Consider the following 113272-nt stretch of genomic DNA (forward strand, 5'->3'; position numbering starts at 1 on the left):
CCGGGCGCCGCCGCCGAACGCGGTCGGCGGCGATGTCGGCATGCGCACGGGCGCAGCCGACACCGGCGCGGCGGAGGCCACCGGGGCGGCCGGCACGCTGCTGCGCGCAGCTCCGCCGCCGCTCACGACCGGCGATCCGCCCCCGTTCTGCTCCAGCATCCTGATCGCTTCGTCCGGCGTCGGCAGGTCGGCGACATAGGCGATGCGCACCAGCACCATCTCGGCGGCCGCTGCGGGGCGCGTCGCGGCCTGCACCTCGGTGATGCCCTTGAGCAGCATCTGCCACATCCGCGACAGCACGCGCATCGAGATCTTCGAGGCGAATTCCCTCGCGCGCACGCGCTCTGTCTCGCCATAGGCGACGTTGTCGGCAGTCGCCGGCACGATCTTCACGCGGGTGACGAAATTGACGAACTCGGCCAGATCCGAGAGCACCACGATCGGGTCGGCGCCGACATCGTACTGGTCGCGGAACTCCTTGAAAGCCGCCGCGATGTCGCCGCGCGCCAGCGAATCGAAGAGGTCGATGACGCGGGTGCGGTCGGCAAGACCCAGCATCTGCCTGACGGCGTCGGCCTTCACAGTGCCCGCCGCATGCGCGATCGCCTGGTCCAGCAACGACAGCGAATCGCGCACCGAGCCTTCGGCGGCGCGCGCGACGATGCCGAGCGCCTCCGGCTCGATCTCGACGTTTTCCTTCGCCGCGATATTGGCGAGGTGCTTCATCAGCACGTCGGCCTCGACGCGGCGAAGATCAAACCGCTGGCAGCGCGACAGCACCGTGACCGGAACCTTGCGGATCTCAGTGGTCGCGAACACGAATTTGGCGTGCTCCGGCGGCTCCTCGAGCGTCTTCAGGAAGGCGTTGAACGCCGCCGTCGACAGCATGTGGACTTCGTCGATGATGTAGACCTTGTAGCGCGCGCTGGCCGGCGCATAGCGCACGCTGTCGTTGATCTGGCGGACGTCGTCGACGCCGGTATGCGAGGCCGCGTCCATCTCCAGCACGTCCATGTGCCGGCTTTCCATGATCGCCTGGCAATGCACGCCCAGGGACGGCATGTGGATGGTCGGGCCCTTCACCGAGCCATCCGGCATCTCGTAGTTGAGCGCACGGGCCAGGATGCGCGCGGTGGTGGTCTTGCCGACACCGCGGACGCCGGTGAGGATCCAGGCCTGCGGAATGCGCCCGGTTTCGAACGCATTGGAGACGGTTCGGACCACGGCCTCCTGGCCGATCAGATCGTCGAATGAGGAGGGACGGTATTTGCGCGCCAGCACCCGGTAAGGCGCGTTGCCGGCCGGGCCGGCGCTGTCGGGATTGGGAGGGGCGCCAGCGTCGGTCATCGGTCGATCCGCAATGAAATGTCTCTTGGCCGGCTTTTGCGGAAAGGAGCGCGCTGGCGGCAGGTGCCGCCGGCGCTGGTTCGCTCGAAAAACAGGTAGGAGACTGACGAGCGACCCGATCCGGACCTCGTTAGGGCTGCTTCCTTCCGGACCTGACCCGGTTGGCGAGTGGCTCGTCCACCGCCAATCTCCCGATCCCTATTTGGGGCCAAAAGGGGCGGAAAGCAAGCGGGGTCTGGGGCTGTTCCCACGGCCGCTGGGGGCTTCCGGCCCGAACCGCTCCGCTCCGCCCCTTCGGGCCTGTTTCTCAGCGACGGAAGCGCGTGGTTTACCCGACCTAGCGCATACGGACCACGACGCATACGCATGTTGTCTGGGGGCGTGGTCTCTGCGACGGTAAGAATCAATCCAGAGAAGCCTTCATGCCCGAACCCGCCTGGTCGCTGCACTCCCGCCTGAAAGAGGACACCATCGATATCGGCGATTTGCCGCTGTCCAAGGTCCTGGTCATCAAGGACGCGCATTACCCCTGGCTGCTGCTGGTGCCGCGGCGGCCCGATACGGTCGAGATCATCGATCTCGACGAGGTGCAGCAGGCGCAGCTGATGACCGAGATCTCCCGCGTCTCGCGCGCGCTGAAGGAGATCACCAAATGCGACAAGCTCAATATCGCGGCGCTCGGCAACCTCGTGCCGCAGCTTCACGTCCACATCATCGCGCGCCGCACCAGTGACGCCGCCTGGCCGCGGCCGGTCTGGGGCGTAATGCCGCCATTGGCGCACGACGCCGCAGAGGTTCAGAATTTCATCAGCGTGCTTCGCCGCAAGATCTGGTTGGGTTGAAAGAACGATAATGTCAGCATTCGACGCATTTCCGCTGGGGCAGCCGGCCTTCGTCACCAACATCCTCGATCGCGCCGCGCATCTGCGGCGCGACGACGAGAAGCTGTTCGCGATGGAGCAGAAGCCGAGCTCGCGCGCCTATGTCGTCTATCGCGACTCGCTGCTGGTGAAGCGCGAGGGCGACAAGGTGCGCGCGCTGCTCGCGATCGACGAGGCGCTGAAGTGCGGCGCCAATCCCGGCACGATCTTCCTCGGCCTGCGCGACGGCGCCGCGATGTTCGGCATGGGCCTGTCGCAGGCCGCCGCCGAGAAGCTGGTGGGGCGCGAGGACTACACATTGACGGAGCTGCGCGGCATGGCGATGCAGGGCGCGATCCCTCCCGACCAGCTCTCGGCGATCGCGATGGCGAAATCGATGGTGAGCTGGCACCAGCGCCACGGCTATTGCGCCAATTGCGGCACGCGCAGCGCGATGAAGGAAGGCGGCTGGAAGCGCGACTGTCCGGCTTGCAAGGCCGAGCATTTTCCGCGCACCGATCCGGTCGTGATCATGCTGGTCGCCTCCGGCGACAAGTGCCTGCTCGGCCGCCAGAAGCAGTTTCCGGCAGGGATGTATTCGTGCCTCGCCGGCTTCGTCGAGGCCGCCGAGACCATCGAGGACGCGGTGCGCCGCGAGATTCTGGAAGAATCCGGCATTCGCTGCACCGACGTGCAATATTACATGACCCAGCCCTGGCCCTATCCATCGTCGCTGATGATCGGCTGCAGCGCGCGGGCCGTGAGCGAGGACATCGTCGTCGATCGCATGGAGCTGGAAGACGCGCGCTGGTTCACGCGCGAGGAGGCCGCCCTGATGCTGACACGGACGCATCCGGACGGGCTCGCCGGCCCGCATCCCTTCGCCATCGCCCATCACCTGCTCGGCCGCTGGGTCCACGACAAGAGCTGACCACCGATGGCGCACCTTAAGGCCGCGCCGCGCATCCTCTGCATCGGCATTCCCGTGCGCGACCTCACCTTTCGGGTCGAGGCCGTCCCCGCGCGCGGCAGCAAGGCCAACGCCACGCATCTCGCCGAGATCTGCGGCGGCAACGCGCTCAATGCCGCAATCGCCATTGCACGGCTTGGCGGCCGTGTCGCGTTCGCGGGCCCCATGGGCGATGCGCGGGAGATGTCGAGCGGCTTCATTCTCGCGCAGATGGCGCAGGAGGGCATCGACACCACGCACATCGTGCGCATGCCCGATGTGACCACGCCGGTTTCCGCGATCATGATCGACGCGACAGGTGAGCGGACGCTGACGATCTATCGCGATCCCGGTCTGTGGACGATCAGGCTACCCGACGCCGACGACCTGCTTGCGGACTGCCGCGCGGTTCTGGTCGAAAGCCGCTGCGCATCGTTCTGCGTGGACCTTTGCGCCGAGGCACGCCGGCGCGGCATTCCCGTCATCGTCGGCGTCGACCGTGCGATGTCGTTGCAGGACGGCCTGCTGACGGCGGCATCGCACCTGCTGTTCGCCAGCGAGCAGGTGCAGGAGACCGCTGGCATTGCCGACGACGGCGAGGCCTTGAGGCGCTTGGCCGTGCTGACGCCCGCCTTTCTCGCGGCCACCCGCGGCCCGAATGGCACGATCTGGCTGAACGAGACGGGCGAGCTGGAGGAGACCGCGGCCTTTCCGGTCGAGGCGGTCGATACGCTTGGCGCCGGCGACGTCTTCCATGGCGCTTTCGCGCTTCGCCTCGCCGAGGTCGAAGGGGTACGGGAGGCGCTGCGATTCGCCGCGGCCACCGCAGCGCTGAAATGCACCCGCCATGGCGGCGGCCAAGCCGCCCCGCAACGCGTTGAAGTTGAAGAGCTTTTACGCGACGTCCGAATAGCGCCGGCCGGCATTGAGCCGCGATAATGAGCTTGCTATAGAAATATTTTCTCTATATCAGGGAAATAGAACCCTGAAATGGAACAAAGTTCTTCAAATGACCGACCTTGCTGTCCAACCTCCCGAGACCAGCCGCCGCCTCGATGCCATCGACCGTAAGATCCTGATGGTGCTGCAGGAGGATGCCTCGCTGTCCGTCGCCGAGATCGGCGACCGCGTCGGCCTGTCCTCGACCCCCTGCTGGAAGCGCATCCAGCGCCTGGAGGCCGATGGCGTGATCCTCAAGCGGGTCGCCCTCGTCGACCAGAACAAGATCGGGCTCGGCATCTCCGTGTTCGTGTCGGTCGAAAGCTCCGACCATTCCGACGCCTGGCTGAAAAAATTCGCCGAAGCCGTCAGCGCCATGCCCGAGGTGATGGAGTTCTATCGCATGGCCGGCGACGTCGATTACATGTTGCGCGTCGTGGTCGCGGACATGCAGGCCTATGACGTGTTCTACAAGAAGCTGATCAGCGCCGTGCCGCTGAAGAACGTCACCTCGCGCTTCGCGATGGAGAAGATCAAGTCGGTGACGGCGCTGCCAATCCCGGCGGTGGTGGCGGCGTAGGCTCACCGCACGAAAGGTGTCATCGCCCGGTTTAACCGGGCGATCCAGTATTCCAGAGACGTCAGTGATCGAGCCGAGAAGCCGCGGCGTACTGGATGCCCCGGTCAAGCCGGGGCATGACGGCGGAGTTTTACGGCGGTGTTGTGCTCCCCTGACACTCCTCAAATCTTCTGATTGTACTCGCCGACTTCGGGATGGTTGCGCAGCACGCTGTTCACCATCTCGAACATGTCGTGCATGCGCTGTTCCGAGACCGGGCTCTCCACCACCACGACAAGCTCGGGCTTGTTGGAGGAGGCGCGCACCAGACCCCAGCTGCCGTCCTCCACCGTGATGCGGACGCCGTTGACGGTGACGAGATCGCGGATCGCCTGGCCGCTGATCTTCGCACCCTTGGCCTGCAGGCCTTCGAAGTGCTTCACCACCTTGTCGATGACGCCGTACTTGGTCTCGTCGGCGCAATGCGGCGACATGGTCGGCGACGACCAGGTCTTTGGCAGCGCCTCCTTCAGATCCGCCATCGACTTGCCCGGCGCGCGGTCGAGCATGTCGCAGATCGCGATCGCCGAGACAAGGCCGTCGTCATAGCCGCGGCCGAACGGCTTGTTGAAGAAGAAATGGCCCGACTTCTCGAAACCGGCGAGCGCGCCCATCTCGTTGGTGCGGCGCTTCATGTAGGAATGGCCGGTCTTCCAATAGGCGACCTTGGCGCCCTGCCTCTGCAGCACGGGATCGGTGACGAACAGGCCGGTCGATTTTACGTCGACGACGAACTGCGCATCCTTATGGATCGCCGACATGTCGCGTGCCAGCATCACGCCGACCTTGTCGGCGAAGATCTCCTCGCCAGTATTGTCGACGACGCCGCAGCGGTCGCCGTCGCCGTCGAAGCCGAGGCCGACATCGGCCTTGTGGTGCAGCACCGCATCGCGGATCGCGTGCAGCATCTCCATGTCTTCCGGATTCGGATTGTATTTCGGGAAGGTGTGATCGAGCTCGGTGTCGAGCGGAATCACCTCGCAGCCGATCGCCTCCAGTACCTGCGGCGCGAACGCGCCGGCGGTGCCGTTGCCGCAGGCCGCGACCACTTTCAGCTTGCGCGTCAGCCTCGGACGGGAGGTGAGATCGGCGATGTAGCGCGCCGGATAATTCTCGTGGAATTGGTAGGAGCCGCCCGCCTTGTTCTTGAATTCGGCATTGAGCACGATCTCCTTCAGCCGAGTCATCTCGTCGGGGCCGAAGGTGAGCGGACGGTTGGCGCCCATCTTCACGCCGGTCCAGCCGTTGTCGTTGTGCGAGGCCGTGACCATGGCGACGCAGGGCACGTCGAGATCGAACTGCGCGAAATAGGCCATCGGCGTCACCGCGAGCCCGATGTCGTGCACCTTGCAGCCCGCGGCCATCAGGCCGGAGATCAGCGCGTATTTGATCGAGGCCGAATAGCCGCGGAAATCGTGGCCGGTGACGATCTCCTGCTTGACGCCGAGCTCGGCGATCAACGCGCCCAGCCCCATGCCGAGCGCCTGCACACCCATCAGGTTGATTTCCTTCTGGAACAACCAGCGCGCGTCGTATTCACGAAAGCCCGTCGGTTTCACCATCGGCTCGGATTCGAAGGCGTAGGTGTTGGGCAGCAATACGGATTTCGGCTTCGGGAACATTGAGACGGTCTCGTAAATGGGGGGCAGATGCAGCCTTAGCGAATGCCAGGCCACAGCGGAAGGCGGGAATGCAGGCTTATGGCCGATAATTGCGGCAGTTTGGTAACGAAGAAACGTTACCGCGAGGGCGGTCGAGGCAAAGAGATGTCTTTGGAATGAATTGCCGCTGATCGCAACAGGCTCTGCCTATTGCTCCAACACCATCTGGCCGTTGGAATATTCGAAGCGCTTCAGGCGGGACAGGAAGGAGAGGCCGAGCAGGTTCTCCGACAATGCCGCGTCGGGCAGCACCATGGCATCGACGTCGCGCACGATGAGGCCGCCGACATCGAGCATGGCGATGCGGGTGCGCGCGGCCTTGATGGTGCCGTTGGCGGTGGAGACGGTGGCGTTGTATTCGCTGCGCGAGGGACGCAGGCCGAAGCGGGCCGCCGAGCTCTCATTCAGCGCAACCACGGACGCGCCGGTGTCGACCATGAAGCCGATGCGCTGGCCATCGATCCGGCCCTCGGTCTGGAAATGGCCACGGCCATCGCGGGAAATGGCGAGGCTGCGGCCCCCGGCCGGCGCGGTCGCCGCAACGGCGACCGTCGTGCGCGGCGCTGACGTGGCGGAAGCCGAACTCATCTTGTCCGCCATCTGCGCCATGAAGGTGCCGAGGCCGATCATGACGGCTGCGATAATCATTATGTTACGCATCACACCACTTCCGAGCCGAAAGCTCGATTTCACCACGCGAGACGCCCGTCCGCGAGCGGAGCCACGCCGGAGCCCGTGTCATTTTGATGAAAAGGATGAGCGGACGGTTAATGGGCTGGCGCGTTTCTCACGTCCCGCGCGGCTTCGCCCGCCGGGTTGGCACGGCGCTCGCCGGATCGTCCGGCCAGGGATGGCGCGGGTAGCGGCCGCGCAGGTCGGAGCGCACCGCGCTGTAGCTGCCGCGCCAGAAGCCTGGGAGATCACGCGTCACCTGCACCGGGCGCTGTGCCGGCGATAGCAGCTCCAGCACCAGCGGCACCTTGCCGGCGGCGATCGAGGGATGGGTGTTGAGACCGAACAATTCCTGCAGCCGCACCGCGATGGTCGGCCCCTGCTCGGCCTCGTAGTCGATCGCGAGCACGCTTCCGGTCGGCGCCTCGAAATGCGTCGGCGCCTCGCGGTCGAGCCGCGCGCGCATCTCCCAAGGCAGCAGCGCCATCAGCGCATCGGAAAGATCGCCGGGGGAGATCTCCTTCAGCGCGATCTTGTCGTAGAGCGCCGGCACCAGCCAATCGTCGCGCCGCGCGATCAGCCCGTCATCCGACAGGTCGGGCCAGCTGTCGCCCTCGGCCTTGCGCAAGAACATCACGCGGTCGCGCCATTGCTTGGCCGCCTTCGACCACGGCAGCCGGTCGAGACCGGCAGCGATCAATCCATCGGCGAGAATGCGCGCGGTGTCCTCGGACGGCGACAGTGCGAGGGTGGCTTCCGACAGCGTGATGGCATGGAGCGCGCGCCTGCGCCGCGCGCGCAGCGCCATCGCGCCGCGATCGAACGAAATCTCGTCGACGGTCTCGATGTGCTCGGCAAGATGCCGCTCGATCTCGTCCTCGGTGATTTGCGCGGCGAGCAGGATGCGGCCGCTCGCGGCCGTGCCCGTCATCTCGCCGATCGCGATATAGGGCGCGCGGGCGAGCGAGGAGGTCTGCTCGACGGCGGCGCCCCGGCCATTGGCAAGCACAAAGCTGCCATTGCCGCGATTGCGCGCGACGCGGTCCGGGAACGCATAAGCGAGCATCAAACCGGTTGAGAGATCCTCCTGCGGCCCGGCCTTCTCCGAGGCCGCCACCTGCGATGCCCAGCGCCGCGCCAGGTCGCGCGCGCTCGCAGCGCGCGGCGAGCGGTCACGGCGAAACTGGTCGCGCCGATGCTCGAGATCGACGCTGTCGCCGCCAAGGCCGCGTTCGGTGATAATGGCCGCGATCTCAGCGGCGGCCTCGCCCTCGCCGGCACGATGCGAATCCACGATCATGCGCGCCAGCCGCGGCGGCAGCGCCAGCGCGCGCAGGCTTTTTCCCTCTGCGGTGATGCGGCCGTCGCCATCGAGTGCATTGAGCTCGGCGAGAAGGCTCTTGGCTTCCTTCCAGGCCGGCGCAGGCGGCGGGTCGAGGAACGACAGCGCGGTGGGGTCGCTGACGCCCCATTGCGCGAGATCGAGCACCAGCGATGACAGATCCGCGCTGAGGATTTCCGGCTGGGTGTAGGGCGCCAGCGAGGTCGTCTGCGGCTCGTCCCAGAGCCGATAGCAGACCCCCGGCTCGGTGCGACCAGCGCGACCTCGGCGCTGGTCCACCGCCGCGCGTGAGGCACGCACGGTCTCGAGTCGAGTCAGGCCGATGTCGGGCTCGTAGCGCGGCACGCGAGCGAGCCCGGAATCGACTACGATGCGGACACCTTCGATCGTCAGCGAGGTCTCCGCGATCGATGTGGCCAGCACCACTTTTCGCCAGCCCTTCGGAGCCGGTGCAATGGCGCGGTCCTGCACGGCGGCATCGAGCGCGCCGAACAGCGGCACGATCTCGATCGAAGCGTCCTGCACGCGCTCACTGAGAAAATTCTGGGTGCGGCGAATTTCGGCGGCGCCCGGCAGGAATGCCAGCACCGAGCCGCTGTCGGCGCGCAGCGCAGAAGCAATCGCATCCGCCATCTGCCGCTCCACCGGCGCGTCCATCTTGCGGCCGAGATAGCGCGTCTCGACCGGGAAGGCGCGGCCCTCGCTTGCGACGACGGGCGCCTCCCCGAGCAGCTTTGCCACGCGCGCGCCGTCGAGCGTCGCCGACATCACGAGGATGCGCAGATCCTCGCGCAGGCCGGTTTGCGCGTCACGCGCCAGCGCGAGGCCGAGATCGGCATCGAGCGAGCGCTCGTGGAATTCGTCGAACAGGATGGCGGCAATGCCGGACAGTTCGGGATCGTCGAGGATCTGGCGGGTGAAGATGCCCTCGGTCACCACCTCGATCCGCGTGGCGCGCGAGATCTTCGAGCCGAAGCGGACGCGATAGCCGACGGTCTCTCCAGCGCGTTCGCCCAGCGATTTGGCCATGCGGTCGGCGCTGGCGCGCGCCGCGATACGGCGCGGCTCCAGCACGATGATCTTCTTATCCTTCGCCCAGGGCGCATCGAGCAAGGCCAGCGGCACGCGTGTGGTCTTGCCGGCGCCGGGCGGCGCCACCAGCACGGCGGCATTATTGGTCTCCAGCGTGCGCGAGAGCTCCTCGAGCACGGCATCGATCGGGAGGGGCGTGTCGAAACTGCGGGGCAAGGAATCATCCCGTCGTCATGCCCGGCCTTGTCCCGCCTGCGCGGCCGAAGTCGCTTCGGCGGGGCGAAGGCCCGTGCATCCACGTTCTTTCATCTGGCAGTGAACAAGACGTGGATGGCCGGGACAAGCCCGGCCATGACGGCTTCGTTCAAGAAGAATGTGTTACGATCAGCCCTGCACCGGCGGACGACCGATGCTCTCGTACACGAAGCCGGCGGCAGCCATCTCCTCGGGGCGGTAGATATTGCGCAAGTCGACGACGACGGGCTGCGCCATGACGCTTTTCAGCCGGTCAAGATCGAGCGCGCGGAACTGCACCCATTCGGTGACGATGACGAGCGCATCGGCACCTTGCGCGCAGGAATAGGCGTCCTCGCAATAGGTGATGTCAGGCAGCTCGCCCTTGGCCTGCTCCATGCCGACGGGGTCGAACGCCTTGACCTTCGCGCCCATGTCGATCAGCCCGGTCACCAGCGGGATCGACGGCGCATCGCGCATGTCGTCGGTGTCGGGCTTGAAGGTGAGGCCGAGCACCGCGATGGCCTTGCCGCGCAGCGAGCCGCCGAGGGCCTGGCTCACCTTGCGTGCCATCGCGCGCTTGCGGTTTTCGTTCACGGCCAACACGGATTCGACGATGCGCAAGGACACGTCGTAGTCCTGCGCGATCTTGATCAGCGCCTTGGTGTCCTTCGGGAAGCACGAGCCACCGAAGCCGGGACCGGCATGCAGGAACTTGGTGCCGATGCGGTTGTCCAGGCCAATGCCGCGCGCGACCTCCTGCACGTTGGCGCCGGCTTTCTCGGAGAGATCGGCGATCTCGTTGATGAAGGTGATCTTGGTCGCCAGGAAGGCATTTGCCGCGTATTTGATCATCTCGGCGGTGCGACGTTCCGTGAACATCAGCGGCGCCTGATTCAGCGACAGCGGCCGGTAGATGTCGCCCATCACCTTGCGGCCGCGCTCGTCGGAGGTGCCGACCACGACGCGATCGGGAAACTTGAAGTCGCGGATCGCCGCGCCCTCGCGCAGGAACTCGGGGTTCGAGGCGACCACGACGTCGGCGTTGGGATTGGTCTCGCGGATGATGCGCTCGACCTCGTCGCCGGTGCCCACAGGCACGGTCGACTTCGTCACCACGACGGTGAAGCCGGAAAGCGACTGCGCGATCTCTTTCGCGGCGGCGTAGACGTAGGACAGATCGGCGTGGCCGTCGCCGCGGCGCGAAGGCGTGCCGACCGCGATGAAGACGGCATCGGCGTCGGCGACCGGCTTGGAGAGGTCGGTGGTGAAGTCGAGCCGCTTCGCCCTGACGTTGGTCGCGACCAGCTCGTCGAGCCCGGGCTCGTAGATCGGGATCTCGCCGCGGTGAAGCGCCGCGATCTTCTTCTCGTCCTTGTCGACGCAGGTGACGTCGTGACCGAAATCAGCAAAGCAGGCTCCGGACACCAGTCCCACATAGCCCGTGCCGATCATCGCGATACGCATGGAAATCCCTGTTCTAGATTGGTTAACGAAAACGAAACCCCGACGCGGGGCGGTTTAGCATTTTCCCGCGGGGAAGGAACAGTCCGCATGCAAAAAAGCGGCATGGGAATTGAACGGTAAAGAAGTCGGAAACCGCTGCGGCCCCACACTGCTCCACACCCGGACAGGACGGGCGGAACACGCCTCGAAAAGAGACACCATGGCACCATCAGGCACAATCGCAGGAAGCGTAGGCACCAAAGCCCCTTCCGCCGCCCGTGTCGACTGGGTCGACTACGCCAAAGGCATCTGCATCATCATGGTCGTGATGATGCATTCGGTGCTGGGCGTCGAGCTCGCCGCGGGCGAGACCGGGTTCATGCATGTTGCCGTCGCCTTCGCAAAGCCGTTCCGGATGCCGGACTTCTTCCTGATCTCGGGCCTGTTCCTGGCGCTGGTGATCGACCGGGACTGGCGGACCTATCTCGACCGCAAGGTGGTGCATTTCGCCTATTTCTATGTCGTCTGGGTGACGATCCAGTTCGGCTTCAAGGCGCCTTCTTTCGCGGCGGAGACGAGCTGGCATCACGTCGGCCTGCTGTATCTGGAATCCTTCGTCGAGCCGTTCGGCACGCTGTGGTTCATCTATCTGCTGCCGATCTTCTTCGTCGTCACAAGATTGACACGCAAGGTCCCGCCGCTCGCGATCTGGCTGGTCGCCGCCGCGCTGGAGACGGTCCGCATCTCGACCGGCTGGACCGTCATCGACGAGTTCTGCTCGCGCTTCGTCTATTTCTATTCGGGCTATCTGTTCGCGCCTTACGTGTTCGCGCTGTCGGATCGGGCGCGCAAGCATCCGGCGCTTGCGCTCGCATCGCTCGCGACCTGGGCGCTGGTCAATGCCGGCCTCGTCATGGTGGGGGCCAGCGAATGGAAGCTCGTCTCGCTGCTGCTCGGCTTTGCCGGCGCCTGCGCGATCATCACGATGGGCACGCTGCTGGCACGCGCCCAATGGATGAACGCCTTGCGCTTCTGCGGCGAGCATTCGATCGTGATCTATCTCGCCTTCTTCCTGCCGATGGCGGCGACACGGACGCTGCTGCTGCGCACGGGCGTCATTGCCGACATCGGCACCGTGTCGCTGATCGTCACCATCGCCGGGGTGATCGGGGCGCTGCTGATTTGGCAGGCCGCCTTGCTGTTCAACGCGCGCTTCCTGTTCGAGCGGCCGGATGCGTTCTGGATCGCGCCGAGGAAGGCGGGGCCGGTGTTGCAGGCGGCGGAGTAGCTCGCTGTCGTCGCCCGGCTTGACCGGGCGACCCAGTACGCCGAGACGCCAGTGATTGTGCCGAGAAGCCGCGGCGTACTGGATTCCCCGCCTTCGCCGGGAATGACAGTGGGGATAGTGGCGCCACCGTGCCAAAAATCCCCCTCTCAAGGCTGTCAAAGCCCGCAAAAATTCATACATTGCGGCCATGCCCAAAACCTCTCCGAAGACCACCGCCAAAGCCGACACCAAGGCCGCGTCCAAAGCCGCCGACAACAAGCCTGCTGCCAAGGCAACCGCCGCGCCAGCTGCTGCCAAACCGGTTGCAGCGAAGGCCGCCGGCAAGGGCGACCACGTGTTCCTGGTCGACGGTTCCTCCTACATCTTCCGCGCCTATCACGCGCTGCCGCCGCTGAACCGCAAGTCCGACGGGCTGCAGGTCAACGCCGTGCTCGGCTTCTGCAACATGCTGTGGAAGCTGCTGCGCGACATGCCGGAAGACAACCGTCCGACGCATCTCGCCATCATCTTCGACAAGTCGGAGATCACCTTCCGCAACAAGATCTATCCCGAATACAAGGCACACCGGCCGCCGGCGCCTGACGACCTGATTCCGCAATTCGCCCTGATCCGCGAGGCGGTGCGCGCCTTCGACCTGCCCTGCCTGGAACAGACCGGCTTCGAGGCCGACGACCTCATCGCGACCTATGTGCGGCAGGCCTGCGAGCGCGGCGCGAGCGCGACGATCGTGTCGTCGGACAAGGACCTGATGCAGCTCGTGACCGATTGCGTCACCATGTACGACACCATGAAGGATCGCCGCATCGGCATCCCCGAAGTGATCGAGAAGTTCGGCGTGCCGCCGAACAAGGTCGTCGAGGTGCAGGCGCTGGCCGGCGATTCCACCGACAACGTGCCCGGCGTGCCCGGTATCGGCGTCAAGACCGCGGCGCAGCTGATCACCGAATATGGCGACCTCGACCAATTGCTGTTCCGTGCCGGCGAGATCAAGCAGCCCAAGCGGCGCGAGGCGCTGCTGGAGAACGCGGACAAGGCGCGGATCTCGCGCAAGCTCGTGCTGCTCGACGACAAGGTGGAGCTGGACGTGCCGCTCGACGACCTCGCCGTCCACGAGCCGGACCCGCGCAAGCTGATCGCCTTCCTGAAGGCGATGGAGTTCACCACGCTGACGCGGCGCGTGGCCGAATATTCGCAGATCGATCCGGCCAATGTCGATGCCGACCCCGGCTATGCCCGCGGCGCCAGCGTGTTCACGCCGCTGCCAGCGTCGGACGTCGTGCCCGCACCGGGGACCGGCGCATCGGCGCAAGCCGCACCTGGCCAGCCCAACAAGTCAGCTGGCAAGGAGGACAAGGCTGCGAGCCCGAAAGGCGCGCCGATCTCGCTCGCCGCCGCGCGTGAAGAGGCGCTGCGCAAGCTTCCGGTCGACCGCAGCAAGTATCAGGCGATCAAGACGCTGAGGGAACTCAACGCCTTCGTCGCGCGCATCCATGATGCCGGTCATGTCGCGATCGAGACGAGAGCGAATTCGATCGACCCGATGCAGGCCGATTTCTGCGGCATTGCGCTGGCGCTGGCGCCGAACGATGCCTGCTACGTGCCGCTGGCGCACAAGCAGTCTGGCAGCGGCGCCGGCCTGTTCGACACGGGCCTCGCGCCCGATCAGGTCAAGCACGCGGATGCCATCGAGGCGCTGCGACCGGTGCTGGAATCGGCCGGAATCCTCAAGATCGGCTTCGACGTCAAGTTCACCGCCGTCATGCTGGCGCAGCACGGCGTCACCTTGCGCAACATCGACGATGCGCTCCTGATCTCCTACGTGCTCGATGCCGGCCGCGGCTCCCATGCGCTGGAGCAGCTCGCCGAGCGCTGGTTCGGGCATGCCATGATGAAGGAGGGCGAGCTGCTCGGCAGCGGCAAGGGCAAGATCACCTTCGACCAGGTGCCGATCGACAAGGCCGCCGCGCTGTCGGCCGAAGGCGCCGACGTCGCCTTGCGGCTCTGGCGCGTGCTGAAGCCGCGCCTCGTCGCCGAGCACATGACCACCGTCTACGAAACGCTGGAGCGGCCGCTGGTGTCGGTGCTCGCGCGCATGGAGCGGCGCGGCATCTCGATCGACCGCCAGGTGCTGTCGCGGCTGTCCGGCGACTTCGCCCAGACCGCAGCGCGCGTCGAGGCCGAGATCCAGGAGATCGCGGGCGAGCCGGTCAATGTCGGCAGCCCCAAGCAGATCGGCGACATCCTGTTCGGCAAGATGGGACTGTCAGGCGGCACCAAGACCAAGACCGGCGCGTGGTCGACCACCGCGCAGGTACTGGACGAGCTCGCCGAACAGGGCCACGACTTCCCGAAGAAGATTCTGGAGTGGCGCCAGGTCTCGAAACTGAAATCGACCTACACCGACGCGCTGCCGACCTATGTCAACCCGCAGACCCATCGCGTGCACACCACCTACGCGCTGGCGGCGACCACGACGGGCCGGCTGTCCTCGAACGAGCCGAACTTGCAGAACATCCCGGTGCGCACCGAGGACGGCCGGAAGATCCGCCGCGCCTTCATCGCCACGCCCGGGCACAAGCTGGTGTCCGCCGACTATTCGCAGATCGAACTCAGGCTGCTCGCCGAGATCGCCGACATTCCCGTGCTGAAGCAGGCCTTCCGCGACGGCCTCGACATTCACGCGATGACTGCCTCCGAAATGTTCGGCGTGCCGATCAAGGGCATGCCGAGTGAGATCCGCCGTCGCGCCAAGGCGATCAATTTCGGCATCATCTACGGCATCTCGGCCTTCGGCCTCGCCAACCAGCTCGGCATCGCCCGCGAGGAAGCCTCGGCCTACATCAAGAAATATTTCGAGCGCTTCCCCGGCATCCGCGCCTACATGGACGAGACGCGCGACTTCTGCCGCAGCCACGGCTACGTCACCACGCTGTTCGGCCGCAAATGCCACTATCCCGACATCAAGGCCTCCAACGCCTCGGTGCGCGCCTTCAACGAGCGCGCCGCGATCAACGCGCGCCTGCAGGGCACCGCCGCCGACATCATCCGCCGCGCCATGACGCGGGTGGAGGATGCGCTCGCCGCAAAGAAGCTGTCGGCGCAGATGCTGCTGCAGGTGCACGACGAATTGATCTTCGAGGTGCCGGACGCCGAGGTCGAGGCGACGCTGCCGGTCGTGCAGCACGTCATGCAGGACGCGCCGTTCCCGGCGGTCCTGCTATCGGTGCCGCTGCACGTGGATGCGCGCGCGGCGAACAATTGGGACGAGGCGCACTGAGCTCTTCTTTACCTCTCCCCGTAAGAACGGGGCGAGGGAGCGCACCGAATGCGCGGCGAGATACTGAATTGTCCTCCGAGCAATTGCGCGATGGCTCCGCGAGGTCCCGCATATTAGAACCGCGGCATCTCCCGCAGCGGTCACCCCATGCCTCACACCTCCGCCCTGCTCGGCTTCGCCCTCGTCTGCCTTGGTCTCGTGCTCACGCCTGGGCCGAACATGATCTATCTGATCTCGCGCTCGATCACGCAGGGGCCGGCGGCGGGCATCGTCTCGCTCGGCGGCGTCGCGCTCGGCTTCGTGTTCTACATGCTGTGCGCGGCGTTCGGCATCACGGCGCTGCTGCTCGCCATTCCCTTTGCCTATGACGCGCTGCGCTTTGCCGGCGCCGGCTATCTGCTCTGGCTCGCCTGGCAGGCGGTGAAGCCGGGCGGGCGCTCGCCGTTCCAGGTCAGAAAGCTCGCCATCGACAGCCCGCGCAAATTGTTCGCGATGGGCTTCGTCACCAACCTGCTCAATCCGAAGATCGCGATGCTGTATCTGGCGCTGCTGCCGCAGTTCATCGATCCCGCCACGGGCAGCGTGCTGACGCAGTCGGTGGCGCTCGGGGCGATCCAGATCGCGATCAGCGTCAGCGTCAACGCGATGATCGCGCTGGCCGCCGGATCAATCGCGCTGTTCCTGGCGAACCGGCCGAGCTGGATGCTGGTGCAGCGCTGGCTGATGGGCACCGTGCTGGCCGGGCTCGCGGTGCGGATGGCGGTTGAAGCGAAGAAGGTGTGAGGCACACTGTCATGCCCCGGCTTGACCGGGGCATCCAGTACGCCGCAGCCTCTCGGCTGAATCACCGCCGTCTCTGGAATACTAGGTCGCCCGGTCAAGCCGGGCGACGACAGCGTCAGCTCAATCCAGCTTCGCCTCCATGCCCCGCTTCACCGCCGGACGAGCCATCAGGGCCTCATACCAGCGCTTGACGTTGGGGAAGTCGGCCAGATCAACCTTGTGGCGAGGGTGGCGCCAGGCCCAGCCCAGGATGGCAAAATCGGCAATCGAGAGGTCGCCGGCGACGAAGTCGTGGTCCGCCAGTCGGCGGTCGAGCACGCCGTAGAGCCGGCGCGTCTCCGCCATGTAGCGCTTCAGGCCGTAGGCGCGGTCCTGCTCGTTCTCGAGTGCGATAAAATGATGCACCTGGCCGGGCATCGGGCCGAAGCCGCCCATCTGCCACATCAGCCATTCGTAGACGGGGATACGCGCGGAAAGCGATTTCGGCAGGAATTTGCCGGACTTTTCACCGAGATAGAGCAGGATCGCGCCGGATTCGAAGATGCTGATTGGCTTGCCGTCCGGACCTTCGGCGTCGACGATGGCGGGGATCTTGTTGTTCGGGGACAGCTTCAGGAACTCGGGCGCCATCTGCTCGCCCTTGGTGATGTTCACCGGGATCACCGTGTAGGGCAGCCCCATCTCCTCAAGCGCGACCGAGATCTTGCGGCCGTTCGGCGTGTTCCAGGTGTGCAGCTCGATGGTCATTCCCATTTCCTTCCCGAGGAGGCGTCGCGCCCGATCTGGGCTCTCAACTACTCCAGATGGTTGCGGCCCCACAACCGGCGGCCCGGGATGGCCGATCCCTGTTGACGAGGGACGCTCCCTCTGGAATGTCGCAGCCGTCGCGGATAAATTCCGCCTCCTCCAAAAAGCTGTTCGAGGGACCGCCGTGTCGAAATCCGCCTCCCGCGCCCGCCTGTTCGAAATCATCCGCCGGCGCTCATTCGGCCGCGGCGAGGTGACGCTCGCGTCGGGCCGCAAGAGCGATTTCTACTTCAACCTCAAGCCGACCATGCTCGACCCTGAGGGGGCGACCCTACTCGCCGAGCTCACTTACGAGGCGTTGAAGGACGACAATCTCGATTTCATCGGCGGCCTCGAGATGGGCGCGGTACCGCTCGCCGGGGCGCTGGCGCAGATCTCCTGGATCAAGGGCCATCCGATCGCGGCATTCTTCGTACGCAAGAAGCCGAAAGAGCACGGCGCGAAGCTCGCGATCGAGGGCCTGCCAAAGGGCGAGACGCTGGCAGGCAAGCGCGTCGTGATCGTCGAGGACGTCACCACGACAGGTGGCTCGGCGATGAAGGCGGTGGAATCCGTGCGCGAGACCGGCGCCGAGGTGGTGCTGGTGCTGACCATGGTCGACCGCGAGGAAGGCGCCACCGACACGTTCGGCGCGGCCGGCCTGCCGTTCCGCTCGCTGTACAAGGCCTCGGAGTTCTTGAAGGCTTAGAGCTCTCGTGTCCCGGGCGCGGCGCAGCGTTCCGGCGATGCGCAGCATCGTCCGGTACGGTGCGACGCTGAACCGGGACCCAGCTTGCTCACCATCGGCAGGGGCCCCGGCTCTGCAGCGCACCGCTGAAGGAGCGCGGCGCTGCGTCCGGGGCACGAGACCAACTCTCCCTCAACCGCTCATTTACCATCGCGCTCTATGGTGAATCATGTGCTGAGATCCCCTGGGGTCCCGGTCGGTTTGATAGCGTCGGGTGGAGTGAGCGTTGCGTACAGTCCTGTCCCATGCGCGCCGGCGGCGTCGCGCGATGCTTGTGGCCGCCACGCTTGCGGCACCGCTGCTCGCGGCTCCAGCCCCGGTTTCGGCCGAAGGCCTGTTCGACTTCTTCTTCGGCGGCATGCAGCAGCAGCGTCCGCAGCGCGAGGTGCCGCAGCAGGCGAGCTCCTACGCCGATCCCTTCACCGGGCAACAGAACGCGGCAACCCCGCAATATGTGCCACCGACCCGCGCGGCAGCGGCCGGCGGCTCCGGCCCGGCCTTCTGCGTGCGCAGTTGCGACGGCAAATATTTTCCGCTGATGCGCGGCCTCGCCTCGCCCGCGCAGATGTGTCAGGCGTTCTGTCCCGCCACCGCGACCAAGGTCTATTTCGGCTCCTCGATCGACGGTGCCGCCTCACAGACCGGCGAGCGCTACGCCGACAGCGAGAACGCGTTCGCCTACCGCAAGGCGTTGCGCGCCGATTGCACCTGCAACGGCCGCGAGCCGGTCGGTCTTGCTCCGGTCGATCTCGCACTGGACTCCTCGCTGAAGGCCGGCGACGTGATTGCCACCACTGACGGCCTTGTCGCCTATACCGGCATCCGCGTCGGCAACGATCAGGCTGCGGACTTCACCCCGGTCGCCTCCTATCCCGGCCTCACCGCCCAGGTCCGCGCCCGCCTCGGCGAAATGAAGGTGGCGCCGGTGCGGGCAGAGACGGTATCGGCGGACACGCCTGCTGCGGAGATCGTGCGTGAGACGCTGCCCAATGTGACGGCGCCAAAGACGACGGCGCAGAAATCGGCGAAGCGGGCGGGGCTGGAGTAGCTCTCGTGTCCCGGACGGCGGCGCAGCGCGAAGCGATGCGACGCTGAGCCGGGACTCAGCTCTTCTGGGCCCCGGCTCTGCAGCGCACCGCTGGCGCGATGCGCTTTGTCCGGGGCACGGCGATCACCTTCCGATGATCACCCCGATCACGTTCGGCGCCGCCAGATATTTCTCCTCGATCGCCGCGCGCGCAGCGGCGCGGTTCTCCGGCGTCAAGAGGCCGCGCTTCTCGGCCAGGATCATCCAGCAAAAACCCCACCAGTCGGTCAGCATGCCCTGATCGCCAACGAGGTCATAGCCCTGCTCGGCCGCGAAGATGCGCGCCTGCGCTTCGTCCAGCGTGTCGAGAAACAGATGATCCTCGACCGAGAACAGATCGTCGCTGACGTCATCGATGGTGTAGCCCCAGATCGACTGGCACACCGCGTTGAACTCGCGGTCGAACTGGTCGTCGTCGATCCTCTGGCGCCGCGCCGCCTGATGCAGCCGCGACAGCGAGCGCGCGAAATCGGCGATCCGGGTGAGGGCAAATTGATCGAAGGCGATGGTGGACATCTAGTCCTCGCAAAGTCTGACAGACGCTAGATATTGTGTCGGCATTGCGCCGAATCACAATGATATATCAAAGACTTGCTAAAGTGTTCTTAATTTGTTCCGGACTCGACAAGGATCGCCGCTAAGCTCGTCTCGGATCGCGGAATCGAAAGGGGCCGCCTCGCAGCGACCCCTTGCCGGTTACAATCTTGTTCGGGATCAGAAATTCCAGCCCCGGCAAGCGTCACGCTAGAGCCGGCAACAGACTTGGGCGATTCCGGAAAACTACCGAACGCAGTGCTGTCCTAATTTCCGCGGGGCTCAATAGCAGCGCGAGGCCGCAATGGCGTGGACGCGGCGGTCGCCGAGCAGATGGGCGACGAAGCCATTGGCCGGAAAGATCTTTGCGAATGCCGCGTCGCGGATGCTGAGGCCGCCGGCATAGGCGCCGAACGCCGGCATCACCGCGCGCATCCCATCGGAGGCGAAGCAGCGGCGCTCCATCGAACGGCCGCGCGCGGAGACGCGCGCTTTGGGATGGAGATGGCCGGCGATCTCGCCGTGTGCACCGGTCGGCTCGTGACGGAAGGTGATCGGGCCGATCGCGACCTCGCCCGTGACGGTGCCGCCAAGATCGCGCGGCAGCGCCGGATCGTGGTTGCCGGAGATCCAGATCCAGTCGCGCCCGGTCTGCAGCGCGGCGACGGCATCGCGATCCTCTGCGGACAACCGCTCATGCGCGCTACGATCGTGAAAACTGTCGCCGAGCGCGATGACAATGCGCGGGTCATGGCGGGCGATCACCGCAGCGAGACGGCTCAGCGTCGCAGCGGTATCGTAAGGCGGCAGCAGCACGCCGCGCATGGCGAAGCTGGAGCCTTTCTCCAGATGCAGGTCGGAGACGACGAGCAGGCGCTGCTCGTCCCAGAACAGCGCGCCGGACAGATCGGCGGCGAAAGTCACATCGCTGATAGTGACGGTGGACACGCGCATGTCGTCGACATCCCCCGAAACCTGCGCCCCTGCCCTCACGTCGAAACCTGCTTCTATCCCATCGCCTCTTTGACGAGCTCATCGGCGGCTTCGGCCAAGAGCTCGTCTGCAGCTTCGCCATAAACTGACTCGCGGCCGATTTCCAGCATGACGGGGACGGCGAGCGGCGAAACGCGGTCGAGTTCCCGGAGCGTGATGCGCCCCTGGATGCGCATCAGCATGTCGCTGAGGCGGCGCAGATCGAGCAGGCCGGTGGCGGCATCGGCGCGCGCGGCGCGCAGCAGGACGTGATCGGCCTGGTGCTTGCGTAGCACGTCATAGACGAGATCGGTCGAGAACAGCACCTGGCGGCGACTCTTCTCTTCGCCGGTGTGGCGACGCGCGATCAGGCCGGAGATGATCGCGCAATTGCGGAAGGTGCGCTTCATCAAAGCCGATTCGGCGAGCCAGGCTTCGAGATCGTCGCCGAGCATATCGGGGTCAAACAGCGCGTCGAGGTCGATGCGGCCGTCGCGGATCATGACGGACATGTCGCCGAGCGCCCAGACCGCGATTGCGTATTCGTTGGCGACGAAGCCGAGCGGCCGGGCGCGGGCGCGCTCCAGGCGGCGCGTCAGCAGCATGCCGAGAGTCTGGTGCGCGAGGCGGCCTTCGAACGGATAGCAGACCAGATAATGCTTGTTGGCGCGCGGAAAGCTCTCGACCAGAAGCTCGCGCACCGCCGGCACGCGCGAGACGTCCTTTTGCAGCGACAGCCAGTCGCGCACCTGCTCCGGCAAGCCGCCCCACGCGCGGCCGTCATCGAGCAGGCGGCGCACGCGCTCGGCGAGATAGGTCGAGAGCGGAAACTTGCCGCCCATATAGGACGGCACCTTCGGGTCCTTGTCATGGGCCCGCGAGACGTAGACCTGATCCTCGACCAGGGTCTCGTAGCGCACCACTTCGCCCGAGAACACGAACGTATCACCGGGGCTCAAGCCCTCGATGAAGGCTTCCTCGATCTCGCCGAGCAGCCGGCCGCCGCGCGCAATCACGCCGGTCGATCCGCCTGCTTTTCCTGCACCGCCGGCGCGCGAGCGCACCAGCCGTACCTTTAGCATGTCGTCCTCGACGATGGTGCCGACATTCATCCGGTAGCTCTGCCGCACCTTGGGATTGGCGACGCGCCAGCGCCCTTCCTTGTCCTGCTTGATGCGGGCGAAGCGCTCATAGGTCTTCAGCGCGTAGCCGCCGGAGGCGACGAAATCGACGACGTCGTCGAAATCCTGCCGCGACAGATCGGCGTAAGGCGCGGCGGTGCGAACCTCGGCATAGAGTTCATCGGAGAGGAACGGCTCGCCGCAGGCACAGCCCAGCACATGCTGGGCCAATACGTCGAGCGCCCCCGTGCGCAAGGGCGGCGTGTCCTGCGCGTTCTCGGCGATGGCGTCGATGGCGACGCGGCACTCCAGCACTTCGAAACGGTTGGCTGGCACCAGTACCGCGCGCGAGGCCTCGTCGAGACGGTGATTGGCGCGGCCGATCCGCTGCATCAGGCGCGAGGAGCCCTTGGGCGCGCCGATATTGACGACGAGATCGACATCGCCCCAGTCGACGCCGAGGTCGAGCGAGGAGGTGCAGACCACGCCGCGCAGCCTGCCCGCCGACATCGCGTCTTCGACCTTGCGACGCTGGGCGACGTCGAGCGAGCCGTGATGCAGCGCGATGGCGAGGCCGTCGTCGTTCATGCTCCAGAGATTCTGGAACAGCATCTCGGCCTGACTGCGGGTGTTGACGAAGATCAGCGTGGTCTTGTTCGCCTTGATCAGCTCGTAGATCTCAGGGAGCGCGTGGCGCGCGCTGTGGCCGGCCCAGGGCAGGCGCTCGCGCGTGTCGAGCATCTCGACCTCGGGCGGCGCGGCACCGCCGGCGACGACGATATCGGCGGCTCGCTCCTGGCCGCCAGGCTGCGGCACCAGGAAGCGCGCGAGCTGCTCCGGCTCGGCCACGGTTGCCGACAGGCCGATCGCGCGCAGCTGTGGCGCCAGCCGCCACAGCCGCGCGAGCCCAAGCGAGAGCAGATCGCCGCGCTTGGACGTCACCAGCGCATGCAATTCGTCCAGCACGATGCGCTTCAAGGAGGAAAACAGAAACGGCGCGTCGTCGGAGGACAGCAGCAGCGCAAGCTGCTCGGGCGTCGTCAGCAACACGTCCGGCGGATAGCGGCGCTGCCGCTGGCGCCGTGACACCGGCGTGTCGCCGGTGCGGGTTTCGACCTTGATCGGCAGCGCCATCTCCGCGATCGGCCGCTCCAGGTTGCGCGCGATGTCGACCGCCAGCGCCTTGAGCGGCGAGATGTAGAGCGTGTGCAGGCCGCCGGAACGTTGCACGCTGCGGCCGGTGGAGACGAGGCTTTGCTTCGCACCCGCCTTCCGTTCGGCCGCCTCGGTCGACAGCTCCACCAGGGTCGGCAGAAATCCCGCCAGCGTCTTGCCGGCGCCGGTCGGTGCGATCAGCAGGGCGCTAGCGTCCTCACGCGCCTTCTCCAGCAGCGCCAATTGATGCGCGCGCGGCGACCAACCCCGGGCCACGAACCATTGCTGGAAGCGGCTTGGCAGCAGCGTGGTCGGCTCGACCGATGTTTGGAGGGTACGGGGCGGCACAACATGACAGGTAAGCCGTAGGGATGGCTTCGTCGAGGGGGCCTGCCCTCCCGGCCCGCACGAGGAGGGTTATCGCATATGAAGACTATCTCTGCGGCCATCCTTCGAGACGCCCGCCTTCGGCGGGCCCTCAGGATGAGGACGGAGTGTGCGGCACCAGTTTCAACAGTCCGCGATGCCGCTGAGCCTCATCCTGAGGAGACCGCGAAGCGGCCGTCTCGAAGGACGAGGCGCGCGCTCCGGAGCCGCTGAGACCATATGCGTCACCCTCCCCGCCTGCGCAACGAAGGTCCGCAGTCTTACGCCCCGGCCGGCACCTGATCGAGGAATCCGGTCACGCTTCTGATGCGGCCGTCCTTCAGCACGGCGAAATCAGTGCCCTTGATCGGGCTATCGGCGCCGTCGGGACCGAGTCCCCAGGAAAAGCGGATGTGGTCGCCGAAGCCGTTGGGCTCGCCGATCAGGCGGAATTTGAAATCGGGAAAGCGCTGCTGCACGCCGGCGACCAGCGCCTCGATGCCGTCGCGGCCGTCGCCCTTCATCAAGGGATCGACATAGCTCGCATCATTCGTCCAGTTTTCGCTGAGCAGCTCGCGGCGTCGGGCGGCGGTGCGCTCGTTCCAGAGCTCGATGTAGCGGCGGGCGATGGTGACGGGGTCGGTCATGGTGCTCTCCTTCGATGGCGCCGTATTCGGCTCACCGTCACTATCGGAGGTTCACGCGCGTCGATCGATTACCTCGCAGGTCATCGCTGCGCAAAAAAAGAGCGCGATGATGTTGTCATCGCGCTCCGTTCGCATGGAATTGGTCGTGAAGACTACTTCGCCGCCGTCACCATGATCTCGACGGTGTATTGCGGCGCCGCCAGCTTGGCTTCGACCGTGGCGCGCGCCGGGGTATTGCCGGGCGACACCCAGGCGTCCCACACCGCATTCATCTCGCCGAAGGTCTTCATGTCGGTGATGTAGATCGTGGCCGAGAGCAGCTTCGACTTGTCGGTGCCGGCCTTGGCGAGATGACTGTCGATGGTCGCCAGGATGTCCTGGGTCTGCTTCGTCACGCTTTCGCCGGCGGCCTTGGTAGCGACGACGCCGGCGAGATAGACGGTGTTGCCGTGCACGACGACCTGGCTCATGCGCGGGCCGGTTTCAAAACGCTCAATGCTCATTGGGATCTCCTCACTGGAATGGCGGCCCTGTCTAGCCCAGCACCTTGCGCTCTGCCACCCCCGGTACGCATGCGTGGCCCGGCACGCATGCGTGGCCGAACGCGCATGCATGTCCAGTCAGATTTACATCCCGGTCGGGCGATGAGTGGCGCAGCGCGGGATGCGGTTAGACCACCGCCTTTGCGGCCGACCGGCCGGCGTTGCGGCCCGAGAACAGGCAGCCGCCGAGGAAGGTGCCTTCGAGCGAGCGATAGCCGTGCACGCCGCCGCCGCCGAAGCCGGCGGCTTCGCCGACCGCGTAGAGGCCGGGAATGACGCTGCCCTCGCCGCCGAACACGCGGGACTCCAGGTCGGTTTCGAAGCCGCCCAGCGTCTTGCGGGTGAGGATGTTGAGCTTGACCGCGATCAGCGGCCCCTGCGCGGGATCGAGGATCCGGTGTGGGGAGGCGGTGCGGATCAGCCTGTCGCCGATATAGCGGCGCGCATTGTGGATGTTCATCACCTGCGCATCCTTGACGTAAGGATTGGCGATCTCGCGGTCGCGCGCCTCGATCTGCGTCCTGATATGTTCGAGCTTGAGGAGGTCGCTGCCGGCAAGCTTGTTCATCTCCGCAACAAGATCCTCGATCTTGTCGCGGACGATGAAGTCGACGCCATGGCTTTTGAACGCCTCCACCGGCGCCGGCGCGCCCTTGTTGGTGGCGCGGCGCAAGGTCATGCGCCAGCTCTTGCCGGTCAGGTCAGGGTTCTGCTCCGAGCCCGACAGCGCAAACTCCTTCTTGATGATGCTCTGGGTCAGGATGAACCAGGAATAATCATAGCCCGTCGACATGATGTATTTGAGCTGGCCGAGCGTGTCGGAGCCGGGGAAGAGCGGCGCCGGCAGCCGCGTGCCTGTTGCGTCGAACCACATCGAGGAAGGGCCTGGCAGGATGCGGATGCCGTGTCGCGGCCAGATCGGTGACCAGTTCTGGATGCCCTCGACATAATGCCACATGCGGTCGCGGTTGATCAGCCGCGCGCCTGATGTCTCCGTGATGCCGATCATGCGGCCGTCGACATGATCGGGCACGCCGGAGATCATGAATTTCGGGGGCTCACCGAGCCGCTTAGGCCAGTTCTGCCGGACCAGTTCGTGATTGCCGCCGATGCCGCCGGACGCGACGATCACGGCCTGGGCCTTGAGCGCGAACTCGCCGATCACGTTGCGCGAAGAGCTCTTGCCGCGCTCGACGCTATCAGGCGCGAGGACGGCACCACTGACGCCATCCACCGTGCCGTTGGTGATCGAGAGCGCGTCGACGCGATGGCGGAACTTGAAGATCAAGCGGCCGCTCTTCATCGCCTCGCGCGCGCGGCGCTCGAACGGCTCGACGATACCGGGCCCGGTGCCCCAGGTGACGTGAAAGCGCGGTACCGAATTGCCGTGTCCCATCGCGTCGTAGCCGCCGCGCTCGGCCCAGCCGACCACGGGAAAGAAGCGATGGCCCATCGCCCGCAGCCAGGCGCGCTTCTCGCCGGCCGCGAATGCGACATAGGCCTCGGCCCATTGCCGCGGCCAGAAATCCTCGTCGCGGTCGAAGCCGGCGGCGCCGATCCAGTCCTGCATGGCGAGGTCGAAGCAATCCTTGATGCCGAGCCGGCGCTGCTCCGGCGAATCGACCAGGAACAATCCGCCGAACGACCAGAAGGCCTGGCCGCCGATCGACTGCTCGCCCTCCTGGTCGACCACGATCACGCGCTTGCCCGCGTCGGCAATCTCGGTGGCGGCCACGAGGCCCGACAGTCCCGCGCCGACGACGATGACGTCTGTTTCCTCAGCCATGCATGTCCCCCTCCATGAGTTCCCCCCTGTAATTGCCCGGATTGAAGCCAGCGGTTGTAACTGAGATCAAGGGCATGGCGCGCAAGACATCGTTAACTTGTTCCAGTCTGGGATAAAGACCCCTCGAGTGCAGCGCGGACGCAACACTGGATTTGAATTTGTTTTGGGCCAGCCGGCCTGCCTAGACAAAACCTTGGTTACGACGGACGCTAGCCGTGCATCACCACCTGACACGCAGATTCGAATTCGACTGGGGCGGGGAACAATGAAGTTTCTGACGGGGTTGCTTGCGGCGGTTCTGTTGATCGCTGGCATGGGGGCTTCTCACGCGGTGGTTCGGATCGCGGATGACCGCGGTGGCCGGATTGGAACCTACGTCGACAGGTATCAGGACCTGCGTCAATCAGGCGAGACCGTCATCATCGACGGTCTGTGCGCCTCCGCCTGCACCATCGTCCTCGGCGCCATCCCGCATGACCGCATCTGCGTGACCTCGAGCGCGACGCTCGGCTTCCACGCCGCCTGGGATTTCGGCAGCAATGGCCGCGCCGTCACCAATCCCGAGGCGACCCAGATGCTCTATGCGATGTACCCCTCGCAGGTGAAGCGCTGGATCAGCCAGCGTGGCGGCCTCACCCCGCACATGCTGTTCCTGAAGGGCAAACAACTCCAGACCATGTACAAGCCCTGCTACCTGGACGCGCAGGCTTCGACCATCAAGCCGTCCCGCCGGCCCCTCCCGCAAGGGGACCAGATCGAATCCGCCCGGGGCCAGCTCGCGCGCTGACATTCTCGGCCTGACTGGATCGTTCCGGCCCGCCTGCGGCTTGTCCGCAGGCGGGCCAAAGCTTATCTGAAGGTATCCTATCTAGAAGGCTTGGGAACCGGGGCCTTTCGCCCTCGATCGTTGTCATGGCTCAACCACTGCACCCGACGCATCCGTTACAGGACAATTCGTCCACTGCCGGCCGGACGCCGCCCGTGCTGCTGTTGTCGGGCGCGGCGACCTGTGGATTGCTCGTGCTCGGCGCGCTGGCGCTGTGGTTCCACTACGGCACGCAGATGTTCTTCGAAATGATCAGGACCGGTTTCGCCGCCTGCTTCTGATCCGCGACAGGAAGTTTTCCGCTCATGAGCTCCGCCACCCGTCCGCTGGTGATCGCGACCGCCTTCGCCGCAAGCCTCGTTGTCGGGCTCCTGATCATGTTCTGGGCCATGGGCGGGGTCAGCAAGGTGGCACAACCGGCCGCGATCGGCGGCCCGTTCCAGCTCACCGACCAGAACGGCAAGGCCGTCACCGACACGAGCCTCAAGGGCAAGCCGACCCTGATCTTCTTCGGCTACACCCATTGCCCAGACGTCTGCCCGACCTCGCTGTTCGAGATCTCGGAAGTGCTGCGCGCGATGGGCAAGGATGCCGACAAGGTCAACGCCATCTTCATCTCGGTCGATCCCGAGCGCGACACGCCGGCGACCATGAAGGAGTATCTGTCGAGCTTCGATCCGCACCTCGAGGGCCTGTCCGGCGATCCCGCCGAGACCGCCAAGGTCATCACCTCCTACCGGGTCTACGCCAAGAAGGTCCCGACCAAGGACGGCGACTACACCATGGACCACACCGCGCTGATCTACCTGATGGACCGCGACGGCCGCTTCGTCTCGCCGTTCAACCTGAAACGGACTCCGGAAGAAGCCGCGGCGGATTTGAAGAAGTATCTCTGAGAACTGGTCGACCTGCCGCGAACTCCGCTGCTCCCTCCCCCGCTCACGGGGGAGGGAGCGCACCTTCGCCTTGGCCGCATTTCGGCTCGCGTTCCCGCCGGGATGGTCTATAACGCCCTCCGATCCCAACGAAATTCGTTCATTTCCGGCCGATGGCTCCATCGCACCAAGCGAAATCGATTAAATCTGCCCGTAGCTTGCTGACGGGGCTGGCTGTCGGCGCCTGCCTGCTCACGGGCCTGTCCGCCGCAAGCGCCCAGGCTCCCGCCAAACGGCCCCCGGCGGCGCCTCAGGCGACGCCGCAGGTCTCGCCCCAGGCCGCTCCACAGGCCGTGCCCGGCTTCTGGGACCCCAGGCGGCGGCCGGAACGGCCGGACCTGTCGCGCCTGACCGTGATCCGCTTCCTGACCGAGACCGACTATCCGCCGTTCAACTACACCGGCGCCGACGGCAACCCGGCCGGCTTCAACGTCGATCTCGCGCGCAGCCTGTGCGAGGAGATCAAGGTCACCTGCACGGTGCAGATGCGCCGCTTCGAGACGCTGGTCGACGCGCTCTCTTCCAACCGCGGCGATGCCATCATCGCCTCGATGGCGGTGAGCCCGCAACTGCGTGCCCGGGTCGACTTCACCGATCCCTATTATCGCGTGCCGGCGCGCTTCGCCTCGCGCAAGGACGCGGTGATGCCGGAGATCCGGCCGGAATATCTCGAGGGCAAGAAGGTTGGCGTCATCGGCGGCTCCGCGCACGAGGCGTATCTGAAGGCCATGTTCACCGACGCGGAGCTGCATGCCTATCCCAGTGACGAGGCGATGCGCGCCGCGTTGCGCAAGGGCGAGGTCGATTTCATCTTCGGCGACGCCATCTCGCTGGCGTTCTGGATCAACGGCACCGATTCCGGCGATTGCTGCGCCTTCTCCGGCGGCCCCTTCGTCGAGAGCCGTTTCTTCGGCGAAGGCATCGGCATCGCCGTGCGCAAGGGCAACGACGTGCTGCGCCAAGCCCTGAACTGGGCGCTGTTCCGCGTCTGGGAAAAAGGCCGCTACACCGACCTGTGGCTGCGCTATTTCTCGGTGAGCCCGTTTTAACGTCGTCGTCGCTCTCTCCGCCGTCATTGCGAGGAGCCCTTGCGACGAAGCAATCCAGACTGTCACCGCGGAAGCAGTCTGGATTGCTTCGCTTCGCTCGCAATGACGGTGCAAGAGGCAATACCGTCCACGAAATTGCATTCTGCCCGGAAATCGCTATTTTCCGCGGCCCGGAGGCCCTTCTCGATGTCCGTTATCGATCCCAGCATGAGCCCGAGCGATCTGCGTGCGCTCGCCGAACAATCCAACGCCTGGCCGTTCGAGCAGGCGAAGGCCATTGTCGCGCGGCTGAAGAAGAGCCCGAAGAACGAGGTGTTGTTCGAGACCGGCTACGGGCCGTCCGGCCTGCCGCATATCGGCACGTTCGGCGAGGTCGCGCGCACCTCGATGGTGCGCCATGCCTTCCGCGTGCTGACCGAGGACAAGATCAAGACGCGCCTGCTCGCCTTCTCCGACGACATGGACGGCTTCCGCAAGGTGCCGGACAACGTCCCCAACAAGGAGATGCTGGCGGAGCATCTCGGCAAGCCGCTGACGCGGGTGCCGGATCCGTTCTCCAACGAGTACCCCTCGTTCGGGCACCACAACAACGCACGCCTGCGCGCCTTCCTCGATCATTTCGGCTTCGACTACGAGTTCGCGAGCTCGACCGACTACTACACGTCAGGCCGCTTCGACGCGACGCTGCTCAAGATGCTAGCTGCCTACGACAAGGTGATGGACATCATCCTGCCAACGCTGGGCCCCGACCGACGCGCCACCTATTCGCCGTTCCTCCCCATCAGCAAGACGTCAGGCGTCGTGCTGCAGGTGCCCATGATTCGCCGCGACGTCGCGGCCGGCACGGTGACCTATGTCGACCCCGATACGAACGAGGAAGTCGAGACATCGGTCACCGGGGGCAACGTCAAGTGCCAGTGGAAGGCCGACTGGGCGATGCGCTGGGTCGCGCTCGGCGTCGACTACGAGATGGCCGGCAAGGACCTGATCGACTCCGTGAAGCTGTCCGGCGCGATCGCGAGAGCGCTCGGCGCCACGCCGCCGGAGGGTTTCAACTACGAGCTCTTCCTCGACGAGAAGGGCCAGAAGATCTCGAAGTCGAAGGGCAATGGCCTCACCATCGACGAATGGCTGCGCTACGCCTCGCCGGAATCGCTGTCACTGTTCATGTATCGCGAGCCGAAGGCGGCCAAGCGGCTGTATTTCGACGTCATCCCGCGCAACGTCGACGACTATCAGCAGTTCAGCGACGGTTTTGCCAAGCAGGACGGCAAGCAGCAGCTCGGCAATCCGGTCTGGCACATTCACAACGGCAAGCCGCCGAAGGGCGACATGCCCGTCACCTTCCAGCTGCTGCTGACGCTGGTGTCGTCGTCGAACGCGGAGAATGCCGAGACGCTGTGGGGCTTCATCGGCCGCTACCGCCCCGGCGTGTCGCCGCAGACGCATCCGAAGCTCGACGCGATGGTCGGCTATGCCATCAACTATTACCGCGACTTCGTGGCGCCGACGAAGCAGTTCCGCGTGCCGACGGACACCGAGCGTGCAGCGCTGCAGGATCTGCGCGATGCGCTCTCGCAGCTTGCGCCGGACGCCTCGGCCGAGGACATCCAGAACGTCGTCTACGAGATCGGCCGCCGCGAGCCGTTCCTCGACCAAGTCAAGAAGGGCAAGGACGGCCGCCCCGGCGTCACGCTGGACTGGTTCAACATGCTTTATCAGGTGCTGCTCGGCCAGGAGAAGGGCCCGCGCTTCGGCTCCTTCGTCGCGGTGTATGGCGTGCAGAACGCGGTGAACATGATCGACGGCGCGCTGGCGCGGAGTGCGTAAGGCTGCGACATTCTCCATCGTCGTCCCGGCGAACGCCGGGACCTAGAACCCCAGAGAGAGGTTAGGCGAAGATTCGTAGTTGCGCTTGAGTCGGGATGAAGACCGCCGCTCTTCGATAGATCACGCGGTATGGGTCCCGGCGTTCGCCGGGACGACAGCGTGGTGTGGAGCGCCACCTCAAATCGACCGCAGCACGTACCGCCGGTTGTCCTTCTGCACCGGGCGCGCATTCATCGGGTAGAGCTTTGCGAACGCGGCGACGTCGGCGGCCGAAACCTGGATCGGGGTGGTCAGCAGCAGCCATTCGACCACTTCCGAGCACGGCGGCGTCGTCAGCGAGCCGGGATAGCGGAAATAGCTGAGCTTCGAGGGCAGCAAAGCGTGCGGATCGATGCCGGCATCGGCCTTCACCGCCGGGCCTTCCGCCGCCGGCATGGTCTTGACGATCTTGCCGAAGGCCGGATTCGCCCTGCCCTCGGCCATCAGCACGCCGACCACGGCGAGCCCGCCGGCCTCGTTGCGATGGACGAAATGCGCCTCCATCGGAAAATTCTTGCCGCCGATCATGTGCTCGCTCGGCCGGTGGAAGTGCACCTGCAGCAGCTTGTACTTGACGTCGCCGAGCATCAACGTGCTGCCCTCGGCGAAGTTGAGCTGGATCGTGTGCCCGTTGTTGACGATGGTGTCGGCGCTCTTGCCCCAGTTCAGCTTCAGAACCGGCAATTGCGACTTGATCGTCCCCTCGATGTCGATCGGCGATTGCTGCAGGCCGACCGCGCAGGCCTTGTTGGCTGCGTCGAGATCGCCCCATTTGGCCGGACCACCGGCGCCTTCATAACTCCAATGCGCGCCTTCGGCGGCGAAAGCCGGCTTGCACAGCGGACAAAGCGCAAGACCGGCGAGAGCCTTCAATGCGTGACGGCGATTCATCATATTCCCCTAAGATAAAGCTGGAGCCGTAATATCGGCGGCAACCTATGCGAGAGGGCCGCTGAGTCGCAATGGCGATCGGGATGAAATGGGGCCCGCATGAATGCGGATCACGACGCCGTCAAGGTCACGGTCACTGGCTGGTCCACACGATCCGCGCGATCCACGCCACATCGCCTGCCGCCATCGTGCGCACGGCCTGCGACGCATCGAGCGGCTGCAGCTCCAGTGCCTTCGCGGCGCGGCGCCTCAGCGTTGCGATCGTCACCTCGCCCGTCTTGCTTCTCACCACCACGCGATCGCCCTTGCGGATCGGCGCGCCCGGCGAAACCAGCACGATGTCGCCGCCGCGGTAGACCGGGGCGAACGCATCGCCGGAAATCTCCAGCGCAAAGGTGTGGCCGTCCTCGGTGGCGGGAAGCGCGGTTGCGGTCCAGCCCTTTCCCGAGGGAAGGCCGGACTCGTCGAACGCGCCGCTCGCACTGGCCAGCGCGAAGTCGAGCATCGGGACCGAGCGCCCGTCGCCCGTGTCATCGTTGTCGATCAGCCTCGCAAAGCTTTCGATCGAGGAATCGGCGGCCGCCAGCGCCTTTGCGATCGATTCAGTCGAGGGCCAGCGCTCGCGGCCGTCCGAGGTGACGCGCTTGGACCTGTTGAAGGTGGTGGGATCGAGCCCGGCGCGCTTGGCAAGGCCGGACGGCGACAGACCGGCGCGCGCCGCCAGCCGATCCAGCGCGACCCAGATCTGGTCGTGCGTCAGCATCCTCTGCGCTTTGGCCTGTCTGACCATGGAAGGTCCAGCCCGTCGCAACCCAGGAAAATTGTCCTCAAATCAACCGGTTTTCTGTTTTTCGCGCAAGGGGCGATGGGAGAAGGCGTTTTCAAGCGAAGCGGGGACCGGTTCGCGACAAGAAAATGCGTCAAAACCGGAATTGAGAGCCCCGTTCCGATTTCATCGGAACGGAAATGGCTCTAAGTCTTGAGTTCGGCAGAGCCGGCCTTTACGGTCGCGCCGGGGTTTTGAAGACCCGCAACAGACGAAAAAACCCAAAAGACTCAAAGAGCAAACAGGACTGCGCAAGCGGTGGTCAAGATCTACAAAATCTGTCCGGCCTCGGCCTGGCGCGAGGCGGAACGGCAGGGCGTCTACCGCGGCAGCGCGGACGATGCGCGCGACGGTTTCATCCATTTCTCGACCGCCGCCCAGGTTCCCGAGACCTTGCGCAAGCACTATTTCGGGCAGCGTGCGCTGTTCCTGGTCGAGGTCGACGGCGACGCGCTCGGCAGCGAGCTGCGCTGGGAGCGCTCGCGCAATGAGGAGCTGTTTCCGCATCTCTATGGCGAGCTCGATCTCGGCGCCGTCATCGCGGTGATGAACCTCAACATCCGCTCCGACGGCGGCCACGACGTTCCGGAGCTTGCCCCGTGATCCGCGCTTTCGACGCCTTTTCGCTGCCGGTGCTGCGCTGGCTCGATCCGGAAGACGCGCATCGCCTGGCGATCCAGGGCCTGCGCTTCCTGCCGCCGATCAAGCCGCGCGCGGACGATCCCAAGCTCGCGATGCGCGCCTTCGGGCTCAACTTTCCCAATCCCATCGGCATGGCCGCCGGCTTCGACAAGAGCGCGGAGGTGCCGGACGCGCTGCTGCGGCTCGGCTTCGGCTTCGTCGAGATCGGCTCGGTGACGCCGAAGCCGCAAGCCGGCAACCCGCGGCCGCGGCTGTTCCGGCTCGAGCGCGACGAGGCCATCATCAACCGCATGGGCTTCAACAATGACGGCGCGGACGCCGCATTGCGCCGCCTGGCTGCGCGCGCGCAGCACGGCGGCATCGTCGGCGTCAATGTCGGCGCCAACAAGGATTCGCCCGACCGCGTCGCCGATTACGTCACGCTGATCGAGACTTTTGCGCCGGTTGCGAGCTATTTCACCGTCAACGTCTCCTCGCCGAACACGCCGGGCCTGCGCAATTTGCAGGAAGGCGCGCTGCTCGACGATCTCCTCGCACGCGTGATCGATGCGCGCGAGCGTGTCAGGCAGAAGGCCGGCGACACGCCGGTGCTGCTCAAGATCGCGCCCGATCTCAGTCTTGCCCAGCTCGACGACGTCGTGCAGGTTGCGCGTTCGCGCCGGGTCGACGGCATGATCGTGTCGAACACGACGATCGCGCGGCCGAGCACGCTGCGGGAGGTGATGCGGGCCAAGGAGCAAGGCGGCCTGTCCGGCCGGCCGCTGTTCCGCCTGTCGACGCGGATGGTGGCGGAGACCTATGTGCGCGTCGAGGGGGCATTCCCGCTGATCGGCGTCGGCGGCGTGGATTCCGGCGGCGCCGCGCTGACCAAGATCCGCGCGGGCGCAAGCCTGATCCAGCTCTATTCGTCGCTGGTCTACAAGGGCCTCGGCCTCGTCGACGAGATCAAGCGCGACCTCACCTCGACCCTGCTCCGCACCGGGCGGGATTCGCTGTCCGAGATCGTCGGCGCGGATGCTGCGACGCTCACGGCGGAAGACTGGCCGGGGATGTGAGACGGTCTCATGCCCCGGACGCAGCGCAGCGCGCCGTCTTCCGCGTGATGCGCTGCAGAGCCGGGGCCCATGTGGCAGCGAATTCGAGGAGAGCTGGATTCCGGCTCTGCGCAGCAGCGTTTCACGCTGCAGCGCGTCCGGGACACGATCGTCACAGTTTCGAAAACGTCGCCCTGAACTGTGCCGGATAGCGCGCGGCCTGCAACCCGCCGCGCGAGAGGTAGGAGGCCATCAGCGCCCACCACAATCCGGCATTGCCGAACGATTGCAGCGCCCACCAGGTGCCGAGGAAGATCGCGAGCGAAGCCAGCATCAGATTGCGCATCTCGCGCGCCCAGGTCGCGCCGATATAGATGCCGTCGAAGCCGAAGGCGAACACGCCGGGGATCGGCGCGAGCACGACGAAGGGAAGGAATTCGCGCGCCGCCCGGCGCACGTCCTCGCTCGCCGTCATGACATCGATCAGCCCCGGCCCGAACAGCGCGAACAGCACGGCGACGACGATGGCGAAGCCGAGCCCCCAGAGCAGCACCAGCCGGGTCGAGGCGGCAAAGCCTCTTGCATCGCGTGCGCCGAGAGTGCGGCCGCAGAGCTGCTGGGCCGCGTTGGCGAGGCCGTCGAGGAAGAAGGCGCTGACCAGCAGGAAGTTGTTGAGCACGGAGTTGGCGGCCAGCGTGACGTCGCCGGCCTGCGCGCCCTTGGCGGTGAAGAACAGGAACACGACGATCAGCGCCGCGGTGCGGATCATGATGTCGGAATTCACCGCCAGCATCCGCAACAGCTTGTCGCGGTCGAGCAGGGTTGCGATGGGCAGGGCGAAGCCGCCATCGGCATAGTGACGGCAGACGACCAGACCGAGGGCGAACCCGACCGCTTCCGACGACAGCGCGGCGATCGCGGCGCCGGCGATGCCGGCGTGGTAGACCAGCACCAGCAGGATCGTCGCCGCCATGTTGACGAGGTTGACGACGACCTGAAGCAGCAATGCTGAATTGGCGCGGGCCTGGCCGATCAGCCAGCCGAGAATGACGTAATTGGCGAGCGCGAACGGCGACGACCAGATCCTGATTCCGAAGTAGGTCTGTGCTGCCCGCGTCACGCCTTCGCTGCCGCCCATGAGGTCGAACAGCACCGCGGCCAGCGGCAATTGCAGCGCGATCAGCGCGGCGCCGATCAGGCCGGCGACGATGAAGCCGCGCGCCAGGATCGCGCTCGGCTCACGCACCTCGCCTGCGCCCAGCGATTGCGCAGTGAAGGCGAGCGTGCTCATGCGCAGGAAGCCGAACAGCCAGAACAGGCAGTCGAAGATCACCGACGCGATCGCGACGCCGCCGAGCAGGGCGGCATCGTCGAGGCGGCCAATCGCTGTGGTCGAGACAATGCCGATCAGCGGCGTGGTCAGGTTCGCGACCATCGCGGGACCTGCGATGGCGAACACCTGGCGGGAGCCGATCTTGAGGGGAACGGGCGCGTGCATTTCAGAATACGAGGACCATGCCGTCTTCGGCGGCGAGATGCGCAATATCGTCCAGGCGCGAGAGCATGTCGTCGCTCATATGGGTGAGGACGAGCCGCTTGGCGCCGATTGCAGGAAGATGCTGTTCCAAGGTCTTCAGGCTGAGATGGTTCTTGACCACCTTCTCGTACATATAGGCCTCGGCGATGAAAAGGTCCGCGCCGTACGCCAGCGGAATGAGCGTTTCCGTCCATTCGGTATCGGCGCTGTAGGCGAGCGTGCGGCCCTCGGCCTCGACGCGGTAGGCGAGGAAGGGCCCCCCGGATTCGCCGTGCACGACGGGATAGGGCATCACCGTCACGGTGCCGAAAGTCCGGCTTTGCTCGGGCGCAAGCTCGACGACATCAAGCTCGAAGCGCTGTTTTGTCTTCGAGGAGTGCTCGAACAGCGCCTCCATGACCTCACGCAGCCGCCTCTCGATGCCTTGCGGGCCCGCGATCGTCAGCGGCCGCGTCCGCCGCGAGAACTGCGCATCGAGCAGCAGGAACGGCAGCCCGGCGAAATGATCGCCGTGGAAATGCGTGATCAGGATCAGATCGATCTCGTCGCACGCGATCTCCAGCCGCTTCAGCGCCGGCAAAGCCGACGCGCCGCAATCGATCAGGAAGTTGGCCTCGCGCCCGGAGACGTGAAAGCAGGTGTTGAGCCTGCCGCCGGAGCCGAAGGCGTCGCCGCAGCCGACAAAGCGCAATTGCATCGGCTGCGGGCTCCCAATTCCTTACCGGCCGCGCGGCGCGCCGAACACGCGCGAGAGCAGCCAGATCGGGATCACGATGACCGCGCCGAGCAGGAAGTAGCGCCACAACCAATTCACGGTGTCGAAGCCGAGATCCCAGAGGCGCTGGAACAGGAGGCGGATGCTGGTGATGATGTTCCAGGGATCGAATCCGATCGCGGCCAGCACGACACCGACCAGGATCGAGAGCAGCACCAGGCGGAACGCGACAGCCAGCGGCGAGCCGCCGAGAAAGCGGTGCAGGCCATCGCTGCGGCCGGCCGGCAAATCTCTGACGTCTTGGACCATCGCAAACTCCCGAAGCGGATTCGACCCCATTATAGGGCACGGCGAGGCACATGGGGAACCCGCAAGCGAGCGTCAATCGGGTTACGGGAGTTTAATTCGGGCATGCGCCTGCCGCGGGTTGCCGACCTCTCCCGCTTGCGGGGGAGGTCGCGCCCCGGGCGATGCGAAGCATCGTCCCGCGCGCGGGTGAGGGCTTTACCCTCTAGGCGACTGTCCCAATGCGGAAACACCCTCTCCCCAACCCTCTCCCGCAAGCGAGCGGGAGGGTGAGCGCACCGCCATCGCGGCGAGATCGAGGCCCTCACACCTCGATTTCCGCTGCCTCCTCCTTCAGCATCCGCTCCAGCGTTTCCAGCCTGTCCGCCTCCCGCGGCGGCTTGTCCCAGCGCAGGCGGCTGATGCGGGGGAAGCGCATGGCGACGCCGGATTTGTGGCGCGGCGAGCGCTGCAGGCCCTCGAACGCCACCTCCAGCACCAGCCCCTTGTCGCCCTCGTGCACGACATGGCGGACGGGACCGAACTTTTCCGTGGTGTTGCGGCGGACGAAGCGGTCGATCTGCAAAAGCTCCTCGTCGGTGAAGCCAAAATAGGCCTTGCCGACCGGCACCAGTTCGTCGCCGCCCCCGCCTGCGGTCCAGACACCGAAGGTGTAGTCGGAATAATAGGACGAGCGCTTGCCGTGACCGCGCTGCGCATACATCAGCACGGCATCGATGATGTGCGGATCGCGCTTCCACTTCCACCATTGGCCCTTCGGCCGGCCCGGCAGATAAGGTGCATCACGCCGCTTCAGCATCACGCCCTCGACGGCCTCCGCATCTTCGCCGGCGCCGGCACTCGCGGGATTGGCGCGCGCGGCGGTCAATGCCTCCCAGCTTGCGAAGGGAACGGTCGGCGACAGATCGATGCGGGGATCGCTAAGCTTCTTGATGAAGCTCTCCAGCCGCTCGCGCCGTTCCGCGAACGGCAGCTCGCGCAGGTCGTTCTCGTCGTCGCCGAGCAGATCGTAGGCGCGCAAATGGATCGGAAATTCCTTGATCAGTTTTGGCGAGACGACCTTGCGGTTGAGCCGCTGCTGCAGGACATTGAAGCTCTGCACGCGGCCCTCACGCAGGATCAAGAGCTCGCCGTCGATCGCACCCGGCAAATGCAGTGACGGCACAAGATCCGGAAAGCTCCCGGTGATGTCCTCGCCGGTGCGAGAATAGAGCCGCGCCGTGATGTGGCCGCGCTCGTCACGCCCCGCCACCGCCTGCACGCGGATGCCGTCCCATTTCCATTCGGCGATGTAGTCGGCGGGATCGAGCGCGGCGAAATCGCTGTCCTCGATCGCATGCGCCAGCATCACGGGCCGGAACGGCGCGGGATCGCGGTTGACCGGCTTGTCGGCGCGGCCTTCCAGCCATGCGAACAGATCGAGATAGGGCGGGATGAGGCCCGGCCAGATCAGCTCGACCTCATGCGGATCCTTGTCGCCGAGCGCGGCCGCCGCGGTCTTGGCGAGGCGCGCGGAGATGCCGATGCGAAGTGCGCCAGTGACGAGCTTCAGCAGCGCCCAGCGGCCGGTCTCATCCAGCTCGTCGAGCCAGCGCTCAAGCTGCTTCGGCAGCTCGGTCTTACCGAGCGTGCGCAGCGTGGTGACGACTTCGGTGAGAGTTGGGGGTGGCGGGTTGTTGTGAGCGGCCAGCGCGGCCTTCGGCCACATCAGCGCCACCGTCTCCGAGAGATCGCCGACATAATCGTAACTCAAGCCGAACAGCACCTCGTCCGTGCGCGACGCGATGAGATCGCGGATCAGCGCGGGCTTGGCATGCTTGAAGCTGAGCGCGCCGGTCAGCGCGGCCAGCGCGTAGCCGCGGTCGGGGTCGCCGACCTCGCGGAAATAGCCGGTGATCAGCCGCAGCTTGTTGTTCCGGCCGGGCTCGTAGGTGAGACGGTCGAGCAGTTCGGCGAAGCGGTTCATGCCTCGGCCTCGCCTTGAATGGGCGTCTCGCTCTCCTCCTCGTCGCCATAGCCGACCAGATCGAGCGGCTGCGCTTTCAGGCCTTTGCTCCGGCACCAATGCACCAGCGCATCTTCCTGACCGTGGGTGACCCAGATCTCGCCGGCGCCGGTCGCACCTATCGTGGCGGTGAGGCCGTCCCAATCGGCATGGTCGGAAATCACCAGCGGCAGCTCGACGCCGCGCTGCCGCGCCCGGGCGCGCACGCGCATCCAGCCCGAGGCAAAGGCGGTGACCGGATCGGGAAAGCGCCGTGTCCAAAGATCTGATGTCGCCGAGGGCGGCGCCAGCGTGATGGTGCCGGCCAGCGCCGCCTTCTTCATGCCCTTCACCAGCCTGAGCTCGCCGAGCTCGATGCCGCGGCTTTGGTAGTAATGCGTGATCGTCTCCATCGCGCCATGCAGGTAGATCGGTGCGTCGTAGCCGGCCTGGCGCAGCAGCGCGATCACGCGCTGCGCTTTGCCGAGCGAATAGGCGCCGACGAGATGCGCGCGCTCGGGAAACAGCGCGACCGAGGCCAGCAGCTTCTTGACCTCTTCGGCAGCATCGCCATGCCGGAATACCGGCAGCCCGAACGTTGCCTCGGTGATGAAGACGTCGCACGGCACCAGCTCGAACGGCGCGCAGGTCGGATCTAACGCATCCTTGTAGTCGCCGGAGGCGACGATGCAGGTCTCCTTGCACGTGACAGCGATCTGCGCCGAGCCCAGCACGTGGCCGGCCGGGTGAAACTTCACGCAGACGTCGCCGAGCCGGATCTCCTCGCCATAGCGGATCGCTTGCGTCGAGCCAGCAAAATTCTCGCCATAGCGCAGCCGCATCATGTCCAGCGTTTCCTGCGTCGCCAGCACCGCGCCATGGCCGGCGCGGGCATGATCGGAATGGCCGTGGGTGATCACGGCCCGCTCAACCGGGCGGACAGGGTCGATATGGAAGCCGCCGGGCTTGCAGCACAGGCCGGCAGCAGCTGGCAACAGGATATCTTGGGGGCGCATGGTGGTCATATAGGGACCGACGTTCCGATATTCATCCGTCATGCGCGGGCTTGACCCGCGCATCCATCGCTCTAAACAGTTCCTTTTTTTGATGGATTGCCGGGTCAAGCCCGGCAATGACAGTCGGTTCCAGAATGCCCCTGCGCCTATTCCAGTCCTCCGGCGATCTCATGGCCGACCGCCGCTTCGAATTCGCGCGCGACCTCCAGCTCAAGGGCGATCTGCCCGCCGCTGCCGACCTCATCGAGCAGGCGCTCGAGCTCGCGCCGAATTTTACGTCGGCCTGGTTCACGCTTGGCGAGATCCGCCAGCAGCTCGGCGAGCGCGACAAGGCGATTGCCGCCTTTCGCGAAGCACGCCGGTCCGATCCCGACGACCAGCATGGCGCTCACCTGCATCTGATACGCCTTGGCGACGAGCAATTGTCCGAGATGCCCAAGGCCTATGTACAGGCCCTGTTCGACCAGTATGCGCCTCGCTTCGAGCACACGCTGATCAACGATCTCGGCTATCGCGCGCCGTCCCTGATCTTCAAGGCGGTGGTGGCTGCCCGCGTCGCGGCGAAGAAGCCCGCCCTGTTCAAGCACGCCATCGATCTCGGCTGCGGCACTGGGCTTGCGGCGGCCGCCTTCGCCAAACAGGTCGATCATTTCACCGGAATCGATCTCTCCCCCGGCATGATCAAGGAGGCGCGCGCGACGGGTCTCTATGCCGAGCTCGAAATCGCCGACATGATCCAGGGCTTGCAGGGCAAGCCCCAAGGAAGTGCGAACCTGATCGTGGCGGCGGATGCGTTTGTGTATCTGTCGGATCTCGCACCGGTGCTGACTGAAGCCAGGCGCGTGCTTGCGCCGGGCGGCGTGCTCGCCTTCACGCTCGAGACCCAGGATGGCAGCGGCATAATTCTCGGCGAGGGCCTGCGCTATGCCCATGCAGCGGAATATGTGCGGAGCGCGCTCGTCAGGACCGGATTGAAGCTCCTGACATTGCAGGCGGCGTCCCCGCGCATCGAAAACAACGAGCCGGTGCGCGGTCTCGTCGTCGTCGCCGAGAAAACTTGAGTCTAGGCGCTAACGCGCTGCGCTTTAAGCGTCATTGCGTCGCAAAGCTGCGACTTCCCACTTGCGAGCCGTGCCGCGTTGCCAGCACAATGCGCGCGCTAGGGAGAAACAATTAATGACGAAGAATCCATCGCGGCGCGATTTCAGCGCCGCCGCACTCGCCACCATCGCTGCATCCACCTTGCCCGCGCCTTACGTCTGGGCCGCGGAGAAGAAATACGATGCGGGTGCCAGCGACACCGAGATCAAGATCGGGCAGACCGTGCCGCATTCCGGGCCCGGCTCGCTCTACGGTGTGTTGGGGCGCATCGGCGAGGCCTATTTCCAGATGCTGAACGAGAAGGGCGGCATCAATGGGCGCAAGATCAAGTTTCTCACCATGGACGATGCCTACAGCGCGCCGAAATGCGTCGAGGCGACGCGGCGCCTGGTCGAGCAGGAGGAAGTGCTCGCGCTGTACGGTTCGCTCGGCACCGCGCCGCAGACCGCCGTGCACAAATACCTGAACTCCAAGGGCGTGCCGCAGCTGCTGCTCAACACCGGCGCGTCGAAGTGGAATAATCCGAAAGAGTTCAAATGGACGATGGCGGGCCTGCCGCTCTATCCGACCGAGGCGCGCATCCTGGCCCGCCACGTCATCAGCGTGAAGCCGAACGCGAAGGTCGGCATCCTCTACCAGAACGACGATTTCGGCCGCGACTTCTTAGGTCCCTTCAAGAAGGTGCTGGCGGACGCCGGCGGCACCGCGCAAGTGATCATGGAGCAGACCTACGATCTCACCGATCCCACGGTCGATTCGCAGCTCATCAACCTCTCGAAATCCGGGGCCGACGTCTTCTACAACATCTCCACCGGCAAGGCGTCGTCGCAGTCGATCCGGAAAGTCGCCGAGCTCGGCTGGAAGCCGCTGCAGCTCCTTTCCGCCGGCTCGACCGGCCGCTCGATCCTCAACGCCGCGGGCCTGGAGAACTGCGCGGGCATCGTCGCGATCCGTTACAACAAGGAGGTCGGCCTGCCGAAATGGGAGAAGGATCCCGACGTGATGGCGTTCGAGGAGCTGCGCAAGAAATATCTGCCCAGCATCGACCCCGACAACACCATCGCCTTCGCCGGCTATGGCCAGGCCGTGACCATGGGCGAGATCCTGCGCCGCTGCGGCGATGACCTCACCCGCGCCAACGTGCTGAAGCAGGCTTCGACGCTCAAAGGCTTCCACTCGCCCTACTTCCTCGACGGCGTCACCTACAGCTACACGCCCGAGGACTACACGCCGATGAAGACGCTGTTCATCTCGACCTTCAGCGGCAAGGACTGGGACATCTCCGACAAGCCGATGTCGGAGTAGAGTCGAGGGAGTTCGCGATCTGCCAGCTGTGCATACTCCCTCTCCCGCTTGCGGGAGAGGTAAACACAAGCCGGAGCGGGACGCTTTAAGTCGCGACAGCCAGTCGATACACCGCTGCGGCATTCACGCCAAAAGCCTTGTCCCGCGCCTGCGGGCCGAGCTTTGCGAGGCAAGCTTCCAGCGCGTCCTTGATCTCGCCGTAGCTTCCCGCAAGCAGGCACACCGGCCAGTCCGAGCCGAAGATCAGCCTGCCTTCGCCGAAACAGCTCGCGGCGTGTACGACGAACGGAGACAGGCGCTCCGCATCCCAGTCGTTCCAGGCCGCTTCGGTCGCGAGCCCTGAGATCTTGCACCAGACATTGCCGCAGGCCCCGAGCGCCTTGATGCGGGCGGCCCATTCGGAGCTGCCGCCGGCGGCGATCGGCGGCTTGGCCGCGTGGTCGAGCACGAAGCGCGCTTGCGGAAAGGCCTGCGCGGTCGCGATCGCGGCCGGCAGCTCGCGGCTGCGGACGAGAAAATCGTAAGCAAGATCATGCGCGAACACTGCGGTGAGCCCGCGCTGGACGTCCTCACGCAACAGCCAATCAGGATCGGGCTCATCGTGCACCTGATGGCGGATGCCGACGAGCTTGTCCCCGCCCGGCAAGCCGCGCAGCCGCTCGAGCGTGTCGCCGAGCGCCCCGTCCGTCAGGTCGGCCCAGCCGACGACGCCGATCACCGACGGCGTGGCATGCGCGATGCGTAGGAACTCCTCGGTTTCTTCCAGCGCGGAGCGGCATTGCACCAATATGCTGGCGTCGATGCCGTTCGCCGTCAGCAGCGGCGCGAGATCGGCGGGACCGAAAGCGCGGCGGATCGGTGCGAGCTCGTCCGCTGCCATCCAGGGATAGTCGGCGCGCGCGGGATCCCAGAAGTGCTGGTGAGCGTCGATGATCATGCCTTACGCTCCGCCCGGCAGTGGCGCGCGCGCATCGACGAGCTTTCGCGCGCGCAGCTCCTGCCAGAACGCCGGCGGCACCGCCAGCTCCGACATCGCGATGTTGTCGGCCACCTCCGCGGCGTTGCGCGCGCCCATTACCGCGACCGTGACCGCCGGATGCGCCATGCAGAACTGGAGCGCGGCGGCTTTCAGCTCCGTGCCATGCTTGCGGCAGAGCGCGTCGAGCTCCTGCGCCCGCGCAACCAGCGACGCATCGGCGTCCTGATAATTGAACTTCGCGCTGGTATGCGGATTGGCCAAAATGCCGCTGTTGTAGATGCCGCCGAGCAGGATGCCGATGCTCTTGGCCGTGCAGACCGGAAACAGCGCATCGAGCGCGCCCTGGTCGAGCAGCGTGTAGCGGCCCGCGAGCAGGAAGCAATCGACCGGCACGACTCGCGCAAAACGCGTCAACATCTCCGACTGGTTCATGCCGGCGCCGATCGCCTTGACCGTGCCGTCCGCGCGCAGCCGCTGCAGCGCACGGAAGGCACCGTCGACGGCCTCGTCATGGTGATCGTCGGGATCATGCACCAGGAGGACGTCGACGCGGTCGAGCCCGAGGCGAACAAGACTCTCCTCCACCGATCGCATCACGCCGTCATAGCTGAAATCGAACACCGGCCGCTCGCGCGGTGTGCCCTTGTAGTGCTCGTCCTCGGAAGCAGCGCCCTCCGGCGCACGCAGCAGGCGGCCGACCTTGGTCGAAATGGCGTAGGACTCGCGCTTTTGTTGTCGCAGGAAGGCGCCTAACCGCCGCTCGGCGAGGCCAAAGCCATAGAGCGGCGCGGTATCGAAGAAGCGCACCCCGAGTGACCAGGCGCGCGCGATCGTCGCCTCCGCATCGGCGTCGCTGACAGGGGCGAACAATCCGCCCAGCGGCGCGGAGCCGAGCCCGATTGAGGTGACGTCGAGCGAGCCGAGCCGCGACCGTTTCATTCCCATGGCCTTCTTCGTTCCAACGATCAAATCATCTCCCCCGCTTGCGGAAATCGCAAGCGGGGGAGGCATGCAGGAGCGCGGGGCTGGCAGGCGCTCCTACTTCAACATCTGCGCGACGTTGTCCTTGGTGACGAGATCGAGGCCGGTGTAGACGATCTCCGGAACCTTCTCGCCCTTCTTGATGGCGAGCAGCGTATCCATGGCCTTCTCGCCCATCTCGAACGGACGCTGGCCGACCAGCGCATTGGCATAGCCGTCACGCAAGAGCTCGAGTTGCATCTTCAGCGTATCGGCGACGACGAGCGTGAACTTGCCGGAATCGATGTCCTTCTTGTTCCTGCTGGCGAAGGCCTTGAAGCCTTCGGGCGCGAACATCGGCCAGCCGCCGATGGGAACGATGGCGGCAAGATCGGGCGTTGCGGTGCGCATGTCGGTCATCTGCTGGACCGCGAGCGCGGGATCGTCGTTGCAGAAGGTCGGAGAGCCCGCGACCTCGGTCCATTTCGAGCCCTTCAGCGCCTCGCGCACGCCATCGACGCGCTCGGCGAGGTTCTTGGCGCCGGGACCGCCGGAGACCATGGCGTATTTGCCGCCGTCAGGCCGCATCTTCAGCAATTGCTTGCCGAGCGCGACGCCGAACTCCTTGTTGTTGGTGCCGATATAGGCGATGCGCTTGGAGCCGGGCGCATCGGCATCGAAGGTGATGACGGGGATGCCGGCGGCGGTTGCCGCCTCGATCGACTTGGTCATGGCCGCGACGTCGGCGACCGAGATGGCGAGGCCGTCGACCTTCTGGGTGACGAAGTCCTGGATGATCTGCGCCTGCGTCGCCGGCTCGTGCTCGACCGGTCCCTTGTAGATGCACTCGATATTGCCGAGTTCCTTGGCGCGCTTCAGGCAGCCGTCGCGCGCAAAGTCGAAGAACGGATTGTTCATCGCCTTGGGCACGATGACGAAGCGGTAGTTCGCGGCGAATGCCGGCGTCGCCATCATCGCAACCGCGATGCCGGCCAGAAGAAATTTCCTCATTGTCTCCTCCACCCTTGTTTGGTGCCCGTCCTCTCGAAAGTGCCCGGGAAGCGGACAGGCGGCATTTTCGTTGCCTTCCCGAGATGACGTCATTTCAGGTCATCCGCGAGCGGATGCGATCGACCAGCACGGCCAGGATGATGATCACGCCGACCAGCGTCTGCTGCCAATAGGAGGAGACCTGCGCCAGCACGAGGCCGTTGCGGATCACCTCCAGCAGCACGCAGCCGACGATCGCTCCCAGCGGACCACCTATACCGCCAGCAAGATTGGCACCGCCGATCACGGCCGCCGCGATCACGTTGAGCTCGTAGGACGTCGCCATGTTGGCCGGCGCCGACCCGAGCCATCCGGAAATGATGATGCCTTGCAGGCCGGCGGCGAGCGCGCAGATCACGTAGACCTCGATCTTCACCCGCACCACCGGGATGCCGGTCAGCTCGGCCGCCTTCTCGTTGCCGCCGAGCGCGAAGACGTGGCGGCCGAACGAGGTGTGGTGCAGCACCACGGCCATCGTCAGCGCCAGGATCATCAGGTAGATGAAAGGCACGGGCACGCCGAGCACGTCGCCCGAGGTCGCTGCGTAGAAATAATCGGCGTCGGGTCCGCCCGGAAAACTGCCGCGGCCGTTGGAGACGACATAGCCAAGTCCGCGCACGATCGAGAGCATGCCGAGCGTGGTGACGAAGGGCGACAGGCCGAGCACGGCGATGCAGAAGCCGTTGACGAGGCCGGCGATCAGCGCAACCCCGAGACCCGCGAGGACCGAGACCAGCAGGATCAGTCCCGGCACGTTGGCCAGCACCGTCTTGCCGTCAGCCGCCATGTGCACCAATGGCGAGCCGGGCGCCGACAGCTCGGTCATCACCATCGAGGTGATCATGGCGGAGAAGCACATCATCGATCCCACCGAGAGGTCGATGCCGCCGGTGATGATCACGAAGGTGACGCCGAGCGTCGCGATGGCGATGAAGGAGAAATTCTTCGCCACGTTCTGCATGTTGCCTTCGGTGAAGAAATACGGGCTGGCGAAATGCATGATCACCAGCAGCACGGCCAGCGCGAGCAGCACGTAGCCGGTCTGCGAGGCGAAGATGCCGCGCTGCCACCATTTGATCCGGCCCACATTGGTGAAGCTGATCGGAGATTCCATGGGCATGGCCATTACGCCGCCTCCTTCGCGCCGGTGATGAGGGCGGTGACCTCCTCTGGCGAGGTCTCGTGGATCGGCTTGTCGGCCCGCTTCTCGCCGCGGCGCATGACGATGACGCGATCGCACACCGCGAACACGTCGGGCATGCGGTGCGAGATCAGCATCACGGCAACCCCCTGCTCCTTCAGCCGATGGATCAGGCCCAACACCTGTTCGACCTGACGGACCGAGATCGCGGCGGTCGGCTCGTCCATCATCACCAATCGCGCATTGGAGAGCCGCGTGCGCGCGATCGCAACCGCCTGGCGCTGGCCGCCGGACATCTGCTTGACGAGATCGTCGGGACGCGTTTCCGAGCGCAGCTCGCCGAACAGCTCCAGCGCGCGCGCCGCCATCGCCTTGTGGTCGAGCAGCGCGACAGGTCCGAATTTGCGCTTCAGCTCGCGGCCGAGGAACACGTTGGCGGCGGCCGTGAGATTGTCCGCCAGCGCGAGGTCCTGATACACGACCTCGATGCCGACCGCGCGGGCATCGACCGGCCGGCTGAAATGGACCGCGTTGCCGGCGAAGCGGATCTCGCCATGGCTGGGGCGGAAGTTGCCGGCGATGATCTTGACCAGCGTCGACTTGCCCGCGCCGTTGTCGCCCATCAGGCCAACCACCTCCCCCGGCAGAACCTGCAGATCGACGTCGTGCAGCGCGCGGATGGCGCCGAATTCCTTGCCAATGCCTGAGAGCTCGAGGACCGGTGTCGTGTCAGCATGTGCCATCAGCGGTCTTTCTCCCTCAGACATGGCGATTGACCAGGGATTCCAGATATTCCTGTCGGCCCGAGCGCGGCTGCGGATCGAAGCCAGGCTGAAGCGCGCGGTCGGCGAGCTCGGCGAGCGAACGCTGGCCGGCGAGAATGGCGCGGCCCTCGGGGCCGGACCAGCCTTCGTAGCGCTTGGCAAGCGGCGTGGTGAGCACGCCGGCGTCGACCATGTCGGCGGCGGCGAGGAAGGCACGCGCGCAGGCATCCATCGAGCCGACATGGGCGTGGATCAGATCGTCAGGATCGATCGACTGGCGACGGATCTTGGCGTCGAAATTCAGCCCGCCCGAGGTGAAGCCGCCGCGGTTCAGGATTTCGTGAAACACCAGCGCCAGCTCCGGCACGTTCATCGCGAACTGGTCGGTGTCCCAGCCGAGCAGATCGTCGCCACGGTTGATGTCGAGCGAGCCGAACACGCCGAGCGCTTCGGCCAGCGCGACCTCGTGATGGAACGAATGGCCGGCGAGGATGGCGTGGTTCTGCTCGATATTGAGCTTGACGTCCTTGAGTAGGTCGTAGCGTTCGAGGAAGCCGTAGCAGGTGGCGACGTCGAAATCATATTGATGCTTGGTCGGCTCCTTCGGCTTCGGCTCGATCAGGACCGGGCCCTTGAAACCGATCTTGTGCTTGTGCTCGACGACAAGCGAGACGAAACGGCCGAGCTGGTCGAGCTCGCGCTTGAGATCGGTGTTGAGCAGCGTCTCATAGCCCTCGCGCCCGCCCCACATCACATAGTTCTGGCCGCCGAGCCGATGCGTCACCTCCAGCGCGGCGCGGACCTGGCCGGCAGCATAGGTGAATATCTCTGGGTCGGGATTGGTCGCCGCGCCCGCCATGTAGCGGCGATGCGTGAACAGATTGGCGGTGCCCCAGAGCAGGCGGACCTTAGCTGATGCCATCTTCTGCTCGAACAAATCGGCAATCGCGTTGAGATTGGCGACGGACTCGGCGAGCGAAGCGCCCTCCGGCGCCGCGTCGACGTCGTGGAAGGTGAAGTAGGGCACATCGAGCAGGCGGAATAGCTCGAACGCGACATCGGCTTTTGCCCGCGCCTGCGCCATCGCATCCGTGCCGTGGTGCCAGGGCCGCAAAAACGTCTCGCCGCCGAAGGGATCGCCGCCCGGCCAGCAGAACGAATGCCAATAGCAGACCGCAAAGCGTAGGTGATCCTCGAGCCGGCGGCCGTGAACCACGCGATCCTTGTCGTACCAGCGGAACGCGGGCGCCTGTCCCGCGTCCTGGCCGGCAAAGGCGACAGGTGCGCTTGCATCGAAGAATTTGGCTGACGCGTTCACTTAAAGAGACTCCTTCAATGCGGGATAAAGCGCGCGCCATCGCCGATAGGCTTCGTCATAGGCGGAGGCGACGGAAGCGCGGGGCGTAAAACTCGCAAGCCGCCGCGGGCGGGTGCAGACCGCCGCAGCGCTCTCGCCCGTCGCAGCGAGCCGGCCCAGCCGCGCGGCGCCGAGGGCCGCTCCCACCTCGCCCTCTTCGGCGCGGTGAACGGGAATGCCGAGCACGTCGGCGCAGATCTGCGCCCATAACGGCGAGCGCGAGCCGCCGCCGACGAGATCGACCTCGCTAATGGGCCCGCTCGCCGCACTCAGCGCCGCCAGATTGTCCCGTGCGGCAAAGGCCACGCCTTCGAGCACAGCCTGGACGATCTGCGTTCGCCCGGTCGCAGCGCGCAGGCCGACAAAGGCTCCGCTCGCGGCCGCATCGTTGTGCGGCGTGCGTTCGCCGTCGAGATAGGGCAGGAATCTGATCGGGCTGGGCGCATCGACGCGCTCGCCGAGCGGCGCCAGCAGGGCCGCGGCCGGCGTCTCCATCACGCCGGCGAGCCAGGCGAGCGAAGCTGCGGCCGACAGCATCACGCCCATCTGGTGCCAGAGGCCGGGCAATGCGTGACAGAAGGCGTGCACGGCCGAGGCCGGCGCCGGCGCAAAGCGATCGGTGACGCGGAACAGGACGCCGGACGTTCCCAGCGACAGGAACGCATCGCCCGGCGCGATGGCGCCGAGCCCGATCGCGCTCGCGGCATTGTCGCCGGCGCCGCCCGCGACCACGACGTCTTTCCTCATGCCCCAGCGCTGCGCATAGTCCGGCGCGAGCACTGCGCTCGCCGCGCTGCCCTCGACGAGGCGCGGCATGTGGTGGAGATCGAGCCCGGTGGCGTGCAGCAGCAGGGCCGACCAGCGCCGCTGGCCGACATCGAGCCACAGCGTGCCGGCGGCATCGGACATGTCCTCGACCATCTCGCCGGTGAGGCGATAGCGGACATAGGCCTTGGGCAGCAGCACCTTTGCGACACGCTCGAAAATCTTCGGCTCATGCCGCGCGATCCACAGCAGCTTCGGCGCAGTGAAGCCGGGCATGGCCAGATTGCCGGCGATCGCGTGCAGCGACGGACAGCGCCGCTCCAGCACCGCGCATTCGGCCTGCGAGCGGCCGTCGTTCCAGAGAATCGCCGGGCGCAGCGGCTTGCCGTCCTCGTCGAGCAGCGTCGCGCCATGCATCTGACCCGACAGGCCGATGCCGGCCACCTGAGCAATCTCGCGCGGAAGACGCGCCGCGAGATCGTCGACCGCACCGATCGTCGCATCGACCCAGGAATCGGGGTCCTGCTCGGACCACAGCGGCGCCGGATGCGACAGCGCGAGCTCGCGCGTTGCCGTCGCGACGACCGCGCCGGCTTCGCTCACGAGCACCGCCTTCACGCCGGACGTGCCGATGTCCAGTCCGAGATACAATTCGTCCTCCTCTCTACTTATTGCGATGCGCGATCTTGACGTCGCGCTCTCCGCCACGGCCCGTTCGATAGCCACCTGCCGCTAGGGCAGATTGTCCCGCATCACGATGTCGATCCTGATCTTCTCCTGTTCGCGCAAGATCGGCTCGCCGCGGGCGAGCGCGAGCAGCACGCGCACGGCGGCGCGCGCTTCATGTCCGGGGTTCTGCGAGATCGCGGCATCCATCACGCCCTGCAGCAGGAGGCGGCGCGTCAGCACGGTGACGTCATGACCGACGAACACCACCTCGTCGCGGCCGGCATCGCTCAACGCTTTGGCGACGCCCTGGGTGCCTGCGCCGACGTTATAAAGCCCGACAATGTCGGCATGCTCGCCGAGCAGCCGCGCCAGCACCTGCTCCGAACGATCGTCCTGGTCGCGCCCTTCCAGCACTGGCAGCACGCTGAGACCGGGGAATTCCGACGCCATCACCTGGTTGAAGCCGAAGATGCGCTCGGCATGGTCGCGCAGGCCCTGCGAACCCGCGACGATCGCGACCTTGCCGGAGCTCTGGCCGACCAGCCGCCCGACCAGCGCGCCGGCGGTGCGGCCGGCCGCGATGTTGTCGATGCCGACATAATGGTGGCGGCGCGACGACGGCACATCCGACACCAGCGTCACCACCTTGGTGCCGGCATCGACAAGGTCGTTGATGGCGGCGCGAACGCTGGGGTGATCCAGCGCCACCACGGCGACGCCGTCGTAATCGCCCGACAGCGCCTCGAGCGAGGCCGCAAGCACCGAGGGATCGAACACGTCGGTAGCGACCATCTCGACGCCGAGGCGGCGGGCCGCGAGCCAGCCGGCCATCTCGCCGAGATAGGCCTCGATCTGCTGCATGAACGGGTTCGGCCCCGACGGCATCACGAAGGCAAAGCGGCGGGCGCGGCCGCGGGCGAGCTCGGCGGCGGCGACATGCGGCTGGAACGAATGACGCTCGATCGCTTCCCGGACGCGCCGCACCGTGTCCGGCCGGACGCCCGGCCGGTTGTGCATGACGCGATCCACCGTCGCGAGGCTCACGCCCGCCTCGCGGGCGATGTCCTTCAGCGTCAGCGCGGTCGTGGTGAGGGTCTCAGCCATGGCTGAAGGCTAGCAGAGGTGTTTTGAGGTACGCAACTCATTTTGAGGGGCATGAATGCAGTTTCGAGCTCGGGTTGAACCAAGCACCGCGCCGGCAGTCAGCCCCGGGTCAGATCCAGCGTGAGGAAAAGGCTATTGGGGTCCTCGACGTAGCCTTCGAACGGGCCGCAGAGCACGAAGCCGTGCGCCCGGTAGAGCGCATGCGCCGGCTTGAAATAAACCCATGAGCCGGTCTCGAGGCTGAGCCGGTTCAGGTCGCGCGCATGGGCCTCGGCGATAATGTGGCGGAGCATCTGGCCGCCGAAGCCGCGCCGCCGCGCGGTCTGAAGCGTGTGCATCGACTTCACCTCGCCATGATCGGCCGAGAGCGTCTTCAACGCGCCGGTGGCGACCAAGTGCTCGCCGTCCCAGCCGGTCCAGAACGCAACATCGCGCGCGCGAAGCCCCGCCAGATCGAGCGCATGCGCGCTGCCCGGTGCGGTCTGCGCCCGCGCAGACGTGACATGGTGATCGAGCAACGCGATGACGCGCGGATCGAAGGTGTCGCCGGTGCGGATCTGCATGGTCAGGGCCTCACGTCGCTTGCAAGGAGCTTCTGCATGAAGACGAGGTCGAGCCAGCGGCCGAACTTGCAGCCGACCTCGGGCATGCGGGCCACCTCGGCGAAGCCGAGCGAGGCGTGCAGTCCGATCGAAGCCGCGTTGGTGCCGTCGATGCCGGCGATCATCGCGTGCTTGTGCATGGCGGTGGCACGCTCGATCAATGCGGCGACAAGACTGCGGCCGATGCCCGCCCTGTGATGCCGCTCGTCGACATAAACGGAATTCTCCACGGTATGGCGATAGCCGGGAAACGGCCGGAAGTCGCCGAACGAGGCGAAGCCGACGACATCTCTGCCCTTCATCGCGACCAGCACGGGATAGCCCGCTTGCTGCCGTGCGAGAAGCCATTGACGCCGCGAATCCAGATCGGAGGGACCGTCGGTCCAGACCGCCGTGGTGTTGAGTGCGGCGTAATTGTAGATGGCGAGGATATCCTCGGCATCCTCCAGCGTGGCATCCCGCACGATCAGCGACATCACATCTTCCCGTAGGAGGAGCCGCGCCGCGTGATGATGACGTAGCGCGCGTCCTGTTTGGTTTCGTTCTCGAAGGTCACCGCACGCATCACGTCGAAATCCAGGCAATCGCCCTCGCGCAGGCGGACCGTCTTGGCGTCGATGTACACGGCGATCGCGCCCTCCAGCATCAAAAGCTGCTGGGTGAAGGCATTGCGGCCCCAGGGGCTGTACGGCACCCGCGCGCCGGCCGGCAGGTCGACCACGATGATCTCGATGCCGCTCGCCGCATCCGTCGGCGAGGCATGCCGCCGGCGATAGCCGCTGTCGGGATCGCGCCAGTGCGGTTGGTCGGCAAGCCGCACCAGGCGCTCCGGCGGCTTCTCGGCGAGTGCGACGACATCGCTGAGCGAGACGTCGAGCGCGGCACAAAGCCTGCCGAGCAGCGCAGCCGTGGCGCTGCTCTGGGCCCGCTCGACCCGCCCGATCATGGCCCGGCTGACACCGGAGCGGCCCGCGAGTTCGTTCAACGTCATGCCCGCCTGCGTCCTCAGCGTCTTCAAGCGGCGACCGATCGCACGGTCGAGTTTCTGCTGGTCCATTGGCTTTCATCCGAACATTGCCCGGTGCAGGGACCGTAGCCGCCGGGCGAGAGGAGCTTAGGGCGAGCAAGGCGGGCGTGCCGGGAGCGAAAGGCTAACATATTAGAATCTTCGGCAACCGCTCGCCGAGAATACTCGGGCTCAATGGCCAAGCGACGCTTTCGGCGCCCTCGCTCTACCCATTCTCGTCTTTGGAAAAAATGGCCTCAATATCCTGCCTGCCATCAAGCACTCGCACGATCTCGGCGCGGTCATCCTTCAAGCGATAGAAGACGACTTGCGGCGCAACCGCCAACGAACGCAGGCCGGAGCGAATTTCATCGCGCGCCAGTCCGGCGTTGGGGAAAATCCTCGATGACCGCAACGGCTTGCCCGATCTGACGCAAGATCCTGTCGGCGGTGCCGACTCCTGCCATCTCAGCGTAGTAGTCCCAAAGCTGATCAATATCGTCGAGCGCTTCTGGGGACCAAATGACTGGAAGCTTATGCCCCACCATGCCGTGAGTTCTTCTTGCGAAGAAATTCTTCCATGTTCAGGGCTGCGCCCTTGCCTGCATCGAGCGAATGGATTCCACGGTCCATTTCGGACCGAAGAGCGTTGAGCTTTTCGACGTGCGAAAGCAATTTCCGGCCGATCTCTTCCTGATCTGCCGCCGGCAGCTGGGAAATTTGCGCGATGGCTTGTTCGAGCGTCCTGACCATGGCTTCAGCCTATCACATCCCGCAGACCGGCCGGGCCGAAAACTTGGAGCGGGCGAAGGGAATCGAACCCTCGTATGCAGCTTGGGAAGCTGCCGTTCTACCATTGAACTACGCCCGCGAATGCGCTTCGCGCCCGTCCTGATTAGCCGAGACGGCGCGCCTCGCCAAGCGGTTTGGCGCACCCGGCCGGGCCGTTGTTAACGTCCTGATAAGATTCCAGGTGCGCCGGATTGTGGCGGTGTTATGATTGCGGGTCTGGGGAGAGACGTGCACTGAGTGGGGCGTGTGCATGGTGGGGCGCGGCTATTCGATATTCGACACGACCATAGGCCGCTGCGGCATCATCTGGAGCGGCACCGGCGTCGTCGCCGTGCAGTTGCCGGAGGCGCGAGAGATCGACACCCGCCGCCGGATCTTCCAGGTCCATCCCGAGGCGCGCGAACAGCGGCCGTCCGAAAATGCCGAGCTTGCGATCGAGGGCATCGTGGTCCTGCTGCAGGGCGGAGATCCCGATTTTTCCGAGGTCAGCCTGGATGCAGGCGGCGTGTCCGGCTTCAACCGGCGCGTCTATGAGTTCGCCTGCTCGATTCCGCGCGGCGAGACGCGGACCTATCACGAGGTCGCCAGGGCGCTGGGCGCCTCAGGCGCGGCGCATTCGGTGGCGCAGGCGATCGCCAAAAATCCCTACATGCTGATCGTGCCCTGCCACCGGGTGCTGGAAACCGGCAATTACACCGACCGGCTCTCGCCCTATGGCGGGGTGATCTCCAAGCGGCGGCTGCTGGCACTGGAGGGCGCCCATCCCGTCGCCAGCAAGACGCTGTTCGAGGTGCTGCTGCCGGTTGCTCCGCCCCGCGCGCCTACCTAGATAGGCGGGATGGACGCGACCACACTGCTGACGTCACAATCGATGACGGTCTGCGAGTTTCGCTGCGATGCGGGACCGGACGATACGCCGTTTGCCGAATGCCGCACCGGGCATTCCATCGCCTATGTCCGCTCCGGCAGCTTCGGCTGCCATTGCCGCGCCGGCTTCTTCGAGCTGGTGGCGGGCTCGATGCTGGTCGGCGCGCCCGGCGAGGAATACACCTGCACGCATGAGCATGTCAGCGGCGATGTCTGCCTGGGATTTTTCCTCAGCGAGGACATGGTCGATGCCCTCAGTGGCCGGCGCGAGATCTGGCGGGTCGGCGCCACCCCGCCGCTGCCCGAATTGATGGTGCTGGGCGAGCTCGCCCAGACGGCGGCAGATGGCAACAGCGACATCGGCCTCGACGAAGTCGGCCAGATCCTGGCAAGCCGCTTCATCGACGTCGTCTCGGGCAAACCGCGCAAGCCGGCCACGCCCAATGCGCGTGACCGCCGCCGCGCCGTCGAGGCCGCGCTGTGGATCGACGACAATTCGCATGAAGAGGTCGATCTCGAACAGGCAGCCAGGCAGGCGGGCCTCAGCCCGTTCCATTTCCTGCGGCTATTCTCGAGCGTTCTCGGCGTCACGCCGCATCAATATCTGGTGCGGTCGCGGCTGCGGCACGCGGCACGGCTGCTCGCTGATGATGGGATCGCGGTCACTGACGTCGCCTATGACGTCGGCTTCGGCGATCTCTCCAATTTCGTCCGCACCTTCCACCGCGCTGCCGGCCTATCGCCGACCAAGTTCCGCCAGGCCTCGAAGGGGATGCGCAAGATTCTCCAAGAGCAGCTCGCCCTCAATTGAATAGCTTCGTCTCCGGCGCGTGCCATTTTCGGCGCGCTTTGCACATGGAGACGAACATGTACGACCACATCGGACTTCGCGTTGCCGACCTCGACGCCGCGACGCGCTTCTACACCGCGGTGCTGGCGCCGCTCGGCTACGTCCTGTGCTCCAGCGGCGACGGTTATGCCGGCTTCGGGCCGAAGGGCGCGCCGGCGCTGTGGCTGCACCTCGACAAGGGCCGCAAGGCCGATGGCGCGCACATTGCGTTTCGCGCCGCGAGCCATGACGCGGTCAAGGCGTTCCACAGCGAGGGCTTGAAGAGCGGCGGCCGCGACAATGGCGGCGCCGGACCGCGCAAGGATTACAGCCCGACCTATTACGCGGCGTTCCTGATCGATCCCGATGGCAACAATGTCGAGGCGGTTTGTACCTGAACTCTCTCCTCCGTCATTGCGAAGAGCTCGCGACAAAATTGCGAAGCAATTTTGCGCTGATGCGACGAAGCAATCCAGACTGTGCCCGCGGAGACATTTCTGGATTGCTTCGCTGCGCTCGCAATGACGGTATCTGTGGCACCACTTATCGCAATCAAGGACACCTTCATGGCCTCCATCCACAACGACATCCCCCTCCCCGCCCCGGCGCGCGACGTCTGGGACGCGGTGCGCGACTTCGGCGCGCTGCATGAACGGCTGGCGCCCGGATTCGTCACGGCCTGCACGCTCGATGGCGATGCGCGCATCGTCACCTTCGCCAACGGTTCGGTGGCACGCGAGGTGCTGGTCGATTGCGACGACGCGCGGCGGCGTCTGGTCTATGCCATCAGCAACGAGCGGCTGAAGCACTACAGCGCCTCGGTGCAGGTGATCGCCGACGGCGAGCGGAATAGCCGCCTGGTGTGGATCATCGACATGCTGCCGAACGAGCTTGCAGCCTATGTCGAAGGGCAGACCCGGGAGGCCGTGGCTGCCTTGCGCAGAGCATTCCCACCGGTTGCAGCCTGATCAAGCTCTGTGATTTTCTCACAGAGCTCCGCCCTCGCGTCCGCCACAGGCATCGCTAGTCGGCAGCGCCTGATAGCACCGGTCTGATCGCAGGCTTGCTGATGCGCGGTCCCCAGCGCGTCAGCACGACGCTGGAGGACGAGAGCAGGCCAAGCACGACCATCGAGCTCGCAGCCAGCCAGAAGAAGCTCTGCGCGGTCGCCGCGTGCGTCGACAACCACCAGCCGACGGCGGAGATGTAGATCAGCCGCGCCGTCTGCGCCAGCACCGGCCCGATCACCTTGGCCGCGCCTTGCGAGGAGAAGTACATCACCGTGGCGATGCCGAAAAAGGCGTAGAACGGCCCGACCGTCGAGAGATATTGATGACTCGCCGCGCGCACGGCCGCGCTGTCGGTGAAGATGTTGATCCAGAGGTCGGGGAACATTGCAACGACGCAGGCCGGTGCGCCGACGGCCACGAAGGCGGCTGCACTGGCGATCCAGGCGATGCGCCGGGCGCGCGCGACGTTGCCTGCGCCGATCGCCATCCCGACCATCGGCACACAGGCGATGCCGAACGAGAACGCGATCGAGGTCAGCAGGAATTCGAGCCGCGCACCGATGCCGTAGCCGGCGAGGATCGCGGTACCGAACTGCGCCAGCATGTGGGTGAAAATCGAGATCGTCAGCACCGATTGCAGCGGCGAGAAGCAGGCGATGGCGCCGACCTTCAGGATGTCGAAAAACATCGCCCATTGAATGCGCAGGCCGCGCAGCTTCGGTACGACGCGCGCGCGGCCGGAGAACAGGTACCAGCCCATGATGCAGATGTTCATGGAATAGGCCATCAGCGCGCCGGCCGCGACGCCGCGCATGCCGAACTGCGGCACCGGGCCGAGCCCGAGGCCGAGCGTGCCGCCGAGCACGATCTGCCAGGCCGCGGAGTTGAGGATCAGGAACGACGGCAGCTTCATGTTGCCGGTGCCGCGCAACACGCCGGCCATGGTGTTGAGCAGCCAGGGCAGCACGGCGCCGCCGAAAAACACCTGCGTGTAGGCGATCGCATGGGTCAGCACATCGCCGCGGCCGCCGAGCATTTCCAACACTTTGGGTCCGAAGATCAGCATGCCCAGCATGAAGACGAGGCCGAAGCTGATGCCGATCAGCATCGCGTGCGCGGCGAGCGTGCCGGCGCGCTCACGGTTCCCGGCACCGAGCGCGCGTGCAATGGCGGACGCCACCGCGCCGCCCATGGCGCCGCCCGACATCGTCATGGTCAGAATGATGGTCGGGAACACCAGCGCCATCGCCGCCAGCGCCTCGACGCCGAGCCGGCCGATATAGGAGGTTTCCGCGATCACCGTGCAGGTGCCGGCCGACAGCGCGATCGCATTGGGCCAGGCGAGGCCGAGCAGCGTGCGCAGGATCGGCCCGTCGGTCAGCGCGCTTCGCACCGGCCGCGGCGGCGGCGGCAGCGGACGCTCTTTCTCATCGACCGGGATCTCGGCGATGTCGGACATGTCCTCTCCGGGGCTCGGGCGCCCTTTGCGGCGCGGCAATGCGTAGGTGTGCCAATCAATTTGTTCGCGCACAGGGCGCGGTGCACGCTTGTTAGCACGGCACGGAGCGATTCCTCCTGCGCCAGATGCAGGCGTGCCCTGCGACAGCGCATTTCGATGGATGGAATTGCGGCTCTCTCCTCTCCCTCTCCCCGCCTGCGGCGAGGTGGTAGCCGCGGCAGCACTGCCGTCTATCCAATCGTCCAGAGCAGCGGCGGTCGCCCGCCAGCGGCAGGGCGCAGATGCACGGCGATATGCCGTCCGCATCCGGCAGCCAGGCCTTCGAACAATCCCTCCAGCACCCTGGCGCAAGCGGGGTGATAGTCGGCAACGTCGTCCATCAGCCTCCAGCTCTGCTGGCGAAGTTCAGACGTGCCTTCCGACTGCTTCATCTCGGCCAGATCATCCTGCGCGGCGAACAGCGCATTCAGGAATGCTGCAAATTCGCTCACCCCGCCGCGGCTCATCGCCAGCGCGGCTGCGACCTCGTCGAAATATTGCATCCCGATCAGCTTGCCGGTGAGGCGCAGCAGATAGCCGGCGTCTTCAGGGCCGAACAGCTGCACCATCACGGGCGCCGCGGTGCGCACATATTCCATCGCGTAATTGCGATAGGCCTTCTCCAGACGCGGCCTCGGCCAGCTCGCGACCGGCAAAGCCGGCGCGGTCTTCGCATCGAATGGCGGCGCTTCGAGGTGGCGCGCGAAGACGAGCCGCTGGTCCAGCTCGAGCGGATGATCGTACTGATGGTAATAGCCTTCGAGCCCGTCCTGGCCGTCGACACTCTGCTTGGTGCAGACGAAGCCGAGGCGGAGATCTCCGAGCGCTGCGCCATTGTTGGCGTGCCAGCCGCGCAGCATCGCACGGGACACCTCGCCCGGCACGCCGCAGATCGCCGTGCCCTTCCAGATCCAGCGCGGCGGCGGATAACGGATCCAGGCCTTGGTGTCGCTCTCGTACATGTATTCGACGTGCACGCCGCCGATCCAGTTGGAGAGATAGTGATATTGCGCAGCCGCCACCGCCGGCGGCAGATGATCGATGCCGAGCTTCCTCAGGCCCGGCAGGAAGCGCTCCTGCTGCTGACGGCGAAATACGCGGAAGACGAACTCGGCTGCATCCGCAGTGCCGCGTCGTGTCACGACGGTGAGGATGAGGCCGGTGAAATAGGCGTGATAGAGGTCGGCGACCGCGCGCCAGCGCTTGTATTGGGCTTCCTGCGCGGCGTCTACAGCGGCGGCCATGTTCACTCCCGATCATTGTTTCGATCGAGTGTGTCACTGCACCCCACGGCAGGCAACATGACGCCCGTGCAGGGCGCCCTGCGCGGACGCCCGCCCATTCCGCATCACGAAGTTTGCGGCCGCGCCTTGGCCGCGCGCTCACGCTCGACCCGTTCGGTGACATCGCGCGCCATCGCCACGGACCCCAGGACGTTGCCGCCGGAATCCCGCACCAATGCGAACGTCATCTCGATGTAGAGCTTGCGTCCGCTCTTGTGCAGCGCGCGGGTCAGCGTCGGCTTGCCCGCGAGCTTCATGGCGCCGCTCGCGAGTGCGGCCTCGAAACCTTTCCAGTGCGCGGCGCGCAAATGTTCTGGAATGATCAGATCGAGATTCTGGCCGAGCGCCTCAGCAGCAGAGAAACCGAACAGGGCCGCCGCGGCACGGTTCCACCGCATGATCGTGCCGGAACGATCCGAATAGATCAGCGCATCCGCGACGTCTTCGGCGATCTTCGCGTCGAGTTCGGATTGATTGCTCATGTCATTTCCTTCGCCATGTCCGCGATCTTGCCTGGCACTCCGACACACACCGGTGTCATCGCCCGACTTGATCCGGCGATCCAGTATTCCAGAGGCCGCGGTGATTGAGCCGACAAGCCGCGGCGTACTGGATGCCCCGGTCAAGCCGGGGCATGACAGTAGGATGTGCCGCTACACCCGAAAATGCTTCGATAGTTTGAGGCCCTGGGCCTGGTAGTTCGAACCGATGCGCTGGCCGTACATCGCGTCGGGACGGGCCAGCATCTTCTCGTAGACGAGACGGCCGACGATCTGGCCGTGCTCGAGGATGAACGGCACTTCGCGCGAGCGAACTTCAAGCACGGCACGCGATCCCAACCCGCCGGCACCGGCATAGCCGAAGCCGGGATCGAAGAATCCGGCATAATGCACGCGGAATTCGCCGACCAAGGGATCGAACGGCACCATTTCCGCGGCGTAGTCGGGCGGCACCTGCACGGCTTCCTTCGAGGCGAGGATGTAGAACTCGCCGGGGTCGAGGATCAGGCTGCCGTCGGGACGCGCCGACATCGGCTCCCAGAAATCTTCCACCGCGTAGCCGGAGCGGCGATCGACGTCGACGACGCCGGTGTGGCGCTTGGCGCGGTAGCCGACGAAGCCGCTCGCTTTCTCGCCGGACAGGTCGACGGAGACCGCAACGCCCCCCGAGAGATCGGCATCGTCGACGTCGACGAGACGTTCAGTGGCATGCAAGCCATCGAGCTCGTCGGCGTTGAGGATGGCATCGCCGGTGCGGAAGCGCACCTGGCTGAGGCGCGAGCCCTCGCGCACCAGCACCGGAAACGTCTTCGGGCTGATCTCGGCATAGAGCGGACCGTGATAGCCGGCGCCGATCATGTCGAAGCGGCGGGTGCCGTCGGCGATCACGCGGGTGAAGACGTCGAGCCGGCCGGTGGAGCTCTTCGGGTTGGCGGCCGCGACGATCTCCGGCGGCAGCGCCAGGCTCTCCAGCAGCGGCACGATGTAGACGCAGTTTGTTTCCAGCACCGCACCGTCGGCGAGGCTGAACTCGTGCAGCTTCAATTCGTCGATGCGCTCGGCGACGGTGGCGCCGGGACCGGGCAGGAAGCTGGCGCGGACGCGATAGGCGATGTCGCCAAGGCGCAGATCGAGGCTCGCCGGCTGGATCTGGCTCTCGACGAAGTCATAGGCGGGCAGGATGAGCCCCGCCTCCGCCATCGCCGCGATCATGCGGTCGGGCAGGATACCATTGGCGTCGGGCGCGACCGTGAACGTCAACCGGGGGTCCTCATCAGGGGTCTCATGCATCCGGGCATGCCGGAAATACAAGTCTTTTACGGCTATCCGATGGACGCCTTGACGGAAAGGGCATTGCGGAATATGAGCATCACTTATCCCGTGGTGATTTGAGCCGGCCGGCTTGCAGCCACGTTAAATAAGTCGCTAAACAGGCCGGGGACCTCTGTGATCCCGGCCCGTGGAGATATCCAGGCCGGTTTTTTTGTGACCGTTTTCGACAAGACGGTCATGTCGGAGGTACCTATGTCGAAGTCGCCTGCCAACTACCGTCCCGAAACCCGCCTGGTCCATTCCGGCACCCTGCGCTCGCAATACGGCGAGACGTCGGAATCGCTGTTCCTGACCCAGGGCTACGTCTACGACACCGCCGAGCAATGCGAGGCGCGGTTCAAGGGCGAGGACCCCGGCTTCATCTATTCGCGCTACTCCAATCCCACGATCGCGATGTTCGAGCGCCGCATGATCGAGCTCGAGGGCGCCGAGGCGGCGCGCTCGGCGGCGACCGGCATGGCCGCGGTGACGACCGCGATCCTGGCGCCGCTGAGGGCCGGTGACCACGTCGTCGCCTCGCGGGCGCTGTTCGGCTCGTGCCTCTATGTCGTGCAGGACCTGTTGCCGCGCTACGGCATCGAGACCACGCTGGTCGACGGGCTCGACCTCGACCAGTGGCAGCGGGCGCTGCGGCCGAACACCAAGACGTTCTTCCTGGAGAGCCCGACCAACCCGACCCTGGATGTGCTCGACATCCCCTCGATCGCCGAGATCGCGCACAAGGGCGGCGCGCGGCTCGTCGTCGACAACGTGTTCGCAACCCCGATCTGGCAGAGCCCGCTCGCGCTCGGGGCCGACGTCGTGGTCTATTCCGCGACCAAGCATATCGACGGCCAGGGCCGCTGCCTCGGCGGCATCATCCTATCTTCGGAAGCCTTCATCGCCGAGCACATCCACAATTTCATGCGCCAGACCGGGCCGTCGATCTCGCCGTTCAACGCCTGGGTCCTGCTCAAGGGCCTGGAGACGCTGGGCGTGCGCGTGCGCGCGCAGACCGATACCGCGGCGCGCATCGCCGAGGTGCTGGCGAGCCACCCGAAGATCGCACGGCTGGTCTATCCCGGCCGCGCCGATCACCCGCAGGCGGCGCTGGTGAAGAAGCAGATGCGCGGCGGCTCGACGCTGGTCGGCTTCGAGGTCAAGGGCGGCAAGGCGGCCGCGTTCCGCGTGCTCAACGAGCTGAAGCTTGCGAGGATCTCGAACAATCTCGGCGACGCCAAGAGCCTCGTCACGCATCCGGCGACCACGACGCATCAGCGCCTGAAGCCGGAAGACCGCGCCGCCCTCGGCATCGGCGAAGGTTTTATTCGCTTCTCGGCGGGGCTCGAGCATGCCGATGATCTGATCGAGGATCTGACCGCGGCGCTGGAGAAGGCGTGAGCCGACGGAGGCCTCGTAGGGTGGACTAGCCCTGCGACTGCGCGAAGCGCAGTTCGCACGGCGTAATCCACCAACTTCGGTCGGCATCCGTTGATGCAGGGTGGGTTACGCCGAGCAGATTGCGCTTCGCGCATCTGCAGGGCTAACCGACCCTACGGCACCGTTACATCGGCCGATACGTCCGCACATCGGCCGGCACGTTCACGCCGAGCTTGATCTGGCCGACGGAGCGGATGATGTCGTCGCCGAGCAGCTGGGCGAAGCAGGCATAGCCCCAATCGTTCATGTGCAGGCCGTCCGCAATGACGAAGCTCTCCACCGGGATCGATTGCTTCTCGTGCCAGTCGCGCATCACCTCGAAGCGCGGGAAGATGCCGACGTGACGAAGCTCGGCGACATTGCCGAGCAGCTTCACCATCTTGCCGGCGCTCTCCTTGCGCTGGTTGACGGCCGGCGAATATTGCGGATCGACCAGCACGATGTCGGAATCACCGGCGGCCTGGATGCGGCTGATGCCGTCCTCGACCAGCTTTGCGGTCTCGCCGGGATCGAGATTGCGCAGCACGGCGTTGGTGCCGACCTGCCAGATCACGAGATCCGGATGCACGTCGATTACCTGCGTCTGCAGGCGCTTCATCATCTCGGGCGCGTCCTCGCCGCCGACGCCGGCATTGACAACGGTGATGTCGGCGGTCGGATAGTGCCGGCGCAGCTGCGCGGCGAGGCGGTTCGGATAGTTGAACTCCGGCGAGCTGGCGCCGAAGCCTGCCGTCGACGACGAGCCGAACGCGACGATGACGACGGGCTTGCCCGCGACGAGCTTGCCCGCGACATGCGGCAGCGAGCCCATCGCTTTCGATCCATCCTTCGGCGGCAGGCAAGGCACGCGGCTGAAAATGTCGGCGGCGGATTTGGCGACCTGCTTCACCTTGTCGATGGCGCGCGACGTGACGCCGCGTTGCTCCGGTGAGGTCACGGCCACGGTGGTCTGGGAGGGCGAAGCGGGAGCGGGATCAGCCGACTGCGCCGGTGCTTGTGTCGTCTGTGCGGCTTGCGTCTGCGCATGCGATTGCGCGGCCGGCGCCAGCAACAACAGCATTGCTGCTGCAGGCGCGGCCAGCCATGCCGTCAGGCAAAAAGGGCGGAGAGAACTCATTAACGCTAGACCTCAATTTTGCTGCTGGGCCGGCTCCAGATGGGCTGCGTCGATCACGAACTGTGCCAACGCCCGGCCAAGGCAATCATGAACCTGTTTCGCCAGCTCGGGCCCGCGGGACGGGCTGAACAGGTCGAACTGACCCTGATCGTTCCACTGCCGCATGATCGCGAAACGATCGAACAACGGAATATCATGCTCCTGTGCCACCACGCGCATATTATCGAGAAACGGTTGGGCCGAGATCATCGTTTCGGTGCGCGGGCTGTACTGCAAATTCATCAAGACGACGTCGGCCCCTGCCTTTTGCAACGCAACAACCCCTGCGGTCACCGCGCTGCGAAATTCATCGGGATCGATGGATCGGATGGCGTCCACGGTCCCGGTCTGCCAGATCACCAAAGTAGGCGGTTTTGCTTCCATCAGCTTAACGAAGGTGGAGGCGGCCTCCTCCGCCGTTCGCTTGCTCTGTATTTCTACGGAGATGTGCACCACCTCGGATGCCGGCAGCTTCTCCTTGAGGATCGCCTCCATGCGCGCCGGATAGGAGCTGCTCTCCGACGACGGAATCGTGGTGGAGCGGCTGCCGACGACCAGGATCTCGAGCGGCTTGCCGGCCTTGACGGCGTCGGCGACCTTGGGAAGCTGACTTTCGCTGGTAAGCAGATAGGACGGCACTTCGCAGGTGGCGGGCGCAGTGGATGCCGCGGGCGCAGCATCACCCGCGCGCGCCGCAGGCGCGGCGAGGCTACCGCATAGCAGGATCAGGCTCAGGAGAACCTTCGCCTTCATCAGCCCCCTCCCGCCAGATCGGCGTTCTTGGTTTTCGTGCCGCTCTTGTCAGCCACGCGCTTGTACCACGAAATCACCCAGGCTACGCCCCACATGATCAGCACCCCCGAGAGACTAATCAGCGCATGCATGGCTGCACCGCCGGAGACTTCGGCGAGAATGAAATGGCCGGCAAAGGCCAGGAAGACGCCGAGGCAGAAGATCTCGAGGGAGTGCTGCCCACATAGAATCAATGGCCGCAGCCAGCGCGATTTCAAGCCCGGCCAATCCCGGGGCAGGAAGCGCACGGTGAGCGCCGCCAGCGCCAGGAAATGCGTGAAGCGCAGCACGTCCAGGTCGGTCTTGTCGATCGGGTACATCCACTGCTCGATCCGCTTCGGCATGAATTGGGAGAGCTGCGGCACGTACCAGGTCAGCGTCACGTAGAACGCCGCGGCGAGATAGGCGATCGAGATCCACATCGTCACCGGAGAGGCCAGGATACGCGACATCCGGCGCGCACCTCCGAGCGCGCACCATGCACCGAACACGAACAGCAATTGCCAGGCCAACGGATTGAACGCCCAGAAGCCATTCGGATAGGCGGAGAAGTAGAGGTCGAATTCCCAGGTCACCGCATAGAGCACGACCGAGAGGCCGAGCGTGACGTCCGGCCGCCACTTCATCGAATAAAGGATCAGCGGCAACGCCAGCATCAGCACGATGTAGAGCGGCAGCACGTCCATGTTGACGGGACGGAAGCGCAACAGCAGCGCCTGCACGATGGTGACGTCGGGCTGCTTGAGGAAATCCATGATCCCCATCTCTTCGGTGTAGAGCGGGTTCTCGAAGCTGGTCGCCACATAGGAGATCTCGGCGAGGAAGATCGTGAACAGGAAGACATGGGCGACGTAGATCTGCCAGACGCGTCGCAGGATGCGCGCGGTGGCGATGACGAAGCCGCTCTCCAGCATCGCCCGGCCATAGACGAAGGCGGCGGTGTAGCCGGAGATGAAGATGAAGATCTCCGTGGCGTCGCTGAAGCCGTAATTACGGATCGTGAACCAGGTCAAAAGACTGGTCGGCAGATGGTCGATGAAGATCAGCCACAGCGCGAGCCCGCGGAACAGATCGAGCCGAAGCTCGCGCTCACCGATGGTGGGCAGCGTGATGGCCGGCGCCCTCGCGCGCGGCTTCGCCTCCGCGGGCTTGGCGGTTCCCGTGATCGTCGATCCCGTCACTTGGTCGGCAATGGTCATCGGGGCCCAAAAACCCTTCCGCAAATCGCGACGTCTCGAGGAGTGTACCGGTCCGGTCATTGTACCGCAAAGCGGCCGGATACTATGGGGGATCTCTCGCGGGCGTTTCCCTTTGGGGTATTTCCTGCGGGTGTTTCCCTCGTGGGTGTCATTCCCTTCGAATTCTGGCGGGACGATGTCGCCAAAGCCGTCTGCGGCGTTTGGTTCCTGCGCCCGATTTCGGTATGGTAGCAGCCATGTACCGCGCCGTGACCCGCCAGATCGAAGTGACCGTCGAGCCGAACTTTGTTCCGGAGCAGTCGTCGGCCGACCGCTCCCGCTACTTCTGGTCCTACACCATCGTCATCACCAATTCCGGCGAGGAGACCGTGCAGCTCAAGACGCGGCACTGGATCATCACCGATGCCTCCGGCCGCCAGCAGGAGGTGAAGGGCGAAGGCGTGGTCGGCGAGCAGCCGATCCTGGCCCCCGGCGAACGGTTCGAATACACCTCCGGCGTCCCACTCTCGACCGCCTCCGGCTTCATGACCGGCCGCTACCAGATGGTCAGCGAAAGCGGCGAGCGCTTCGAGATCGACGTGCCGGCGTTCTCGCTGGACAGCCCCGACAGCAAGCGGGTGTTGAATTAGGGGCACTCTCCTGTCCCGGACGCGCTACGGCACGCAGTGGCTCTGCGCAGAGCCGGGACCCAGAAGGCGACACCGGCGGTCGCAGTGAGATGGACCCCGGCTCAGCAGCACACCGATGAAGGAGCGCTGCGCTGCGTCCGGGGCACGAGAACGAAGTGAGGCGCGCGCTCTCTCAGCGTCGTCATTGCGAGCGCAGCGACTTGTCCGCCGAAGCCTTGGCGAAGGCGGAAGCAATCCAGAATCCCTCCGCGGAAAGACTCTGGATTGCTTCGTCGCAAGGGCTCCTCGCAATGACGGAGTGTGAGCCCGACCGCTTGCTTCTCCAAGTGACGCTGTCATTCCCTGCGAAAGCGGGGAATCCAGTACGCCGCGACTTCTCGGTTCAATCACAACTACCTCTGGAATACTGGATCGCCCGCCTTCGCGGGCGATGACACTGAGTGCGTGGTGGCAGACGCGCCTTCGCAGCCTCGCGGCGCGTTTCGCCCGAGCTTTGCTTCGTTGCTCCACCCTCAAAGCCAAGAGGGCACAGGGAAGGCCGGGTGCTGACCTCGCACCCGCGGTCCGCTGCGCGAAAAGCGCACGCAGGAAGAACCGCACAGCAGCATACAGGTGGTGCCGATCACTCGGCCTTCCCTGCGCGATGGTCGGACGGCTTATGCCGTGATCTCCCGGGAGCCGAACTTTCCTTCTGGCCTCCCTCGCCCCGCGAATTGGATGATGCAGTCCGCCCGGTTGGGCTCGTTCGCATCTTCGCAAGGCTTGACCGTAGCAACGACGGCCAGGACCACACGGTTTTGCCGTACGCACGGCCCGCCATGTCGCCGCAGTTTTTCCAGCCCTGTCGACGAAGCCGGAAACCCACAGACGAGACGAAGCCTAGCAGCGCCGTTCGTCCGCACGCGGGGTTCGAGCTCACAGGGACTACCCGCCCTGCCCGCCCCATCTCGTGCCGACGCTGCCGCGTCCACCGCAAGCCCGGCTCGCGAACGTGACGACACATGATCGCCCCTCTTGGTGAGCCGGGATGGTCGACACATACGCTAAAACCGAATTTCGGTAAAGTGGAATATTTTCGCGGGGAGAGGTTGACAGCGGGCGACACAGCAAGGTGCCGTAGGGTGGGCAAAGCGAAGCGTGCCCACGTCTTTCGCCGTCGTCGAGAGCTCGTGGGCACGGCGCAAGAGCGCCTTTGCCCACCCTACCGAGAGCTCGCTACGCGTCTTCCACGCCCGCCTCGTGCGGGGTGAACTGGTACACCGAGCTGCAGAACTCGCAGGTCACGACGACCTTGTCGTCCTTGACCATGGCGGCGCGGTCGTCGGGCGAGAAGCTCTTCAGCATCGCGGCGACTGCATCGCGCGAGCAGGAGCACTGCGCCTTGAAAACCAGCGGATTGAACACGCGCACGCCGCGCTCGTGGAACAGGCGAAACAGCAGCCGCTCGCCGGAGAGCTCGGGATCGATCAGCTCGACGTCCTCGACGGTCTCGATCAGCGAACGCGCCTCGACCCAGGCGTCGTCCTCGGTGACGGCATGCACCTCGACGCCATCAGGGGCATCACCGGGATGCAAGTCCGCCTGCCGCGCGCGCTCCGGCGCCTTCGGCAGAAACTGCATCAGCATGCCGCCGGCGCGCCAGCGGTGCTTGCCGCCGTCGCTGGAGCGCCACTCCTCGCCGACAGCAAGGCGCACGCGCGTCGGGATCTGCTCGGAGCGCAGGAAATATTCGTGGGCGGCGTCTTCCAGGCTGCCGCCGTCGAGCGCGACCAGACCCTGGTAGCGGCTCATGTCGGGGCCCTGGTCGATGGTCATGGCAAGATGACCGCGCCCGAGCAGCGCGCCGGAGTGCATGCGGGATTCTTGGGCGTCGCCGAGGCGCGCGGCATCGAAGCGCGCATAGGCGCGCAGGCGATCCGGCGCCTGATAGTCCACCACCAGGAACGACACCGGACCGTCGGTCTGGGCCTGCAGGATGAAGCGGCCCTCGAATTTCAGCGCGCTGCCGAGCAGCGTCGTCAGCACGATGGCCTCGCCGAGCAGCTTGCCGACCGGTGCCGGGTAATCGTGCTTGGTCAGGATGTCGTCGAGCGCCGGACCAAGCCGCACCAGCCGGCCACGCACGTCGAGCGCGTCGACCTCGTAGGGCAGCACGGCGTCATCGATCGGAACTGCTGATGGCGCGCGAACCGGACCTTCGGACCCGGTTTTCATGTCAGGGGATTGGGAAACCATGGCGCTCTATCTGGGGTCGGAGGGTGGAAATGGAAGGGGGCGCGGGAGCGGCGTGTTCCGGATGCAGGTGAAGTTGTACGCAGCCACCACAAACGCGATGTCGTCCCGGACAAGCGTAGCTCCCGATAACGCGTAGCGTTGTCTTGAGCGGAGCGCAGATCCGGGACCCATAACCACAAGCTGCGATTTGGCGAAGACTGCCTGCCTCTGGCCGCCATTCCACAAGAGAGATTCCGCGGTATGGGTCCCGGATCGGCGCGCGCTTGTGGCGCGCTTGTCCGGGACGACAATTGTATGCGAGGCGGCAGCCGGGCTTCCAGCGCGGCTACTTCACCGCGTCGAAGCACCAGGCCAGAATGCCCTTCTGCGCGTGCAGGCGGTTTTCGGCCTCGTCGAACACGACCGATTGCGGGCCGTCGATCACCTCGTCGGTGACCTCCTCGCCGCGATGGGCTGGCAGGCAGTGCATGAACAGCGCATCGGGCTTGGCGAGCGACATCAGCTTGCCGTTGACCTGATAGGGCTTGAGCACGTTGTGGCGATGCTCGCCTTCCTTGTCGCCCATCGACACCCAGGTGTCGGTGACGACGCAATCGGCGCCGCGCACGGCGGCTTCCGGATCGGTGCCGAGCACGATCGGCGCCCCGGTCGCCTTGATAAAGTCGCGCATCGCCTTTTTCGGCGCGAGCTCCGGAGGGGTCGCGACGTTGAGCTGAAACTTGAAGCGCTCGGCGGCATGGGCCCAGGACGCCAGCACGTTGTTGTCGTCGCCGGTCCAGGCCACCGTCTTGCCCTCGATCGGGCCGCGGTGCTCCTCAAAGGTCATGAGGTCGGCCATCACCTGGCAGGGATGCGAGCGCCGCGTCAGGCCGTTGATGACGGGCACGGTAGCGTTGGCCGCGAGCTCCAGCAGCGCCTCGTGATTGAGGATGCGGATCATGATGGCGTCGACATAGCGCGACAGCACGCGCGCGGTGTCGGCGATGGTCTCGCCGCGGCCGAGCTGCATCTCGGCGCCGGTGAGCATGATGGGCTCGCCGCCGAGCTGGCGCATGGCGACATCGAACGACACGCGCGTCCGGGTGGACGGGCGTTCGAAGATCATCGCCAGCGTCTTGCCTTCGAGCGGCTTGACCGGCTGATGCGCTTTCTGCTTCGCCTTCATGGCGGAGGATGCGGCAAGCATGCGCTTGAGCTCCGACAGCGGCAGCTCGTTGATGTCGAGGAAGTGCTTCGGCGACTTGTTGGGGGACTTGCTCATCAGCTTGCCGCCCGCTTGGTCTGGCTGACCGACAATGCGGTGCAGGCCCGCTCCAGCCGCCCGACGCTGTCCTCGATCTCGGCTTCGGTGACGATCAAAGGCGGCAGGAAACGCACGACGTTGTCGCCGGCCCCGACGGTGAGCAGCTTTTCGTTACGCAAGGCGGCCACGAGATCGCCCGAGGGCACCACGGCCTTGATGCCGATCAGAAGGCCCTCGCCGCGCACCTCGCTGACGATGTCGGGATGGCGGTCGATCACGGAGGCGAGCTTCTGCTTCAGCAGCAGCGACATCTTCTGCACGTGGTCGAAGAAGCCGGGCTTGAGCATGACGTCGAGTACGGCGTTCGCCGCGGAGATCGCCAGCGGGTTGCCGCCGAAGGTCGAGCCGTGCGAACCGGGCCCCATGCCGGCCGCAGCATCCGCGGTCGCCAGCACCGCGCCGATCGGGAAGCCGCCGCCGAGCGCCTTGGCCAGCGACATCACGTCGGGCGTGACGCCGGTGCGCCTGTAGGCGAACAGATCGCCGGCGCGGCCCATGCCGGTCTGCACCTCGTCGAAGGCGAGCAGCAGGCCCTTCTCGTCGCAGAGCTGGCGCAGCGCCTTGAGGAAGGCGGGCGGTGCCGAACGCACGCCACCCTCGCCCTGGATCGGCTCGATCAGGATGCCGGCGGTCTCCGGGCCGATCGCCTTCTTGACGGCTTCGAGGTCGCCATGCGGCACCTGGTCGAAGCCATCCATCGGCGGACCAAAACCTTCGAGATATTTTGCAGACCCCGTTGCAGCCAACGTCGCCAGCGTGCGGCCGTGGAAGGCGCCTTCGAAGGTGATGATGCGATAACGTTCCGGATGGCCCTTGGAGAAGTGATGATGGCGCACCAGCTTGATCACACCCTCCAGCGCTTCGGCGCCGGAATTGCAGAAGAACACGAAGTCCGCAAAGCTCTCGTTGCACAGGCGCGCGGCGAGCTTCTCGCCGTCCGGGCTCTGGAACAGGTTCGACATGTGCCACAGCTTCGTCGCCTGCTCCTGCAAGGCCTTGATCAGATGCGGGTGGCAATGGCCGAGCGCATTCACAGCGACGCCCGAGGTGAAATCGAGATAGCGATCGCCATTGGTCGCGATCAGCCAGCAGCCTTCGCCGCGTTCGAAACCGAGGTTGGCCCTGGCGAAAACGGGGAGCAAATGCGGGGCTGCGCTGTTAGTCATGACGTTCACTTGAATGTTGCGGACGGTGTGACGCGTGCATTGCGCAACGCACCATTGACCGGCCCGGAAAACGAAACGTGCCGCCTTTTAAGGGCGGCACGCGGCACTATCTTATGCCTGGTGAAACGGGTGTCAATGCCGCCCGGAAAGCCTCAGGAAACGCTGATTCCGTAGTCTTGCGGTGGCGATTTTGCGGGTTTTTCACCACGGAACATGTGGAAGCGAGTCGGCGGACTCTTGCGCGTGAGTCACGCCATATTGTAGCGTTTGGCTTGTCAGATACGACATCTCGTGCAGCGGTTCTGATCCCAAGAGTCCTCATGTACCGGCGTAAACGTTCGGGCGTTAGTTGCGCGCCCGGCGAGCCTTAAGGGATTCCGGCGGCACGGGTTTTTCGAGGCTTAGGCATTCGCCGCACCGACCGCCAGGATGGCAGTCGCGCAGCGAGGGAAAGGGTGCAATGACGGTTTTGACCTGGTCCGACGATCGCGTCGAGCAGCTGAAGAAGCTCTGGGAGGCCGGACTTTCGGCCAGCCAGATCGCAGCAGAGCTCGGCAATGTGACCCGCAATGCCGTGATCGGCAAAGTGCACAGGCTCGGTCTGTCCGGCCGCGCCAAGAGCCCTTCGTCGGCCGCGCCCCGGCCGCGCAAGGCACGCCCGGCGCAGCACATGATGCGGGTGACCCGCCCCATTGCGCGCGGTAACACCGCGCTGGCGCAGGCCTTCGAGGTCGAGGTCGAGGCCGAGCCGCTCACCTACGACAACGTGGTGCCGATGAGCCAGCGGCTGTCGCTGCTCGAATTGAACGAGGCGACCTGCCACTGGCCGGTCGGCGATCCCTCGAGCCCGGATTTCTTCTTCTGCGGCGGCAAGGCATTGTCCGGCCTGCCCTACTGCGCCCAGCACTCGCGCGTGGCGTATCAGCCGGCAGCGGACCGTCGGCGCGCAGCACCGAAGCCGGGCACGCGGTGAGTTCGCGGATCTAGCTGATTGCAAGAACGGTAGCCGTCACACGACGGCGCCTCGACACACCCGATGTCGTCCCGGACAAGCGCGCCACAAGCGCGCGCAGATCCGGGACCCATAGCCACCGCAAGATGTGGTTACGGGGACTCGGAGTTACCTTTTCGCAAAACAATTGCTGCCTGTGGTTAATCGCGACGAGCGCAAGCGCTCACGCTGAGGTCCCGGATCTGCGCTGACGCTTGTCCGGGACGACACCGTTGTTGTGGCCGCAGCTGCCAACCACGGCTCGCAAACCTTACGTCTGCTCGGCCTTCGCGAAGCGATCGTCGAGCGCGTAGCCGGCGCCGCGGACGGTGCGGATCGGATCCTGCTCGCGGCCGAGATTGAGCAGCTTGCGCAGGCGGCCGATATGGACGTCGACGGTGCGCTCGTCGATGTAGATGTCGCGGCCCCAGACGCTGTCGAGCAGCTGCTCGCGCGAGAACACGCGGCCGGGATGCTCCAGGAAGAACTCCAGCAGGCGATATTCGGTCGGGCCGAGATCGATCGGGCGGCCCGAGCGCGCCACGCGGCGCTTGTCGCGGTCGAGCTCGATGTCGCCATAGGCCAGCACCGTCGCGAGCCGCTCAGGGCTGGCGCGCCGCAAGAGGCCCTTCACCCGCGCGAGCAGCTCCGGTACCGAGAACGGCTTGACGATGTAGTCGTCGGCGCCGGTCGCAAGTCCCCGCACCCGCTCGCTCTCCTCGCCGCGTGCGGTGAGCATGATGATCGGCAGCTGCTTGGTCTCGGGACGGGTGCGCAGGCGCCGGCACAGCTCGATGCCGGACAGGCCCGGCAGCATCCAGTCGAGCACGATCAGATCGGGAATGTGCTCCTTGAGGCGGGTGTCGGCGTCGTCGCCGCGCATCACCGTCTCGACGTCATAGCCGTCGCCTTCGAGGTTGTAACGCAGCAGCTCGGTGAGAGCTTCTTCGTCCTCAACCACCATAATGCGTGCGCCCATGGTGTCGTCGCTCCTTAAGTCTTCAGGTATTCGGGATCGTCGTGGCGAACGTCGTCATGTCGCCCTTCGGCCGCTTGTCGGTGATCGCCTGGCCCTCGATCATGTAGAACACGGTCTCGGCGATGTTGGTGGCGTGGTCGCCGATCCGCTCGATGTTCTTGGCGCAGAACATCAGATGAATGCAGAACGAGATGTTGCGCGGATCCTCCATCATGTAGGTGAGGAGCTCGCGGAACAGCGAGGTGCAGATCGCGTCGACTTCCTCGTCGCCCTTCCACACCGCCATCGCCGCCGGCAGATCGTGCGCGGCATAGGCATCCAGCACCGACTTGACCTGCTGCTGCACCAGGTCGGTCATGTGCTCCAGGCCGCGGAACAGCTTGAGCGGATGGAAGTCGGTTTCCAGTGCGGCGACGCGCTTGCCCATGTTCTTGGCGAGATCGCCGATGCGCTCGAGGTCGGTCGCAACCCGCATGGCGCCGACGATCTCGCGTAAGTCCACCGCCATCGGCTGGCGGCGGGCGATGGTGAGCACCGCGCGCTCCTCGATGCGCTTCTGCAGCGCGTCGAGATCGGCATCGGTGGTGACGACGCGCTGGCCGAGCGGAACGTCGCGGCGGATCAGCGCATCGACGGAATCGACGATCATGCGCTCGGCGATCCCGCCCATCTCGGCGACCAGGCGGGTGAGCTCCTGAAGGTCGGTGTCGAAAGCCTTCGCGGTATGTTCAGTACCCATATTGCGTCTCCTCAGCCGAACCGGCCGGTGATGTAGTCCTGCGTACGCCGATCGGTCGGCGACGTGAAGATCTTGCTGGTGTCGTCGAACTCGATCAGCTCGCCGAGATACATGAAGGCGGTCTTGTCGGAGACGCGCGCCGCCTGCTGCATGTTGTGGGTGACGATCGCGATCGTGTAGTTCTCGGCCAGCTCCTGAATCAGCTCCTCGACCTTGGCGGTCGAGATCGGATCGAGCGCCGAGCAGGGCTCGTCGAACAGGATCACCTCGGGCCGCACCGCGACGGTGCGGGCGATGCACAGGCGCTGCTGCTGGCCGCCGGAGAGCGACAGACCGGAGGCGTTGAGCTTGTCCTTGACCTCGTTCCACAGCGCGCCGCCGCGCAACGCCTTCTCGACGCGATCGTCCATCTCGGACTTCGAGATCTTCTCGTAGAGCCGGATCCCGAAAGCGATGTTCTCGTAGATCGTCATCGGGAACGGCGTCGGCTTCTGGAACACCATGCCGACCCGGGCGCGCAGCAGGTTGAGGTCGAGCTTGGGGTCGAGGATGTTGGTCTGGTCGAGCATGAGCTGGCCGGTGACGCGCTGGCCCGGATAGAGGTCGTACATCCGGTTGAAGATGCGCAGCAGGGTCGACTTGCCGCAGCCGGACGGGCCGATGAACGCCGTGACGCGGTTGGTGCCGAGCGTCAGGTTGACGTTCTTCAGCGCGTGGTGCTCGCCGTAATAGAAGTTGAGGTTGCGCACCGTCACCTTGGCGGGCGCTTCCGGCAGCGGATGCGACGCGAGATGAGCGCTGGAACTCACGGATACGGACAGATCGGTCATTTTGCAGTCCTCTCGGCGCCGAGGATGCGGGCGCCAATGTTCAGGGCGAGCACGGTGAGCGTGATCAGCAGCGCGCCGCTCCAGGCGAGCTGCTTCCAATAGGCGTAGGGGCTCTGGACGAAGTTGTTGATGGTGACAGGCAGGTTGGCCATCGTCTTGTTCAGGCCGAGGCTGAAGAACTGGTTCGACAGCGCGGTGAACAGCAGCGGCGCGGTCTCGCCGGCGACGCGGGCAGTGGCGAGCAGCACGCCGGTGATGAGGCCGGAGCGCGCGGCGCGGTAGGCGATGCGCTTGATCACCAGCGAGCGCGGCAGGCCGAGCGCGCTTGCCGCCTCGCGCAGCGCGTTCGGCACCAGCAGCAGCATGTCCTCGGTGGTGCGCAGCACCACCGGGATGACGATGACGGCGAGCGCCAGCGCGCCCGCGATCGCCGAGAAGCCGCGCATCGGCACCACCACCGCGCCGTAGATGAACAGGCCGATGATGATCGAGGGCGCCGAGAGCAGGATGTCGTTGATGAAGCGGATCACCGAGGTCAGCTTGTCGTTGCGGCCGTACTCGGCGAGATAGGTGCCGGCGAACAGGCCGAGCGGCGCGCCGATGCCGACGCCGAGCACGGTCATGATGATCGAGCCGACGATGGCGTTGCGCAGGCCGCCCTCCGTCGAGCCCGGCGGCGGCGTGTCCGCGGTAAAGAGCTCGAGATTGAGCCCCGCAACGCCGTTGTAGAGCAGCGTGATCAGGATCAGCGCGAGCCAGGTGACGCCGAAGGCGGCGGCGGCAATGCAGAGCCCGCGGACCACGATGTCCTTGCGGCGGCGGCGTGCGTAGATCGGGTTCATGGCGCTAGTTTCCCGCCTTCTTTTCCAGACGCATCAGCATCAGCCGCGCAGCGGCGAGCACGAAGAACGTCAGCACGAACAGCAGCAAGCCGAGCAGGATCAGGCCGGACTGGTGCAGGCCGTCGCTCTCGGCGAATTCGGATGCGATCGCCGCGGAGATCGTGGTGCCCGGGGCGAAGATCGACGAGGAGATCCGGAACGAGTTGCCGATGATGAAGGTCACCGCCATGGTCTCGCCGAGCGCGCGGCCCAGCGCCAGCATGACGCCGCCGATGATGCCGACGCGGGTGTAGGGGATCACTACGCTGCGGACGACTTCCCAGGTGGTGCAGCCGACGCCGTAGGCGGCTTCCTTCAAGACCGGCGGCACCGTCTTGAACACGTCGACCGAGATCGAGGTGATGAAGGGCAGCACCATGATGGCGAGGATCAGCGCGGCGTTGAACAGGCTGAGATAGGACGGAGGACCTGCGAAGATCGCGCCCAGCACGGGGACGCCGTCGAAGATCCTGATCATGAAGGGCTGGAAGGTGTTGGCCAGGAACGGGCCCAGCACGAAGAAGCCCCACATGCCGTAGATGATCGAGGGAATGCCGGCGAGCAGCTCGATCGCCATGCCGATCGGGCGGCGCAGCCATTGCGGGCAGAGCTCGGTGAGGAAGATGGCAATGCCGAGGCCGACGGGAATGGCGATCAGCATCGCGATGAAGGAGGTGACGAGCGTGCCGTACATCGGCCCGAGCGCGCCGAGCACGGGCGGATCGGCGGACGGCGCCCAACGCTGCGTCCACAGGAAGGAGAGGCCGTATTCCTGCATCGCCGGGAACGCGCCGACGATCAGCGAGATGATGATGCCGCCGAGGATCAGCAGCACCGAGATCGCGGACAGCCGCGTGATCCAGTAGAAGGTGACGTCGCCGAGCTTGAACGCGCTCAAGGCCTTGGCGCGGTCATACGGTCCGGCGTCGTCGATTACATCGCTCTGAACGGCCATTTCTGCCACGCCGATCCCCTGTACCCGTTTTATACGCTTGTTTTTAGTGCCGTGCCCCGGATGACGCAGCGCCGATCCGGGGCCTGGTTTCTTCAGGTCCCGGCCCAGCGCAGCGGCGCCGCGCGTCCGGGAGAGGCGTGCCTTAGCTCTTGATCTCGGCAGCCCAGGTCTTCTCGATCTGCTGGACGACGCTGTCCGGCATCGGGATGTAGTCGAGCTCCTCGGCCGCCTTGCCGCCGTTCTTGAAGGCCCAGCGGAAGAACTTGATGGCTTCCTGCGAGGCCGCCTTGTCGGTGGCGGACTTGTGCATCAGGATGAAGGTCGCCGCGGTGATCGGCCAGGACTTGTCGCCGGGCTGGTCGGTGAGGATGACGTAGTAGCCGGGCGCCTTGGCCCAGTCGGCGTTGGAGGCGGCCGCCTGGAACGCTTCGACGGTCGGCTGCACGGTCTTGCCGGCCTTGTTGACGAGAGCGGTATAGGTCAGCTTGTTCTGCTTGGCATAGGCGTACTCGACGTAGCCGATCGAGTTCTTGGTCTGGCCGATGTTGCCTGACACGCCTTCGTTGCCCTTGGCGCCGACGCCGACCGGCCACTCGACCGCGGTGCCCTCACCGACCTTGCTCTTCCAGTCCGCGCTGGCCTTGGAGAGATAGTTGGTGAAGTTGAAGGTGGTGCCCGAACCGTCCGAACGGCGGACCACGGTGATCGCCTCCGACGGCAGCTTCACGTTCGGATTGAGCTTCTTGATGGCCGGATCGTCCCACTTGGTGATCTTGCCGAGATAGACGTTGGCCAGCGTTTCGCCGTCGAACACCATCTCGCCCGGCTTCACGCCCTCGAGGTTGACCACGGCGACGATGGCGCCCATCACCATCGGCCATTGCGCAAGTCCGTCCTTCTCGAGCTGCTCGGCCTTGAGCGGCATATCGGTCGCGCCGAAGGTCACGGTCTTGGCCTGGATCTGCTTGATGCCGCCGCCCGAGCCGATCGACTGGTAATTCAGACCATTGCCGGTCTCTTTCTTGTAAGCGTCAGCCCACTTCGAATAGATCGGGAACGGGAACGTCGCGCCGGCGCCGGTGATGTCGGCCGCAAAGGCCGCCGTCGTCGATGCGGCGACCAAGCCGGCAGCGACCATCGTCTTGAGGAAATTCATGCTGGTCTCCATTGGGGGGAGCGAAGCGCCATCCGCGCCCGATCGCGCTCCCCGCGCCGCCCCTTTAGGAGCGGTCAGCTGTGCTTTTACGAAGGTTTCGTGACAGTCGAATGACACCAGCAAGCAATTGAAATCGCTTGAATTTCAGGCCGGAGCCGAAGTCCTGATCTGGGGAAAACAGGCGGTGAAAGTCGCCCCCTGTTTTGGCACGCTTTCGATCAAAAGCCGGCCGCGATGGCGGTTAAGAATATGTTTCACCAGCGATAATCCGAGTCCGGTTCCACCTTGCGAGCGGCTGTCGCCGACGTCCACGCGGTAGAACCGCTCGGTCAGCCGCGGCAGGTGCTCGGGCGCGATGCCGGGGCCGAAATCGCGGACCATGATCCGGATTTCCTGAGTTCCGTCAGCGGCCGCGCCCGAGGTCAGCGACACGATGACGCGTCCGCCGGAGGCGCCGTATTTGAGCGCGTTCTCGATCAAATTCTCGAACAGGCGGAGCAGCTCCTCGCGGTCGCCCGCGATCATCACCGGGCTATCAGGCAAATGGATCTCGACCTCGACCTGGCGCTCGCGCGCCAGCGGCTCGAGCCCGTCCGCAACCTGGCGGATGATCGGCAGCAGATCGACCAGGGTGTCGGGCCGGACATGGGCCGACAGCTCGACCCGCGACAGGGACAAGAGGTCGTCGATCAGGCGCGCCATGCGGGTGGCCTGGTTGTGCATGATGCCGAGGAAGCGCTCGCGGGCCTTGGGATCGTCCTTGGCCTGCCCCTGCAGCGTGTCGATGAAGCCCGACAGCGCAGCCAGCGGCGTGCGCAGCTCGTGGCTGGCGTTGGCGACGAAGTCGGCCCGCATCTCCTCGACCCGGCGCAGCGGCGTCTGGTCGTGGAAGGTCATCAGCATGCATTTGTCGGCGCCGCCGAAGCTGGTCGGCACCGGCACCGGCGTGATCATGAGCTCCATCCAGCGATCGACCGGGACATGGTCGAGATAGGTCGCGCGCCGCGGCTCGGTGGTCGCGATCGCCTCGCGCAGCGCCGTGATGATCTCCGGCGAGCGCAGCGCGAACTGGGCGAGTTCGTTCCTGCGCAGCGCCGGCGCGAGCTGGGCGGCGGCGGCGTTGAGATGGATGACGCGGCCGGCGCGGTCGAGCAGCACTGCCGGATCCGGCATGCCGGCGACGACCGCGGCCACCGCCGCGCTCTCGACCGGGTTGATGCGCCTGACGTCGTCACGGGACGCTGCGGTATCATGCAGGCGCCACGGGATCAGCGCAGCGGCGGCGATGCAGAGGAACACGATCGCGGCGTGCAGCGCCGACAATTCGCCGAGCGAGACGATGACGGACAGCGCCAGCGCCGCGGCGATCAGGATGATCGTCGAGTGCCGCAGCCGGTCGGACCAGGGCTGGGCGGAGGGAGAAGATGGGGCGTCGATCGCCATCGGGCGGACTTCTCCTGGAGGGCTTGTCCTAAGATTTGGCGCCGTCGCTACGCTCTCTCACATAGGCGGCTTCGCGCGCCGGGCCGGGGTCGAGCTTGAGCGCCGCCTGCTGCAGGCGCTTCGATCGTGCGCCGATAATAACTTCGCGAAACGTCAGCAAGATTACAGAGATGACGAAGGGGGACAGATAATAGAGGACGCGGAACAGCAGCATGCCGCCGAGAAGCTCCTCGCGGTCCATCTGCCAGAGGCCGACCAGCATCGCGGCGTCGAACACACCGAGCCCGCCGGGCGAATGGCTGGCGAACCCGAGCAGCGTCGCCGAGACGAAGATCACCGCGACCACCACGAAGCCGAGATTGGGCTCGTCCGGGACCAGCACGTACATCGCGAGCGCGCAGAAGCCGAGATCGATGATGCCGATCGCGATCTGGAGCAGCGTCAGCGGGCCGCCCGGCAGCACCACGGTCCAGGGTCCGCGGCCGACCACGCGCGGCTGGGTCCAGACCCAGACCACGTAGCCGACCAGGCCCGTGACGATCATCAGCGCCAGCGCCCGGTTCAGCCATGGCGGAAGCTGATCGATCGCGGCGGCGGCCTCGGGATGATAGGAGATGCCGAGGCCGAGCACGGCGGCATTGCCGAGCCAGAAGGTCAGGCCGGCGAGGAAGCAGATCTTGGCGACGTCGATCGCGTTCAGCCCATAGGCCGAATAGATGCGGTAGCGCACCGCGCCGCCGGTGAAGACGGATGCGCCGACATTGTGGCCGATCGAATAGCTGGTGAAGGCGGCGAGCGCGTTGATGCGATAGGGCACCTCGGCGTGGCCGATCGCGCGCACGGCAAACAGGTCGTAGAAGGTCAGGGTGAAATAGCCCGCGGCGACGAACAGCGCCGCCATCGCGATCTGCCTCGGCTCGGTGCTCTTGATCGCTTCGAGGACCTCGTTGAAGTCGATGCCGCGCAGCATGTGGTACAGCACATAGCAAGCGATGCCGATGACCGCGACGCTGATCACAACTCCAAGCTTATGCAGGATTTGCTTCTGGCGCAGAAACGTCATCGCTCTGCGTATGGCTTCCAGCATCTAGACCTCGAATAACGCTTCAGCGGCCAGAGTGGCCGGCGGACGGGCGGACGACGCACAGGCGCTCAACGAACCCTCGCCGCCGGCTCCGGCATCGCGCATGCCCCCTGCCCCTCCACTAGCGCGTTTTCGGGCGGAGTGGAATTCGCCAATTCGAACAAAAACACGTGCCTTCAATATTTTAGGCAGGGTTGCGGGCTCCTGATGCACGGTTTGGCGCCTTCGGCGGCAAGGCTTGACGCGAATCTCCTTGGCAATCCTGCGCAGACGCCATGAAGTTTTGATGATTTCGGCCGCACAATGTTCCGTCACGCCTTAGGCTGACGTCAATCTATGTGGCGGGTTCGCCTGTTGAAAGAGGGCGGCGACCAGGCACCGTTCACCGGTTTTCCGATGCGCCGGAAGGTCGCGGCAGCGAAAGGCAGGCCAGGGAGCGGCCGGATCGCGGCGCCGACAGGCGCCGGTGCGATCCTTCGCGGGCCGGAGGCTCAGGCCGCAGGCTGGCTGCGCGAGACCACCCGATCACGCAGCCAGGCGCCGATGGTGCAGCCGACGAGGTAGCAGGCGAACATGATCAGGCCGAGGTCGAGCCAGTAGCCGAAGCGGCCGGGGACCACATGGGCAAACGAGGCAGCGACCAGGGCGGCAGCAAGCGCGGCGAGCCAGCGCGCGGTCACCTTCGAGGTGCCGTTGCCGCGCTGGACCACCGAGATCCAGCCCATGCAGAAGCCCAGCAGCACCGAGCCGATCAGCCAACCCAGATGGAACGAGACGAGATAGGGCATCGTCACCTCACCAGAAATTCGATGCGGCGGTTCTGCGCCTTGCCGTCGTCGGTATCGTTGCCGGCGACGGGCTGCGTGCTGCCATGGCCGACCGCGGTGAAGCGATTGGCGGGCAGGCCGGCCTTGACCAGATAGTCGATCACCGCCTGCGCGCGCTTCTCCGAGAGAGCCCGGTTGAAGCCGTCCTCGCCGTCGGCATCGGTGTGCCCGGCAACCTCGATATTCACGGTCGGGCAACGTAGCGCCGTCTCGATCAGATGATCGAGGATGGCGGCGGAATCCGGATCGATGTCGGCACGCTTGGGCGTGAAGCGGATCTTGCCCTTGCCCAGGAGGTCCGTGAACAATTGCTGGCACACCGTGCCGTCGACCGGCCCTGCCGCAGGCTTCACGGTGATCTCCGGCTTGTACTGCCAGTTCTTCGGGAAGTCCTTGCCGAGGCCTGCACGGATGTCGTTGGCGGCCCCTTCGTAGAGCGCATCGCCCGACAGCTTCACCTCGCGATCGGACACGACGAGCGTGCCGGTCGACAGTCGCGACAGCGCGCCGAGCGCTGCGACCACGGCCGTGTTGAAGGAGCCGGGGGCGCCGATGCTGGCCTTGAGATTGTCGACGACCTTCTCGGTGAAGAATTTTCGCGCGGCGCTGGTGGCGATCGCCGTGTGCACATTGTTGTCGGGCACGTAGCCGGTCAGCGTCACCGTCGCCGCGACCGGATCCTTGTAGGCCTGGAAGATATAGGGCGGCGCCTTGACGTCGTTGGCGGCGATCGAAAAGCCCTCCGGCAGGTTCTTCAGCGCAGCTGCGATCGCCTCCCGGCCGCCGAGCTCGCGCGCCATGCCCGACAGATTGACCTTGGTATCCGTGATCGTGATCTTGCCGTCCTTCAGCCTGCCGATCTGATCGAGCAGCAGCATCGCGGCGGCCTCGAACCGCGGCGGCGCGCCGCGCGCCAGCCCCATCTGGTCGGCCACCTCGGCGCCGCCGACCTCCTTGCGGGCCGCCTCGGTCAGCCGGCCCTTGATCGACGGCAGCGGCGCGGAGCCCGACAGCGTCACCCGCACCACGTCGCGTTCGGCGTTCCAGACGAACGGCTGGGCCTCGGGAACGAGGCGGGTGCGGTCGTCGACCAGGCGCACGCCGGGGACGGTCTCGACCGCCGTCACGGCGTCGCGGCGCCCCTCCTCGGAGAAGGCGTCCGCGACCAGGCTGACGTCGCGGCCGTCGACCGCGATCCGGGTCTTATCCAGGACGGTCCCTTTCAGCGCCGCCGAGCTGCGGGCCGACAGGTCGGCCTCGACCGGTAAGGTGTTATTCCAGGCCGCAAATCCCCACATGACGGCCAGGGGAATCAGCCCCGGCCACCATTTGCTGGCCCACCTGAAAAGCTTCTGCATTCGACGACCCGAACTCTGGAACCGGAGACAAAACAAACCCTTGGCAGGCTGTCAAACCGGAAATGGTGCCCTTCCGAAGGCACGGGGTCGGACAATCGGAATAACTTTTTCTTCAAGGGTTCTTCCGTAAGTTGAAGACGGAATGCCAGAGTCCGCCAGCGGGTCATGAAACAACTGCGTAACAACGTCATCCGCGCCGGGCTGGGAGCACTCTATTTCAGCGGGGCGCACCACCTGCTGCGCCCGCTTTTGTCGGGCGTCGGTGCCATTTTCATGCTGCACCACGTCCGGCCGGCCCGCGACGCCGCGTTCCAGCCGAACCGGCATCTCGAGGTCACCCCCGAATTCCTGCGCGCGACGCTGTGCCATTTGCGCTCGCGCGACATCGACATCGTCACCATGGACGAGCTGCATGAGCGGCTGGTGCAGGGCCGCTTCGACCGCCGCTTCGCCGCCTTCACCTTCGACGACGGCTATCGCGACAATCTGGACCACGCGCTGCCGGTGCTGCGCGAGTTCGACGCCCCGCTGACGGTCTATGTCGCGAGCGATTTTGCGGAAGGGACGGGACGGCTATGGTGGACGGCGCTGGAAGCCGTGATCGCCAAGGCCGAGCAGATCGACGTCAAGATCGGCCATTCCGCGCTGCGGCTCGATGCAACGACGCCTGCGGCCAAGCAGGCCGCGTTCGACCGCCTGCACGACTGGCTACGTGCGCTACCGGGCGAGCATGATCTGGCGCGAGAGATCGAGGCGCTCTGCACGACGTACGACGTCGACATGGCCGCGCTGTGCCGTAGCCTCTGCCTGTCCTGGACCGAGCTGAAGGCCTTTGCCGCCGACCCGCTGGTCATGATCGGCGCCCATAGCGTCAGCCATTGCAACCTCGCCAAGCTGGCCGAAGACATCGCCGCGCAGGAGCTGGCCGTGAGCCGCGCGCGGATCGAGCAGGCGCTGCAGTGCCCCGTGCTGCATCTCGCCTATCCCTATGGCGACCGCGACGCCGCCGGGATGCGCGAATTCGGCCTTGCTGCAACGGCCGGCTTCAAGACCGCGGTGACGACGCGGCCCGGCATGCTGTTTGCCGAAAATGCCGGCCAGATGACGGGGCTGCCGCGGGTCTCGCTCAACGGCAACTACCAGGACGCGCGAATCCTGCCGGTATTGACCTCGGGCGCCGCAACCGCGATGTGGAACGGCTTCCGCCGGATCGCGGCGGCGTAGCCCCTCCAACCTCCGCTGTCGTCCCGGACAAGCGCGCCCTCAGCGTGCGCAGATCCGGGACCCATACCGCGTGACCTCTCGATCGGTATGCGCTGCCAATCCCGAACGACCAATCTTCACCAAACCACTCCCTGTGGCTATGGGTCCCGGATCTGCGCTTACGCTTGTCCGGGACGACACCGAGTTGGTTGAGCCGCTGTCGTGTCTCACTCCGATCTCACCCAAGCCCCTTCCTTGACTCCCCTCCCCGGCCCGCCCAAAACAACGCCAACCAAGGGAGGCATCATGTTCAACGATCTGTTCTCGCTCAAAGGCCGTGTCGCGCTGGTGACCGGCGGCTCGCGCGGCATCGGCAAGATGATCGCGGCGGGATTTCTCAGCGCCGGCGCCGCAAAGGTCTACATCACCGCGCGCAAGGCCGGACCTTGCGAGGCGACCGCCAAGGAGCTCACCGCGCGATATGACGGCGAATGCATCGCGCTGCCGATCGACATCTCCACCATCGAAGGCTGCGACAGGTTGGCCTCCGAGATCATCAAGCTGGAGCCGAAGCTCGACATCCTCGTCAACAATGCCGGCGCGGCCTGGGGCGCGGAGTTCGACGAATTCCCCGAAAGCGGCTGGGACAAGGTGATGGACCTCAACGTCAAGTCACTGTTCTTCCTGACCAAGGCTCTGGCGAAACCGCTGCGCGCGGCGGCGCGCGCGGACCGTCCGGCGAAGGTGATCAACATCGCCTCGGTCGACGGCATCTTCGTCAATCCGGGCGAGACCTATTCCTACGCCGCCAGCAAGGCCGCGGTGATCCACCTGACGCGGCGCCTGGCGACCAAGCTGATCAAGGACAACATCAACGTCACCGCGATCGCGCCCGGCGCCTTCAAGTCCGACATGAACCGGGCCGCGCGCGACCACTCAGACGAGGTCGCAAAGCGCATTCCGTCGCGCCGGATCGGCACCGACGAGGACATGGCGGGGGTCGCGATCTATCTCGCCTCGCGTGCGGGCGACTACGTGGTCGGCAACACCATCGCGGTCGACGGCGGCGTGGTGTACGCGAATGCCGGGTTGGAGATCGCGGGGTAGTTTCCCGCTTCAAACTCCGCTGTCATGCCCCGGCTTGACCGGGGCATCCAGTACGCCGCGGCCTCCCGGCTCTATCACAACAGTCTCTGGAATACTGGATCGCCCGGTCAAGCCGGGCGACGACAGGTGAGTGTGTGGCGCGCGCTGCGCCTCGCTTTCAGCTCTTACGACTCGATCTTCACGTACTCGAAATCGCCGGGCTTGTTGTCGATGCCGACCTTCGGCGGCGAGATCCACGAGGCGTACTTGCCGGTCTCGGTGACGGGCTGCATCAGCGAGGTGATGAAGTCGCCGTCGCTGGTCGAGGGCAGCCACTCGTCCTTGCGCCTGGCCCAGGTGGCGTCGTCGATCAAAATGCCGTCGGGCGTGGCGTGCACGTCCTTGAACTCGCCGATGTGGCGGTGGAAGGCGACGTTGGGCAAGGCCAGCTTGAAGTCGTAGCCCGCGGTCGAGATCACCTTGTTCCAGCGCAGCATGCCCTTGACGCAGTCCTGGCTGTAATCGTCGCGCAGGCGCATGTTGAGCGCGGTCAGCGCCGGCTCGTCCACCAGCTTGATCTCGCCGTTGATGAACTTCAGCACCGGATAGGTGGCGTTCTTGAGCTGGTGATCGTCCTCGATCTGGGTCTCGTGATAGCGGCCCTTGATGCCGGCGTTGAAGGCGTTGGCCGCGTTGGTCGAGACTTCCGAGCCGAACAGGTCGAGCGACAGCGTGTAGTGCAGGTTCAGCTTCTTCTGGATGGTCGGAAGATCGATCACCCCGAGCGCGCGGACCTTTGCGATGTCGGTGGGATCGGTGATGCCGGCTTCGCGCATGGCGTCGCAGGTGCGCTGCACGACGCGGGTGATGCCGGTCTCGCCGACGAACATGTGATGCGCTTCCTCCGTCAGCATGAAGCGGCAGGTGCGCGACAGCGGATCGAAGCCGGACTGCGCGAGCGAATGCAACTGCATCTTGCCGTCGCGATCGGTGAAGTAGGTGAACATGAAGAAGGACAGCCAGTCCGGCGTCGCCTCGTTGAAGGCGCCCAGCATGCGCGGCGCGTCGGCATCGCCGGAGCGGCGGCGCAGCAGATCGTCCGCTTCCTCGCGGCCGTCGCGACCGAAATATTTCTGCAGCAGATAGACCATCGCCCAGAGGTGACGGCCTTCTTCGACGTTGACCTGGAACAAATTGCGCATGTCGTAGAGCGAGGGCGCGGTCTTGCCGAGATGGCGCTGCTGCTCGACCGAGGCCGGCTCGGTGTCGCCCTGGATCACGATCAGGCGGCGCAGCATGGCGCGGTGCTCGCCCGGGACTTCCTGCCAGGCCGGCTCGCCATAATGCTCGCCGAAGGGCACGACGCGGTTCTCTTCCTGCGGCGCCAGGAGAATGCCCCAGCGATATTCGGGCATGCGCACATAATCGAACTTGGCCCAGCCGCGCGGATCGACCGAATAGGCGGTGCGCAAATAGACCAGCGATTCCTGGAAGCCTTCCGGCCCCATGTCGCTCCACCAATCCATGTAGCCGGGATGCCAGCCCTCCAGTGCCTTGAGCACCTGGCGGTCTTCGGCGAGATTGACGTTGTTCGGAATCTTGGTCGAGTAGTCGACGTTCATGATGTTCATGTTCATGGCCGTGCTCCTTGCTCCGGTCTCGTGTCCCGGACGCAGTGCGGCGCGAAGTGCTGCACTGCTGAGCCGGGACCTATGTCTGGTCCGTCTGGGTCCCGGTTCTGCGCAGCATCACTTTGTGCCGCAGCGCGCCCGGGACACGATAGCTACACTCGCGTCATATCGAATTTCGGCTTCTGGCCGCTACCGTAGCGGCGCAGCGCGCCTTCCTCGCCGACCGCGTTGGGCCGCTGGAAGATCCAGTTCTGCCACGCGGTGAGGCGCGCGAAGATCTTCGATTCCATCGTCTCGGGGCCGACGAAGCGCAGGCTTGCCTCCATGCCGGTGAGGCTGTCGGGCGAGAAGCTGGCGCGCTCCTCGAGAAAGACGCGAACCTCGTCGTCCCAGTCGATGTCGTCGAGCGCGAAGGTGACGAGGCCGAGCTCCTCGGCTTGTTCGGCGTCGAGGCTGGTGCCGAGCGTTGCTTCCGCGCGCTCCACATCGGAGGGATCGGCCTGGAAGCGCGATTGCAGCCGCGTCAGGCCATGGCTCATCGGATAGGGGCCGAAATTCATCGCGGAGAGCTCGATCGACGGCGGCGGACGGTTGTCGCCCTGGCGCGTGCCGATCAGCATGTAGGAGCGGTCGGCGGCGAAGACGAGCTCGGCGAGCGTTCCGGCAAAGCAGGAGCCGGGCTCGACCAGCGTCACCAGCGTGCGCGAGGTGACGTCGATGCGCTTCAAGACGCGCTTCCAGTAATGGCGGATCTCGTTGACCAGCCAATGCGCCTTGTTGGCTTCGAGGAAGGCGTCTGCCGCGAGCACGTGGGCGCGGTCGCCATGGCTCTTGAACACCAGCATGGCAATCTCGAGCTCGTTGATGCGCAAATGCAGGATGGCATCGTCGAGCTCGCGCGCCACTTGCAGCGGCCAGAACGAGGCGCCTTGCGCCATCATGCCGTCGATGTCGGCGGGCGGCGCAGTCTCCGGCGCCTTGATCGAGATCGCGGCGAGGCGGGCCGTGCGATCGATGTCGACCGTGACGAAGCCGTAGCGGATGCTGTTTTCGTCGATCAGGCGCTTGAGCGGCGTCAGCGCGATGCCCTTGCCGCTGCCGTTGCGCTTCGAGGCCGCCGCGAACTCCTTGGCACGCTCGGCGATCTTGGTCTCTAACTTGGAGTTCGGCGCGATCTCGTCGACCAGACGCCATTGCACGGCGCGCTTGCCCTTCACACCTTCCTCGATGGTGCAGAAGAAATCAGCGTGGTCGCGGCGCACCTTGCGCTTGTCGACGACGCGCGTGAGGCCGCCGGTGCCCGGCAGCACCGCGAGCAGCGGCACCTCGGGCAGCGCAACGGCAGAGGAGCCGTCGTCGGCGAGGATGATGTGGTCGGTCGCAAGCGCCAGCTCGTAGCCGCCGCCGGCGGCCGAGCCGTTCACCACCGTGATGAAGCGCTGGCCGGAATTCTCAGAAGAATCTTCCATGCCGTTGCGGGTCTCGTTGGTGAACTTGCAGAAATTGACCTTGTGGGCGTGCGTGGAGCCCGCGAGCATGCGGATGTTGGCGCCGGCGCAGAACACGCGGTTCTTGGCCGATCGCATCACCACGACCTTGACCTCGGGATGCTCGAAGCGCAGGCGCTGAAGCGCGTCCGCAAGCTCGATGTCGACGCCGAGATCGTAGGAATTGAGCTTGAGCAGATAGCCCTCGAACAGGCCGCCATTCTCGTCGACATCCATGGTCAGCGTCGCGACGCCGCCCTCGACCGCGAGCTTCCAGTGCTTGTAGCGGGACGGTTCGGTCTGAAAATCGATGAATGTCGCGCCGCCTGCGAGGCGCCGATCTTCCCCGGCCATGGGTCATCCCTGAGTTTGATTATGCATGATCGCCGTAGCGTTAGATGCACAATAGTGCATCTTTTTGGGCGCGTCTACCCCTTAAACGGGCTCACATGCATTTTGTTTCATCTAGAGGGAGACGGACGGCGCGGACGCTCCGAGCCCGTTGCGTTCTGCGGGTTCGGTATCTGTCAGACCGCCGCCGCCATCACGCCGCGCGGCCTTGCAGCCCCTGATCATCGCGTAGCGCCGCTGTCGCGAACTGCGCGATCGCCTCGAGCGTCGCCACCGGCGACTCACGCTGCGGCGAATGGCCCGCGCCAGAGATGATCTTCACGTCGACCGGGCAGTAGCACTCTTCCTGCGCGATCTCGACCTGACGCAAGGTGCCGTACTGGTCGTCCTTGCCCTGGACGACAAGGACTGGGACGCGGATATAAGCGAGGTATTCGGAGATGTCCCAATCGCGGAATTTTGGATCGAGCCAGGCGCCGTTCCAACCATAGAAGGCGTTGTCGACGTCCTTATGCCAGCGCGACAGCTTTGCCTTGAGGTCGGTGGTCTCGAACGTCGTCTTGATCGCCGCGATCGATTTCACCGAGACGTCCTCGACGATGAAATGCGGTGCGATCAATGCGATGCCCTGCAGACGGTGATCCTGGTGTGAGCCGGCATAGATCGCCGCAATCGAGGCGCCGTCGGAATGGCCGAGCAGAAGGCCGCGCTTGAAGGAAATCGCGTCGAGCACTTTCGGCAGCACGTCGAGCGCCTCGCGCTGCATGTAATCGAGTGGGCGCGGCAGCGCGACGGAGCTCGATTGGCCGTAGCCGGCGCGCGCGTAAAGGAAGATGCCGGCGCCGGTGGCCTGCTGCAGCTTCTCGGGGAAATCGCCCCACAGGCCGACCGAGCCGAGGCCTTCGTGCAGCATGACGATGGTGGGCGCGTCGGCGGATTGCGGCGCGAGCCATTTGTATTCGAGGCTGGCGGTGCCGATGCTGAGGAAGCCGGTGGGAGTGAGGTTGGTCATGGAGCGTCGCTCTTTCTCTCCGTCGTCATGCCCGGGCTTGACCCGGGCATCCACGTCTTTCCTCCTTCGCGGTGGCACGTGGATGGCCGGGTCAAGCCCGGCCATGACGAACCGTCGTGCCTGGTCGACTAATGCGTCCCTTCCCGCAGCTTGAACCGCTGGATCTTGCCCGTCGCCGTTTTCGGCAGCGAGTCCACCACGTCGATCCAGCGCGGATATTTCCACGGGCCGATCTTCTGCTTGACGTGCTCCTTGAGCATCTCTTGCAACCCCGCCGTTGTCGCGCCGGGGCGCAGCACGACGAAGGCTTTTGGCTTCAACAGGCCTTCCGGATCGGCTTCCGGCACGACGGCCGCTTCCAGCACAGCGGGATGCGTGATCAGCGCGCTCTCGACCTCGAACGGCGAGACCCAGATGCCGGAGACCTTGAACATGTCGTCGGCGCGGCCGCAGAACGTGTAACGGCCCTCGCTGTCGCGGACATATTTGTCGCCGGTGCGGGTCCACGGTCCCTCGAAGGTGCGGCGGCTCTTGTGGCGCTGATTCCAATAGCCTTCGCCGGCGGAGGGCGCATCGACCAGCAATTCGCCGACCTCGCCGTCGGCGACGTCCTGCCCGGCTTCGTTGACGAGCCGGACCGCATAGCCCGGCACCGGCCTGCCGGACGAGCCGTATTTGATGTCGCCGGGGGCGTTCGAGAGAAAAATATGGAGCAGCTCGGTCGAGCCGACGCCGTCGAGAATGTCGACGCCGAAGCGTGCCTTCCAGCTGTGGCCGACGGATTCCGGCAGCGCCTCGCCGGCGGAGGTGCAGATGCGCAAGCTCTTGCCGCCACGCTCGGCCTTCATCGTCTCGTCGTTGAGCATCGCCGCGAACAAGGTCGGCACGCCGTAGAGGATCGAGGGGTTGTAGCGGTTCATCAGGTCGAACATGCGCGCCGGCGTGGGACGCTCGCTGTTGAGGATCACACTGGCGCCGACCGACATCGGGAAGGTCAGCGCATTGCCGAGCCCATAGGCGAAGAACAGCTTTGCGGCGGAGAGACACACATCGCTCTCGCGGATACCGAGCACCTGTTTGGCATAGGTGTCGGCGGTCGCCTGCAAATTGGAATGGATGTGGCGCACGCCCTTCGGCATGCCCGTTGACCCCGACGAGTAGAGCCAGAACGCCGGCTCGTCGGGATGCGTCGCGGCGGTGGTGAACTGATCACTCTCGCCGGCGAGCTCCTCGGCAAGTTGCTTGTGGCCGTTCTGCTTGGCGCCGGAGACCACGACATGCTCGAGGTCGGGCATGCGGCCGACGACGTCCCTGATGACGGGATAGAGCGCTTCGGAGACGAACAGCACGCGCGCACGGCAGTCGGCGAGGATGTAGGCGTATTGATCCGCGGTCAGCAGCGTGTTCAGTGGCACCGGCACGATGCCGGCGCGGATCGCGCCCAGGAACACGATCGGAAAGTCGACCGTATCCAGCATGATCATCGCGACACGCTCCTCGCGGCGGACGCCGAGCCGGCGCAGCATGTTCGCGGCGCACCGGGTCTGTTGCTGGAGTTCGCCATAAGTGAGCCGCGAGACGGTGTCGTCGAAGGCCAGCTTGCTACCCCGGCCCTCCCTGACGTTACGGTCGAGCAGCCAGGTCACCGCGTTGTAGGATCCCTCGCTCACGGACTTCTCCCCCGAATTTAGAATTATAATTCATAGAAAGACACCGCGGCGGCTTGCTGTCAATGCCAGCAGGCACTATGTTTCATTAAAATGCGCCGCAGGACAACCTTCAAGAAGACATCCCTTAAAGAAGGCTCATGACCGACAGTCCCGACGCCGAATCCCACTTCCTCGAACAGCTCGGCCAGCGCGTGCGCACCATGCGCGCGTTGCGCGGCATGTCGCGCAAGGTGCTCGCCAAGGTATCAGGAATCTCGGAGCGCTACATCGCGCAGCTCGAAAGCGGCAAGGGCAACGTCTCGATCGTGCTGCTGCGCCGCGTCTCCGACGCGATGGGCGCGCATCTCGAGGACCTGCTTCCCTCGGCCGAGCCGACGCCGGACTGGCAGATGTTTCGCGATCTCCTGCGCAAGGCGACGCCGGCGCAGATCGCGCAGGCCAAGGATCTGCTCGCCGGGGGCAGCGCCACCGCGCCGCGGCGCGCGCCGTTCTGCGGCATCGCGCTGATCGGCCTGCGCGGCGCCGGCAAGTCGACGCTCGGCAAGATCCTGGCGAAGAAGATCGGCTGGAGCTTCGTCGAGCTCAACAAGGAGGTCGAGCAGCAGAACGGGCTCTCGGTCGCCGAGATCATCGCGCTCTACGGCCAGGAGGGCTTTCGCCGCATGGAGCAGGCGGCGCTGCAGCAGCTGCTGGCGCGCAACGAGCTGATGGTGCTGGCGACCGGCGGCGGCATCGTCTCGGAGCCTTTGACCTTCGACCAGATCCTGACCTCGTTCTACACGATCTGGCTGAAGGCCGAGCCCGAGGAGCATATGGCCCGGGTCCGTCGCCAGGGCGACCTGCGTCCGATGGCGGACGATCGCTCTGCAATGGCGGAGCTGCGCAACATCCTGCTCAGCCGCGAGCCGCTGTATTCGCGCGCGACCGCCGTGGTGGACACTGCGGGCCTCTCCGTTGATGCGGCCGCCGCGCGGCTGATCGATGCGGTAAGGCCGGTGCTGCAGAACGAGGCCCGCAGCTTCGGGCTGCGCAGTGTGGCGCTGTAGGGCGATTGGATCTCGCTAGAGCTACACTCTCCGCTGTCGTCCCGGACAAGCGCGCCCCAAACGCGCGCAGATCCGGGACCCATACTCCCAGGGAGAAGTCGTTGCGCGAGCTGGCAACCACGAGTCTTCGCCAGACATCTCCCTGTGGCTATGGGTCCCGGACCGGCGCTCCGCTCTCGACAACGCGTTGCGTTGTCCAGAGCTGCGCTTGTCCGGGACGACAGCGGGGATTTTGCCCAACATCCCGCGACACGATATCAACGTCCATCAGCAAGCCTTGGGACCGACAATGACCTCTACCGACGTCACCTCCATATTCGAGCGGATCGGCGGCAGCGCCACGATCGACGCCCTCGTCGATCGCTTCTACGAGCGCATGGACACGCTGCCGGAGGCGAAGGTCATCCGCGCCATGCACGCGGACGACCTCGGCCTGATCAGGGACGTGCTGAAGCGTTATCTCACCGAATGGACCGGCGGCCCGCGCCTCTACACCCCCGAGAAGGGCCATCCGCGGCTGCGCCAGCGCCATTTCGGCTTTGCCATCGGCGATGCCGAGCGCGATGCGTGGATGCTCTGCATGCGCGGCGCGATGGAGGAGACGATCACAGATAGCACTGCGCGGCAGGAGCTCGACAAGGCGCTATCGGGGCTTGCCGACTGGATGCGCAACCGGCAGTGAGACGGAGGCAGCGCCTCAGCGCAATTCGAAGGCGCACCATGCACCCGTATCGCGTGATTTGAGTTCCGCGGCGATCGCCTGCTAAGCTCTGGACATGACCGACATCCTCCCCGACACCATCCGCCGCCTCTACACCGATCCCGGCGAGTACATCGACAGCGATCATCCCACCGTGCAGCACTTTGCGAACGACGCGGTGCGCGCGGATGCGAGTGCGCGCGAGAAGGCGAGCGTGCTCTACAAGGCGGTGCGCGACGGCATCCGCTATAACCCCTATGTCAGCATGCGCGTCGCCGAGACGTTTCGCGCCTCGAGCGTGCTTGCCGCGGGCCAGGGCTATTGCGTCGGCAAGGCCGCGCTCTACGCCGCCGCCTGCCGCGTCCACGGCATTCCCGCACGGGTCGGCTTTGCCGACGTGAAGAACCATCTCACCACCGAGAAGCTGCGCGCGAGCATGGGCACCGACATCTTCACCTGGCACGGCTTTACGGAGGTGCATGTCGATGGCGCCTGGCGCAAGGCGACGCCGACCTTCAACGACACGCTGTGCGCCAAGGTCGGCGTGGCGCCGCTCGATTTCGACGGTCACACCGACGCGCTGCTGCATCCCTTCGACGCCGAGGGCCGCGCCTACATGCAATACGTCAACGACCGCGGCACCTATCACGACGTCCCGGCCAAGTTCCTGATGCGCGAGATGGCGCGTGACTATGCCAACATGCAGGGCGAGGACCTTTCGGGCCGCGACATGGAGCGCGAGGCCGAGGCCCGGTAGCGCACGATGAGCGCGCCTCCCGACGCCGTGTCCGCACCGTTAGACGCGCAGCCAGGCCGACTTGCTAGACCGACCAATAATGCGGATGCGGGTAGGACCGCGAACGGTCACCCCAGTCGAACGCATCGCCATCGAACTCGCACGGGCCGCTGCTGAGTTCGTCCAAAGTCAACTCGATCTGGAACGCCTCGCGCCGCGGGTCGTATTTCAACGCGCTCCACTGCAGAGGGTAGTGATGATGGGTATCGAGCAGTCCGCCGGTCTTGATCACCGCATAGGCAACCATTCCGCTCATCTTGTCGAGCATCAGCCGTTCGATCGTGCCGAGCTTCGTACCGTCGCGGCCGTAAACGGCGACGCGCTCCACGCGATCACTGGGAACCATGGTATGATTCATGGCGTCCTCCCTGTTCTCTCATGCTTGCATTATAGCACCAGTTTCGAGACAGCGGGAATGGCTCTACTCTACAGGAGTTGCGACCGCAACGACGCCGCCCCCGCCTGCAGCAACGGCAGGAAGCGATCGATCAGCTCCTGCGCCGGCACGCGATCGACATGGGCGCCCATGTTGATGGCGGCGACGATCACGCCGTCGTAACGGCGGATTGGGACCGAGATCGAGCGGAAATGCGGTTCGGCCTCGCGGTCGACCAGGGAATAGCCTTGCGCGCGGTCGGCGGTGATGCGGGCGAGCAGCGCCTTCGGGTCCGTCACCGTCTGCGGCGTCAGCGCCTCCCGCGTCATCGCCTTCAGACGCGCGGCAAGGGCCGCATCGTCGAGCTGGCCGAGCATGGCGCGGCCGACCGAGGTGCAGAAGGAAGGCAGGCGGTAGCCAATCTCCAACCCGCCCGAGAACACCCGCGCCGGACTCCCCCGGGCAATGAACACGACGTCATCGCCGTCGAGCACGGCGAGCGATGAGATTTCCTGCGCGGCGGCCGCGATGCGATCGAGCACGGGCTGCAGCACCGCGACGAGCTGATTGGACCGCAAATAGGACGCTGCCAGCGTCAGCACGTGCGGCGTCAGCGAGAACAGCTTGCCGTCGCCGCTGACAAAGCCGCCGCGCTGAAGCGTGAACAGCATGCGCCGCGTCGTGGCGCGCGGCAGATCGGCGGCGCGGGCAAGATCGCTCAGCGTCATCGGGCCTGCATTCGTGCCGAAACATTGCAGCAGGCGCAGGCCGCGATCGAGCGCCTCGACGAAATCCGTCGCGCGCTCCTCGCTCTCGCTCCGCTTCAGCTTGGGCATGGGTGGGACAATCCTGCAAAATAGTGCTTGCTGCCGGTCCAAGGCATGTCATAATTCGCCCATTCGTTCAATAGGCGAACAAACGCCACTCCACAAGGATGCATGCGCCATGATGAGCCAGGAGCAGAACGACCTGATCACCCGCACCGGGCCGAAGGATCCGTGCGGCAGACTGATGCGGAGCTACTGGCAGCCGGCGGCGCTGGTGGACGAGCTGGAGGGCGCTCGCCCGATCCGTCCGGTCAAACTGCTCGGCGAGAACCTGGTGCTGTTCCGCGACGAGACGGGACGCTACGGCCTGATGGATCGCCACTGCGCCCATCGCGGCGCCGACCTCGCCTTCGGGCGGCTGGAGCATGGCGGCCTGCGCTGCGCCTTCCACGGCTGGCTGTTCGACGCGACCGGCCAATGCATCGAGACGCCGGCCGAGCCGAAAGACTCAAAGCTCTGCCAAAACATCCGCCAACGCTCCTATCCCGTGGTCGAGAAGAGCGGCATCCTTTGGGCCTATCTCGGCGAGGGCACCCCGCCCGCCTTCCCGGAGATCGACTGCTTCGTCGCGCCCGGCACGCACACCTTTGCATTCAAGGGCCACATGGCCTGCAACTGGCTCCAGGCGCTGGAGGTGGGCATCGATCCCGCGCACGCCTCCTACCTGCATCGCTTCTTCGAGGACGAGGACACCTCCACCGCCTACGGCAAGCAATTCCGTGGCGCCTCCGCCGGGTCCGATCTGCCGATGACGAAGATCCTGCGCGAGTACGACCGTCCGATCATCAATGTCGAGCACACCGAATACGGCCTCAGACTGATCGCGCTGCGCGAGATCGACGAGGAGCGCACCCACGTGCGCGTCACCAACCAGCTGTTCCCGCACGGCTTCGTCATCCCCATGAGCACGGAGATGACGATCACGCAATGGCACGTTCCGGTCGATGACCAGAACTGCTACTGGTACGCGATCTTCACCAGCTATTCGAACCCGGTCGACAAGCAGAAGATGCGCGACCAGCGGCTCGAGCTCTATGAGCTGCCCGATTACAAATCGCGCAAGAACAGAGCTAACGATTACGGCTTCGATCCACACGAGCAGCAGACCGCGACCTATACCGGCATGGGCACCGACATCAACGTCCACGACCAGTGGGCGGTGGAATCGATGGGCGCGATCCAGGACCGCACCAAGGAGCATCTCGGCTCGAGCGACAAGGCGATCGTGCAGTACCGCCGCCTGCTGCGGCAGGAGATCGAGAAGGTCTGCGGCGGCGAGAAGCCGATGCTGTTTCTGGACGAAGCCAATGCGCGCTCGATCCAGGGACCGGCGACCATGGACGGCATCGGGCCGACGCGGGGCTGGGAGACCTATTGGATGGAAGTCGACGTCAAGCGCCGCCGCGGCGCGCCCTGGACCGCCCCGGTGCCGAAGGAGATCGCTGATAACGTGCATAAGCTGACGGCGGCGGAATAGGAGTGACGGCCTATCCCCGTCATTGCGAGCGCAGCGAACCAATCCAGACTGCCTCTCAGGAGAGACCCTGGATTGCTTCGTCGCAAGAGCTCCTCGCAATGACGGAGAATGTGGCGCATGCTTCGCGCCTCACGACTGAAGGAGTACCAAAGTGACTTTCGTCGCGCGTCATGCGCTGTGGTCGGATGAGCAAACGGACGCCGCAGCGCGCATGCGCCGTCTCGTCGAGGAGAAGAATCTCGAGGTCATTCGCCTCGCCTTCCCCGACCAGCACGGCATCCTGCGCGGCAAGACCATCATCGCCACTGAAGCGATCGCCTCGCTGGAGAGCGGCTGCTCCATCACCACCACCATGCTCGCCAAGGACACCTCGCACCGCACGGTATTTCCCGTGTTCACCGCGGGCGGCGGTTTCGGCATGAAGGAGATGGAGGGCGCGGCCGACGTGCTGATGGTCGCCGACCCCACCACGTTTCGCGTCTTGCCATGGGCGCCGGCGACGGGCTGGGTGCTGTGCGACCTCTATTTTGCCGACGGCCGCCCGGTGCCGTTCGCGACGCGCTCGCTCTACCGCAAGGTGCTCGACGAGCTCGCCGGCCGCGGCCACGATTTCGTCGCCGGCCTCGAGGTCGAATTCCACATCTTTGGGCTCGACGACGCGCATATGCGGCCCGAGGATGCCGGCCAGCCCGGCACGCCGCCGTCGGTGAGCCTGCTCAGCCACGGCTATCAATACCTCACCGAGCAGCGCTTCGACCAGATGGAGCCGGTGCTGGAGATCCTCCGCCGCGACATCGTCGCGCTCGGGTTGCCGCTGCGCTCGGTCGAGGTCGAGTTCGGGCCGAGCCAGTGCGAATTCACCTTCGCGCCGCGGAAGGGGCTGGAGCCCGCCGACAACATGGTGCTGTTCCGCTCCGCGGTGAAGCAGATCGCGCGCCGCCACGGTTATCACGCCACCTTCATGTGCCGGCCGAAGCTGCCGAACGTGTTCGCGAGCGGCTGGCATCTGCATCAGTCGATCGTCTCGCGCGCGAGCGGCGAGAACCAGTTCATGGCGAAGGACGGCGGCGAACCGTTCAGCGCGTTCGGCAAGGCCTACCTCGCCGGCCTGCTCGACCACGCCCGCGCCTCGACATTGTTCACCACGCCGACCATCAACGGCTACAAGCGCTACCGCTCCTATTCGCTGGCGCCGGACCGCGCGATCTGGGGCCGCGACAATCGCGGCGTGATGATCCGCGTGCTCGGCGGCGCGGGTGATGCCGCAACGCGCCTGGAGAACCGCATCGGCGAGCCCGCCGCCAATCCCTATCTCTACATGGCCTCTCAGATTCTCTCCGGCCTCGACGGTGTCGACCGCAAGCTCGATCCCGGCCCCTCCGCCGACACGCCCTACGAGACCAAGGCGCCGCTGCTGCCGAAGAGCTTGCGCGATGCCGTCGCCGCGCTGAAGGACGATCCGTTCTTCCGCGAGAAGCTCGGGGCGGAATTCGTCGACTATTACACCCACATCAAGAACGCCGAGATCGACCGCTTCCTGTCCGAAGTGACCGACTGGGAGCACCGCGAGTATTTCGAGGTGTTTTGAGCTGTATCGCCCCAGGGAGTCGTTGGAGAGGGACACCGCTCTCTCCACCGTCATTGCGAGCGCAGCGAAGCAATCCAGAGATGTTTCCGCAGAGGCAGCCTGGATTGCTTCGTCGCTCCTCGCAATGACGAGTGTGCGGCGCGGGCTCTTTGCCCCTCACGCGGCCTCAAATCCCCAGATACTTGTGCTGCAGATCCGGCTCGGCCATCAGCTCGTCGGAGCTGCCGCTCCACACCGTCTTGCCGCGCTCGATGATGTAATGGCGATCGCAGATGCGGGCGAGATGGTCGACGTTCTTGTCGACGACCAGGATCGACTGCCCCCGGCTCTTGAGCAGCGACAGACAGTGCCAGATTTCTTCGCGGATCAGCGGCGCGAGGCCCTCGGTCGCTTCGTCCAGAATCAGCAGCTTCGGATTGGTCATCAGCGCACGACCGATCGCGAGCATCTGCTGCTCGCCGCCGGAGAGCTGGTTGCCCATATTGGCCGCGCGTTCGGCGAGACGCGGGAACAGCACGTAGATCGCCGCCAGCGTCCAGGGATTGGGGCTGCCGAAGCGATCGGCGGCGGCCGCGACCAGGTTTTCGCGCACGGTCAGGTTCGGAAAGATCTGGCGTCCCTCGGGAACGAGACCGACGCCGAGTTTTGCAATTCTGTAGGACGGCAGCTGCCTGACCTCGGCGCCGGCAAAACGGATCGCGCCTGCGCGGGCCGGCGTCAGGCCCATGATCGAGCGGATCGTGGTGGTCTTGCCCATGCCGTTGCGGCCCATCAGCGAGACCATCTCGCCCGGCTTGATCGACAGCGACAGGCCGAACAGCACCTGGGAGAGGCCGTAGCAGGTCTCGATGCCGTCGACGTCGAGCAGCGTGTCAGCCATGATGCGTCACCACATGCTGGTCGCCGAGATAGGCGCGCTTGACGTCCTCGTTGGCCCGGATTGCGGCGGGATCGCCGGAGGCGATGACGCGGCCATAGACCAGCACCGAGATGCGGTCGGCGAGCGCGAACACCGCCGGCATGTCGTGCTCGACCAGCACGATCGAGACCTCTTTCCGCAGCTCCTGGAGCAGCTTCACCATGCCCTGGGATTCGGTGACGCCGAGGCCGGCCATGGGCTCGTCGAGCAGCAGCAGTTTCGGCTTGCTGGCGAGCGCGACCGCAAGCTCGATCTGGCGCCGCTCGCCATGGCTCAGCTTCGACACCAGCACATCGGCGCGATGGGCGAGACCGACGCGGTCGAGCGCGGCATGCGCGGCATCGCGCAAGGGTCGCTCTTTGCGCGCATTGGCGAAGAAGCGGAACGAGGTGCCGGCATGCGCCTGCGCCGCCAGCGCGACGTTGTCCGCAGCGGTGAAATCGAGCAGCAGCGAGGTGATCTGGAACGAACGCGCGAGACCGAGCGCACAGCGGCGATAGGCCGGTAAGTATGTGATGTCGCGCCCCGCCAGCGAGACGCTGCCGGAATGCGGCGCGAGATGCCCGGTGAGCTGGCTGATCAGCGTGGTCTTGCCGGCACCGTTCGGGCCGATGATGGCGTGCAGCTCGCCGGCCGCGACGTCGAGCGAGACATTGTCGGTGGCGATGATGCCGCCGAAGCGGCGCACCAGCTTTTCGACGCGAAGCAGAGGTTCAGCCACGGCCGACCCTCCCGAGCATGCCCATGATGCCGCCGCGCCCGAACAGCACGATCAGCAGCAGCAGCGGGCCCATGATCAGCGCCCAATATTCGGTGATCTGCGACAGGAATTCTTCCAGCAGAAGATACACCACCGCGCCCATGATCGGGCCGAACAGCGTGCCCATGCCCCCTAAGATCACCATCACCATGAGGTCGCCGGAGCGGGTCCAGTACATCACCGCCGGGCTGACGAAGTCGGTGTTGTTGGCGAGCAGCGCGCCGGCAAGGCCGCACATGGTGCCTGAGATGACGAAGCAGACCAGTTGGTAGCGCTTGGCGGGAAAGCCGATCGCCTGCATGCGCTGCTCGTTGGAGCGCAGCCCCTGCACGACGAGGCCGAAGCGCGAATTGACGATGCGCCAGATCAGGAAGATCACGCCGAGCAGGCAGGCAAGGCAGAGATAATAGAACTGCGTGCGGTTCGAGAGGTTGATCAGCCCGGAGAAGTCGCTGCGCTTGTAGACGGTGAGGCCGTCGTCGCCGCCGTAACGCGCAAGGCCCGAGGCGACGTAGTAGGCCATCTGGGCGAAGGCGAGCGTGATCATGATGAAATAGACGCCGCGGGTGCGAAGTGAGAGCGCGCCGATCACCAGCGCGTAGATCGCGGAGGCCGCGAGCGCGACCGGAAACTGGATGAAGCCGGAGCCGACGCCTTCCTGCGCCAGCATGCCGACGGCATAGCCGCCGATGCCGAGATAGGCGGCATGGCCGAAGCTCATCATGCCGCCAAAGCCCATGATGAGGTTGAGGCTCGCCGCCGCCAGCGCCAGGATGATGATGCGGGTGAACAGCGTCAGGATGAAGACGTTGCCGGACGCTTGCGAATAGAGCGGCAGCAGCACGAGGCCCGCCAGCATCAGGGCCGTGACGGCCTTGCTCACAGTCAAATTCTTCATCGACGGTTGGCCGGAAACAGCCCCTCCGGCCGCACCACCAGCACGATCGCCATCAACAGGTAGATCAGCATGGAGGACAGCGCGGGCGCGGCGGTGGAGGCGGCGGCGCCGCTCAAGACCTGCCGGAGCAGATTGGGCAGAAAGGCGCGGCCGAGCGTGTCGATCATGCCGACGAAGATCGCGGCGAGGAACGCGCCGCGGATCGAGCCGATGCCGCCGATCACGATGATGACGAAAGCGAGGATCAGGATGTTCTCGCCCATGCCGATCTGCACGGTGAGGATCGGCGCCTGCATCAGCCCGGCCAAGCCTGCGAGCGCCGCACCTAAGCCGAACACCAGCGTGTAGAGCAGCTTGATGTTGATGCCGAGCGCGCCGATCATCTCGCGGTTGGAGGCCCCTGCCCGGATCAGCATGCCGATGCGGGTTCGCATCACGCCGAGATAGAGCAGGAGCGCCACCAACAGCGCCACGATGATGATGGCGAGGCGATAGGCGGGATAGTGAATGCCGGGCAGGATCGGCACCGGCACGGTGAGCCAGGCCGGCAGCGGCAACGCGAGGCCGGCGGGGCCCCAGATCAGCCGCACGGCTTCGTTGAAGAACAGGATCAGGCCGAAGGTCGCGAGCACGTGGTCGAGATGGTCGCGGCCATAGAGATGCCGCAGCGCACTCATCTCGAGCACGATGCCGAGCACCAGCGTCGCGCCGAGCGCCATCAGCGCACCGAGCAGGAAGCTGCCGGTCCACGCCGCGAAGGTCGCGGCGAAATAGGCGCCCATCATGTAGAGCGAGCCGTGCGCGAGGTTGACGAGATCCATGATCCCGAACACCAGCGTCAGACCGGCGGCGAGCAGGAACAGCAGCAGGCCGAACTGCAATCCGTTCAAGAACTGTTCGACGACGAGCAGCATCAAGACTCTTTCAGGCGCACGCAGCGTCGCGCCGATGTTCGAACGATGTCGCCATCAGTGAAAGAGCTCCCCCTGCCTCTTCAAGGCCGAAAAATGGGTAATGGCAGTATCGTTCCGAGGCAAGAGCGATTCGACACCAAACATGCACTTTGTTGCATCCCGGCGCGCCGCAAAATCCGCCCGGCCAGAACCAAAACGCCTTGCCAAAGCGCTTGCAAGAAAGCTGCCGTGCAGGCTGGGGCAACCTGCCGCAGGACGTCATGCCCGGGCTTGTCCCGCCTGCGCGGCCGAAGCCGCTTCTGCGAGGCGAAGGCCCGGGCATCCACGTTCTTCGTGCCATGTGGCTGGACGTGGATGGCCGGGACATAGGCGAGCGAAAGCGACACCGTCCTTCGGACGGCTATGCCCGGCCATGACGCCGTGGAGCCTTTAGCGGCCAATCTCTTGGGTCCACATGCAATCATCCTCCCCTCGGCTTGTTGTCCGAGGAGAGGATGCGGACTTCGTCGAAATGTAAAGGCGGATGCGTCTAGTGCGACGTCATCTGCTGGGGAAGGTCATCCGGTTCGGCGAGCACGCTGTTGGCCGTCGAGGCCTCCAGCGCCGCCATCCGGAACAGATAGGCGAGCGTCGCCAATCCGGTGTCCTCCGCCATCTGCGCCAGCTCGAGCGCCATGTCGGACATGTAGCCGAGAGTTTCGTCCCTGGTCTGCGCCATGATCTGGCTGTCCCGCATCATGTTCGACATCTCAGGCACTCTTTCGTTGCGCGGCGGCCGTGCCGCAAAGGTTGGCACGGGCGATACAGTCGATCAGCGGACCGTCCTGCTGGACCACGTTCGTCATCCCGATACGGTCACGCACGACATCGAGCGACTCCTGACGGACCTCGATCGTTGCCGCCATGGTCCAGGAATTTTCCACCAGGGCGGGCAGTCCCAGCGGCGTGACGACGAAACCGATGTCGTGGAACCGCGGCAACCACCAGGTCTCCATGACGAGACAAAGTCGCTCGATGCCTTGCTCGAGGCAGAACTCCTGCGCGGCCGCCATCAATTGCAGATTGAATGCGCCGTCGCGGCGCTCGCGCGAGACGAAGAAGCGCGACCATTCCCAGACCAGCGGATCCGACGGACAACCGCGCACCGCCGCGAGGTGCGGGAACACTTCGCTCATCATCGTCGGCTTGGTGGTCGGATACAGGCGGGAGCCGCCGAGCACCCGGCGGTTTTCCAGTGCCAGCAGGTAGATCGCGTCGTCATTGTCGTAGGTATCGATCTCGCGTCCATCAGGCTTGCGCAACGCCTCCCATTTCCGCTCCTCGACAAAGATCTCGTGGCGGACCCGGAAATGCTGTTCGAGGACGTCCTCGTAGAGGTGCCGATTGACGGCAGAAATCACGTGAATCATGAACTCCCCCATGGCTCGCAATACAGGGAAGCCTCAGCGAAAACGGCCGAGCCGACTATTGGGAAATTTCCCAGTAGGCGAATATTTCAGAGATTGATGATTCTGTGGCGGATCGCGATCGCGACCGCATGCGTCCGGTTGACGGCACCGAGCTTGCGCGCGGCAGTTGCAAGATGCTCTTCTGCGGTGCGTTGCGTGATGTGCAGGATCTCGCCGATCTCCCAGGCGGACTTGCCTTGCGAAGCCCAGGCCAGCACCTCGCGCTCGCGGGGGGTGAGGCGCATCGACGGATGCGGCGCCGGATCGAGCAGACGGCGGATGTGATCGAAGCCGTACATCCCGATCAGGTGCAGCGCCGGCTTGCTGCGTGCATTGAGATCGAGGTGGACGCCGCCGAGCGAGACGCCGGCCTCGTAGCCGGTCAAGCCGTGGATCGGCACGACGAAACCGCGCGACATGCGGAAATCGGCAGCGCGCCGCATCACCTCCACCGCACCCGGCTCCAGTTCCGGATCGTACGGCGCTTCAGACCACTCGAATGGGTTCACCGTCTGCCGGCATTTGCGGATCACGGGATCGACGCGGTCGTAGCTCTTTTGGGTATAGAGGCTGAACCACTCCGCCGGCCATTTCTTGGCGAGCACCATCTGGGAAAAGCGCTGCTCGGGATTCGGCAAGCCCGTCACGATGATATGTTCGAAGCCATACCGGCCGAACGCGGTTGCAAGCGCGTCCATGGCGTCCGGAACCTTGGTATAGGCTCCGAGCCCTTCGATGAAGTCGAGCGCCTCGCGGCCATAATCAACGCCATCAACGGCGGACATCAGTGCGTTTCCTGACCTTCGCTCTCGCATATAGCACGTATTTGGGGACTGCCTCAATTCGCTGCTTCCCGTAGTTTGCCGGTGTTCCCGTCTGCTTCGAAGATTTAAACTACTTGTGGCAGAATTGGTGTCACGATACACCTGAACGCGTCCGAAGCGGGAAAACCACGATGGAAGACGAGGACATCGCCCTCAACAGCGTGCTCGGCCTGGAATTGAATCGCGTGTTTTTCGCCGTCCGCGAAACGGCAAACAAGCAGAAGATCATCGAGTTCGCGCGCGAGGTGCTGCAAAGCGAGCGTGCGGAGCTGGCCGACAACATCTCGCCCGAGGGACCGGCGAGCTAGAGCGCAGTTGCGGTCAACGACAATGCGACAGACCGCGCGCCGACACCGCTCTTCCATTGCCACGCGCTGATTTTTGTCGAAACAATCTGACGGCGAAGTTCATCTTCCTTCTCCCCTTGTGGCAACGTTGACGAACCCAGGCGCTCGCGTGCCCCGGACGCAGCGCAGCGTCTCTTCGACGAGGCGCTGCAGAGCCGGGGCCCGGCCATCCGCAACTTCCTCTCTGGCGTTCTGGGTCCCGGCTCTGCGCCGCAACGCCAAGGGCGTTGCAGCGCGTCCGAGACACGAGCGCGGCCCGCTCTCCACATCGACGCACTTGCCGCTGGATGACACCACGGCTCTCGTGAGATGATCGGCGCCACGATCGTCTTTCGGGTGCCAAGAGCATGATGACGCTGCGTCAGGTTGAAGTGATCCGTGCCGTGATGGTGACGGGCACCATTGGCGGCGCGGCGAAGCTGCTCAACGTCTCGGCGCCGGGGATCAGCCGTCTCGTCAAATACACCGAGCGCTCGCTCGGCATCCGCTTCTTCCAGCGCCAGAACGGGCGCTACTTCCCGACGCCCGAAGCCGAAAACATCTTCGAGCAGATCAACGGCGTCTACAAGAAGGTCGATGATCTCTCCGAGATCATCTCAAAGATCGGCCGTGGCGGGTTGTCCGAACTGCGGATCGGCTCGGTGCCGAGCATCTCGCAGGTGATGGTGCCCCGCGCGATCGAGCGCGTCCGGCGCCGCTATCCCGATCTCGGCATCGACATCAACATCCTCAAGCTCGAGGAGGCCATCGACTACCTGATGCTCGGCCGCGGCGAGTGCGTCGCGATGAGCTACCGGCTGGAGCATTCCGCGCTCGACTTCATGCCGCTCGCCTCGGGCGAGCTGTACTGCATCGTGCCGCCGGGCCACGAGCTGGCCGGCCGCAAGCAGGTCTCGGCCGCCGAGATGACCCGCTATCCGCTGATCGGCATCGATCCCAACGATCCCTACGGCCGGATCATGGCCGAGATCTTCGCGCGTAACCGGCTCGACTACAACATCACCATCCGCGCGCGCTTCGGCACCACGGTCTGCGCGCTGGTGAAGGCGGGGCTCGGCATCGCCATCATCGACCAATTCACCGTGGCCCATGGCGGCTATCCCGGGATCGAGCTCCTGAAGATCGCCGAGCCGACGCGGTTCGACACCTACATCGCGGTCAAGCGCGGCGCGCCGCTGTCGCTCCATGCCGAGTATTTCATCGCGTCGCTGCGCGCCGAGATGCGCGCGGTCGAGCCGTCCCGCGGCAACGGCAGAGCCGCGCCGGTGCGGGGGCGGAAGAAATAACATGATGTTAGGTTTGCCGGATAAAAGGGTAATTGTGTTAGGCGGGAGAAAGGCTATCGTCGGACCTGGAAGCCCTGTTGCAAGCCCCCTTGGAATTGCGCGGGTTTCCCCGCTAATGACCGGGACCGAACGCTCCCTTTGAGGCGATAGCGAACCATGTCCACGCGCGGATACGCCGCCAGCAAGAAGCTCCTCACCGGCCTGATCGGTGCGCCGATCGCGCATTCCGCGTCCCCTGCCATGCATGAACGTGCCGCCGAGGCGCTCGGCCTGCGCGGCCATTATCAGCTGATCGAAGTTGCCGGCGCCGATGCGACCGGGCTCAGCATGATGCTGGAAGGCGTGCGGCGGCTCGGCTTTGCCGGCGTTAACGTCACCTACCCCTACAAGGAAGCGGTGGTCCCGCTGCTCGACGCGTTGGCGCCCGGCGCGGCCGCGATGGGCGCGGTCAACACCGTCGTGGTCAAGGAGGGCCGCCTGACCGGCCACAACACCGACACCACGGGCTTTGCGCGCGCGGTCGCGCCGCTGCTGGCGCCGGCGGGCAACGCCGTTGCGGTGATCGGCGCCGGCGGCGTCGGCAAGGCGATCGCCTTTGCGCTGGCGAGCTTGAACGTTTCCGACATCCGCATCTTCGACAGCGAGCCGGCGCGCGCCGCGACGCTCGTCTCCCTGCTGGCGCCGCGAGGCGGCGCAAGGATCGCTGCAAGCGTCGAGGACGCGCTCCACGGCGCAACCGGTCTCGTCAACGGCACCCCGGTCGGCATGCTGCCGAGCCGGGGCATGCCGGTGGCGGCCGCGCTGCTGCATGAAAAGCTGTGGGTGGCGGATGCCGTCTACTCGCCGCTGATCACGCCGCTGCTGGCGGCCGCCGAAGCCAAGGGCGCGAAGATCATGACCGGGCGGGAGCTCGCGATCTATCAGGCGGCCGACGCTTTCGAACTGTTCACGGGCCTTGCCCCATCGACCGAGGTCATGGGAGAGGCATTTGACGAGGTGATGGCGGCACGAAGCTCAGCCTATCACGCAGCGTAACTGAAGCGGCCGGGCACAAGGCCGCGGACAATCTCGACGAAAAATGGGAGGAGACATCATGAAATCGACCCTGCTGGCAGGCGCTCTGCTTGCCTTCGCGACTGCAACCAGTGCCCACGCCCAGGCGATCAAGCTCGCCGACGTCGCCGAGCTCTCCGGCGGCGGCGCCACCGTCGGCACCAATTGGAAGAACGGCATCGATCTCGCGATCGAGGAGATCAACGCCAAGGGCGGCGTGCTCGGCCGCAAGCTGGAGGTGACCCACGCGGACTCTCAGTCCAATCCGGGCGTGGCGCGTGCCCAGGTGCAGAAGGCGCTCGATGCCGAGCCCTATGTGCTGCTCGGGCCCGGCTATTCCGGCTCGGTAAAGGTCACAGCCCCACTCGCGGCCGAAGCCGGCATCGCGCAGATCATGGGCGGCGAAGCCGCCGAGCTGACGCAGGCCGGCAACAAATTCCTGTTCCGCACCTCGTTCGGCCAGCAATCCTCGATGCCGAAGGTCGCGAAGTACATCCACGACGAGATGAAGGCGAAGACGGTCGCGGTGGTCTGGGTCAACAACGACTTCGGCCGCGGCGGGCGCGACGTCGTCATCAAGGAGCTCGACCGTCTCGGCTCCAAGGTGGTCGCCGACCTCTCCACCGAAGCGGGCCAGGCCGATTTCGCCGCCGACGTCGGCAAGATCAAGGCGGCCAATCCCGATGCCGTGTTCGTCTACCTCAACGAGGAAGAGAGCGCGCGCATCCTGAAGGAGCTGAAGCGCCAGGGCGTCACCGCGCCGCTGATGGGCGAGACCACGCTGATCGGCCAGAAGGTGATCGAGCTCGCCGGCGATGCTGCCAACGGCGCGCGCGGCCATGTCGGCCTCACCACCGATGCGCCGGTCGACCTGATCAAGCAATTCCGCGAGAAGTTTTCCAAGAAGTACAATTACGTCCCTGATCATAACGGTCTGAAGGGTTATCTCGCCGTCTACATGGTGAAAGCCACCACCGAGAAGATGGGCAAGGTCGACCCGAAGAAGTTTGCCGACACGCTGCACGGTCTCACCATCAAGGCCGCGGACGAGCCGGGCATCCTGATGGACGTCACCTTCAGCGACACCGGCGACATCGACCGCCAGAGCTTTCTGGTCGAGGTCGTGGAAGGCAAGCAGGTCGTGAAACAGGTTCTGCCGAAGGTGAAGTGAGGTTTTCTTCGCCTTCCTCTCCCTCTCCCCGTTCTTGCGGGGAGAGGGAGAGGGTGAGGGGCCGCCTCCGCGAATTCAACAGTCACTGTGTTCGCGGAAAGAACCCCTCGCCCCACCCTCTCCCCGCGAAGAGCGGGGAGAGGGGGTGATAGAGCTGAATTCGCGTCGCATTCACTCGGGCTCTAACGATCAAAGAGAACCCATGTCCAACCTATTCGATCTTCTGGTCGCGGGGCTTGCCACCGGCGCGATCTATGCGCTGGTCGCGGTCGGCTTCACGCTGCTGTGGCAGACTTCGCAGACCATCAATTTCGCGCAAGGCGAGTTCGTGATGCTGCCGGCGTTCCTGATGCTGGCGGCGATGCATGCCGGCGCGCCGTTCTGGCTCGCGATCATCCTCGGCATCCTGCTCTCGATGATCCTGCTCGGGCTCGCTTTCAAGATGCTGCTGGTCGATCCGATGATGCGCCATGGCGTGCTGCCGCTGGCGATCGCGACCATGGCGCTCGCGATCGGCCTCAAGGAAGCCGTGAAACAGTTCTTCAGCGCCGAGGCCTCGCCCTTCCCGTCGATCGTGCCGACCGGTGACATCTTCATCCTCGGCCACGCCGTCTCGCTGCAAAGCATCGGCGTGCTCATCGTCGCCATTCTTGCGGTGTTCGGCCTGACTGCGCTCCTCAACCGCACCTCGCTCGGCCACCAGATGCAGGCGGCTGCCCAAAACCCGACGGTGGCGCGCATCATCGGCGTGCCCGTCGAGCGGATGATCCTGCTGACGTTCCTGATCAACGCCCTCCTGGTCGCGCTGGCTTCGCTCTTGATCACGCCGATCTACCTTGCAAAATTCTCGTCCGGCGAGGTGCTGGGCCAGGCCGCCTTCATCGCCGCCATCGTCGGCGGCTTCAACCAGGTGCGCGGCGCGATCGCCGGTGGCCTCTTGATCGGCGTGCTCGACAATCTCGCCGCCGCCTATGTCTCGACGCAATACCGCGCCGCCGTGCCGATGATCTTCCTGATTGTCGTCATCCTGTTCCGGCCGCAGGGCTTGCTCGGCCGCGCCGAGGAGCGGACGGTATGAGCAGCTTTGGCAAACCCTTGAAGATCGCGCTCGGCCTTGCCGTCATCGCCGCGTTGATCATTGTTCCCATGAACTTCAACCGCTACGGCCTGTTCATCCTCAGCCAGTGGGCGGTGATGAGCATCGCCGCGATGGGCCTCAACCTCACACTCGGCTATGCCGGCCAGGTCTCGCTGGCGCAGGGCGCGTTCGTCGGCATCGGCGCTTATGCGGCGGCGATCATGACCACCCATGGCTGGCCACTGCCGGCGGCGATCCTGGTCGCGATCGCCTTGAGCTTCGCGGTCGGCTGGGTGCTCGGCTATCCTGCGCTACGCGTGCAGCACCATTACCTCGCCTTCGTCACGCTGGCCTTCTCCACCCTCGCCTTCCTGGTGTTCCGCAACGAGAGCTGGCTCACCGGTGGCATCTACGGCATCTCCAACATCCCGCGGCCGCATATTTTCGGCATCGCGACCAACAAGCCGCTCCCCTTCTACTATGTCTGCCTCGGCTCGCTCGCGATCGTATCGCTTGCCGTGTGGTGGCTGATCCGGTCGCCCTGGGGCCGCGCCTTCATGGCGCTTCGCGAAAATCCGCTGCGCGCGCAATCGCTCGGCATCGACACGCGGCGCTACACGCTGATGGCGTTCGCGATCGGCTCGGCGCTCGGCGGCATCGCCGGCGCGCTCTATGCGCCGTTGACCCAATATATCGACCCTGTTCCCTTCAACCTGTCGCTCTCGCTCGACCTGCTGATGATGGTGATCGTCGGCGGCGCGGGCTTCTATTTCGGCCCGTTCCTGGGCGCAATGATCGCGGTGCTGCTGCCGGAATGGCTGCGATTCACGGAAGGGTATTATCTGATGCTCTATGCCATTGCGGTGATGCTGCTGCTGATCTGGTCGCCGACCGGCATCCTCGGAATCCTCGATCGCTATCTCGCCGAGCGCCGCACCAAGGCGGCGTCCGCCTTGCGCGCCGTCGCAAAGTCGCGCCTGGAGACGGTGCAATGAGCGCGGTCCTGGAAGTCTCCGAGATCAAGAAGAATTTTGGCGGCATCAGCGCCGTCGACGGCGTCTCCTTCGACGTGCGCGAGGGCGAGATCCTCGGCCTGATCGGTCCGAACGGCTGCGGCAAGTCGACCCTGTTCAACTGCATCCTCGGCCAGCTCACGCCGTCGGGCGGCGAGGTCAAGCTCGACGGCAAGCTTGTCACGGGCCTCCGCCCCGCCGAGCTCAACAAGCTCGGCGTCAGCCGCACCTTCCAGCTGTTGCAGGTGTTTCCAAAACTCTCGGTGCGCGAGAACCTGATCCTCGCGGGCCAGGAGCACCAAGGCAATATGGCCTCGCGCCTGGTCGGCCGCTCCGATGCCGGACTGACCGAGGCCGCCAACCAGATGATCGGCTTCTTCAAGCTCGATCATCTCGCCGATGAGCCCGCCGGCGGATTGTCCTACGGCCAGCAGAAGCTGCTCGATGCCGCCATGGCCTTCATGGGCGGCCCGCGCCTCGTGCTGCTCGACGAGCCCGCCGGCGGCGTCAACCCGTCGATGCTGGTGGACCTCAAGGACCGCCTGGTCGCGATCAACCGCGAGAAGAACGCCACCTTCGTCGTGATCGAGCACAACATGGAATTCGTGATGTCGCTGTGCTCGCGCGTGATGGTGATGGCGGAAGGCAAGGTGCTGGCGATGGGACGGCCGGACGAGGTGCGCAAGAACCCCGCCGTGATCGAAGCCTATCTCGGACATTAGGGAGAGCGAGCCATGAGCGACCCAATCCTCTCGGTTCACAATCTCGTCGGCGGCTACGGCAAGATGACGATCTTGAACGGCACCGCCTTTGCCGTGCCTCAAGCCACGATCACGACGATCATCGGCCCGAACGGCGCCGGCAAGTCGACCGTGTTCAAGGCGATCTTCGGCCTGCTCAGGCTGCGCGAGGGCAAGATCAGCTTTGCCGGCCGCGACGTCACGAATTTGAGTCAGCGGGCGCTGCTCAATGCCGGCATCTGCTACGTGCCGCAGGGCCGCAACATCTTCCCCGAGCTGTCCGTGCGCCACAATATCGAGCTCGGCGGCGTCGCGGCCGAGAAGGGCCTCGACTTGCCGAAGCGGATCGAGGCGGCGCTCGACCTGTTCCCGGCGCTGCGGCGGAAGTCGACACAGCAGGCCTCGACGCTCTCGGGCGGCGAGCAGAAGCAGCTCGAGATCGCTCGCTCGCTGCTGCTCGAACCCAAGCTGGTGCTGATCGACGAGCCCTCGATCGGCCTGTCGCCGCTGATGGTGCAGCAGACCTTCGACATCCTGAAGAGCTTGCGCGACCGCGGCGTCACCATCCTGATGATCGAGCAGAACGCACGCTCGGCGCTGGAGATCTCCGACATCGGCATCGTGCTCGAGCTTGGCCAGACCCGCATGGTCGACGACGCCAAGCGCATTTTGAACGATCCACGCATCGGCCAGCTCTTCCTCGGCGGCGCCATGGAGGAGAGTGCGGCATGAGTGCGCGAATGCGCATCGCTGTTGCGGGCGCCGGCCTGATCGGCCGCCGCCATATCGAGCTGATCGCAGCCTCAAAGGAGTGCGAGCTCGCCGGCATCGCCGATCCCTCGCCTGCCGCCAGGGACTACGCGCAGGCCCAAGGCACGCCCTGCTATGCGGATCATCGCACGCTGCTGGCGCAGGAAAAACCCGATGGCCTGATCATCGCCTCGCCCAACACGCTGCATCTGCCGATGGCGCTCGATTGCGCGGCGGCGGGCGTGCCGGCGCTGATCGAGAAGCCGGTGACGGAGACGGTGGCGACTGCGCAGCGCCTTTGCGCTGCGATCAGGCGAACCGGCGTGCCGATGCTGATCGGCCATCACCGCCGGCACAATCCGATCATCAAGGCTGCGCGCGAGACAGTGGCGAACGGTAGGCTCGGCCGGCTCACTGCCGTGGTCGGGCTGTGGCTGCTGAAGAAGCCCGATGATTACTTCGAGGTGACCTGGCGCCGCGAGCAGGGCGGCGGGCCGCTGCTGATCAACCTGATCCATGACATCGACAATCTCCGCTTCATCTGCGGCGAGATCACCGAGGTGCAGGCGCTGACGTCGAACAAGGTGCGCGGCTTCGCGGTCGAAGACACCGCGGCGCTGCTGCTGCGCTTTGCGGGTGGCGCGCTCGGCACCGTGACCGTTTCGGATGCGACACCGGCGCCGTGGAGCTGGGAGCTCTCTTCCGGCGAGAACTCTGCTTATCCGAGACAGGATCAGCCCTGCTACATCTTCTCCGGCACCGGGGGATCGCTGTCGGTGCCGAATATGGAGCTGTGGTCCTACGCACAGCAGCCCGGCTGGTACACGCCGCTGTCGCGCGAAACGATTGCACCGCCTGCATTCGATCCGCTGGTCGAGCAGCTCCGGCATTTCTGCGCGGTCATCGCGGGCCAGGAGCAGCCGTTAATCACGGCCGAGGACGCGATGGGGACGCTCGCCGTCGTCGAAGCCGTCAGCGAGGCCGCGCGCACGGGCCAGACAATCTCACCGGGGCGAATCATGGAGCAGGCCGCATGAACAAGCGCTCGATCGCCACGGTCTCCCTCTCCGGCACCCTCGACGAAAAGCTCCGCGCCATCGCCGCTGCCGGCTTCGACGCGGTCGAGATCTTCGAGAATGATTTGCTGTCGTTCGGCGCAGGCCCGCGCGACATCGCAAAGCTCTGCGGCGATCTCAACCTGACGATCTGCGCGTTCCAGCCGTTCCGCGACTTCGAAGGGATGCCGGAACCGCAGCGGTCGCGCAATTTCGCCCGCGCCGAGCGGAAGTTCGATTTGATGCAAGAGCTCGGCACTGATCTCCTGCTGATCTGCTCCAACGTCTCGCCCGCCTCGCTCGGCGGCATCGACCGCGCCGCCGACGATTTTCGCGAGCTGGGCGAACGCGCCGCCAAGCGGTCTTTGCGCGTCGGCTACGAGGCACTGGCCTGGGGCCGCCATGTCAACGACTACCGCGATGCCTGGGAGATCGTGCGCCGCGCCGATCACCCGGCGATCGGCGTCATCCTCGACAGCTTTCACGCGCTGGCGCCGGGCTTTCCAACCGGCGCGATGGCCTCGATCCCCGGCGACAAGATCTTTCTGGTGCAGCTTGCGGACGCGCCGAAGCTCGAGCTCGACATTCTCTCCTGGAGCCGGCACTTCCGCTCCTTCCCCGGCCAGGGCGATCTGCCGGTCGGCGAGTTCATGACGGCGGTCGCGGCGACCGGCTATGCCGGGCCGCTGTCGCTGGAGATCTTCAACGACCAGTTCCGTGCCGGCTCGGCCGCGCAGACCGCGCTCGACGGCCTGCGCTCGCTGATCCTGCTGGAGGACCAGCTCGCGCCGGATTGGCCGAGATTCGCCGCCGAGCCGCTGGCGCCGAAGGCAAAGAGCCGCGGCATCGGCTTCGTCGAGTTTGCCGTCAACGAGAGCAAAGCCGGCGACCTCGCCCGCCTGTTTTCCCAACTCGGCTTCCGCAAGACCGGCGCGCATCGCAGCAAGGCGGTGGAACGCTGGTCGCAAGGCAAGGTCGAGCTCGTCATCAACAGCGAGACCGACGGCTTTGCCCATTCTCACTACGTCACCCACGGCCCCGGCGTCTGCGCCATCGCGCTCGATGTCGACAATGCCGGTCTTGCCATGCAGCGCGCCGAGATGCTGAAGGCGCGCACCTTCTACCAGCCGGTCGGACCGGGCGAGCTGGAGATCCCGGCGATCCACGGCGTCGGCGGTAGCCTGCTCTATTTCCTGGATCAGGCCGGCAAGAACTGGGACACCGATTTCGAGCCTGTCCCGAGCAAGGCGCACGCAGACGCGCTGCTCGCGGTCGATCACATCGCGCAGTCGATGCCTTATGACGAGATGCTGTCCTGGCTATTGTTCTACACCGGCATCCTCGACCTCAAGCGGCTGCCGCAAATGGAGATCGCCGATCCCAGAGGCCTCGTGCAGAGCCAGGCCATCGTCAACGCCGACCAGAGCCTGCGCTTCGTGCTCAACGGCTCCTCCGCCAACCGCACGCTGCCGGCGCGCTTCATCTCGGAGTTTTTCGGCTCAGGCGTGCAGCATGTCGCGTTCGCGTGCCGGGACATCTTTGCGACGGTCGCAGACATGCGCAGGCGCGGCGCGGATTTTCTCGACATCCCCGCCAATTACTACGATGACATCGAAGCCAAATACGACCTCGCGCCCGAGCTGATGGCGCAGCTGCGCGCCAACCACATCCTCTACGACCGCGAGGGCGACGGCGAGTTCTTCCAGGTCTACACCCACATCTTCGACGAGCGCTTCTTCTTCGAGATCGTCGAGCGCAGGACCTATCAAGGCTTTGGCGCAGCCAACGCCGGCATCAGGCTCGCCGCGCAAGCCCGCGAGGTGCGCCCCCCCAGCATGCCGCGGGTGTAGGAGACGCTCTACGCGCCGTCATTGCGAGGAGCCCTCG

The 113272-nt window shown here is 65.4% G+C and carries 107 protein-coding genes, 1 tRNA gene, 1 other RNA gene and 1 riboswitch; of the genes, 42 read left to right on the plus strand and 67 right to left on the minus strand.

The annotated features are described in order from the left end of the window. Together XH84_RS17580 and ffs are read right to left on the minus strand one after the other, a co-directional pair. Window positions 1–1347 (minus strand): DNA polymerase III subunit gamma/tau (locus tag XH84_RS17580; RefSeq protein WP_128948492.1); only part of this gene is annotated, 1347 nt, incomplete at its 3' end. 95 nt (window positions 1348–1442) lie between these two features. Beyond that, an RNA gene (gene ffs / locus XH84_RS17585) (signal recognition particle sRNA small type) lies at window positions 1443–1539 on the minus strand. A gap of 230 nt (window positions 1540–1769) precedes the next feature. Between ffs and XH84_RS17590 the strand changes: the two genes are divergently transcribed. From XH84_RS17590 to XH84_RS17605, 4 genes are all read left to right on the plus strand, one after another. Continuing rightward, a complete protein-coding gene (locus tag XH84_RS17590) occupies window positions 1770–2189 on the plus strand; it encodes an HIT domain-containing protein (protein ID WP_128923005.1) in 420 nt (139 codons plus the stop codon). Window positions 2190–2199: 10 nt separating this feature from the next. Continuing rightward, the gene (nudC, locus tag XH84_RS17595) at window positions 2200–3138 is read left to right on the plus strand and encodes an NAD(+) diphosphatase (RefSeq protein ID WP_128923004.1); all 939 of its coding nucleotides are present in this window, start codon (window positions 2200–2202) and stop codon (window positions 3136–3138) included. 6 nt (window positions 3139–3144) lie between these two features. Further along, window positions 3145–4095, plus strand: coding sequence for a sugar kinase (locus XH84_RS17600; RefSeq protein WP_128923003.1), 951 nt, complete (start codon window positions 3145–3147; stop codon window positions 4093–4095). A gap of 70 nt (window positions 4096–4165) precedes the next feature. Continuing rightward, on the plus strand, window positions 4166–4675 hold the full coding sequence (locus tag XH84_RS17605; protein WP_128923002.1) for an Lrp/AsnC family transcriptional regulator: 510 nt from the start codon (window positions 4166–4168) through the stop codon (window positions 4673–4675). Between the two features lie 161 nt (window positions 4676–4836). Here the strand turns inward: XH84_RS17605 and XH84_RS17610 are convergent, their stop codons facing one another. From XH84_RS17610 to XH84_RS17630, 4 genes are all read right to left on the minus strand, one after another. Further along, the gene (locus XH84_RS17610; RefSeq protein ID WP_128923001.1) at window positions 4837–6336 is read right to left on the minus strand and encodes a phosphomannomutase/phosphoglucomutase; all 1500 of its coding nucleotides are present in this window, start codon (window positions 6334–6336) and stop codon (window positions 4837–4839) included. Between the two features lie 186 nt (window positions 6337–6522). Then, window positions 6523–7035 (minus strand): TIGR02281 family clan AA aspartic protease, encoded by a 513-nt coding sequence (locus tag XH84_RS17615; RefSeq protein WP_164936700.1) that lies wholly within the window; start codon window positions 7033–7035, stop codon window positions 6523–6525. A gap of 127 nt (window positions 7036–7162) precedes the next feature. Beyond that, a complete protein-coding gene (gene hrpB / locus XH84_RS17620) occupies window positions 7163–9637 on the minus strand; it encodes an ATP-dependent helicase HrpB (protein ID WP_164936699.1) in 2475 nt (824 codons plus the stop codon). A 168-nt stretch (window positions 9638–9805) separates the two neighbouring features. Next, window positions 9806–11122: a UDP-glucose dehydrogenase family protein gene (locus XH84_RS17630; protein WP_128922998.1), complete on the minus strand. Its 1317-nt coding sequence runs from the start codon at window positions 11120–11122 to the stop codon at window positions 9806–9808. A gap of 199 nt (window positions 11123–11321) precedes the next feature. Here XH84_RS17630 and XH84_RS17635 point away from each other — a divergent pair, with 199 nt between their 5' ends. The 3 genes from XH84_RS17635 (at window position 11322) to XH84_RS17645 (ending at window position 16449) form a co-directional block, all read left to right on the plus strand. Continuing rightward, window positions 11322–12389, plus strand: coding sequence for an acyltransferase family protein (locus XH84_RS17635; RefSeq protein ID WP_128922997.1), 1068 nt, complete (start codon window positions 11322–11324; stop codon window positions 12387–12389). Between the two features lie 187 nt (window positions 12390–12576). Further along, a complete protein-coding gene (gene polA / locus XH84_RS17640; RefSeq protein ID WP_128922996.1) occupies window positions 12577–15666 on the plus strand; it encodes a DNA polymerase I in 3090 nt (1029 codons plus the stop codon). A 147-nt stretch (window positions 15667–15813) separates the two neighbouring features. Then, on the plus strand, window positions 15814–16449 hold the full coding sequence (locus tag XH84_RS17645; protein ID WP_128922995.1) for a LysE family translocator: 636 nt from the start codon (window positions 15814–15816) through the stop codon (window positions 16447–16449). Between the two features lie 120 nt (window positions 16450–16569). On the opposite strand, the gene XH84_RS17650 is transcribed toward XH84_RS17645, so the two are convergent. Continuing rightward, window positions 16570–17196: a glutathione S-transferase family protein gene (locus tag XH84_RS17650; RefSeq protein WP_128922994.1), complete on the minus strand. Its 627-nt coding sequence runs from the start codon at window positions 17194–17196 to the stop codon at window positions 16570–16572. A gap of 184 nt (window positions 17197–17380) precedes the next feature. Between XH84_RS17650 and pyrE the strand changes: the two genes are divergently transcribed. Together pyrE and XH84_RS17660 are read left to right on the plus strand one after the other, a co-directional pair. Continuing rightward, window positions 17381–17944, plus strand: a complete 564-nt coding sequence (pyrE, locus tag XH84_RS17655; protein WP_018320808.1) for an orotate phosphoribosyltransferase — start codon at window positions 17381–17383, stop codon at window positions 17942–17944. A 307-nt stretch (window positions 17945–18251) separates the two neighbouring features. After that, window positions 18252–19031, plus strand: a complete 780-nt coding sequence (locus tag XH84_RS17660; RefSeq protein WP_164936698.1) for a DUF2865 domain-containing protein — start codon at window positions 18252–18254, stop codon at window positions 19029–19031. A gap of 123 nt (window positions 19032–19154) precedes the next feature. Here the strand turns inward: XH84_RS17660 and XH84_RS17665 are convergent, their stop codons facing one another. The 6 genes from XH84_RS17665 to XH84_RS17690 all read right to left on the minus strand — a co-directional run bounded on the left by XH84_RS17665 (window position 19155) and on the right by XH84_RS17690 (window position 26193). Beyond that, window positions 19155–19586 carry a hypothetical protein gene (locus XH84_RS17665; protein WP_128922993.1) on the minus strand — a complete coding sequence of 144 codons (432 nt, stop codon included), beginning with the start codon at window positions 19584–19586 and terminating at the stop codon, window positions 19155–19157. Between the two features lie 300 nt (window positions 19587–19886). After that, window positions 19887–20558, minus strand: a complete 672-nt coding sequence (gene pdeM / locus XH84_RS17670) for a ligase-associated DNA damage response endonuclease PdeM (RefSeq protein WP_164936697.1) — start codon at window positions 20556–20558, stop codon at window positions 19887–19889. Window positions 20559–20611: 53 nt separating this feature from the next. After that, complete coding sequence (locus tag XH84_RS17675; RefSeq protein ID WP_128922991.1) at window positions 20612–23200, minus strand: ligase-associated DNA damage response DEXH box helicase; 2589 nt, start codon at window positions 23198–23200, stop codon at window positions 20612–20614. 299 nt (window positions 23201–23499) lie between these two features. Next, complete coding sequence (locus XH84_RS17680; protein WP_128922990.1) at window positions 23500–23865, minus strand: nuclear transport factor 2 family protein; 366 nt, start codon at window positions 23863–23865, stop codon at window positions 23500–23502. Window positions 23866–24017: 152 nt separating this feature from the next. Continuing rightward, window positions 24018–24368 (minus strand): RidA family protein, encoded by a 351-nt coding sequence (locus tag XH84_RS17685; protein ID WP_128922989.1) that lies wholly within the window; start codon window positions 24366–24368, stop codon window positions 24018–24020. A 166-nt stretch (window positions 24369–24534) separates the two neighbouring features. After that, window positions 24535–26193 (minus strand): FAD-binding dehydrogenase, encoded by a 1659-nt coding sequence (locus XH84_RS17690; protein WP_128922988.1) that lies wholly within the window; start codon window positions 26191–26193, stop codon window positions 24535–24537. Window positions 26194–26458: 265 nt separating this feature from the next. On the opposite strand from XH84_RS17690, the gene XH84_RS17695 reads away from it, so the two are divergent. The 5 genes from XH84_RS17695 (at window position 26459) to XH84_RS17715 (ending at window position 30833) form a co-directional block, all read left to right on the plus strand. Continuing rightward, window positions 26459–26980 carry a hypothetical protein gene (locus XH84_RS17695; protein WP_164936696.1) on the plus strand — a complete coding sequence of 174 codons (522 nt, stop codon included), beginning with the start codon at window positions 26459–26461 and terminating at the stop codon, window positions 26978–26980. Window positions 26981–27105: 125 nt separating this feature from the next. Further along, window positions 27106–27300 (plus strand): hypothetical protein, encoded by a 195-nt coding sequence (locus XH84_RS17700; protein ID WP_128922986.1) that lies wholly within the window; start codon window positions 27106–27108, stop codon window positions 27298–27300. Window positions 27301–27324: 24 nt separating this feature from the next. Then, window positions 27325–27915, plus strand: a complete 591-nt coding sequence (locus XH84_RS17705; RefSeq protein WP_128922985.1) for an SCO family protein — start codon at window positions 27325–27327, stop codon at window positions 27913–27915. 152 nt (window positions 27916–28067) lie between these two features. Then, a complete protein-coding gene (locus XH84_RS17710) occupies window positions 28068–29003 on the plus strand; it encodes an ABC transporter substrate-binding protein (RefSeq protein WP_128922984.1) in 936 nt (311 codons plus the stop codon). 186 nt (window positions 29004–29189) lie between these two features. Beyond that, window positions 29190–30833 (plus strand): lysine--tRNA ligase, encoded by a 1644-nt coding sequence (locus XH84_RS17715; RefSeq protein WP_128922983.1) that lies wholly within the window; start codon window positions 29190–29192, stop codon window positions 30831–30833. Window positions 30834–31010: 177 nt separating this feature from the next. Here the strand turns inward: XH84_RS17715 and XH84_RS17720 are convergent, their stop codons facing one another. Next, complete coding sequence (locus tag XH84_RS17720) at window positions 31011–31763, minus strand: carbonic anhydrase (RefSeq protein ID WP_128922982.1); 753 nt, start codon at window positions 31761–31763, stop codon at window positions 31011–31013. A gap of 133 nt (window positions 31764–31896) precedes the next feature. Next, window positions 31897–32553, minus strand: a complete 657-nt coding sequence (locus XH84_RS17725; protein ID WP_128922981.1) for a S24 family peptidase — start codon at window positions 32551–32553, stop codon at window positions 31897–31899. A gap of 294 nt (window positions 32554–32847) precedes the next feature. Between XH84_RS17725 and XH84_RS17735 the strand changes: the two genes are divergently transcribed. Further along, window positions 32848–33192: a DUF952 domain-containing protein gene (locus tag XH84_RS17735; RefSeq protein ID WP_128922979.1), complete on the plus strand. Its 345-nt coding sequence runs from the start codon at window positions 32848–32850 to the stop codon at window positions 33190–33192. Continuing rightward, entirely contained in the window at window positions 33189–34286 is a 1098-nt protein-coding gene (locus XH84_RS17740; protein ID WP_128922978.1) for a quinone-dependent dihydroorotate dehydrogenase, read from the plus strand. Before XH84_RS17735 ends, XH84_RS17740 begins: the two co-directional genes overlap by 4 nt. Window positions 34287–34437: 151 nt before the next feature. Here the strand turns inward: XH84_RS17740 and XH84_RS17745 are convergent, their stop codons facing one another. From XH84_RS17745 to XH84_RS17765, 5 genes are all read right to left on the minus strand, one after another. Then, window positions 34438–35763: an MATE family efflux transporter gene (locus tag XH84_RS17745; RefSeq protein ID WP_128922977.1), complete on the minus strand. Its 1326-nt coding sequence runs from the start codon at window positions 35761–35763 to the stop codon at window positions 34438–34440. 1 nt (window position 35764) lies between these two features. Next, window positions 35765–36499 (minus strand): MBL fold metallo-hydrolase, encoded by a 735-nt coding sequence (locus XH84_RS17750; protein WP_128922976.1) that lies wholly within the window; start codon window positions 36497–36499, stop codon window positions 35765–35767. Window positions 36500–36520: 21 nt separating this feature from the next. After that, the gene (locus XH84_RS17755) at window positions 36521–36826 is read right to left on the minus strand and encodes a DUF6460 domain-containing protein (protein WP_128922975.1); all 306 of its coding nucleotides are present in this window, start codon (window positions 36824–36826) and stop codon (window positions 36521–36523) included. Between the two features lie 301 nt (window positions 36827–37127). Next, a complete protein-coding gene (locus XH84_RS17760) occupies window positions 37128–38789 on the minus strand; it encodes an ATP-dependent DNA ligase (protein WP_128922974.1) in 1662 nt (553 codons plus the stop codon). After that, on the minus strand, window positions 38786–39823 hold the full coding sequence (locus XH84_RS17765; protein WP_128923027.1) for a ligase-associated DNA damage response exonuclease: 1038 nt from the start codon (window positions 39821–39823) through the stop codon (window positions 38786–38788). Before XH84_RS17765 ends, XH84_RS17760 begins: the two co-directional genes overlap by 4 nt. Before the next feature lie 134 nt (window positions 39824–39957). Here XH84_RS17765 and XH84_RS17770 point away from each other — a divergent pair, with 134 nt between their 5' ends. Together XH84_RS17770 and XH84_RS17775 are read left to right on the plus strand one after the other, a co-directional pair. Continuing rightward, window positions 39958–40884: a class I SAM-dependent DNA methyltransferase gene (locus XH84_RS17770; RefSeq protein WP_128922973.1), complete on the plus strand. Its 927-nt coding sequence runs from the start codon at window positions 39958–39960 to the stop codon at window positions 40882–40884. A 115-nt stretch (window positions 40885–40999) separates the two neighbouring features. After that, complete coding sequence (locus XH84_RS17775) at window positions 41000–42229, plus strand: ABC transporter substrate-binding protein (protein ID WP_164936695.1); 1230 nt, start codon at window positions 41000–41002, stop codon at window positions 42227–42229. Window positions 42230–42314: 85 nt separating this feature from the next. On the opposite strand, the gene XH84_RS17780 is transcribed toward XH84_RS17775, so the two are convergent. From XH84_RS17780 to XH84_RS17850, 14 genes are all read right to left on the minus strand, one after another. After that, the gene (locus tag XH84_RS17780) at window positions 42315–43166 is read right to left on the minus strand and encodes an amidohydrolase family protein (RefSeq protein WP_128922971.1); all 852 of its coding nucleotides are present in this window, start codon (window positions 43164–43166) and stop codon (window positions 42315–42317) included. A gap of 3 nt (window positions 43167–43169) precedes the next feature. Then, entirely contained in the window at window positions 43170–44147 is a 978-nt protein-coding gene (locus XH84_RS17785; RefSeq protein WP_128923026.1) for an aldo/keto reductase, read from the minus strand. Between the two features lie 99 nt (window positions 44148–44246). After that, window positions 44247–45179 carry a sugar-binding protein gene (locus XH84_RS17790; protein WP_164936694.1) on the minus strand — a complete coding sequence of 311 codons (933 nt, stop codon included), beginning with the start codon at window positions 45177–45179 and terminating at the stop codon, window positions 44247–44249. Between the two features lie 94 nt (window positions 45180–45273). Next, entirely contained in the window at window positions 45274–46344 is a 1071-nt protein-coding gene (locus tag XH84_RS17795) for an ABC transporter permease (protein WP_128922969.1), read from the minus strand. Next, a complete protein-coding gene (locus XH84_RS17800; protein ID WP_128922968.1) occupies window positions 46344–47102 on the minus strand; it encodes an ATP-binding cassette domain-containing protein in 759 nt (252 codons plus the stop codon). Before XH84_RS17800 ends, XH84_RS17795 begins: the two co-directional genes overlap by 1 nt. Window positions 47103–47118: 16 nt before the next feature. Continuing rightward, window positions 47119–48441, minus strand: a complete 1323-nt coding sequence (xylA, locus tag XH84_RS17805) for a xylose isomerase (RefSeq protein WP_128922967.1) — start codon at window positions 48439–48441, stop codon at window positions 47119–47121. Continuing rightward, window positions 48442–49896: a xylulokinase gene (gene xylB / locus XH84_RS17810; protein WP_128922966.1), complete on the minus strand. Its 1455-nt coding sequence runs from the start codon at window positions 49894–49896 to the stop codon at window positions 48442–48444. 81 nt (window positions 49897–49977) lie between these two features. Then, window positions 49978–51018, minus strand: a complete 1041-nt coding sequence (locus tag XH84_RS17815; RefSeq protein WP_128922965.1) for a LacI family DNA-binding transcriptional regulator — start codon at window positions 51016–51018, stop codon at window positions 49978–49980. Between the two features lie 98 nt (window positions 51019–51116). Beyond that, the gene (locus tag XH84_RS17820) at window positions 51117–51581 is read right to left on the minus strand and encodes a GNAT family N-acetyltransferase (RefSeq protein ID WP_164936693.1); all 465 of its coding nucleotides are present in this window, start codon (window positions 51579–51581) and stop codon (window positions 51117–51119) included. 2 nt (window positions 51582–51583) lie between these two features. Then, a complete protein-coding gene (locus tag XH84_RS17825) occupies window positions 51584–52096 on the minus strand; it encodes a GNAT family N-acetyltransferase (RefSeq protein WP_164936692.1) in 513 nt (170 codons plus the stop codon). Beyond that, window positions 52096–52677 (minus strand): helix-turn-helix domain-containing protein, encoded by a 582-nt coding sequence (locus XH84_RS17830; protein ID WP_128922963.1) that lies wholly within the window; start codon window positions 52675–52677, stop codon window positions 52096–52098. Before XH84_RS17830 ends, XH84_RS17825 begins: the two co-directional genes overlap by 1 nt. A gap of 317 nt (window positions 52678–52994) precedes the next feature. Beyond that, complete coding sequence (locus XH84_RS41885) at window positions 52995–53174, minus strand: type II toxin-antitoxin system RelE/ParE family toxin (RefSeq protein ID WP_128922962.1); 180 nt, start codon at window positions 53172–53174, stop codon at window positions 52995–52997. After that, window positions 53161–53379, minus strand: coding sequence for a hypothetical protein (locus XH84_RS17845; protein ID WP_128922961.1), 219 nt, complete (start codon window positions 53377–53379; stop codon window positions 53161–53163). The genes XH84_RS41885 and XH84_RS17845 overlap by 14 nt, the downstream gene beginning before the upstream one ends. Before the next feature lie 44 nt (window positions 53380–53423). Further along, a tRNA-Gly gene (locus tag XH84_RS17850) sits at window positions 53424–53497 on the minus strand. 171 nt (window positions 53498–53668) lie between these two features. On the opposite strand from XH84_RS17850, the gene XH84_RS17855 reads away from it, so the two are divergent. The 4 genes from XH84_RS17855 (at window position 53669) to XH84_RS17870 (ending at window position 56082) form a co-directional block, all read left to right on the plus strand. Beyond that, complete coding sequence (locus XH84_RS17855; protein ID WP_128922960.1) at window positions 53669–54247, plus strand: methylated-DNA--[protein]-cysteine S-methyltransferase; 579 nt, start codon at window positions 53669–53671, stop codon at window positions 54245–54247. Between the two features lie 9 nt (window positions 54248–54256). After that, window positions 54257–55096, plus strand: a complete 840-nt coding sequence (locus XH84_RS17860; protein ID WP_128922959.1) for a helix-turn-helix transcriptional regulator — start codon at window positions 54257–54259, stop codon at window positions 55094–55096. Between the two features lie 56 nt (window positions 55097–55152). Further along, window positions 55153–55512 carry a VOC family protein gene (locus XH84_RS17865; RefSeq protein WP_164936691.1) on the plus strand — a complete coding sequence of 120 codons (360 nt, stop codon included), beginning with the start codon at window positions 55153–55155 and terminating at the stop codon, window positions 55510–55512. A gap of 168 nt (window positions 55513–55680) precedes the next feature. After that, window positions 55681–56082 carry an SRPBCC family protein gene (locus XH84_RS17870; protein WP_128922957.1) on the plus strand — a complete coding sequence of 134 codons (402 nt, stop codon included), beginning with the start codon at window positions 55681–55683 and terminating at the stop codon, window positions 56080–56082. A 55-nt stretch (window positions 56083–56137) separates the two neighbouring features. Here XH84_RS17870 and XH84_RS17875 read toward each other — a convergent pair whose 3' ends face one another. The 4 genes from XH84_RS17875 to XH84_RS17890 form a co-directional block, all read right to left on the minus strand. After that, window positions 56138–57583, minus strand: coding sequence for an MATE family efflux transporter (locus tag XH84_RS17875; protein ID WP_128922956.1), 1446 nt, complete (start codon window positions 57581–57583; stop codon window positions 56138–56140). Between the two features lie 230 nt (window positions 57584–57813). Further along, the gene (locus XH84_RS17880; RefSeq protein WP_128922955.1) at window positions 57814–58866 is read right to left on the minus strand and encodes a hypothetical protein; all 1053 of its coding nucleotides are present in this window, start codon (window positions 58864–58866) and stop codon (window positions 57814–57816) included. A 104-nt stretch (window positions 58867–58970) separates the two neighbouring features. After that, window positions 58971–59387: a PAS domain S-box protein gene (locus XH84_RS17885; RefSeq protein WP_128922954.1), complete on the minus strand. Its 417-nt coding sequence runs from the start codon at window positions 59385–59387 to the stop codon at window positions 58971–58973. Between the two features lie 171 nt (window positions 59388–59558). Continuing rightward, window positions 59559–60695 carry a 2'-deoxycytidine 5'-triphosphate deaminase gene (locus XH84_RS17890; RefSeq protein ID WP_128922953.1) on the minus strand — a complete coding sequence of 379 codons (1137 nt, stop codon included), beginning with the start codon at window positions 60693–60695 and terminating at the stop codon, window positions 59559–59561. Between the two features lie 80 nt (window positions 60696–60775). After that, a riboswitch (SAM riboswitch) is annotated at window positions 60776–60855 on the plus strand. A 74-nt stretch (window positions 60856–60929) separates the two neighbouring features. Here XH84_RS17890 and XH84_RS17895 point away from each other — a divergent pair. Further along, the gene (locus tag XH84_RS17895) at window positions 60930–62117 is read left to right on the plus strand and encodes an O-succinylhomoserine sulfhydrylase (RefSeq protein ID WP_164936689.1); all 1188 of its coding nucleotides are present in this window, start codon (window positions 60930–60932) and stop codon (window positions 62115–62117) included. 163 nt (window positions 62118–62280) lie between these two features. On the opposite strand, the gene XH84_RS17900 is transcribed toward XH84_RS17895, so the two are convergent. Genes XH84_RS17900 through XH84_RS17910 form a run of 3 tightly spaced genes read right to left on the minus strand, consistent with a single transcriptional unit; the run spans window position 62281 to window position 65303 of the window. Then, window positions 62281–63273 (minus strand): SGNH/GDSL hydrolase family protein, encoded by a 993-nt coding sequence (locus XH84_RS17900; RefSeq protein WP_128922951.1) that lies wholly within the window; start codon window positions 63271–63273, stop codon window positions 62281–62283. Between the two features lie 12 nt (window positions 63274–63285). Continuing rightward, window positions 63286–64065 carry an SGNH/GDSL hydrolase family protein gene (locus XH84_RS17905; RefSeq protein WP_128922950.1) on the minus strand — a complete coding sequence of 260 codons (780 nt, stop codon included), beginning with the start codon at window positions 64063–64065 and terminating at the stop codon, window positions 63286–63288. Further along, entirely contained in the window at window positions 64065–65303 is a 1239-nt protein-coding gene (locus XH84_RS17910; RefSeq protein WP_128922949.1) for an OpgC domain-containing protein, read from the minus strand. Before XH84_RS17910 ends, XH84_RS17905 begins: the two co-directional genes overlap by 1 nt. 236 nt (window positions 65304–65539) lie before the next feature. On the opposite strand from XH84_RS17910, the gene apaG reads away from it, so the two are divergent. Continuing rightward, the gene (gene apaG / locus XH84_RS17915; protein ID WP_164718924.1) at window positions 65540–65932 is read left to right on the plus strand and encodes a Co2+/Mg2+ efflux protein ApaG; all 393 of its coding nucleotides are present in this window, start codon (window positions 65540–65542) and stop codon (window positions 65930–65932) included. 1215 nt (window positions 65933–67147) lie between these two features. On the opposite strand, the gene XH84_RS17935 is transcribed toward apaG, so the two are convergent. The 3 genes from XH84_RS17935 to XH84_RS17945 form a co-directional block, all read right to left on the minus strand. Continuing rightward, window positions 67148–68167 carry an Hsp33 family molecular chaperone gene (locus XH84_RS17935; protein WP_128922946.1) on the minus strand — a complete coding sequence of 340 codons (1020 nt, stop codon included), beginning with the start codon at window positions 68165–68167 and terminating at the stop codon, window positions 67148–67150. A gap of 325 nt (window positions 68168–68492) precedes the next feature. Next, complete coding sequence (argF, locus tag XH84_RS17940) at window positions 68493–69428, minus strand: ornithine carbamoyltransferase (protein ID WP_128922945.1); 936 nt, start codon at window positions 69426–69428, stop codon at window positions 68493–68495. Further along, window positions 69428–70636 (minus strand): aspartate aminotransferase family protein, encoded by a 1209-nt coding sequence (locus XH84_RS17945; RefSeq protein WP_164936688.1) that lies wholly within the window; start codon window positions 70634–70636, stop codon window positions 69428–69430. Before XH84_RS17945 ends, argF begins: the two co-directional genes overlap by 1 nt. Window positions 70637–71096: 460 nt before the next feature. Here XH84_RS17945 and XH84_RS17950 point away from each other — a divergent pair, with 460 nt between their 5' ends. Beyond that, window positions 71097–71609 carry a GcrA family cell cycle regulator gene (locus tag XH84_RS17950; RefSeq protein WP_128922943.1) on the plus strand — a complete coding sequence of 171 codons (513 nt, stop codon included), beginning with the start codon at window positions 71097–71099 and terminating at the stop codon, window positions 71607–71609. Between the two features lie 289 nt (window positions 71610–71898). On the opposite strand, the gene phoB is transcribed toward XH84_RS17950, so the two are convergent. The 10 genes from phoB to XH84_RS18000 all read right to left on the minus strand — a co-directional run bounded on the left by phoB (window position 71899) and on the right by XH84_RS18000 (window position 81879). Next, the gene (phoB, locus tag XH84_RS17955) at window positions 71899–72606 is read right to left on the minus strand and encodes a phosphate regulon transcriptional regulator PhoB (protein ID WP_008143479.1); all 708 of its coding nucleotides are present in this window, start codon (window positions 72604–72606) and stop codon (window positions 71899–71901) included. Between the two features lie 22 nt (window positions 72607–72628). Next, window positions 72629–73345 (minus strand): phosphate signaling complex protein PhoU, encoded by a 717-nt coding sequence (phoU, locus tag XH84_RS17960; protein ID WP_128922942.1) that lies wholly within the window; start codon window positions 73343–73345, stop codon window positions 72629–72631. A gap of 11 nt (window positions 73346–73356) precedes the next feature. Further along, complete coding sequence (gene pstB, locus XH84_RS17965; RefSeq protein WP_128922941.1) at window positions 73357–74175, minus strand: phosphate ABC transporter ATP-binding protein PstB; 819 nt, start codon at window positions 74173–74175, stop codon at window positions 73357–73359. After that, complete coding sequence (gene pstA / locus XH84_RS17970) at window positions 74172–75017, minus strand: phosphate ABC transporter permease PstA (protein WP_128922940.1); 846 nt, start codon at window positions 75015–75017, stop codon at window positions 74172–74174. The genes pstB and pstA overlap by 4 nt, the downstream gene beginning before the upstream one ends. 4 nt (window positions 75018–75021) lie before the next feature. Further along, window positions 75022–76011 (minus strand): phosphate ABC transporter permease subunit PstC, encoded by a 990-nt coding sequence (pstC, locus tag XH84_RS17975; protein WP_164936704.1) that lies wholly within the window; start codon window positions 76009–76011, stop codon window positions 75022–75024. 142 nt (window positions 76012–76153) lie between these two features. Further along, a complete protein-coding gene (pstS, locus tag XH84_RS17980; protein ID WP_128922938.1) occupies window positions 76154–77167 on the minus strand; it encodes a phosphate ABC transporter substrate-binding protein PstS in 1014 nt (337 codons plus the stop codon). Between the two features lie 144 nt (window positions 77168–77311). Then, window positions 77312–78610 (minus strand): ATP-binding protein, encoded by a 1299-nt coding sequence (locus XH84_RS17985; protein WP_128922937.1) that lies wholly within the window; start codon window positions 78608–78610, stop codon window positions 77312–77314. A 28-nt stretch (window positions 78611–78638) separates the two neighbouring features. Further along, the gene (locus tag XH84_RS17990) at window positions 78639–79697 is read right to left on the minus strand and encodes a putative bifunctional lysylphosphatidylglycerol flippase/synthetase (RefSeq protein ID WP_128922936.1); all 1059 of its coding nucleotides are present in this window, start codon (window positions 79695–79697) and stop codon (window positions 78639–78641) included. Between the two features lie 488 nt (window positions 79698–80185). After that, entirely contained in the window at window positions 80186–80482 is a 297-nt protein-coding gene (locus XH84_RS17995; RefSeq protein WP_164936687.1) for a hypothetical protein, read from the minus strand. Between the two features lie 2 nt (window positions 80483–80484). Then, window positions 80485–81879 carry an OmpA family protein gene (locus XH84_RS18000; protein WP_128922934.1) on the minus strand — a complete coding sequence of 465 codons (1395 nt, stop codon included), beginning with the start codon at window positions 81877–81879 and terminating at the stop codon, window positions 80485–80487. A 165-nt stretch (window positions 81880–82044) separates the two neighbouring features. Between XH84_RS18000 and XH84_RS18005 the strand changes: the two genes are divergently transcribed. Both XH84_RS18005 and XH84_RS18010 read left to right on the plus strand, forming a co-directional pair. Further along, a complete protein-coding gene (locus XH84_RS18005) occupies window positions 82045–83103 on the plus strand; it encodes a polysaccharide deacetylase family protein (protein ID WP_128922933.1) in 1059 nt (352 codons plus the stop codon). 285 nt (window positions 83104–83388) lie between these two features. Next, window positions 83389–84189, plus strand: a complete 801-nt coding sequence (locus tag XH84_RS18010; protein ID WP_128922932.1) for an SDR family oxidoreductase — start codon at window positions 83389–83391, stop codon at window positions 84187–84189. Between the two features lie 164 nt (window positions 84190–84353). On the opposite strand, the gene boxB is transcribed toward XH84_RS18010, so the two are convergent. The 4 genes from boxB to XH84_RS18030 all read right to left on the minus strand — a co-directional run bounded on the left by boxB (window position 84354) and on the right by XH84_RS18030 (window position 90319). Beyond that, the gene (gene boxB, locus XH84_RS18015) at window positions 84354–85805 is read right to left on the minus strand and encodes a benzoyl-CoA 2,3-epoxidase subunit BoxB (protein ID WP_128922931.1); all 1452 of its coding nucleotides are present in this window, start codon (window positions 85803–85805) and stop codon (window positions 84354–84356) included. 146 nt (window positions 85806–85951) lie between these two features. Then, window positions 85952–87640, minus strand: coding sequence for a 2,3-epoxybenzoyl-CoA dihydrolase (gene boxC / locus XH84_RS18020; protein WP_128922930.1), 1689 nt, complete (start codon window positions 87638–87640; stop codon window positions 85952–85954). A 190-nt stretch (window positions 87641–87830) separates the two neighbouring features. After that, entirely contained in the window at window positions 87831–88649 is an 819-nt protein-coding gene (locus XH84_RS18025; RefSeq protein WP_128922929.1) for an alpha/beta fold hydrolase, read from the minus strand. 128 nt (window positions 88650–88777) lie between these two features. Next, window positions 88778–90319: a benzoate-CoA ligase family protein gene (locus tag XH84_RS18030; protein WP_128922928.1), complete on the minus strand. Its 1542-nt coding sequence runs from the start codon at window positions 90317–90319 to the stop codon at window positions 88778–88780. Window positions 90320–90456: 137 nt separating this feature from the next. On the opposite strand from XH84_RS18030, the gene XH84_RS18035 reads away from it, so the two are divergent. The 3 genes from XH84_RS18035 (at window position 90457) to XH84_RS18045 (ending at window position 92822) form a co-directional block, all read left to right on the plus strand. Then, complete coding sequence (locus tag XH84_RS18035; RefSeq protein WP_128922927.1) at window positions 90457–91365, plus strand: helix-turn-helix transcriptional regulator; 909 nt, start codon at window positions 90457–90459, stop codon at window positions 91363–91365. Between the two features lie 289 nt (window positions 91366–91654). Next, window positions 91655–92047 carry a group II truncated hemoglobin gene (locus tag XH84_RS18040; RefSeq protein ID WP_128922926.1) on the plus strand — a complete coding sequence of 131 codons (393 nt, stop codon included), beginning with the start codon at window positions 91655–91657 and terminating at the stop codon, window positions 92045–92047. 94 nt (window positions 92048–92141) lie between these two features. Continuing rightward, window positions 92142–92822, plus strand: a complete 681-nt coding sequence (locus XH84_RS18045) for a transglutaminase-like domain-containing protein (RefSeq protein ID WP_128922925.1) — start codon at window positions 92142–92144, stop codon at window positions 92820–92822. Window positions 92823–92886: 64 nt separating this feature from the next. Here the strand turns inward: XH84_RS18045 and XH84_RS18050 are convergent, their stop codons facing one another. Both XH84_RS18050 and XH84_RS18055 read right to left on the minus strand, forming a co-directional pair. Further along, window positions 92887–93219, minus strand: coding sequence for a PRC-barrel domain-containing protein (locus tag XH84_RS18050; protein ID WP_128922924.1), 333 nt, complete (start codon window positions 93217–93219; stop codon window positions 92887–92889). A 68-nt stretch (window positions 93220–93287) separates the two neighbouring features. Beyond that, window positions 93288–94073, minus strand: coding sequence for an IclR family transcriptional regulator domain-containing protein (locus XH84_RS18055; RefSeq protein ID WP_128922923.1), 786 nt, complete (start codon window positions 94071–94073; stop codon window positions 93288–93290). A gap of 109 nt (window positions 94074–94182) precedes the next feature. Between XH84_RS18055 and XH84_RS18060 the strand changes: the two genes are divergently transcribed. Both XH84_RS18060 and XH84_RS18065 read left to right on the plus strand, forming a co-directional pair. Further along, window positions 94183–95541 (plus strand): aromatic ring-hydroxylating dioxygenase subunit alpha, encoded by a 1359-nt coding sequence (locus XH84_RS18060; RefSeq protein ID WP_128922922.1) that lies wholly within the window; start codon window positions 94183–94185, stop codon window positions 95539–95541. Between the two features lie 151 nt (window positions 95542–95692). Then, on the plus strand, window positions 95693–97129 hold the full coding sequence (locus XH84_RS18065) for a glutamine synthetase family protein (RefSeq protein WP_128922921.1): 1437 nt from the start codon (window positions 95693–95695) through the stop codon (window positions 97127–97129). Window positions 97130–97295: 166 nt separating this feature from the next. Here XH84_RS18065 and XH84_RS18070 read toward each other — a convergent pair whose 3' ends face one another. The 7 genes from XH84_RS18070 to XH84_RS18105 form a co-directional block, all read right to left on the minus strand. After that, the gene (locus tag XH84_RS18070) at window positions 97296–98009 is read right to left on the minus strand and encodes an ABC transporter ATP-binding protein (RefSeq protein ID WP_128922920.1); all 714 of its coding nucleotides are present in this window, start codon (window positions 98007–98009) and stop codon (window positions 97296–97298) included. Beyond that, window positions 98002–98769: an ABC transporter ATP-binding protein gene (locus XH84_RS18075; protein WP_128922919.1), complete on the minus strand. Its 768-nt coding sequence runs from the start codon at window positions 98767–98769 to the stop codon at window positions 98002–98004. The genes XH84_RS18070 and XH84_RS18075 overlap by 8 nt, the downstream gene beginning before the upstream one ends. Next, the gene (locus XH84_RS18080; protein WP_128922918.1) at window positions 98762–99706 is read right to left on the minus strand and encodes a branched-chain amino acid ABC transporter permease; all 945 of its coding nucleotides are present in this window, start codon (window positions 99704–99706) and stop codon (window positions 98762–98764) included. The genes XH84_RS18075 and XH84_RS18080 overlap by 8 nt, the downstream gene beginning before the upstream one ends. Then, window positions 99703–100620: a branched-chain amino acid ABC transporter permease gene (locus tag XH84_RS18085; protein WP_018316878.1), complete on the minus strand. Its 918-nt coding sequence runs from the start codon at window positions 100618–100620 to the stop codon at window positions 99703–99705. Before XH84_RS18085 ends, XH84_RS18080 begins: the two co-directional genes overlap by 4 nt. A 529-nt stretch (window positions 100621–101149) precedes the next feature. Further along, window positions 101150–101368 (minus strand): hypothetical protein, encoded by a 219-nt coding sequence (locus XH84_RS18095; protein ID WP_128922916.1) that lies wholly within the window; start codon window positions 101366–101368, stop codon window positions 101150–101152. A 1-nt stretch (window position 101369) separates the two neighbouring features. Beyond that, window positions 101370–102029, minus strand: coding sequence for an acyl-homoserine-lactone synthase (locus XH84_RS18100; RefSeq protein WP_164936686.1), 660 nt, complete (start codon window positions 102027–102029; stop codon window positions 101370–101372). 86 nt (window positions 102030–102115) lie between these two features. Then, window positions 102116–102853 carry a helix-turn-helix transcriptional regulator gene (locus tag XH84_RS18105; protein WP_128922914.1) on the minus strand — a complete coding sequence of 246 codons (738 nt, stop codon included), beginning with the start codon at window positions 102851–102853 and terminating at the stop codon, window positions 102116–102118. A gap of 170 nt (window positions 102854–103023) precedes the next feature. Here XH84_RS18105 and XH84_RS18110 point away from each other — a divergent pair, with 170 nt between their 5' ends. From XH84_RS18110 to XH84_RS18155, 10 genes are all read left to right on the plus strand, one after another. Further along, window positions 103024–103200 (plus strand): hypothetical protein, encoded by a 177-nt coding sequence (locus XH84_RS18110; RefSeq protein ID WP_128922913.1) that lies wholly within the window; start codon window positions 103024–103026, stop codon window positions 103198–103200. 386 nt (window positions 103201–103586) lie between these two features. After that, entirely contained in the window at window positions 103587–104525 is a 939-nt protein-coding gene (locus XH84_RS18115) for a LysR family transcriptional regulator (protein ID WP_128922912.1), read from the plus strand. A gap of 156 nt (window positions 104526–104681) precedes the next feature. Then, a complete protein-coding gene (locus tag XH84_RS18120; protein WP_128922911.1) occupies window positions 104682–105560 on the plus strand; it encodes a shikimate dehydrogenase in 879 nt (292 codons plus the stop codon). 58 nt (window positions 105561–105618) lie between these two features. After that, complete coding sequence (locus tag XH84_RS18125) at window positions 105619–106749, plus strand: ABC transporter substrate-binding protein (protein WP_128922910.1); 1131 nt, start codon at window positions 105619–105621, stop codon at window positions 106747–106749. A gap of 202 nt (window positions 106750–106951) precedes the next feature. Further along, window positions 106952–107827 carry a branched-chain amino acid ABC transporter permease gene (locus XH84_RS18130; protein ID WP_128922909.1) on the plus strand — a complete coding sequence of 292 codons (876 nt, stop codon included), beginning with the start codon at window positions 106952–106954 and terminating at the stop codon, window positions 107825–107827. After that, on the plus strand, window positions 107824–108822 hold the full coding sequence (locus XH84_RS18135; RefSeq protein WP_128922908.1) for a branched-chain amino acid ABC transporter permease: 999 nt from the start codon (window positions 107824–107826) through the stop codon (window positions 108820–108822). The genes XH84_RS18130 and XH84_RS18135 overlap by 4 nt, the downstream gene beginning before the upstream one ends. Beyond that, on the plus strand, window positions 108819–109562 hold the full coding sequence (locus XH84_RS18140; protein ID WP_128922907.1) for an ABC transporter ATP-binding protein: 744 nt from the start codon (window positions 108819–108821) through the stop codon (window positions 109560–109562). Before XH84_RS18135 ends, XH84_RS18140 begins: the two co-directional genes overlap by 4 nt. Before the next feature lie 12 nt (window positions 109563–109574). Continuing rightward, window positions 109575–110312 carry an ABC transporter ATP-binding protein gene (locus tag XH84_RS18145; protein WP_128922906.1) on the plus strand — a complete coding sequence of 246 codons (738 nt, stop codon included), beginning with the start codon at window positions 109575–109577 and terminating at the stop codon, window positions 110310–110312. Further along, window positions 110309–111367, plus strand: coding sequence for a Gfo/Idh/MocA family protein (locus XH84_RS18150; protein ID WP_128922905.1), 1059 nt, complete (start codon window positions 110309–110311; stop codon window positions 111365–111367). Before XH84_RS18145 ends, XH84_RS18150 begins: the two co-directional genes overlap by 4 nt. Beyond that, window positions 111364–113235, plus strand: coding sequence for a bifunctional sugar phosphate isomerase/epimerase/4-hydroxyphenylpyruvate dioxygenase family protein (locus tag XH84_RS18155; RefSeq protein ID WP_128922904.1), 1872 nt, complete (start codon window positions 111364–111366; stop codon window positions 113233–113235). Before XH84_RS18150 ends, XH84_RS18155 begins: the two co-directional genes overlap by 4 nt. Window positions 113236–113272 lie beyond the last annotated feature (37 nt).

The organism is Bradyrhizobium nanningense (assembly GCF_004114535.1).
Lineage (GTDB): Bacteria > Pseudomonadota > Alphaproteobacteria > Rhizobiales > Xanthobacteraceae > Bradyrhizobium > Bradyrhizobium nanningense.

Coding starts and splice junctions, on each gene's coding strand:
- XH84_RS17590 (WP_128923005.1), top strand. CDS start 1,770: ATGCCCGAACCCGCCTGGTCGCTGCACTCCCGCCTGAAAGAGGACACC.
- nudC (WP_128923004.1), top strand. CDS start 2,200: ATGTCAGCATTCGACGCATTTCCGCTGGGGCAGCCGGCCTTCGTCACC.
- XH84_RS17600 (WP_128923003.1), top strand. CDS start 3,145: ATGGCGCACCTTAAGGCCGCGCCGCGCATCCTCTGCATCGGCATTCCC.
- XH84_RS17605 (WP_128923002.1), top strand. CDS start 4,166: ATGACCGACCTTGCTGTCCAACCTCCCGAGACCAGCCGCCGCCTCGAT.
- XH84_RS17610 (WP_128923001.1), bottom strand. CDS start 6,336: ATGTTCCCGAAGCCGAAATCCGTATTGCTGCCCAACACCTACGCCTTC.
- XH84_RS17615 (WP_164936700.1), bottom strand. CDS start 7,035: ATGCGTAACATAATGATTATCGCAGCCGTCATGATCGGCCTCGGCACC.
- XH84_RS17630 (WP_128922998.1), bottom strand. CDS start 11,122: ATGCGTATCGCGATGATCGGCACGGGCTATGTGGGACTGGTGTCCGGA.
- XH84_RS17635 (WP_128922997.1), top strand. CDS start 11,322: ATGGCACCATCAGGCACAATCGCAGGAAGCGTAGGCACCAAAGCCCCT.
- polA (WP_128922996.1), top strand. CDS start 12,577: ATGCCCAAAACCTCTCCGAAGACCACCGCCAAAGCCGACACCAAGGCC.
- XH84_RS17645 (WP_128922995.1), top strand. CDS start 15,814: ATGCCTCACACCTCCGCCCTGCTCGGCTTCGCCCTCGTCTGCCTTGGT.
- XH84_RS17650 (WP_128922994.1), bottom strand. CDS start 17,196: ATGACCATCGAGCTGCACACCTGGAACACGCCGAACGGCCGCAAGATC.
- XH84_RS17660 (WP_164936698.1), top strand. CDS start 18,252: ATGCTTGTGGCCGCCACGCTTGCGGCACCGCTGCTCGCGGCTCCAGCC.
- XH84_RS17665 (WP_128922993.1), bottom strand. CDS start 19,586: ATGTCCACCATCGCCTTCGATCAATTTGCCCTCACCCGGATCGCCGAT.
- pdeM (WP_164936697.1), bottom strand. CDS start 20,558: ATGCGCGTGTCCACCGTCACTATCAGCGATGTGACTTTCGCCGCCGAT.
- XH84_RS17680 (WP_128922990.1), bottom strand. CDS start 23,865: ATGACCGACCCCGTCACCATCGCCCGCCGCTACATCGAGCTCTGGAAC.
- XH84_RS17685 (WP_128922989.1), bottom strand. CDS start 24,368: ATGAGCATTGAGCGTTTTGAAACCGGCCCGCGCATGAGCCAGGTCGTC.
- XH84_RS17690 (WP_128922988.1), bottom strand. CDS start 26,193: ATGGCTGAGGAAACAGACGTCATCGTCGTCGGCGCGGGACTGTCGGGC.
- XH84_RS17695 (WP_164936696.1), top strand. CDS start 26,459: ATGAAGTTTCTGACGGGGTTGCTTGCGGCGGTTCTGTTGATCGCTGGC.
- XH84_RS17700 (WP_128922986.1), top strand. CDS start 27,106: ATGGCTCAACCACTGCACCCGACGCATCCGTTACAGGACAATTCGTCC.
- XH84_RS17705 (WP_128922985.1), top strand. CDS start 27,325: ATGAGCTCCGCCACCCGTCCGCTGGTGATCGCGACCGCCTTCGCCGCA.
- XH84_RS17710 (WP_128922984.1), top strand. CDS start 28,068: ATGGCTCCATCGCACCAAGCGAAATCGATTAAATCTGCCCGTAGCTTG.
- XH84_RS17715 (WP_128922983.1), top strand. CDS start 29,190: ATGTCCGTTATCGATCCCAGCATGAGCCCGAGCGATCTGCGTGCGCTC.
- XH84_RS17720 (WP_128922982.1), bottom strand. CDS start 31,763: ATGAATCGCCGTCACGCATTGAAGGCTCTCGCCGGTCTTGCGCTTTGT.
- XH84_RS17725 (WP_128922981.1), bottom strand. CDS start 32,553: ATGGTCAGACAGGCCAAAGCGCAGAGGATGCTGACGCACGACCAGATC.
- XH84_RS17745 (WP_128922977.1), bottom strand. CDS start 35,763: ATGCACGCGCCCGTTCCCCTCAAGATCGGCTCCCGCCAGGTGTTCGCC.
- XH84_RS17750 (WP_128922976.1), bottom strand. CDS start 36,499: ATGCAATTGCGCTTTGTCGGCTGCGGCGACGCCTTCGGCTCCGGCGGC.
- XH84_RS17755 (WP_128922975.1), bottom strand. CDS start 36,826: ATGGTCCAAGACGTCAGAGATTTGCCGGCCGGCCGCAGCGATGGCCTG.
- XH84_RS17760 (WP_128922974.1), bottom strand. CDS start 38,789: ATGAACCGCTTCGCCGAACTGCTCGACCGTCTCACCTACGAGCCCGGC.
- XH84_RS17765 (WP_128923027.1), bottom strand. CDS start 39,823: ATGCGCCCCCAAGATATCCTGTTGCCAGCTGCTGCCGGCCTGTGCTGC.
- XH84_RS17770 (WP_128922973.1), top strand. CDS start 39,958: ATGCCCCTGCGCCTATTCCAGTCCTCCGGCGATCTCATGGCCGACCGC.
- XH84_RS17775 (WP_164936695.1), top strand. CDS start 41,000: ATGACGAAGAATCCATCGCGGCGCGATTTCAGCGCCGCCGCACTCGCC.
- XH84_RS17780 (WP_128922971.1), bottom strand. CDS start 43,166: ATGATCATCGACGCTCACCAGCACTTCTGGGATCCCGCGCGCGCCGAC.
- XH84_RS17785 (WP_128923026.1), bottom strand. CDS start 44,147: ATGAAACGGTCGCGGCTCGGCTCGCTCGACGTCACCTCAATCGGGCTC.
- XH84_RS17790 (WP_164936694.1), bottom strand. CDS start 45,179: ATGAGGAAATTTCTTCTGGCCGGCATCGCGGTTGCGATGATGGCGACG.
- XH84_RS17795 (WP_128922969.1), bottom strand. CDS start 46,344: ATGGCCATGCCCATGGAATCTCCGATCAGCTTCACCAATGTGGGCCGG.
- XH84_RS17800 (WP_128922968.1), bottom strand. CDS start 47,102: ATGGCACATGCTGACACGACACCGGTCCTCGAGCTCTCAGGCATTGGC.
- XH84_RS17815 (WP_128922965.1), bottom strand. CDS start 51,018: ATGGCTGAGACCCTCACCACGACCGCGCTGACGCTGAAGGACATCGCC.
- XH84_RS17820 (WP_164936693.1), bottom strand. CDS start 51,581: ATGCAGATCCGCACCGGCGACACCTTCGATCCGCGCGTCATCGCGTTG.
- XH84_RS17825 (WP_164936692.1), bottom strand. CDS start 52,096: ATGTCGCTGATCGTGCGGGATGCCACGCTGGAGGATGCCGAGGATATC.
- XH84_RS17830 (WP_128922963.1), bottom strand. CDS start 52,677: ATGGACCAGCAGAAACTCGACCGTGCGATCGGTCGCCGCTTGAAGACG.
- XH84_RS41885 (WP_128922962.1), bottom strand. CDS start 53,174: ATGGTGGGGCATAAGCTTCCAGTCATTTGGTCCCCAGAAGCGCTCGAC.
- XH84_RS17845 (WP_128922961.1), bottom strand. CDS start 53,379: ATGGTCAGGACGCTCGAACAAGCCATCGCGCAAATTTCCCAGCTGCCG.
- XH84_RS17855 (WP_128922960.1), top strand. CDS start 53,669: ATGGTGGGGCGCGGCTATTCGATATTCGACACGACCATAGGCCGCTGC.
- XH84_RS17860 (WP_128922959.1), top strand. CDS start 54,257: ATGGACGCGACCACACTGCTGACGTCACAATCGATGACGGTCTGCGAG.
- XH84_RS17865 (WP_164936691.1), top strand. CDS start 55,153: ATGTACGACCACATCGGACTTCGCGTTGCCGACCTCGACGCCGCGACG.
- XH84_RS17870 (WP_128922957.1), top strand. CDS start 55,681: ATGGCCTCCATCCACAACGACATCCCCCTCCCCGCCCCGGCGCGCGAC.
- XH84_RS17875 (WP_128922956.1), bottom strand. CDS start 57,583: ATGTCCGACATCGCCGAGATCCCGGTCGATGAGAAAGAGCGTCCGCTG.
- XH84_RS17880 (WP_128922955.1), bottom strand. CDS start 58,866: ATGGCCGCCGCTGTAGACGCCGCGCAGGAAGCCCAATACAAGCGCTGG.
- XH84_RS17885 (WP_128922954.1), bottom strand. CDS start 59,387: ATGAGCAATCAATCCGAACTCGACGCGAAGATCGCCGAAGACGTCGCG.
- XH84_RS17890 (WP_128922953.1), bottom strand. CDS start 60,695: ATGCATGAGACCCCTGATGAGGACCCCCGGTTGACGTTCACGGTCGCG.
- XH84_RS17895 (WP_164936689.1), top strand. CDS start 60,930: ATGTCGAAGTCGCCTGCCAACTACCGTCCCGAAACCCGCCTGGTCCAT.
- XH84_RS17900 (WP_128922951.1), bottom strand. CDS start 63,273: ATGAGTTCTCTCCGCCCTTTTTGCCTGACGGCATGGCTGGCCGCGCCT.
- XH84_RS17905 (WP_128922950.1), bottom strand. CDS start 64,065: ATGAAGGCGAAGGTTCTCCTGAGCCTGATCCTGCTATGCGGTAGCCTC.
- XH84_RS17910 (WP_128922949.1), bottom strand. CDS start 65,303: ATGACCATTGCCGACCAAGTGACGGGATCGACGATCACGGGAACCGCC.
- apaG (WP_164718924.1), top strand. CDS start 65,540: ATGTACCGCGCCGTGACCCGCCAGATCGAAGTGACCGTCGAGCCGAAC.
- XH84_RS17935 (WP_128922946.1), bottom strand. CDS start 68,167: ATGGTTTCCCAATCCCCTGACATGAAAACCGGGTCCGAAGGTCCGGTT.
- argF (WP_128922945.1), bottom strand. CDS start 69,428: ATGAGCAAGTCCCCCAACAAGTCGCCGAAGCACTTCCTCGACATCAAC.
- XH84_RS17945 (WP_164936688.1), bottom strand. CDS start 70,636: ATGACTAACAGCGCAGCCCCGCATTTGCTCCCCGTTTTCGCCAGGGCC.
- XH84_RS17950 (WP_128922943.1), top strand. CDS start 71,097: ATGACGGTTTTGACCTGGTCCGACGATCGCGTCGAGCAGCTGAAGAAG.
- phoB (WP_008143479.1), bottom strand. CDS start 72,606: ATGGGCGCACGCATTATGGTGGTTGAGGACGAAGAAGCTCTCACCGAG.
- phoU (WP_128922942.1), bottom strand. CDS start 73,345: ATGGGTACTGAACATACCGCGAAGGCTTTCGACACCGACCTTCAGGAG.
- pstB (WP_128922941.1), bottom strand. CDS start 74,175: ATGACCGATCTGTCCGTATCCGTGAGTTCCAGCGCTCATCTCGCGTCG.
- pstA (WP_128922940.1), bottom strand. CDS start 75,017: ATGAACCCGATCTACGCACGCCGCCGCCGCAAGGACATCGTGGTCCGC.
- pstC (WP_164936704.1), bottom strand. CDS start 76,011: ATGGCCGTTCAGAGCGATGTAATCGACGACGCCGGACCGTATGACCGC.
- pstS (WP_128922938.1), bottom strand. CDS start 77,167: ATGAATTTCCTCAAGACGATGGTCGCTGCCGGCTTGGTCGCCGCATCG.
- XH84_RS17985 (WP_128922937.1), bottom strand. CDS start 78,610: ATGGCGATCGACGCCCCATCTTCTCCCTCCGCCCAGCCCTGGTCCGAC.
- XH84_RS17990 (WP_128922936.1), bottom strand. CDS start 79,697: ATGCTGGAAGCCATACGCAGAGCGATGACGTTTCTGCGCCAGAAGCAA.
- XH84_RS17995 (WP_164936687.1), bottom strand. CDS start 80,482: ATGCCCTATCTCGTCTCGTTCCATCTGGGTTGGCTGATCGGCTCGGTG.
- XH84_RS18000 (WP_128922934.1), bottom strand. CDS start 81,879: ATGCAGAAGCTTTTCAGGTGGGCCAGCAAATGGTGGCCGGGGCTGATT.
- XH84_RS18005 (WP_128922933.1), top strand. CDS start 82,045: ATGAAACAACTGCGTAACAACGTCATCCGCGCCGGGCTGGGAGCACTC.
- XH84_RS18010 (WP_128922932.1), top strand. CDS start 83,389: ATGTTCAACGATCTGTTCTCGCTCAAAGGCCGTGTCGCGCTGGTGACC.
- boxB (WP_128922931.1), bottom strand. CDS start 85,805: ATGAACATGAACATCATGAACGTCGACTACTCGACCAAGATTCCGAAC.
- boxC (WP_128922930.1), bottom strand. CDS start 87,640: ATGGCCGGGGAAGATCGGCGCCTCGCAGGCGGCGCGACATTCATCGAT.
- XH84_RS18025 (WP_128922929.1), bottom strand. CDS start 88,649: ATGACCAACCTCACTCCCACCGGCTTCCTCAGCATCGGCACCGCCAGC.
- XH84_RS18035 (WP_128922927.1), top strand. CDS start 90,457: ATGACCGACAGTCCCGACGCCGAATCCCACTTCCTCGAACAGCTCGGC.
- XH84_RS18040 (WP_128922926.1), top strand. CDS start 91,655: ATGACCTCTACCGACGTCACCTCCATATTCGAGCGGATCGGCGGCAGC.
- XH84_RS18045 (WP_128922925.1), top strand. CDS start 92,142: ATGACCGACATCCTCCCCGACACCATCCGCCGCCTCTACACCGATCCC.
- XH84_RS18050 (WP_128922924.1), bottom strand. CDS start 93,219: ATGAATCATACCATGGTTCCCAGTGATCGCGTGGAGCGCGTCGCCGTT.
- XH84_RS18055 (WP_128922923.1), bottom strand. CDS start 94,073: ATGCCCAAGCTGAAGCGGAGCGAGAGCGAGGAGCGCGCGACGGATTTC.
- XH84_RS18060 (WP_128922922.1), top strand. CDS start 94,183: ATGATGAGCCAGGAGCAGAACGACCTGATCACCCGCACCGGGCCGAAG.
- XH84_RS18070 (WP_128922920.1), bottom strand. CDS start 98,009: ATGGCTGACACGCTGCTCGACGTCGACGGCATCGAGACCTGCTACGGC.
- XH84_RS18080 (WP_128922918.1), bottom strand. CDS start 99,706: ATGAAGAATTTGACTGTGAGCAAGGCCGTCACGGCCCTGATGCTGGCG.
- XH84_RS18085 (WP_018316878.1), bottom strand. CDS start 100,620: ATGCTGCTCGTCGTCGAACAGTTCTTGAACGGATTGCAGTTCGGCCTG.
- XH84_RS18095 (WP_128922916.1), bottom strand. CDS start 101,368: ATGTCGAACATGATGCGGGACAGCCAGATCATGGCGCAGACCAGGGAC.
- XH84_RS18100 (WP_164936686.1), bottom strand. CDS start 102,029: ATGATTCACGTGATTTCTGCCGTCAATCGGCACCTCTACGAGGACGTC.
- XH84_RS18105 (WP_128922914.1), bottom strand. CDS start 102,853: ATGTCCGCCGTTGATGGCGTTGATTATGGCCGCGAGGCGCTCGACTTC.
- XH84_RS18110 (WP_128922913.1), top strand. CDS start 103,024: ATGGAAGACGAGGACATCGCCCTCAACAGCGTGCTCGGCCTGGAATTG.
- XH84_RS18115 (WP_128922912.1), top strand. CDS start 103,587: ATGATGACGCTGCGTCAGGTTGAAGTGATCCGTGCCGTGATGGTGACG.
- XH84_RS18120 (WP_128922911.1), top strand. CDS start 104,682: ATGTCCACGCGCGGATACGCCGCCAGCAAGAAGCTCCTCACCGGCCTG.
- XH84_RS18125 (WP_128922910.1), top strand. CDS start 105,619: ATGAAATCGACCCTGCTGGCAGGCGCTCTGCTTGCCTTCGCGACTGCA.
- XH84_RS18130 (WP_128922909.1), top strand. CDS start 106,952: ATGTCCAACCTATTCGATCTTCTGGTCGCGGGGCTTGCCACCGGCGCG.
- XH84_RS18135 (WP_128922908.1), top strand. CDS start 107,824: ATGAGCAGCTTTGGCAAACCCTTGAAGATCGCGCTCGGCCTTGCCGTC.
- XH84_RS18140 (WP_128922907.1), top strand. CDS start 108,819: ATGAGCGCGGTCCTGGAAGTCTCCGAGATCAAGAAGAATTTTGGCGGC.
- XH84_RS18145 (WP_128922906.1), top strand. CDS start 109,575: ATGAGCGACCCAATCCTCTCGGTTCACAATCTCGTCGGCGGCTACGGC.
- XH84_RS18150 (WP_128922905.1), top strand. CDS start 110,309: ATGAGTGCGCGAATGCGCATCGCTGTTGCGGGCGCCGGCCTGATCGGC.
- XH84_RS18155 (WP_128922904.1), top strand. CDS start 111,364: ATGAACAAGCGCTCGATCGCCACGGTCTCCCTCTCCGGCACCCTCGAC.